General features: G+C 64.3%; 110 protein-coding genes (2 of these 110 cut by a window edge). 68 read left to right on the top strand and 42 right to left on the bottom strand.

Annotated features, from left to right (window positions below; all coding sequences use genetic code 11):
• A protein-coding gene (locus tag DB032_RS21860; protein WP_107801308.1) for an indolepyruvate ferredoxin oxidoreductase family protein crosses the window boundary here: on the bottom strand, positions 1-2,311 show its 5' portion. It extends 1,166 nt beyond the left edge of the window; the window shows 2,311 of its 3,477 coding nt (coding positions 1-2,311); the start codon lies at positions 2,309-2,311; its stop codon lies off the left edge, out of view.
• A gap of 604 nt (positions 2,312-2,915) precedes the next feature.
• On the opposite strand from DB032_RS21860, the gene rarD reads away from it, so the two are divergent.
• The 5 genes from rarD (at position 2,916) to DB032_RS21840 (ending at position 7,458) form a co-directional block, all read left to right on the top strand.
• Positions 2,916-3,830 (top strand): EamA family transporter RarD, encoded by a 915-nt coding sequence (rarD, locus tag DB032_RS21855; RefSeq protein ID WP_107801307.1) that lies wholly within the window; start codon positions 2,916-2,918, stop codon positions 3,828-3,830.
• A gap of 301 nt (positions 3,831-4,131) precedes the next feature.
• Positions 4,132-4,407 (top strand): hypothetical protein, encoded by a 276-nt coding sequence (locus DB032_RS21850; RefSeq protein WP_081547485.1) that lies wholly within the window; start codon positions 4,132-4,134, stop codon positions 4,405-4,407.
• Between the two features lie 304 nt (positions 4,408-4,711).
• Positions 4,712-4,903 carry a hypothetical protein gene (locus tag DB032_RS24260; protein ID WP_158274392.1) on the top strand — a complete coding sequence of 64 codons (192 nt, stop codon included), beginning with the start codon at positions 4,712-4,714 and terminating at the stop codon, positions 4,901-4,903.
• Positions 4,897-5,460 (top strand): GNAT family N-acetyltransferase, encoded by a 564-nt coding sequence (locus DB032_RS21845; RefSeq protein WP_158274391.1) that lies wholly within the window; start codon positions 4,897-4,899, stop codon positions 5,458-5,460. The genes DB032_RS24260 and DB032_RS21845 overlap by 7 nt, the downstream gene beginning before the upstream one ends.
• Positions 5,461-5,583: 123 nt before the next feature.
• A complete protein-coding gene (locus tag DB032_RS21840) occupies positions 5,584-7,458 on the top strand; it encodes a M3 family metallopeptidase (RefSeq protein WP_107801305.1) in 1,875 nt (624 codons plus the stop codon).
• Positions 7,459-7,682: 224 nt separating this feature from the next.
• Here the strand turns inward: DB032_RS21840 and DB032_RS21835 are convergent, their stop codons facing one another.
• The 3 genes from DB032_RS21835 to DB032_RS21825 form a co-directional block, all read right to left on the bottom strand.
• A complete protein-coding gene (locus DB032_RS21835; protein WP_107801304.1) occupies positions 7,683-8,243 on the bottom strand; it encodes a hypothetical protein in 561 nt (186 codons plus the stop codon).
• Positions 8,244-8,310: 67 nt separating this feature from the next.
• The gene (locus tag DB032_RS21830) at positions 8,311-9,180 is read right to left on the bottom strand and encodes a D-hexose-6-phosphate mutarotase (RefSeq protein WP_107801303.1); all 870 of its coding nucleotides are present in this window, start codon (positions 9,178-9,180) and stop codon (positions 8,311-8,313) included.
• A 35-nt stretch (positions 9,181-9,215) separates the two neighbouring features.
• The gene (locus DB032_RS21825; protein ID WP_107801302.1) at positions 9,216-9,632 is read right to left on the bottom strand and encodes a DUF962 domain-containing protein; all 417 of its coding nucleotides are present in this window, start codon (positions 9,630-9,632) and stop codon (positions 9,216-9,218) included.
• A 155-nt stretch (positions 9,633-9,787) separates the two neighbouring features.
• Here DB032_RS21825 and hutC point away from each other — a divergent pair, with 155 nt between their 5' ends.
• The 6 genes from hutC to hutH all read left to right on the top strand — a co-directional run bounded on the left by hutC (position 9,788) and on the right by hutH (position 18,272).
• Positions 9,788-10,504 (top strand): histidine utilization repressor, encoded by a 717-nt coding sequence (gene hutC / locus DB032_RS21820; RefSeq protein WP_199225959.1) that lies wholly within the window; start codon positions 9,788-9,790, stop codon positions 10,502-10,504.
• Between the two features lie 254 nt (positions 10,505-10,758).
• Positions 10,759-12,006 carry an imidazolonepropionase gene (gene hutI / locus DB032_RS21815; protein ID WP_107802076.1) on the top strand — a complete coding sequence of 416 codons (1,248 nt, stop codon included), beginning with the start codon at positions 10,759-10,761 and terminating at the stop codon, positions 12,004-12,006.
• A gap of 15 nt (positions 12,007-12,021) precedes the next feature.
• Complete coding sequence (gene hutG, locus DB032_RS21810) at positions 12,022-12,945, top strand: formimidoylglutamase (protein ID WP_107802074.1); 924 nt, start codon at positions 12,022-12,024, stop codon at positions 12,943-12,945.
• Between the two features lie 75 nt (positions 12,946-13,020).
• Positions 13,021-14,694, top strand: coding sequence for a urocanate hydratase (gene hutU, locus DB032_RS21805; RefSeq protein ID WP_107801300.1), 1,674 nt, complete (start codon positions 13,021-13,023; stop codon positions 14,692-14,694).
• A gap of 521 nt (positions 14,695-15,215) precedes the next feature.
• Positions 15,216-16,601: an amino acid permease gene (locus DB032_RS21800; protein WP_107801299.1), complete on the top strand. Its 1,386-nt coding sequence runs from the start codon at positions 15,216-15,218 to the stop codon at positions 16,599-16,601.
• A gap of 141 nt (positions 16,602-16,742) precedes the next feature.
• Complete coding sequence (hutH, locus tag DB032_RS21795) at positions 16,743-18,272, top strand: histidine ammonia-lyase (protein ID WP_107801298.1); 1,530 nt, start codon at positions 16,743-16,745, stop codon at positions 18,270-18,272.
• A gap of 61 nt (positions 18,273-18,333) precedes the next feature.
• On the opposite strand, the gene DB032_RS21790 is transcribed toward hutH, so the two are convergent.
• Positions 18,334-19,089, bottom strand: coding sequence for a BPSS1780 family membrane protein (locus tag DB032_RS21790; RefSeq protein WP_107801297.1), 756 nt, complete (start codon positions 19,087-19,089; stop codon positions 18,334-18,336).
• 429 nt (positions 19,090-19,518) lie between these two features.
• Between DB032_RS21790 and tkt the strand changes: the two genes are divergently transcribed.
• The 11 genes from tkt to DB032_RS21735 all read left to right on the top strand — a co-directional run bounded on the left by tkt (position 19,519) and on the right by DB032_RS21735 (position 31,162).
• Positions 19,519-21,504 carry a transketolase gene (gene tkt, locus DB032_RS21785; protein WP_107801296.1) on the top strand — a complete coding sequence of 662 codons (1,986 nt, stop codon included), beginning with the start codon at positions 19,519-19,521 and terminating at the stop codon, positions 21,502-21,504.
• 130 nt (positions 21,505-21,634) lie between these two features.
• A complete protein-coding gene (gene gap / locus DB032_RS21780) occupies positions 21,635-22,645 on the top strand; it encodes a type I glyceraldehyde-3-phosphate dehydrogenase (RefSeq protein WP_048408492.1) in 1,011 nt (336 codons plus the stop codon).
• 186 nt (positions 22,646-22,831) lie between these two features.
• Positions 22,832-23,947 carry a zinc ribbon domain-containing protein gene (locus tag DB032_RS21775; protein ID WP_199225957.1) on the top strand — a complete coding sequence of 372 codons (1,116 nt, stop codon included), beginning with the start codon at positions 22,832-22,834 and terminating at the stop codon, positions 23,945-23,947.
• Positions 23,934-25,109 carry a phosphoglycerate kinase gene (locus DB032_RS21770; RefSeq protein WP_107801295.1) on the top strand — a complete coding sequence of 392 codons (1,176 nt, stop codon included), beginning with the start codon at positions 23,934-23,936 and terminating at the stop codon, positions 25,107-25,109. Before DB032_RS21775 ends, DB032_RS21770 begins: the two co-directional genes overlap by 14 nt.
• Before the next feature lie 90 nt (positions 25,110-25,199).
• Positions 25,200-25,829 (top strand): LysE family translocator, encoded by a 630-nt coding sequence (locus DB032_RS21765; protein WP_107801294.1) that lies wholly within the window; start codon positions 25,200-25,202, stop codon positions 25,827-25,829.
• A gap of 86 nt (positions 25,830-25,915) precedes the next feature.
• Positions 25,916-26,980: a class II fructose-bisphosphate aldolase gene (gene fba / locus DB032_RS21760; RefSeq protein WP_107801293.1), complete on the top strand. Its 1,065-nt coding sequence runs from the start codon at positions 25,916-25,918 to the stop codon at positions 26,978-26,980.
• A gap of 118 nt (positions 26,981-27,098) precedes the next feature.
• On the top strand, positions 27,099-27,923 hold the full coding sequence (locus DB032_RS21755; RefSeq protein ID WP_107801292.1) for an arginase family protein: 825 nt from the start codon (positions 27,099-27,101) through the stop codon (positions 27,921-27,923).
• Positions 27,924-27,997: 74 nt separating this feature from the next.
• Positions 27,998-28,249, top strand: coding sequence for a molybdopterin converting factor subunit 1 (gene moaD, locus DB032_RS21750; protein ID WP_107801291.1), 252 nt, complete (start codon positions 27,998-28,000; stop codon positions 28,247-28,249).
• 2 nt (positions 28,250-28,251) lie between these two features.
• Complete coding sequence (gene moaE / locus DB032_RS21745) at positions 28,252-28,710, top strand: molybdopterin synthase catalytic subunit MoaE (protein ID WP_107801290.1); 459 nt, start codon at positions 28,252-28,254, stop codon at positions 28,708-28,710.
• Positions 28,707-29,291 (top strand): molybdenum cofactor guanylyltransferase MobA, encoded by a 585-nt coding sequence (gene mobA / locus DB032_RS21740; protein WP_107801289.1) that lies wholly within the window; start codon positions 28,707-28,709, stop codon positions 29,289-29,291. The genes moaE and mobA overlap by 4 nt, the downstream gene beginning before the upstream one ends.
• Positions 29,292-29,470: 179 nt before the next feature.
• A complete protein-coding gene (locus DB032_RS21735; protein ID WP_199225956.1) occupies positions 29,471-31,162 on the top strand; it encodes a bifunctional UDP-sugar hydrolase/5'-nucleotidase in 1,692 nt (563 codons plus the stop codon).
• A gap of 15 nt (positions 31,163-31,177) precedes the next feature.
• Here DB032_RS21735 and DB032_RS21730 read toward each other — a convergent pair whose 3' ends face one another.
• Positions 31,178-31,792, bottom strand: a complete 615-nt coding sequence (locus DB032_RS21730; protein ID WP_107801287.1) for a 3'-5' exonuclease — start codon at positions 31,790-31,792, stop codon at positions 31,178-31,180.
• A gap of 138 nt (positions 31,793-31,930) precedes the next feature.
• On the opposite strand from DB032_RS21730, the gene DB032_RS21725 reads away from it, so the two are divergent.
• On the top strand, positions 31,931-32,542 hold the full coding sequence (locus DB032_RS21725) for an EAL and HDOD domain-containing protein (protein ID WP_107801286.1): 612 nt from the start codon (positions 31,931-31,933) through the stop codon (positions 32,540-32,542).
• A 13-nt stretch (positions 32,543-32,555) separates the two neighbouring features.
• Here the strand turns inward: DB032_RS21725 and DB032_RS21720 are convergent, their stop codons facing one another.
• Entirely contained in the window at positions 32,556-33,356 is an 801-nt protein-coding gene (locus DB032_RS21720; protein WP_199225955.1) for an ABC transporter substrate-binding protein, read from the bottom strand.
• A 476-nt stretch (positions 33,357-33,832) separates the two neighbouring features.
• The gene (locus DB032_RS21715) at positions 33,833-35,266 is read right to left on the bottom strand and encodes a DEAD/DEAH box helicase (protein ID WP_107801285.1); all 1,434 of its coding nucleotides are present in this window, start codon (positions 35,264-35,266) and stop codon (positions 33,833-33,835) included.
• Positions 35,267-35,644: 378 nt separating this feature from the next.
• Here DB032_RS21715 and DB032_RS21710 point away from each other — a divergent pair, with 378 nt between their 5' ends.
• Both DB032_RS21710 and DB032_RS21705 read left to right on the top strand, forming a co-directional pair.
• A complete protein-coding gene (locus DB032_RS21710; RefSeq protein WP_107801284.1) occupies positions 35,645-36,331 on the top strand; it encodes an MliC family protein in 687 nt (228 codons plus the stop codon).
• A gap of 237 nt (positions 36,332-36,568) precedes the next feature.
• The gene (locus tag DB032_RS21705; RefSeq protein WP_107801283.1) at positions 36,569-37,105 is read left to right on the top strand and encodes a YaeQ family protein; all 537 of its coding nucleotides are present in this window, start codon (positions 36,569-36,571) and stop codon (positions 37,103-37,105) included.
• On the opposite strand, the gene DB032_RS24255 is transcribed toward DB032_RS21705, so the two are convergent.
• The 3 genes from DB032_RS24255 to DB032_RS21695 all read right to left on the bottom strand — a co-directional run bounded on the left by DB032_RS24255 (position 37,098) and on the right by DB032_RS21695 (position 37,908).
• Positions 37,098-37,259, bottom strand: coding sequence for a hypothetical protein (locus DB032_RS24255; protein WP_158274390.1), 162 nt, complete (start codon positions 37,257-37,259; stop codon positions 37,098-37,100). The two genes, DB032_RS21705 and DB032_RS24255, sit on opposite strands and share 8 nt — an antisense overlap.
• Positions 37,256-37,459 (bottom strand): hypothetical protein, encoded by a 204-nt coding sequence (locus tag DB032_RS21700; RefSeq protein ID WP_107801282.1) that lies wholly within the window; start codon positions 37,457-37,459, stop codon positions 37,256-37,258. The genes DB032_RS24255 and DB032_RS21700 overlap by 4 nt, the downstream gene beginning before the upstream one ends.
• 143 nt (positions 37,460-37,602) lie before the next feature.
• Positions 37,603-37,908, bottom strand: a complete 306-nt coding sequence (locus DB032_RS21695) for an antibiotic biosynthesis monooxygenase (protein ID WP_107801281.1) — start codon at positions 37,906-37,908, stop codon at positions 37,603-37,605.
• A 114-nt stretch (positions 37,909-38,022) separates the two neighbouring features.
• On the opposite strand from DB032_RS21695, the gene DB032_RS21690 reads away from it, so the two are divergent.
• Complete coding sequence (locus tag DB032_RS21690) at positions 38,023-38,550, top strand: GNAT family N-acetyltransferase (RefSeq protein ID WP_158274389.1); 528 nt, start codon at positions 38,023-38,025, stop codon at positions 38,548-38,550.
• A gap of 54 nt (positions 38,551-38,604) precedes the next feature.
• Positions 38,605-39,102 (top strand): M48 family metallopeptidase, encoded by a 498-nt coding sequence (locus DB032_RS21685; RefSeq protein ID WP_107801279.1) that lies wholly within the window; start codon positions 38,605-38,607, stop codon positions 39,100-39,102.
• A 61-nt stretch (positions 39,103-39,163) separates the two neighbouring features.
• Here DB032_RS21685 and DB032_RS21680 read toward each other — a convergent pair whose 3' ends face one another.
• Complete coding sequence (locus DB032_RS21680) at positions 39,164-40,162, bottom strand: sulfate ABC transporter substrate-binding protein (protein WP_107801278.1); 999 nt, start codon at positions 40,160-40,162, stop codon at positions 39,164-39,166.
• 210 nt (positions 40,163-40,372) lie between these two features.
• Between DB032_RS21680 and DB032_RS21675 the strand changes: the two genes are divergently transcribed.
• The 3 genes from DB032_RS21675 (at position 40,373) to DB032_RS21665 (ending at position 42,723) form a co-directional block, all read left to right on the top strand.
• The gene (locus tag DB032_RS21675) at positions 40,373-40,945 is read left to right on the top strand and encodes an alpha/beta hydrolase (protein ID WP_107801277.1); all 573 of its coding nucleotides are present in this window, start codon (positions 40,373-40,375) and stop codon (positions 40,943-40,945) included.
• Between the two features lie 171 nt (positions 40,946-41,116).
• Positions 41,117-42,067 (top strand): substrate-binding domain-containing protein, encoded by a 951-nt coding sequence (locus DB032_RS21670; RefSeq protein WP_107801276.1) that lies wholly within the window; start codon positions 41,117-41,119, stop codon positions 42,065-42,067.
• Positions 42,068-42,180: 113 nt separating this feature from the next.
• Positions 42,181-42,723 (top strand): DUF2059 domain-containing protein, encoded by a 543-nt coding sequence (locus DB032_RS21665; protein ID WP_107801275.1) that lies wholly within the window; start codon positions 42,181-42,183, stop codon positions 42,721-42,723.
• Positions 42,724-42,812: 89 nt separating this feature from the next.
• On the opposite strand, the gene DB032_RS21660 is transcribed toward DB032_RS21665, so the two are convergent.
• Positions 42,813-43,037 (bottom strand): hypothetical protein, encoded by a 225-nt coding sequence (locus tag DB032_RS21660; RefSeq protein WP_107801274.1) that lies wholly within the window; start codon positions 43,035-43,037, stop codon positions 42,813-42,815.
• Positions 43,038-43,164: 127 nt separating this feature from the next.
• Between DB032_RS21660 and DB032_RS21655 the strand changes: the two genes are divergently transcribed.
• From DB032_RS21655 to DB032_RS21645, 3 genes are all read left to right on the top strand, one after another.
• A complete protein-coding gene (locus DB032_RS21655; RefSeq protein WP_158274388.1) occupies positions 43,165-43,953 on the top strand; it encodes an ABC transporter substrate-binding protein in 789 nt (262 codons plus the stop codon).
• 88 nt (positions 43,954-44,041) lie between these two features.
• Entirely contained in the window at positions 44,042-44,908 is an 867-nt protein-coding gene (locus DB032_RS21650; protein WP_107801272.1) for an NYN domain-containing protein, read from the top strand.
• 239 nt (positions 44,909-45,147) lie between these two features.
• Positions 45,148-45,666: a GNAT family N-acetyltransferase gene (locus DB032_RS21645; RefSeq protein ID WP_107801271.1), complete on the top strand. Its 519-nt coding sequence runs from the start codon at positions 45,148-45,150 to the stop codon at positions 45,664-45,666.
• 105 nt (positions 45,667-45,771) lie between these two features.
• Here DB032_RS21645 and pyrI read toward each other — a convergent pair whose 3' ends face one another.
• The 4 genes from pyrI to DB032_RS21625 all read right to left on the bottom strand — a co-directional run bounded on the left by pyrI (position 45,772) and on the right by DB032_RS21625 (position 50,343).
• Entirely contained in the window at positions 45,772-46,230 is a 459-nt protein-coding gene (pyrI, locus tag DB032_RS21640; protein WP_107801270.1) for an aspartate carbamoyltransferase regulatory subunit, read from the bottom strand.
• Positions 46,231-46,250: 20 nt separating this feature from the next.
• Entirely contained in the window at positions 46,251-47,171 is a 921-nt protein-coding gene (gene pyrB, locus DB032_RS21635; RefSeq protein ID WP_107801269.1) for an aspartate carbamoyltransferase, read from the bottom strand.
• 453 nt (positions 47,172-47,624) lie between these two features.
• Positions 47,625-48,239: a LysE family transporter gene (locus DB032_RS21630; RefSeq protein ID WP_107801268.1), complete on the bottom strand. Its 615-nt coding sequence runs from the start codon at positions 48,237-48,239 to the stop codon at positions 47,625-47,627.
• 28 nt (positions 48,240-48,267) lie between these two features.
• Positions 48,268-50,343: a methyl-accepting chemotaxis protein gene (locus DB032_RS21625; protein ID WP_107801267.1), complete on the bottom strand. Its 2,076-nt coding sequence runs from the start codon at positions 50,341-50,343 to the stop codon at positions 48,268-48,270.
• Between the two features lie 493 nt (positions 50,344-50,836).
• On the opposite strand from DB032_RS21625, the gene DB032_RS21620 reads away from it, so the two are divergent.
• Positions 50,837-52,051: an HD-GYP domain-containing protein gene (locus DB032_RS21620; protein WP_107801266.1), complete on the top strand. Its 1,215-nt coding sequence runs from the start codon at positions 50,837-50,839 to the stop codon at positions 52,049-52,051.
• A gap of 28 nt (positions 52,052-52,079) precedes the next feature.
• Here DB032_RS21620 and DB032_RS21615 read toward each other — a convergent pair whose 3' ends face one another.
• A complete protein-coding gene (locus DB032_RS21615; protein WP_107802070.1) occupies positions 52,080-52,805 on the bottom strand; it encodes a 16S rRNA (uracil(1498)-N(3))-methyltransferase in 726 nt (241 codons plus the stop codon).
• Between the two features lie 96 nt (positions 52,806-52,901).
• Here DB032_RS21615 and DB032_RS21610 point away from each other — a divergent pair, with 96 nt between their 5' ends.
• The gene (locus DB032_RS21610) at positions 52,902-53,687 is read left to right on the top strand and encodes an inositol monophosphatase family protein (RefSeq protein ID WP_197081382.1); all 786 of its coding nucleotides are present in this window, start codon (positions 52,902-52,904) and stop codon (positions 53,685-53,687) included.
• A 6-nt stretch (positions 53,688-53,693) separates the two neighbouring features.
• Here the strand turns inward: DB032_RS21610 and DB032_RS21605 are convergent, their stop codons facing one another.
• The 5 genes from DB032_RS21605 to DB032_RS21585 form a co-directional block, all read right to left on the bottom strand.
• Complete coding sequence (locus tag DB032_RS21605; RefSeq protein ID WP_107801265.1) at positions 53,694-54,041, bottom strand: DMT family protein; 348 nt, start codon at positions 54,039-54,041, stop codon at positions 53,694-53,696.
• A 9-nt stretch (positions 54,042-54,050) separates the two neighbouring features.
• A complete protein-coding gene (locus DB032_RS21600; protein ID WP_107801264.1) occupies positions 54,051-54,242 on the bottom strand; it encodes a Lar family restriction alleviation protein in 192 nt (63 codons plus the stop codon).
• Positions 54,243-54,314: 72 nt separating this feature from the next.
• A complete protein-coding gene (locus DB032_RS21595; protein ID WP_107801263.1) occupies positions 54,315-55,649 on the bottom strand; it encodes an SGNH/GDSL hydrolase family protein in 1,335 nt (444 codons plus the stop codon).
• Positions 55,650-55,910: 261 nt separating this feature from the next.
• Positions 55,911-56,924, bottom strand: a complete 1,014-nt coding sequence (locus DB032_RS21590; RefSeq protein WP_107801262.1) for a class I SAM-dependent rRNA methyltransferase — start codon at positions 56,922-56,924, stop codon at positions 55,911-55,913.
• Between the two features lie 247 nt (positions 56,925-57,171).
• Positions 57,172-58,530, bottom strand: a complete 1,359-nt coding sequence (locus tag DB032_RS21585; RefSeq protein ID WP_233246760.1) for an SGNH/GDSL hydrolase family protein — start codon at positions 58,528-58,530, stop codon at positions 57,172-57,174.
• Positions 58,531-58,813: 283 nt separating this feature from the next.
• Here DB032_RS21585 and DB032_RS21580 point away from each other — a divergent pair, with 283 nt between their 5' ends.
• Together DB032_RS21580 and DB032_RS21575 are read left to right on the top strand one after the other, a co-directional pair.
• Complete coding sequence (locus tag DB032_RS21580) at positions 58,814-59,689, top strand: HD domain-containing phosphohydrolase (protein WP_107801261.1); 876 nt, start codon at positions 58,814-58,816, stop codon at positions 59,687-59,689.
• Positions 59,690-60,014: 325 nt separating this feature from the next.
• A complete protein-coding gene (locus tag DB032_RS21575) occupies positions 60,015-60,950 on the top strand; it encodes an alpha/beta hydrolase (RefSeq protein ID WP_107801260.1) in 936 nt (311 codons plus the stop codon).
• A 146-nt stretch (positions 60,951-61,096) separates the two neighbouring features.
• Here the strand turns inward: DB032_RS21575 and DB032_RS21570 are convergent, their stop codons facing one another.
• Together DB032_RS21570 and DB032_RS21565 are read right to left on the bottom strand one after the other, a co-directional pair.
• On the bottom strand, positions 61,097-61,681 hold the full coding sequence (locus DB032_RS21570; RefSeq protein WP_107801259.1) for an SIS domain-containing protein: 585 nt from the start codon (positions 61,679-61,681) through the stop codon (positions 61,097-61,099).
• A gap of 61 nt (positions 61,682-61,742) precedes the next feature.
• Positions 61,743-62,462 carry a helix-turn-helix transcriptional regulator gene (locus DB032_RS21565; protein ID WP_158274387.1) on the bottom strand — a complete coding sequence of 240 codons (720 nt, stop codon included), beginning with the start codon at positions 62,460-62,462 and terminating at the stop codon, positions 61,743-61,745.
• A gap of 329 nt (positions 62,463-62,791) precedes the next feature.
• Between DB032_RS21565 and DB032_RS21560 the strand changes: the two genes are divergently transcribed.
• The 23 genes from DB032_RS21560 (at position 62,792) to DB032_RS21450 (ending at position 83,423) form a co-directional block, all read left to right on the top strand.
• The gene (locus tag DB032_RS21560; protein WP_048415913.1) at positions 62,792-63,205 is read left to right on the top strand and encodes a Mor transcription activator family protein; all 414 of its coding nucleotides are present in this window, start codon (positions 62,792-62,794) and stop codon (positions 63,203-63,205) included.
• A 150-nt stretch (positions 63,206-63,355) separates the two neighbouring features.
• Positions 63,356-63,778, top strand: a complete 423-nt coding sequence (locus DB032_RS21555; protein ID WP_107801257.1) for a M15 family metallopeptidase — start codon at positions 63,356-63,358, stop codon at positions 63,776-63,778.
• On the top strand, positions 63,775-63,999 hold the full coding sequence (locus DB032_RS21550; RefSeq protein ID WP_227105798.1) for a hypothetical protein: 225 nt from the start codon (positions 63,775-63,777) through the stop codon (positions 63,997-63,999). The genes DB032_RS21555 and DB032_RS21550 overlap by 4 nt, the downstream gene beginning before the upstream one ends.
• Positions 63,999-64,577, top strand: a complete 579-nt coding sequence (locus DB032_RS23950) for a hypothetical protein (RefSeq protein ID WP_146176760.1) — start codon at positions 63,999-64,001, stop codon at positions 64,575-64,577. Before DB032_RS21550 ends, DB032_RS23950 begins: the two co-directional genes overlap by 1 nt.
• Positions 64,574-64,771, top strand: coding sequence for a TraR/DksA family transcriptional regulator (locus DB032_RS21540; protein ID WP_043589247.1), 198 nt, complete (start codon positions 64,574-64,576; stop codon positions 64,769-64,771). Before DB032_RS23950 ends, DB032_RS21540 begins: the two co-directional genes overlap by 4 nt.
• Positions 64,772-64,785: 14 nt before the next feature.
• Positions 64,786-65,001, top strand: coding sequence for a hypothetical protein (locus DB032_RS21535; RefSeq protein ID WP_019102036.1), 216 nt, complete (start codon positions 64,786-64,788; stop codon positions 64,999-65,001).
• Between the two features lie 158 nt (positions 65,002-65,159).
• Entirely contained in the window at positions 65,160-66,407 is a 1,248-nt protein-coding gene (locus DB032_RS21530) for a tail fiber protein (protein WP_107801255.1), read from the top strand.
• Between the two features lie 115 nt (positions 66,408-66,522).
• Entirely contained in the window at positions 66,523-67,221 is a 699-nt protein-coding gene (locus DB032_RS21525; protein ID WP_107801254.1) for a DUF1834 family protein, read from the top strand.
• A 75-nt stretch (positions 67,222-67,296) separates the two neighbouring features.
• Complete coding sequence (locus DB032_RS21520) at positions 67,297-68,718, top strand: phage tail sheath C-terminal domain-containing protein (protein ID WP_107801253.1); 1,422 nt, start codon at positions 67,297-67,299, stop codon at positions 68,716-68,718.
• Between the two features lie 297 nt (positions 68,719-69,015).
• Positions 69,016-69,390, top strand: a complete 375-nt coding sequence (locus DB032_RS21515; protein WP_019104097.1) for a hypothetical protein — start codon at positions 69,016-69,018, stop codon at positions 69,388-69,390.
• Positions 69,391-69,606: 216 nt separating this feature from the next.
• Complete coding sequence (locus tag DB032_RS23945; protein WP_146176759.1) at positions 69,607-71,388, top strand: hypothetical protein; 1,782 nt, start codon at positions 69,607-69,609, stop codon at positions 71,386-71,388.
• The gene (locus DB032_RS21505) at positions 71,388-72,695 is read left to right on the top strand and encodes a DNA circularization protein (RefSeq protein ID WP_107801251.1); all 1,308 of its coding nucleotides are present in this window, start codon (positions 71,388-71,390) and stop codon (positions 72,693-72,695) included. Before DB032_RS23945 ends, DB032_RS21505 begins: the two co-directional genes overlap by 1 nt.
• The gene (locus tag DB032_RS21500) at positions 72,679-73,737 is read left to right on the top strand and encodes a phage baseplate assembly protein (RefSeq protein WP_233246759.1); all 1,059 of its coding nucleotides are present in this window, start codon (positions 72,679-72,681) and stop codon (positions 73,735-73,737) included. Before DB032_RS21505 ends, DB032_RS21500 begins: the two co-directional genes overlap by 17 nt.
• Before the next feature lie 20 nt (positions 73,738-73,757).
• Complete coding sequence (locus DB032_RS21495; protein WP_107801250.1) at positions 73,758-74,357, top strand: phage baseplate assembly protein V; 600 nt, start codon at positions 73,758-73,760, stop codon at positions 74,355-74,357.
• A gap of 106 nt (positions 74,358-74,463) precedes the next feature.
• Complete coding sequence (locus DB032_RS21490) at positions 74,464-74,814, top strand: phage GP46 family protein (protein WP_107801249.1); 351 nt, start codon at positions 74,464-74,466, stop codon at positions 74,812-74,814.
• A complete protein-coding gene (locus DB032_RS21485; protein ID WP_107801248.1) occupies positions 74,814-75,878 on the top strand; it encodes a baseplate J/gp47 family protein in 1,065 nt (354 codons plus the stop codon). The genes DB032_RS21490 and DB032_RS21485 overlap by 1 nt, the downstream gene beginning before the upstream one ends.
• Entirely contained in the window at positions 75,875-76,453 is a 579-nt protein-coding gene (locus DB032_RS21480; protein WP_107801247.1) for a YmfQ family protein, read from the top strand. Before DB032_RS21485 ends, DB032_RS21480 begins: the two co-directional genes overlap by 4 nt.
• Before the next feature lie 283 nt (positions 76,454-76,736).
• Positions 76,737-78,143, top strand: a complete 1,407-nt coding sequence (locus tag DB032_RS21475; RefSeq protein ID WP_107801246.1) for a hypothetical protein — start codon at positions 76,737-76,739, stop codon at positions 78,141-78,143.
• Between the two features lie 193 nt (positions 78,144-78,336).
• Positions 78,337-79,338 carry a hypothetical protein gene (locus DB032_RS21470; protein ID WP_107801245.1) on the top strand — a complete coding sequence of 334 codons (1,002 nt, stop codon included), beginning with the start codon at positions 78,337-78,339 and terminating at the stop codon, positions 79,336-79,338.
• A 228-nt stretch (positions 79,339-79,566) separates the two neighbouring features.
• The gene (locus DB032_RS21465; protein WP_107801244.1) at positions 79,567-81,003 is read left to right on the top strand and encodes a LamG-like jellyroll fold domain-containing protein; all 1,437 of its coding nucleotides are present in this window, start codon (positions 79,567-79,569) and stop codon (positions 81,001-81,003) included.
• Between the two features lie 10 nt (positions 81,004-81,013).
• Positions 81,014-81,598, top strand: coding sequence for a tail fiber assembly protein (locus tag DB032_RS21460; RefSeq protein WP_107801243.1), 585 nt, complete (start codon positions 81,014-81,016; stop codon positions 81,596-81,598).
• A 240-nt stretch (positions 81,599-81,838) separates the two neighbouring features.
• Complete coding sequence (locus tag DB032_RS24700) at positions 81,839-82,828, top strand: phage tail protein (protein ID WP_107801242.1); 990 nt, start codon at positions 81,839-81,841, stop codon at positions 82,826-82,828.
• Positions 82,829-82,838: 10 nt separating this feature from the next.
• Positions 82,839-83,423 carry a tail fiber assembly protein gene (locus tag DB032_RS21450; RefSeq protein WP_107801241.1) on the top strand — a complete coding sequence of 195 codons (585 nt, stop codon included), beginning with the start codon at positions 82,839-82,841 and terminating at the stop codon, positions 83,421-83,423.
• A 209-nt stretch (positions 83,424-83,632) separates the two neighbouring features.
• Here DB032_RS21450 and DB032_RS21445 read toward each other — a convergent pair whose 3' ends face one another.
• The 3 genes from DB032_RS21445 to DB032_RS21435 form a co-directional block, all read right to left on the bottom strand.
• A complete protein-coding gene (locus tag DB032_RS21445) occupies positions 83,633-84,280 on the bottom strand; it encodes an alanyl-tRNA editing protein (protein WP_107801240.1) in 648 nt (215 codons plus the stop codon).
• Entirely contained in the window at positions 84,277-84,729 is a 453-nt protein-coding gene (locus DB032_RS21440) for a GNAT family N-acetyltransferase (RefSeq protein ID WP_107801239.1), read from the bottom strand. Before DB032_RS21440 ends, DB032_RS21445 begins: the two co-directional genes overlap by 4 nt.
• 245 nt (positions 84,730-84,974) lie before the next feature.
• The gene (locus DB032_RS21435; protein ID WP_107801238.1) at positions 84,975-86,459 is read right to left on the bottom strand and encodes a C69 family dipeptidase; all 1,485 of its coding nucleotides are present in this window, start codon (positions 86,457-86,459) and stop codon (positions 84,975-84,977) included.
• 451 nt (positions 86,460-86,910) lie between these two features.
• Between DB032_RS21435 and DB032_RS21430 the strand changes: the two genes are divergently transcribed.
• Both DB032_RS21430 and DB032_RS21425 read left to right on the top strand, forming a co-directional pair.
• On the top strand, positions 86,911-87,210 hold the full coding sequence (locus tag DB032_RS21430; RefSeq protein ID WP_107801237.1) for a superinfection immunity protein: 300 nt from the start codon (positions 86,911-86,913) through the stop codon (positions 87,208-87,210).
• Positions 87,211-87,550: 340 nt separating this feature from the next.
• Complete coding sequence (locus tag DB032_RS21425; RefSeq protein WP_107801236.1) at positions 87,551-88,744, top strand: amino acid aminotransferase; 1,194 nt, start codon at positions 87,551-87,553, stop codon at positions 88,742-88,744.
• Between the two features lie 421 nt (positions 88,745-89,165).
• Here DB032_RS21425 and DB032_RS21420 read toward each other — a convergent pair whose 3' ends face one another.
• Positions 89,166-89,993: a LysR family transcriptional regulator gene (locus tag DB032_RS21420; protein WP_107801235.1), complete on the bottom strand. Its 828-nt coding sequence runs from the start codon at positions 89,991-89,993 to the stop codon at positions 89,166-89,168.
• Positions 89,994-90,108: 115 nt separating this feature from the next.
• Here DB032_RS21420 and DB032_RS21415 point away from each other — a divergent pair, with 115 nt between their 5' ends.
• Positions 90,109-90,831, top strand: coding sequence for an SDR family oxidoreductase (locus DB032_RS21415; protein ID WP_107801234.1), 723 nt, complete (start codon positions 90,109-90,111; stop codon positions 90,829-90,831).
• A gap of 46 nt (positions 90,832-90,877) precedes the next feature.
• Here DB032_RS21415 and DB032_RS21410 read toward each other — a convergent pair whose 3' ends face one another.
• From DB032_RS21410 to DB032_RS21390, 5 genes are all read right to left on the bottom strand, one after another.
• A complete protein-coding gene (locus DB032_RS21410) occupies positions 90,878-91,642 on the bottom strand; it encodes a DeoR/GlpR family DNA-binding transcription regulator (protein ID WP_107801233.1) in 765 nt (254 codons plus the stop codon).
• 58 nt (positions 91,643-91,700) lie between these two features.
• Positions 91,701-92,795 carry an NAD(P)/FAD-dependent oxidoreductase gene (locus DB032_RS21405; protein WP_107801232.1) on the bottom strand — a complete coding sequence of 365 codons (1,095 nt, stop codon included), beginning with the start codon at positions 92,793-92,795 and terminating at the stop codon, positions 91,701-91,703.
• Between the two features lie 79 nt (positions 92,796-92,874).
• On the bottom strand, positions 92,875-94,893 hold the full coding sequence (gene betT / locus DB032_RS21400) for a choline BCCT transporter BetT (protein WP_107801231.1): 2,019 nt from the start codon (positions 94,891-94,893) through the stop codon (positions 92,875-92,877).
• A 150-nt stretch (positions 94,894-95,043) separates the two neighbouring features.
• Complete coding sequence (locus DB032_RS21395; protein ID WP_107801230.1) at positions 95,044-96,432, bottom strand: aminopeptidase P family protein; 1,389 nt, start codon at positions 96,430-96,432, stop codon at positions 95,044-95,046.
• A gap of 103 nt (positions 96,433-96,535) precedes the next feature.
• The gene (locus DB032_RS21390; protein WP_107801229.1) at positions 96,536-97,750 is read right to left on the bottom strand and encodes a benzoate/H(+) symporter BenE family transporter; all 1,215 of its coding nucleotides are present in this window, start codon (positions 97,748-97,750) and stop codon (positions 96,536-96,538) included.
• A gap of 115 nt (positions 97,751-97,865) precedes the next feature.
• On the opposite strand from DB032_RS21390, the gene DB032_RS21385 reads away from it, so the two are divergent.
• Entirely contained in the window at positions 97,866-99,293 is a 1,428-nt protein-coding gene (locus DB032_RS21385; RefSeq protein ID WP_107801228.1) for a PLP-dependent aminotransferase family protein, read from the top strand.
• A 48-nt stretch (positions 99,294-99,341) separates the two neighbouring features.
• Here DB032_RS21385 and aroG read toward each other — a convergent pair whose 3' ends face one another.
• The 6 genes from aroG to DB032_RS21355 form a co-directional block, all read right to left on the bottom strand.
• The gene (aroG, locus tag DB032_RS21380) at positions 99,342-100,403 is read right to left on the bottom strand and encodes a 3-deoxy-7-phosphoheptulonate synthase AroG (protein ID WP_107801227.1); all 1,062 of its coding nucleotides are present in this window, start codon (positions 100,401-100,403) and stop codon (positions 99,342-99,344) included.
• A 232-nt stretch (positions 100,404-100,635) separates the two neighbouring features.
• Positions 100,636-101,046, bottom strand: a complete 411-nt coding sequence (dksA, locus tag DB032_RS21375; protein WP_019102526.1) for an RNA polymerase-binding protein DksA — start codon at positions 101,044-101,046, stop codon at positions 100,636-100,638.
• Between the two features lie 284 nt (positions 101,047-101,330).
• Positions 101,331-101,636: a c-type cytochrome gene (locus tag DB032_RS21370; RefSeq protein ID WP_107801226.1), complete on the bottom strand. Its 306-nt coding sequence runs from the start codon at positions 101,634-101,636 to the stop codon at positions 101,331-101,333.
• A gap of 92 nt (positions 101,637-101,728) precedes the next feature.
• Positions 101,729-102,310: a YggT family protein gene (locus tag DB032_RS21365; protein WP_107801225.1), complete on the bottom strand. Its 582-nt coding sequence runs from the start codon at positions 102,308-102,310 to the stop codon at positions 101,729-101,731.
• Between the two features lie 8 nt (positions 102,311-102,318).
• Entirely contained in the window at positions 102,319-103,122 is an 804-nt protein-coding gene (proC, locus tag DB032_RS21360; protein WP_107801224.1) for a pyrroline-5-carboxylate reductase, read from the bottom strand.
• A gap of 53 nt (positions 103,123-103,175) precedes the next feature.
• Positions 103,176-103,868 carry a YggS family pyridoxal phosphate-dependent enzyme gene (locus DB032_RS21355; protein ID WP_107801223.1) on the bottom strand — a complete coding sequence of 231 codons (693 nt, stop codon included), beginning with the start codon at positions 103,866-103,868 and terminating at the stop codon, positions 103,176-103,178.
• Positions 103,869-104,136: 268 nt separating this feature from the next.
• Between DB032_RS21355 and DB032_RS21350 the strand changes: the two genes are divergently transcribed.
• Complete coding sequence (locus DB032_RS21350) at positions 104,137-105,174, top strand: type IV pilus twitching motility protein PilT (RefSeq protein ID WP_043589321.1); 1,038 nt, start codon at positions 104,137-104,139, stop codon at positions 105,172-105,174.
• A 46-nt stretch (positions 105,175-105,220) separates the two neighbouring features.
• Positions 105,221-106,357 carry a PilT/PilU family type 4a pilus ATPase gene (locus tag DB032_RS21345; RefSeq protein WP_048412756.1) on the top strand — a complete coding sequence of 379 codons (1,137 nt, stop codon included), beginning with the start codon at positions 105,221-105,223 and terminating at the stop codon, positions 106,355-106,357.
• 141 nt (positions 106,358-106,498) lie between these two features.
• Here DB032_RS21345 and DB032_RS21340 read toward each other — a convergent pair whose 3' ends face one another.
• Complete coding sequence (locus DB032_RS21340; RefSeq protein WP_107801222.1) at positions 106,499-107,086, bottom strand: TetR/AcrR family transcriptional regulator; 588 nt, start codon at positions 107,084-107,086, stop codon at positions 106,499-106,501.
• Positions 107,087-107,420: 334 nt separating this feature from the next.
• Here DB032_RS21340 and DB032_RS21335 point away from each other — a divergent pair, with 334 nt between their 5' ends.
• Both DB032_RS21335 and DB032_RS21330 read left to right on the top strand, forming a co-directional pair.
• Positions 107,421-109,337, top strand: coding sequence for a diguanylate cyclase (locus tag DB032_RS21335; protein ID WP_107801221.1), 1,917 nt, complete (start codon positions 107,421-107,423; stop codon positions 109,335-109,337).
• A 52-nt stretch (positions 109,338-109,389) separates the two neighbouring features.
• On the top strand, positions 109,390-110,097 hold the full coding sequence (locus DB032_RS21330) for a pseudouridine synthase (protein WP_107802064.1): 708 nt from the start codon (positions 109,390-109,392) through the stop codon (positions 110,095-110,097).
• 451 nt (positions 110,098-110,548) lie between these two features.
• On the opposite strand, the gene fepB is transcribed toward DB032_RS21330, so the two are convergent.
• Positions 110,549-110,717 carry the 3' portion of a Fe2+-enterobactin ABC transporter substrate-binding protein gene (gene fepB / locus DB032_RS21325; RefSeq protein ID WP_107801220.1) on the bottom strand. 839 nt of this gene lie beyond the right edge of the window, so only the last 169 of its 1,008 coding nucleotides appear in the window; its start codon lies off the right edge, out of view; its stop codon occupies positions 110,549-110,551.

Below are 110,717 nucleotides of genomic sequence, written 5' to 3'. Positions count from 1 at the left end.
ACACCGAACCGCCTTTCTGCGCCAGGCCGGCCATGTCCAGCACGGTGACGCCCTTGCGGTCCAGATAGGCGGCCATGCCCAGCACCTGGCCTATGGTGACCACGCCGGTGCCGCCGACGCCGGTGACCATGATGCTGAACGGTTCGTGGAGCTGCGGAATCGTCGGCTCCGGCAGCGCCGGCATCGCGCCCAGGCTGGCGCTGCTGCCGGCGGATTTCTTCAGCTGGCCGCCTTCCACGGTGACGAAGCTGGGGCAGAAGCCCTCTACGCAGGAGTAGTCCTTATTGCAGCTGGACTGGTCGATCTTGCGTTTGCGGCCCAGCGGGGTTTCCACCGGCAACACCGACAGACAGCCGGATTTCTGGCCGCAATCGCCGCAGCCTTCGCAGACCTGCTGGTTGATGAAGGCGCGCTTGGCCGGGTCGGGGTAGTCGCCGCGTTTGCGGCGGCGGCGCTTCTCGGCGGCGCAGGTCTGATCGTGGATCAGAATGGTGGTGCCTTCGACTTCGCGCAGTTCTTTTTGCAGCCGGTCCAGTTCGCGGCGGTGGAAGACTTCCACGCCGGCCGCCAGGCCCTGGACGTTCTGGTATTTGTCCGGATCGTCGCTGGTGATCACGATGCGCTTGATGCCCTCGGCCGCCAGCTGGCGGGTGATCATGGGCACGTCCAGATAGCCGTCCACGTGCTGGCCGCCGGTCATCGCCACTGCGTCGTTGTACAGGATCTTGTAGGTGATGTTGACCTTGGCGGCCACGGCGGCGCGGATGGCCAGCAGGCCGGAGTGGAAGTAGGTGCCGTCGCCCAGATTGGTGAAAATGTGCTTGGTGTGGGTGAACGGCGCCTGGCCCACCCAGGTGATGCCTTCGCCGCCCATCTGGGTGAAGGTCTTGGTGCTGTCTGCCTGAATCCAGTGCGCCATATAGTGGCAGCCGATGCCGGCGACGGCGCGGCTGCCTTCCGGCACCTTGGTGCTGGTGTTGTGCGGACAGCCGGAGCAGTAGTGGGGCACGCGGGCGATGGACTCGCGCGGTTTGACCAGCTGGGCTTCCTTGTCGTCGTAGAACTTCAGCCTGTCGTGGATGATGGGGCTGTCGAAGATCAGCGCCAGCCGGCCGGCGATGGCGCGGGCGATCATCGCCGGGGTCAGCTCGCCGGCGGCCGGCAGCAGCCAGTCGCCGTGCGGCAGCGCCCATTCGCCTTTTTCGGCGAACTTGCCCACCACGCGCGGGCGCACGTCGTCGCGCCAGTTGTACAGCTGCTCTTTCAACTGGTATTCGATGATCTGGCGTTTTTCCTCCACCACCAGGATCTCTTCCAGACCTTCTGCGAACTGGCGCACGCCTTCCGGCTCCAGCGGCCAGACCATGCCCACCTTGAAGATGCGCAGGCCGATGTCGGCGGCCAGCGCCTCGTCTATGCCCAGATCGTCCAGCGCCTGCATCACGTCCAGATAGCTTTTGCCACAGGTGATGATGCCCAGCCGCGGCTTGGGGGAGTCCAGCGTGATGTGGTTCAGCTTGTTTGCGCGGGCATAGGCCAGCGCCGCGTACAGGCGGTGGTGCAGCACGCGTTTTTCCTGCGCCAGCGGCGCGTCCGGCCAGCGGATGTTGAGGCCGTCCTCGGGCAAGGGGAAGTCTTCCGGAATCTTGAACTGCAGCCGTTCCGGGGAGATGTCGACGATGGCGGAGCTTTCAATGGTGTCGGAGATCGCCTTGATCGATACCCAACAGCCGGAATAGCGGCTCATCGCCCAGCCGTGCAGGCCGTAGTCCAGGATTTCCTGCACCCCGGACGGGCTGAGCACCGGAATCATGCTGGCGGCGAGGATGTGGTCGGATTGATGCGGGAAGGTGGACGACTTGGCCGCGTGGTCGTCGCCGGCTACCAGCAGCACGCCGCCGTGGCGGCTGGTGCCGGCGGCGTTGCCGTGCTTGAGCACGTCGCCGGAGCGGTCCACGCCCGGGCCCTTGCCGTACCACAGCGCGTAGACGCCGTCGTATTTGGGGCCGTCGAACATATTCACCTGCTGGGTGCCCCAGACCGCGGTGGCGGCCAGGTCCTCGTTGAGGCCGGGGTGGAACACCACATTGTGTTCCTTCAGGTATTTGCCGGCCTTCTGCATGGTCTGGTCGACGTTGCCCAGCGGAGAGCCGCGGTAGCCGGTGACGTAGCCGGCGGTATTGAGCCCAGCGGCGCGGTCCAGTTGTTGTTGCAGCATGGGCAGGCGCACCAGCGCCTGAATCCCGGTCATCAGCACCTGGCCGGTGGGGGCCGTGTATTTTTCTTCCAGGTCTGCGTGGCGGATCGACATGGTTTCTCCTCCTGTCATTCTCGGGCGCGTCCGCCGCGCGGCGGACGTCCCATCGCTTGTGGCGATGGGGCCGGCCTGCGCCTTGTGGGCGCGTTCGGCCGGCCTTCTCCTTAAGTTTTAGACCCGCTGGCCCGGTGTCACCGCCCTTATGAGAGCCTGTTTCAAGTTTCGCGCGTTGAGCGCGGCAGACATTGAACAGGTTCTATGCAAGGGCGGCGGCCCGGTGTGTCTGCGCCCGCCGCATGTGTGCGGTCTGTGCGGCGCCGACGGCTTCTCCTTTGCTGTCAGCGGTTGAGCTCCATCTTCCAGCCGGTGTTTTTTTGATCGCCGGCATGTTCTGCATGTCGGCGCGGTCCCTGGTCCGGGGCTGGTTTCTAGAGTCTTTTCTCTATTTGATCGGACTATAAGTTACGTTTACGTCAACGTCAAAGAGATTGACTGAATTGGACGGCGACTGCGGCGATTGTGCCAGCGCAGCATGTTTGCCATCCGGAAAGTCATTGTTTTAAATATTGAACAATCTGTTGATTGAATAGCGGTTTTTCCGCTGAGGCAATTTGGTTAAGCTGTCATCCTGACCCCCTCCCTTGCTGTGTGAAATCCCATGAGTTCAGTTTCTTCTACCCCCGAAAGCGGCCGCGGCGTCGTTTTCACCGTTGCCGCCTTCATCTGTTGGGGTCTGTTTCCTCTGTACTGGAAGCCGCTGCACGATGTCCCGGCTTTGCAAATTCTGTGCCACCGCATTGTCTGGTCTGCGGTGTTCGTCGCGGCGGTGCTGACCGCGCGCAATCATTGGGGCTGGCTGCCGGCCGCGGTGCGAGAGCCGCGAAAGCTGGGCATCTTCGGCCTGTCTTCCCTGCTGCTGTCGCTGAACTGGCTGATCTATATCTGGGCGGTGAACGCCGGCCACGTGGTGGAGGGCAGCCTGGGCTATTTCATCAATCCGCTGTTCAATGTGTTGTTGGGCCGGATCTTTCTGTCCGAGCGCTTGAGCGGGCTGCAGAACGCCGCCTTGCTGCTGGCGGCGGCCGGCGTGGCCTGGATCACTTACAGCGCCGGCGCCTTGCCGTGGATCGCGCTGTCGCTGGCGGCCACCTTCGGCTTGTACGGCCTGCTGCGCAAGAAGGCGCCCTTGGCCTCGCTGGAGGGCCTGGCTTTGGAAACCTTCCTGATGACGCCGCTGGCGGCGCTGGCCCTGGTCTGGTTCGAATGGCAGGGGCAGGGCGCTTTCGGCCATGGCTCCGCCGCGCAGACCGGTTTGCTGATAGGCGCCGGCGTGGTGACCGCGGTGCCCTTGCTGCTGTTCGCCGCCGGCGCGCGCCGGCTCAAGCTGGCGACGGTGGGAGTGATCCAGTACATCGGCCCCAGCATCCAGCTGGCGCTGGGCGTGCTCTTGTTCGGAGAGGCGTTCGACAGCGGCCGCGCGCTGGGTTTCGGCCTGATCTGGGCGGCGCTGCTGCTGTACTCCGCCGCCGGTCTGCTGCAGATGTGGCAGGGGCGACGCGCCGCCGCGACCTGAGTTTTCCGCGTTTGGAGCAGCCCGCGTTTCGCAAGAAACGCGGGCTGTTTTCATTAGGAGAGTCTGCTATAAACCACTCAATGGGCCGTCGCCGAGTGTTTCCGGCGTCGGCCCATTGCCGAGCCGAATCCGGCCCGCGCCAGCCGTTCAAAAGCACCGAGCGCGGTTGCACCGCGCCGCCCATGCATCATTGCAATGCGTTGCCGCCCCTGATTGCCCCAAAAACAAGCATTCGCTCCGAGCCGCCCTCGTGCCGCCGGCGGCGGAGTGACATGGTCAATATTTTGCAAGGAGGCGCGTCATGGCGCTCTATCTGGTTAGCGTGGTTTTCTTCGGTTCGGATCTTCTGATCCGCTTGGCCCTGCGCGCGCGTTCCCGCGCCTGGGTGGGCGCGGCGCTGGCGGCAGGCCTGTTGCTGGCGTGCTTGCTGTATCCGATGTTGAGCGATTGGGCGCTGCCCTATATGCCGGACGAACACGGCATGCAGCTCTACGCGGCGATGGTGGGCCTGCAATTGGGCCTGACCGACGCGGCCATTTCCACCAGCCTGGCCCGTTATCTCGGCTGGTGGCGCTGAGCGCCTGCGCCATGCCCGCCGGGCGCGGCGCGCCCCTTCGTACCGCTCCTACGCTTTTCTCGGCGGCGTTCGCCTGTCTCGTTCCCGCTCGCGAGGAGCGTAAACGGATTTAGCGGCTACGGCTTCCCTCCATCCATGCCATAGGTATGTTTCGCTCAGATTATGCTTGACGCCATGCCATCCCGGTAGCAGACTGCGCAGCGTCGCCCGGCCCCACAAGCCGGACGACGCATGCCGGACGCCTTCCCGCTCCCCGCGGGCCAGCCGTCCATGATCTTTATCGTTCTTTACAGGTTACGCCATCATGGCATTGTTCTTTATTCCCCTGTCGCGGCACTTGCTGCGCGACATTCTCGGCGACGACCACGCGGCGTTGACCGATAAAGCATGGCTGAGAAGCCAGACTCAACACCAGGATCAACAAGAGCGACACCGTCGCCAGGAGCTGGAACAGCGCATTCACCGGCTGCGGCTGGAGAAGGGCGGCTTATGCTGAGCCCCTTGCTCTACAGCCGGCGTCTGATGCTGCGCGATTTCCGCCCGGACGACCACGCCGCCTACGCGATGGCGCGCAGCGGCCGCGAGTTCGCCCGTCATTACCCGCCGGAAGAACTCACGCCTGCGCGCAGCGGGCAGTTATTGCTGCGCTTTCTGGAGCAGCAGCGCGACGCTCCCCGCCGCGGCTGGCAGCTGGCCATCGTGCGCGTCGAAGACAAGGCGCTGCTCGGTTCGGTCGGCCTGCGCGGCCTGGGACGCGGCGGCGAAGCCGGCTTCGGCATCGAACTGGCGGAATCGGCCTGGGGCCAGGGCTACGCGCTGGAGGCGGCGCGGATGATGCTGGACTTCGGCTACCGCCAATTGGGCTGGCACCGGATCTGGGCCGATTGCGCGCCCGGCAACATCGCCATGCTGCAATTGGCGCGGCGTTTGGGTTTCGTGGTGCAGCCGCTGGGCGCTGAGCCGAGGCTGAGCCTGCTCTTGTCCGCGGTGCCGCCGCCCTTCGCCGGCCCGCGGCGGGAAGTCCTGCAATGGGCGGCGGAAGCGCGCGGCTAGCTTGGGCGCGGCCCGCGCTTGACCGGCGGAGGACGCTCGCGCACACTTAATGCAAACTTCATAAACAGACTGTTCCGGCCCGCCACAAGCGGCCGACGGACAGCGCAAAGGAGAGTGAGCAAGATGACAGCGATTGCCGAACTGCGCGCGGGCTTCGACCAGCTCAACCGCGATTACCTGGCGGTGCATAAGACCAAGGAAGACCTGTTCTGGGACACCTATATGGCGGTTTCCGACGACCACGACGGTTTCGCCCGCGCGGAAGCGGCCTACAAGGCCTTCATCTCCAGCCCGGAGCGGCTGACGGCGGTGCGCGCGGCGCTGGAGGGCTTGCAGGCGCAGCCGGCCGGCGCGGAGCGCGACGCCCTGCTGCACGGTTATCGGGGATGGTTGGCCTTGTTCGAGAGCAATATCGTCGACAGCGAGGCGGCGCAGGAGCAGATGCGCCGGCTGATCGAGATGGAGGCCGCGCTGTTCGCCAAGCGCCGCGACCTCGCGCTCAGCCACGTCAACGAGCGCGGCGAGCGCGAAGAGGCGACGCTGACCATGTTGAGCATCAATATGACCACCAACCCGGACGCCGCCGCGCGCAAGAGCTCGCACGACGCCTTGCTCGATCTCGAGCGCTGGGTGTTGGACAACGGCTTTCTCGACATCGTCAAACAGCGCAACGCGCTGGCGCGCAGCCTGGGCAGCGCCGATTATTTCGAGCACAAGGTGCGCAAGAACGAGCAGATGACGCCGGAGGCGCTGTTCGCCGTTCTCGACGATTTCGAGGCGCGCACCCGCGACGCCAATCAGCAAGCGCTGCGGCGTCTGGCCGACGACAAGGGCGAGGACGCGCTGCTGCCGCACAATCTGCGTTTTCACATGAGCGGCGACGTCACCCGGCAGATGGACCCCTATCTGCCGTTCTCCAAGGCGGTGGAGCGCTGGGTGCTGAGTTTCCGCCGGCTGGGCGTGCAATACCGGCAAGCCACGATGCAGCTGGACCTGGTGGAGCGCAAGGGCAAGTATCAGAACGGTTTCTGCCACGGGCCGGTGCCCAGCTTTTACGACGATGGACGCTGGGTGCCGGGCCGGATCAATTTCACCGCCGACGCCACGCCGGACCAGGTGGGCAGCGGCGCGCGCGCGATCAACACCCTGTTCCACGAAGGCGGCCACGCCGCGCACTTCGCCAATGTGATCCAGAACGCGCCGTGCTTCTCCCAGGAGTTCGCGCCCACTTCGATGGCTTATGCCGAAACCCAGAGCATGTTCTGCGACAGCCTGCTGAACGACGCCGATTGGCTGAAGCGCTACGCGCGCAACGCCGCGGGGGAGGCGATGCCGGACGCCTTGATCCGCGCGCGCATCGAAGCGGTCCAGCCCTTCTTCGCCTTCTCCGAGCGCTCCATCGCCGTGGTCGCCTACTTCGAGCGCGAGTTGTATCGCTTGCCGGAGGCGGAACTGAAGCCGGAGACGGTGCTGGTGCTGGCGCGTCGTTGCGAGCGCGAGATTCTGGGCGTGGAATGCGGTCCGCGGCCGCTGCTGGCGATTCCGCATCTGCTGAACCAGGAGTCGGCGGCGTCCTATCACGGCTATCTGCTGGCGCATATGGCGGTGTATCAGACCCGCGCTCACTTCCTGCGCGAATACGGCTATTTGACCGACAACCCTGCGATCGGCCCGCTGCTGGCCGAGCATTACTGGGCGCCGGGCAACAGTCTCAGCCACGACGCCACCTTGCTGAGCCTGACCGGCGAGCATTTCAACGCCCTTTATCTGGCGGAGGCCTGCAAGCGCAGCGCGGCCGAGGCCTGGCAAGAGGCGGAGCGGCAGATCGCCGCCGCCGCGGAGCGGAACTACGCGCGGGATTACCCGGAGCGGCTGGACGCGACGATACGGCTGGTGCACGGCGCCGAGCTGATCGCCGACAACGAGGCCGGGGAGGCGGAAATGTGCAGCCGTTTCGAGACTTGGGTCAGAGAGCGCTACCCGGCCGCGGCGCACTGAGAAGCTGTTCATAATCTGCTGCGCGTCGCGGGGCGTTACACGGTGAGTACAAGCTCAACATGCCCATGTACCACGTGCACATCCCGCTTTCTCAGACGTTTTCGCCTTGTCTCGCCTTAGCTCGCGAGATCGTAAACACGTTCTGAGGCCGCGCATGACAACGGCAGCCCAAGGGCTGCCGTTTTCTTTGTCCTCGCTCAGAAGCAGAAGCGGCGCTATAGACTTCAGGCCTGGCGGTAGATCAGCCGGCCTTCAAACAGCAGCTCGCTTGAATCCAGCCGGGCGTCGCCGCTGGGCGGCGCGGCGCGTTCGAACACGAAGCGCTGGCCCTGATATTCGATCCAGGCGTTGATGGGCTCGCCCTGAAAACGGCCCAGCACTTCTTCCGATCGGGTGACGAAGGCGTTGTCGGGCAGCACGAAACCTTGCTGCGGCGTTTCCGACGGGCTTTCCTCCAGCGTCCAGTTTTCGTCGCCGGGCGGCTGCGGATCGTTGCGGGTGGCCATGTGCAGCCACATGCGGAAGGCCCAATGCGGCAGCAGCACGCGGTGCACGCGCTTGTCGTCCGTGATCACGCAACGCACCGGGAAACCGGCGCCGCAGGACGGGCAGCGCGCCTGGGCCGCGAGGAAGATCTTGTCCTGCTGTTTGCTGGCGATGCCTTCCATATGCTCCGAGCCCACCATCGCGCGGCAGCTGGGGCAGTGTTTGCCGAAGCGGCGCACGCTGTTGCCGTTGGCAAAGGAAATCGGCAGGAAACGGGAAATCTTGTCGGGTCTGGCCATCGCTAGGGGTTCCGGAACTGAAAAACGCGGTCCGCCGGGCTGTGCGCCGCGGCGGCATCGGCCCTCATTATACCCCGGCCTCGCCGTGGAAGGGTTCCAGCGTCAAGCGGCAGGCCAGGCGGTGGCTGGCGCCGGGGGCGAGCAGTCGGACATCGTCGCCGGCGTTGGCGGTTTCCACGCAGACGAAATCAAGCCAGGCGGCGTCCGGCAAGTCGCCCAGCAAGGCGGTTTTCTCCGCCGCCGGATTCCACACCACCACGCTGCCGGCGCCTTCCGCTGTGACGCGAATGCAACGCCGCCAGACCGGGTCGCGCAGCAAGGCGGGGCGCTCGCTGTAAACAATGCTGTCCACCTCGCCCCGGAAGCGGAATTCGCCGTCCGGCCAGCGGCTTTCGCGGCCGGCCACCTTGTCGTGACAGCGCTCGCCGTCCAGGCCGGACAAGGCGGCTTGGCGCGCGTCGCCCACCGCCAGATAACTGTGCAGCGCGGCGCCGAGGCGTTGCGGGCGGTCGCCGCGGTTGCGGGTGGTCAGCGCCGCCTCCACCGCCGCGCCCAGCCGGTATTCCATTTCCGCCGTCAGGCCGTCGCATTCCGGGCCGGAGAGTTTCACGTGGAACGCGCCGGCGTCCTCGCGGACCTCGTCCAGGCGCCAGGCTTGCGTGCGCGCCACGCCGTGGGCCGGCAGGCTCGCGTCGTCGGGGTGCGGGCCGAACCAGGGCCAGCACAGCGGCACGCCGCCGCGTATGGCCTTGCCCGGCTGGTAGCGCGCCTGCGGCGACAAATACAGCAAGGGTTGCTGGCCGGCGGCGCGGAAGCTGAGCAACTGGCCGCCCAGCAAGGAGATTTCCGCGTGAAAATCCGCCGTGGAGATGACGAGGATATCGACGCCGGGCGCGCGGCTGGACAGCGCGGCGGCGGGAGGCAGGGCGACGGACATACGGAGCTTCCGGGCAAAAAACCGATGATAGCGCGCTATAGCCAGCGGCGCAGCGTCCACAGCGGGCCGATCAGCAGGAATTGCAGGTCGCGCAGAAAGGAGGGCTTTTTGCCCTCGATCGCGTGGCCGACGAACTGGCCGATCCAGGCGACGACGAACAGCCCCAGAGAGAGCAGCGCCAGCGGCAGGCCGGCGCGGGACGCCGCCTCCAGAAGCAAGAGCATGGGCAGGCACATCGCCGCCATCGCCAGCGCGGGCGCGCGGCCCAGCCGCCAATAGAAGGCCAGGCCGGCCGCCGCCGCCAGCCAGGCGAGGTTCAACGGCGAGGGCACGCTGGAGAGCAGGCCCAAGAGCGCGAACACGATGGCGGGCACGCAGATTTTATGAATGCGGATATTGACGGGATGGCGGTGACTGAGATCATACTCTTGCAACCATTGCTCAAGCGTCATGTCAGGCCTCGCAAACGGGCGACGGGCTTCCATCTTGGCGCAGACAAGCGGCGGCGGCAATGCCCGCGGCCGGTTTTGTCTGCGCTGGATCAGGGGCTTGCGCGCCGCCTTGGGCTACAATCCTTTTGCCAACCGTTAATGTCTGGGTTCCCAAGGTGTCATCCACAGCACAACCGCGTTATCTGCGCATCAAGGAATACATCCTTGAAGGCATTCGTTCCCGCCAGTTTCTGCCAGGCGGCAAGATTCCGCCCGAGCTGGAGTTGGCGCGTCAGTTCCAGGTATCGCGCATGACCGTCAACAAGGCGGTGCGGGATCTGGCCGAGGCCGGCATCCTGCTGCGCTTCGCCGGCGACGGCACGTATGTGGCGGAGCGCAAGGCGGAGTCCCCGCTGCTGGACATCAACAACATCTCCGAAGAAATCGAGGCGCGCGGCCATCGCCACAGCGCCGACGTCTACGAACTCAAGGCCGTGCAGGCCACCGAAGACGTGGCGCTGCGCCTGGGGGTGAAGGAGGGCAGCACGGTGTTCCGCTCGCTCATCGTCCACCGCGAGGACGATGTGGCCATCCAGCTGGAAGACCGCTACGTCAATCCCGCTTTCGCGCCGGATTATCTGGAACAGGACTTCAGCAGCCGCACGCCCAACGACTACCTGATGAAGAACTGCCCGCTGACCGACATCGAGCACAGCGTGGAGGCGGTGCTGCCCAGCGCGGCCGAGCAGGCGATGCTGGACATGAGGGCGCAGGAGCCCTGCCTGTTGGTTTTGCGCCGCACTTGGTCGCACAAGAAGCTGGTCAGCTTCGCGCGGCTGACGCATCCGGGCTCGCGCTACAAATTGCGTTCGCAAACCCGGGTCAAGCGCTGAGCGGCGGCGGGGATGCTGCGCCGCAGCTTGCCGCGCTTGTTCGAGCGCAATATTGTATATACAAATAGAGGCTGAATTTTCCAGTCGCCTCAAGCCGCCGCCGGGCGGCTTTTTTGTTGCCATGCAACATCAAGTGATTGGACTATAAGTAAAATCTGCCAATTCGGCCTGTTTACAAAAATCACCGCTTCAAACTTGACAGGCTGTTTGGATAGGATTAATTGTATATACAAATAACCCGCAGCGAGCCCACCATGAGTCAAGCCGAAACGGATCGCCGCAGCCTGTGGATCAACGCCAGGCTGGCGACCATGGACCCTAGCCGCCCGGCGCCTTACGGAGCGCTGGACGGCCACGCGCTATTGCTGGAAGCCGGCCGCATCGTCGCGCTGCCGGCGGCCGCGGACGTGGACCCCGCCGGCTTCGACGGCGCGGTGATCGACGCCAAGGGCGCCTGGATCACGCCCGGCTTCATCGACTGCCACACTCACCTGGTTTACGGCGGCAACCGCGCCGCCGAATGGGAAAAGCGCCTCAACGGCGTGCCTTATCAGCAGATCGCCGCCGAGGGCGGCGGCATCGTCTCCACCGTGCGCGCCACCCGGGCGCTGGACGAAGCCGGCCTGGCCGCCGCCGCCAAGCCGCGCTTGCGCGCCTTGATGGCCGAGGGCGTGACCACGGTGGAGATCAAGTCCGGCTACGGCCTGAGCCTGGAGGACGAACTCAAGCAGCTGCGCGCGGCGCGGCGCCTGCGGGACGAGCTGCCGGTGGAGGTGTCCGCCACCTTGCTGGCCGCCCACGCGCTGCCGCCGGAGTACGCAGGCCGGCCCGACGCTTATATCGACCACATCGTGGACGCCATCCTGCCGGCCGCCGCGAGCGCTGGCCTGGCCGAGGCGGTGGACGCTTTCTGCGAAAGCGTGGGCTTCAGCCCGGCGCAGACCCGCCGCGTGTTCGAAGCGGCGCGCGCGCACGGCCTCAAGGTCAAAGGCCATGTCGAGCAGCTGTCCAATCTGCACGGCGCCGAACTGGTGGCCGAGTTCGGCGGCTGGTCCGCCGATCACGTTGAATACCTGGACGCCGCCGGCGTGGCCGCGCTGAAGGCCGCCGGCACCGTGGCGGTGCTGCTGCCGGGCGCGTTCTACTTCCTGCGCGAAACCCAAAAGCCGCCGGTGGACCTGCTGCGCGCCGCCGGCGTGCCGATGGCGGTGTCCACCGATCTCAACCCCGGCACCAGTCCGTTCGCCTCCATCCGGCTGGCGATGAACCAGGCCTGCGTGCTGTTCGGTCTGACGCCGGAAGAGGCGCTGGCCGGCGTCACCCGCCACGCGGCGCAAGCCCTGGGCCGCGGCGCCAGCCACGGCCGGCTGGCCGCCGGCCATGTCGCCGACCTGCTGGTGTGGGACATCGATTCGCCGGCCGAGATCGTTTACGGCCTGGGCGACAATCCTTTGCGTCAGCGCGTGTTCCGCGGGGTGGCGCAGCATATGAAAGGCTGTTGAAGCATGAGCGTGGACATGAGTGTTTGGAGCGGCCGGGTCGACGCCGGCGAGGGCGATCTGGCGCGGCGCTGGCATCAGCTGGCGCGTCCCTACGTCGCCGGGCTGGAGCCGGGCGTCGGCATCGTCGGTTTCTCCTGCGACGAGGGCGTGCGTCGTAATCAGGGCCGCGTCGGCGCCGCCGCCGGCCCGACGGCGATCCGCAAGGCGCTGGCCAATCTGGCCTGGCATCAGGCCTTGCCCTTGTGCGACGCCGGCGACGTGGCCTGCGCCGACGGCGACCTGGACGCCGCGCAGGCGCGCTTGGGCGAGCAGGTGCGCCGGCTGCGCGCCGACGGCCACTTTCCGCTGGTGCTGGGCGGCGGCCACGAAACCGCCTACGGCACCTGGCGCGGACTGGCGGCCGCGCATCCGGACAAGGTGATAGGCATCGTCAATTTTGACGCCCATTTCGACATCCGCGAAGCGGCCGAAGCCACCTCCGGCACCCCGTTCGCCCAGATCGCCGCCGACTGCGCGCAGGCCGGCCGTCCCTTCCATTATCTGTGCCTGGGCGTGGCCGAGCCGTCCAACACCCAGGCCTTGTTCGCCCGCGCCCGCGCGCTCGGCGTCAAGTGGACGCTGGACAGCGATATGACGCTGGACACCTTGTCCACGGTGCGCAGCGCGATGATGGCCTTCGTCGATCAGGTGGACATCGTCTACCTGACCATAGATCTGGATGTATTGCCCGCCAGCGTGATGCCGGCGGTTTCCGCCCCCGCCGCCATGGGGGTGGCGCTGCCCGTGGTCGAGGCCCTGGTCCGGCGTCTGGCCGAAAGCGGCAAATTGGCGGCCGCCGACCTGGTGGAACTGAACCCGGCCTTCGACATCGACAGCCACGGCGCCAAAACCGCCGCCCGGCTGGCGTGGAGCATCGGCCGGCATCTGAAACAGCCCTGAACCCGTTGATAGCGATAGCGTCATTCCCCGCCCGCCGGGCCACAACCGGCGGCGGGCCTACAAAGGAGAATACCGATGTCCGACCCGCGTTTTGATCCGACCCGCCATATCCGCGCGCCGCGCGGCAGCGAATTGACTTGCAAGAGCTGGCTGACCGAGGCCGCCTACCGCATGATCCAGAACAATCTGGACGCGGAAGTGGCCGAGCACCCGCAAAGCCTGGTGGTGTACGGCGGCATCGGCCGCGCCGCCCGCGATTGGAAGTGTTACGACACCATCCTGGACGTGCTCAAGCGTCTGGAGGACGACGAAACCCTGCTGGTGCAGTCCGGCAAGCCGGTGGGCGTGTTCAAGACCCACGCCGACGCGCCGCGCGTCTTGATCGCCAACTCCAATCTGGTGCCGCACTGGGCCAACTGGGAGCACTTCAACGAGCTGGATAAGAAGGGCCTGATGATGTACGGCCAGATGACGGCCGGCTCCTGGATCTACATCGGCTCGCAAGGCATTGTGCAGGGGACTTACGAAACCTTCTTCGCCGTCGCCAATCAGCATTTCGACGGCAAGCCGCAAGGCCGCTGGATCCTGACCGGCGGTCTGGGCGGCATGGGCGGCGCTCAGCCGCTGGCCGCCACCATGGCCGGCTTTAGCATGATCGCCGTCGAATGCGACGAGACCCGCATCGATTTCCGCCTGAAAACCCGCTATGTGGACCGCAAGGCCAAGACCCTGGACGAGGCGCTGGCCATCATCGACGAGGCCAAGCACAGCGGCAAGGCGGTGTCGGTGGGCCTGCTGGGCAACGCCGCCGACGTGTTCGCGGAGCTGGTGGCGCGCGGCATCACTCCGGACGTGGTCACCGACCAGACCTCGGCCCACGACCCGGTGCACGGCTATCTGCCGCAGGGCTGGACCGTGGAGCAATGGCGCGCCAAGCAGAAGACCTCCGGCGCCGAAATCACCGCCGCCGCCAAGAAATCGATGGCGGCGCAGGTGCGCGCGATGCTGACTTTGCAAGAACGCGGCGCCGCCACGCTGGACTACGGCAACAACATCCGCCAGATGGCGCTGGAAGAGGGCGTGGCCAATGCCTTCGACTTCCCCGGCTTCGTGCCCGCCTATGTGCGTCCGCTGTTCTGCGAGGGCATCGGCCCCTTCCGCTGGGTGGCGCTGTCCGGCGATCCGGAAGACATCTACAAGACCGACCAGAAGGTCAAGGAGCTGATCCCGGACGATCCGCATCTGCATAACTGGCTGGACATGGCCAAGGAGCGCATCAGCTTCCAGGGCTTGCCGGCGCGCATCTGCTGGGTGGGCCTGCAAGACCGCGCCCGTCTGGGCCTGGCCTTCAACGAGATGGTCAAGAACGGCGAATTGAAAGCCCCCATCGTGATTGGCCGCGACCATCTGGACTCCGGCTCGGTGGCCTCGCCCAACCGTGAGACCGAAAGCATGAAGGACGGCTCCGACGCCGTGTCGGACTGGCCGCTGCTGAACGCCTTGCTCAACACCGCCGGCGGCGCCACCTGGGTGTCGCTGCATCACGGCGGCGGCGTGGGCATGGGCTTCTCCCAGCATTCCGGCGTGGTCATCGTCTGCGATGGCAGCGACGCCGCGGCCAAGCGCGTGGGCCGCGTGCTGCGCAACGACCCGGGCACCGGGGTGATGCGTCACGCCGACGCCGGCTACGAGATCGCCGAGCACTGCGCGCGCGAGCAAGGGCTGGACCTGCCGATGCTGAAGCGCTGAGAACCTGTTTACGATCAGCTGCGCGTCGGCAGGATAGATGGAAAAGGGCGTTGAAAGCCGTTTCAGAATGCTCATGTGCCATATGACCATTCCGTGTCTTCAACCGCCACGCCTTGTCCCGCTCTAGCGCGCAAGATCGTAAACCTGTTCTGAATGTAGGAACGCCGCCGCGCTCACGCCGGCGGCGGCTGGCGGCATCCGGGAGGGCCCGGATCCGCGGTCCCGCACGACAAGCTTGTACAAATAAGCGGCGGGGCTGGCAATCGTCTTGCAAAGGAAAAAAACGGTCATGTTGTTCTTGCCCGTCCACTGAGACGCACCGGCGCGTTCGCGCCCGCAGTCCGCATTGCTTCGTCATGACCGGCCGCTCTTTCCGCGTCTTGGTCTTGTGATCCGCCCACGCTGGCTCTACAGTTTGCCGGCGCTGGGTTGCTCAACGAAACATGCCGGGCCGCGGGATGCGGCGTAGCGGGCGCATCCGCGTTCGGTCGGCAAGCGCAGCCATGCCCAGGAGGAGAGAGATGCAAACACAAACACTGACGCGCGGCCTGTCCGCCCGTCACATCCGTTTCATGGCGCTGGGGTCGGCCATCGGCACCGGCTTGTTCTACGGTTCGGCGGCGGCGATACAGATGGCCGGTCCGGCGGTATTGCTGGCCTATTTGATCGGCGGCGCCGCCGTTTACATGGTGATGCGCGCGCTGGGCGAAATGGCGGTGCACAATCCGGTGGCCGGTTCCTTCGGCCATTACGCCACCAGCTACCTGGGCCCCTTGGCCGGGGTAATCACCGGCTGGACCTACGCTTTCGAGATGATCATCGTCTGCCTGGCCGACGTGACCGCCTTCGGCATCTATATGAGTTTGTGGTTTCCGGAAGTGGACCGCTGGGTCTGGGTGCTGAGCATCATCTTCTTCATCGGCGCCTTGAACCTGTGCAGCGTCAAGGTGTTCGGCGAGATGGAGTTCTGGCTGTCCATCGTCAAGGTGGGGGCCATTATCGCGATGATCATAGGCGGCGTGGCCATCATCCTGTTCGGCTTCGGCAGCGCCGAGGCCAGCGGCCTGCATAATTTATGGTCGCACGGAGGCTTCATGCCCAATGGCTGGGGCGGGGTGATCGCCTCGCTCGCGGTGGTGATGTTCGCCTTCGGCGGCATCGAGATCATCGGCATTTCCGCCGGCGAGGCGCAGGACCCGCAGCGCACCATCCCGCGCGCGATCAACGCGGTGCCGGTGCGCATCCTGTTGTTCTACGTGCTGACGCTGACCGTGCTGATGTCCATCTTCCCGTGGCCGAAGATCGGCAGCCAGGGCAGCCCCTTCGTGCAGATTTTCGAAAGCCTGGGCATTCCCGCCGCCGCCCACATTCTCAACGCGGTGGTGATCTCGGCGGCGATTTCGGCGATCAACAGCGACATCTTCGGCGCCGGCCGCATGTTGTACGGCATGGCGCGTCAGGGCCAGGCGCCGCAAAGCTTCGCCAAGCTGTCGGCCAACGGCGTGCCGTGGATGACGGTGCTGGTCATGGCAGCCGCCTTGCTGCTGGGCGTGGTGCTCAACTACCTGATGCCCAAGGACGTGTTCCTGCTGATCGCCTCCATCGCCACCTTCGCCACGGTGTGGGTATGGCTGATGATTCTGCTGTCTCAGGTGGCGATGCGTCGTCAGATGAGCAAGGAGCAGGCGGCGGAGCTGAAATTCCCGGTGCCGTTCTGGCCGTACGCGCCGCTGGCGGCGATAGGGTTCATGCTGTTCGTGATCGGCGTGCTCGGTTACTTCGAGGATACCCGCTCCGCGCTGCTGGTGGGCGCCGCTTGGGTGGCGCTGGTGGTGGCCGGCCACTTCCTGTGGAGCCGGGTGCTGGCGCCCGGCGCGGAGGCGGAGGCTCGGCGCGACGCCGCCTAAAGGCGCGGCGCAAGGTTTTCTGTCCGGCGGGCGCGGGCTCGCCGGAACATTCAAGCCGCTTGTCGGCAGGGCGCGATAACACAAGACCAGCGCTCACCGCGGCAAGCGGCGCTGCAAACGCTTTAGAAGGAGAATCTCAAGATGGTATTGAACATCGTTCCCGGCACGCTCAGCCTGGCCGAGCTGCGCCGCGTTTCACGTGAAACCGATCTGCAACTGCATCTGGACCCGTCCAGCCACGCCGGCATCGACGCCTCCGCCGCCACCGTGGCGCGGGTGCTGTCCGAAGGCCGCACCGCCTACGGCATCAACACCGGTTTCGGCCTGTTGGCCAATACCCGCATCGCGCCGGAAGAGCTGGAGCTGTTGCAGCGCTCCATCGTGCTGTCCCACGCCGCCGGCATCGGCGCGCCGATGGACGAATCCACGGTGCGCCTGGTGATGGCCTTGAAGATCAACTCGCTGGCGCGCGGTTTTTCCGGCATCCGCCGGCTGGTGATCGAGGCGCTGATCACCCTGTTCAACCAGCGCATCTATCCGGTGATCCCGCAGAAGGGCTCGGTGGGCGCGTCCGGCGATCTGGCGCCGCTGTCGCATATGAGCGCGGTGCTGATCGGCGAGGGCGAAGCCTTCGTCAACGGCACCCGCGTGCCGGGCGCGGTGGCGATGCGCTCCGCCGGCCTGGAACCCATCACCCTGGCGCCCAAGGAAGGCCTGGCCTTGCTGAACGGCACTCAGGCGTCCACCGCCTTCGCGCTGGAAGGCCTGTTCGCCGCGGAAGACCTGTACGCCTCGGCTTCGGTGGCCGGCGCGCTGTCGGTGGAAGCCGCGCTGGGCAGCCGCACCCCGTTCGACGAGCGCATCCACGCGGTGCGCGGCCACGCCGGCCAGATCGACGCCGCCCGCATCTACCGCGATCTGCTGGAGCATAGCGAGATCGAGGGCTCGCACGAGAACTGCGGCAAGGTGCAAGACCCGTATTCGCTGCGCTGCCAGCCGCAAGTGATGGGCGCCTGCCTGACCCAGATCCGCCAGGCCGCCGCGGTGCTGACGGTGGAGGCCAACTCGGTGTCCGACAACCCGCTGGTGTTCGCCGCCGACAACGACATCCTGTCCGGCGGCAATTTCCACGCCGAGCCGGTGGCCTTCGCCGCCGACAACCTGGCCTTGGCCCTGGCCGAAATCGGCTCGCTGTCCGAGCGCCGGATGGCGCTGCTGATCGACAGCAATCTGTCCAAGCTGCCGCCCTTCCTGGTCAATAACGGCGGGGTCAACTCCGGCTTCATGATCGCCCAGGTCACCGGCGCGGCGCTGGCTTCGGAAAACAAATCGCTGGCGCACCCGGCCTCGGTGGACAGCCTGCCCACCTCGGCCAACCAGGAAGACCACGTGTCCATGGCCACTTTCGCCGGCCGCCGTCTGCGCGACATGGCCGGCAACACCGCCGGCATCCTGGCGGTGGAATTGCTGGCGGCCTGCCAGGGCGTGGACTTCCGCGCGCCGCACAAGACCTCGGCCAAGTTGGAAGCGGCCAAGGCCGAGCTGCGCGAACAGGTGAGCTTCTACGACAAGGACCGCTACTTCGCGCCGGACATCGAGAAAGCCGCCGCGTTGGTGGCCAGCGGCTCTTACAACCGCTTCGTCGAAGCCGGCCTGCTGCCCTCGCTGTAAGCGCCGCCGCAGCCGCAAAAAAAAGCCCGCCTGACGGCGGGCTTTTCTTATTCAACGGCCTTTAGAACACCACCGGCTCGTCCGGACGCGCCGGCACCGCGGATTGGCCGAAGATATCCTTCCAGCCGGTGTAGGCGGTCACGTACAGCACCGGGAACCAGAGCAAGAGGCCCAGACCCAGCGGAATCATCGCGATGAAGGCCAGTACCGCCAGCATCAGGCCGCTGACCAGCACCGCGCCCCAGTTGGCGAGGCCGGCTTGCAAGCTGGTGCGGATCGCTTGCCACGGGCCGGCCTGGTTCAGCGTCACCAGCGCCGGCGCGAACCAGTAAGCCAGGCTGACCAGGAAGATGGCCACGCCGCCGATGAAGGCGAACAGCGCGATGGGGCCGGCGATCACCGGGATCGCGTTGGGATCGCTCTTGGCCACGCTCACGCCCATCGCGCCCATCAACAGGCCCAGCACCACGCCGATGACGATCAGGATGGCCAGGTAGAGCATGCCCACATTGATCAGCGGCCGCAGCGCGGTCTTGAAACCGGCGAACAGATCGCCCAGTTCCAGCTCCGAGCCCTGCTCGCATTTCTTCGCCGCCAGGATGAAGCCGGCGGCGAACACCGGCGCCAGGAAGAAGGACAGCGGGCCGCCCAGCAAGGGGATCATGTTGACGATGAAATTGATCACCAGATAGGCCAGCGCCAGCAGGACCCAGGTCAGCGGCTGCTGGCGGACGATGTAAAAGGCCTCCACGATCCAGCGCCAGCCGCGTCCGAAAGCGACTTTGCGCGGAGCGGGTAGGGCATCGAATGATTGCATCGAAATCTCCAAAAAGGTTGTGGCGATCGAGCCGGCGGCGCTTGGCCGCGTCGGCCGGTTCGTTTTTTTTCGCGGCTAAAGACAGAGCCAGACTGACAGCGATTTGCGTCGCGGGTTTCCCTGCCGGCGCGTCTGTCGCGCATTCTGCCCATTCGTCATCGGCGGAACCCGGCGCGGAGTCGCTCGCAGGCTTTTGATTCAAAATGCATTTTATGCCGGCCTGGGCATTATCTTGCAAAACGGCCGCATCCGGCTATTTTTCATGCCCCTTCATGCCGCAGCGGTATTCCGCGCGGCGGGGCGGTTGCCGCCAATGGTGAAAATCGGCGATAATTCCATGATTTTGCGACGGTTGGTCCATGCCGGAGGCATGTTCGGATGGCGCGGCCGTCGTCCCGGTTTCCACACAAGTCTTGAGGTTTTCCCGAAATGGTCACCCGTACCGAGCTTGCCAACGCCATCCGTTTCCTGTCCATGGATGCCGTTGAAAAAGCCAAATCCGGTCACCCCGGCGCCCCGATGGGGATGGCAGACATCGCGGAAGTATTGTGGCGCGATCACCTGAAACACAACCCGGCCAACCCCAACTGGCCAGACCGCGACCGCTTCGTGCTGTCCAACGGTCACGGTTCCATGTTGATCTACAGCCTGTTGCACCTCACCGGTTACGACCTCTCCATCGAAGACCTCAAGCAGTTCCGTCAGCTTCACTCTAAGACTCCCGGCCATCCCGAATACGGCTACGCTCCCGGCATTGAAACCACCACCGGCCCGCTGGGCCAGGGCATCACCAACGCGGTGGGCATGGCGCTGGCCGAGAAAATGCTGGCGGCGCAGTTCAACCGCGACGGCCATCAGATCGTAGACCACCACACTTACGCTTTCCTGGGCGACGGCTGCCTGATGGAGGGCATCAGCCACGAAGCGTGCTCGCTGGCCGGCACCTGGGGGCTCAACAAGCTGATCGCCTTCTGGGACGACAACGGCATCTCCATCGACGGTCATGTGGAAGGCTGGTTCACCGACGACACCCCGGCCCGCTTCGAAGCCTACGGCTGGCAGGTGATCAAGAACGTCAACGGCCACGATCCGGTGGAAGTGGCCACCGCCATCGCCACCGCGCAAAAGGAAAGCGCGCGTCCGACGCTGATCTGCTGCAAGACCACCATCGGTTTTGGCGCGCCCACCAAGCAAGGCAGCCACGATTGCCACGGCGCGCCGCTGGGCGCGGCCGAAATCGCCGCCGCGCGCGAAGGCCTGAACTGGCCGCACGCGCCGTTCGAGATCCCGGCCGAGATCTACGCCGAGTGGAGCGCGCGCGACAAGGGCGCGCTGGCCGAGATCGAATGGAACAAGCGCTTCGACGCCTACCGCGCCGCCTTCCCGGAACTGGCCGCCGAATTCAGCCGCCGCATGAGCGGCGAATTGCCGTCCGGCTGGGAAGAGACCAAGGCCGCTGCGCTGGCCAAGATCGCCGACGCCGCCCAGACCGTGGCCACCCGCAAGGCCAGCCAGATCGCGCTGGAAGCGCTGTCGCCGGCGCTGCCGGAATTCGTCGGCGGTTCCGCCGACCTGACCGGCTCCAACCTGACCAACTGGTCCGGCTCCAAATGGATTGACCGCGACGGCCAGGGCAACTACATCAGCTACGGCGTGCGCGAGTTCGGCATGGCCGCCATCATGAACGGCATGACCCTGCACGGCGGCCTGCGTCCGTACGGCGGCACCTTCCTGATGTTCAGCGAATACGCGCGCAACGCCTTGCGCATGGCTTCGCTGATGAAGATCAACCCGATCTTCGTGTTCACCCACGATTCCATCGGCCTGGGCGAAGACGGCCCCACCCACCAGCCGGTGGAGCAAGTGGCCACGCTGCGCTACATCCCCAACCACCACACTTGGCGTCCGTGCGACACCGCCGAAACCGCGGCGGCCTGGGCGCACGCCGTCGAGCAGAAGACCACGCCGAGCAGCATGGTGCTGAGCCGCCAGAACCTGCCCTTCGTCGCCCGCGACGCGGCGCAGCTGGCCGCCATCCAGAAGGGCGGCTATGTGCTGCGCGACGCCGCCGGCGCCCGCGCGGTGCTGATCGCCACCGGTTCCGAAGTGGAACTGGCGCTGAAGGCGCAGGACGCGCTGGCGGCGGAAGGCGTCGCCGTGCGCGTGGTGTCCATGCCGTGCACCAATGTGTTCGACCGCCAGGACAAGGCCTGGCGCGACAGCGTGCTGCCGGCGGGCCTGCCGCGGCTGGCGATCGAAGCCGGCCACCCGGACTTCTGGCGCAAATACGTGGGCCTGGACGGCGATGTGGTCGGCATCGATCACTTCGGCGAATCCGCCCCGGCCCCGCAGCTGTTCCAGGCCTTCGGCTTCACCGTCGACAATGTAGTGGCCAAGACCAAAGCGCTGCTGTGATGTAAAGACAGGCCATTGCGAAAGCAATGGCCTTTTGTTCGCCGTTTCATGTAGTGGACGCACTACACAACACGCGGAGCGCCGGCCGGGAAACCGGGCGCTCCGGATCGTCCCCAGGAGATTTAGAAGCATGACTATCCGCATCGCCATCAATGGTTACGGCCGCATCGGCCGCCAGGTACTGCGCGCCATCTACGAAAACCAGCTGCATGACGATTTCAAAGTAGTGGCCGTCAACGCCACCGGCGATCTCAACATCAATGCCCACCTGACCAAGTTCGACACCGTGCACGGCCGTTTCCCCGGCGAGGTCGAGCAGGACGACGCCCACCTGATCCTGAACGGCGACAAAATCCCGTTCTTCAGCACCCGCAACCCGGCGGAACTGCCGTGGAAAGCGCTGGACGTGGATCTGGTGCTGGAATGCACCGGCGCCTTCACCAGCAAGGAAAAATGCCAGGCCCACCTGGACGCCGGCGCCAAGAAGGTGCTGATTTCCGCGCCGGGCGGCGACGATGTCGACGCCACCATCGTTTACGGCGTCAATCACGACGTGCTGAAGCCGGAAATGACCGTGGTGTCCAACGCCAGCTGCACCACCAACTGCCTGGCCCCGGTGGCCAAGGCGCTGCACCAGGCCATCGGCATCAAGAAAGGCCTGATGACCACCATCCACGCCTTTACCAACGACCAGGTGCTGACCGACGTCAAGCACAAGGACTTGCGCCGCGCCCGCTCCGCCACCGACAATATGATTCCGACCAAGACCGGCGCGGCGAAGGCCGTGGGCCTGGTGCTGCCGGAACTGAAGGGCAAGCTGGACGGTTTCTCGGTGCGCGTGCCCACCATCAACGTGTCGCTGGTGGACCTGACGTTCAGCGCCGCGCGCGACACCACCAAGGACGAGGTCAACGACATCCTGAAGGAAGCGTCCAACGGCGCGATGAAGGGCATCCTGGGCTACAACACCCTGCCGCTGGTGTCCGGCGACTTCAACCACACCGAGGAGGCCTCCACCTTCGATTCCACGCTGACCAAGGTGACCGGCGGCAATATGGTGAAAGTGCTGGCCTGGTACGACAATGAATGGGGTTTCAGCTGCCAGATGCTGCGTACCGCGCGCGCGATGTTCGCTTGCTGACGACGAAGTGATCCAGGAAATCCGGGCCGGCATGCGTTGCCGGCCCGGATTTTTTGCGTCCGCTAGCGCGGGCGCTACATCCACCGGCATTTGATTGGTGTTAAGGTAGGGCCGTTTTTTTGGCATACACTTGCCGGGCGATCGCCGATATCGCCCCCCGCTGAACCGCCGTCACAGGAGAGCAGCATGCGACAGAACCAAGCATTGTCCCGCCCGGAAAAATGGGTCCGGCTGGCCTCCTGGCTGGTAGCTTTGGTGTTCGCCGGCTTTCTGTCCAATCTGGGCGAGCTGGTGATCCGCGATCTGTTCTACGTGCCGGACGGCGGCCCGCCGCAGCTGGAAACGCTGCAGCGGCAGGCCGGCATCGAGCCGCTGCGGCAGCGGCAGCAGGTCTTGCAGCGCCAGAACGACGCGCAGCGCGCCCAGCTGGAAAACCTCGGCGCCACCCGCGAGCAGCTGGAACGCAATTACCAGACTCAGCGCAAGGGCCTGGCCAACTGGCTGGCCAGCCGCGCCGCCAGCGCCGATCCGCGGCAAAGCGCCGAAGTCAGCCGCCGCACCCGGGAACTGGACGCCCTGCAGGCGCAAATCCTGCAATGGCAGCAGAAGGAAGACCGGGCGAGCGACGGCCTGCGCGCGCTGGAGCGGAGCCGGCAAACGCTGCAAGAAGAGATCGCCCGGGTGGATGCCGTCGCCCAGGACCGTTACCAGCAGGCCTACCAGCGTTTCGAGTTGAAAGTCTTCCTGCTGCGGCTGGCGGTGATCTTGCCGCTGCTCTTGCTGGCGGTATGGCTGTTCAGCCGCTATCGGACGCATCGCTACTGGTTCTTCGTTTACGGCTTCGGCCTGTTCGCGCTGTTCGCCTTCTTCGTCGAACTGCTGCCCTATCTGCCCAATTTCGGCGGCTATGTGCGGCTGGCCGTCGGCATCGCGCTGACGGTGTTCGCCGGCCTGCGCATGATCCAGGCCTTCCAGCGCTACGCCGAGAAAAAGCGCGCCGAGCTGCAGCAAAGCCAGAGCGAGCGCGCGCGCCACGTGGCCTACGCCCAGGCCTTGGGCGCCTACCAGAAGAAAACTTGCCCGTCCTGCGACCATCAATACAATATTGCCGGCGACGACGCCGACTACTGCGTGCACTGCGGCCTGCAGCTGTTCCGCGGCTGCGACTGCGGCGCGCGCAATTTCGCCTTTTTTCCGTACTGCAAAAAATGCGGCCGCCCCGGCGCCAAGCCGGAGCCTGCGCCGATGAATCAATCGACAAGCGAATCCAAACCCGAGCGAGCGAACGATGAAATTCAATAAACTTTCCGAACAGGCCCTGGCCGGCAAGCGCGTGCTGATCCGCGTGGACATGAACGTGCCGGTGAAAAACGGCGTTATCGGCGACGACACCCGCATCCGCGCCAGCCTGCCGTCCATCGAACTGTGCCTGAAGGCCGGCGCCGGCGTGATCCTGATGACCCATCTGGGCCGCCCCACCGAGGGCGAGCCCAAGCCGGAAGACAGCCTGGCGCCGGTGGTGGAGCGCCTGTCCGGCCTGCTGGGCCGGCCGGTGCGCCTGGTGGCGGACTGGCAGTCCGGCCTTAGCGTGGCGCCCGGCGAAGTGGCGATGCTGGAAAACGTGCGCCTGAACAAGGGCGAGAAAAAGAACAACGCCGACCTGGGCCGCGCCTACGCCGCCTTGTGCGACGTGTTCGTCAACGACGCTTTCGGCACCGCCCATCGCGCCGAAGCCTCCACCCACGCGGTGGCCCAGTTCGCGCCGGCCGCCTGCGCCGGCGTGCTGCTCTCCGCCGAGCTGGAAGCGCTGGGCAAGGCCTTGCAAGCGCCGGCGCGGCCGCTGGTGGCCATTGTCGCCGGCTCCAAGGTGTCCACCAAGCTGACCATTCTGGAATCGCTGGCCGACAAGGTGGACCAGTTGATCGTGGGCGGCGGCATCGCCAACACCTTCTTGCTGGCCGAGGGCAAGGCCATAGGCAAATCGCTGGCCGAGGCCGAGCTGGTGGACGAAGCCAAAAAAGTGATCGCCAAGATTCGCGCCCGCGGCGGCGATGTGCCGTTGCCGGCTGACGTGGTCTGCGCCAAGGAGTTCGCCGAAACCGCCGCCGCCGTGACCAAGAGCGCGGCGGAGGTGGAGGCCGACGACATGATTCTGGACATCGGCCCGGATTCCGCGCAGGCGCTGGCCGCCATCATCGCCCAGGCCGGCACCGTGGTGTGGAACGGCCCGGTGGGCGTGTTCGAGTTCGAGCAGTTCGGCGGCGGCACCAAGACCCTGGCCCAGGCCATCGCGGCTTCGCCGGCCTTCTCCATCGCCGGCGGCGGCGACACCCTGGCCGCCATCGCCAAGTACGGCATCACCGACGACATCAGCTACATCTCCACCGGCGGCGGCGCCTTCCTGGAGTTCCTGGAAGGCAAGGAGTTGCCGGCGGTGGCCATCCTGGCCGAGCGCGCGGGCTGAGGGGAAAAAGGCTATCGGGATGAATGGCTTGCGTTACACTGGCGTATTCGCCGCCGTTTCATTCTGATGGCCCACCCGCCGGAGATATCCATGTCGCTCAATACCTGGTTGCTGTTCGTCACCACTGTGTTTTTCGTCTCGGCCACGCCCGGCCCCAATATGCTGCTGGCGATGACCCACGGCATTCACTACGGGGTGCGGCGCACGCTGATGACTTGTCTTGGCCTGATGACGGCGCTGGGTTTGATCATGTTCGGCTCCGCCGCCGGACTGGGCGCGGTGCTGGCCACCTCCGAACTGCTGTTTTCCTTGGTAAAATACGCCGGCGCCGCGTATTTGATCTATCTGGGGATCAAGACCTGGCGCAGCCAGCCGCAGCCGGTGGAGGAAATCCGCGAGGCGGCGGCCGGCAAGCACACGCCCTGGGGCATGTTCCGCACCGGTTTTCTGGTGGCGATGAGCAATCCCAAGGCCTTTATCTTTTTTACCGCGCTGTTCCCGCAGTTCATGAACGCGCAGCAGCCGCAGGGGCCGCAGTTGGCGATCCTGGCGGCGACGTTTTACGTGATCGAGGCGTCCTGGCAGCTGGCTTACGCCGGCGGCGGCGCGCGTTTGGCCGGCTGGCTGAACAGCGCGCGGCGCCTCAAGCTGGTCAACAAAGTGTCCGGCGGCGCTTTCGTCGGCGCCGGCCTGTTGTTGTCCGGCGTGTCCAGACACTGAATTGATGAATTCGCCTCGGGCCGCCGCGCGGTCCGGGCGCCAACCATGCTCCGCCCCGGCGGAGCAGTTTGCGGAGATTGAACACCATGGCTCTCGTTTCCATGCGTCAGCTGCTGGACCACGCAGCGGAATTCGGCTACGGCCTGCCGGCCTTCAACGTCAACAACCTGGAGCAGATGCGCGCCATCATGGAGGCCGCCGACAAGGTGAACGCCCCGGTGATCGTGCAGGCCTCCGCCGGCGCGCGCAAATACGCCGGCGCGCCCTTCCTGCGCCACATGATCCTGGCCGCGGTGGAAGAGTTTCCGCACATCCCGGTGGTGATGCACCAGGACCACGGCACCAGCCCGGACGTGTGCCAGCGTTCTATCCAGCTCGGCTTCTCCTCGGTGATGATGGACGGCTCGCTGAAAAGCGACGGCAAGACCCCGGCCGATTACGCCTACAACGTGGACGTGACCCGCACCGTGGTTAATTTCGCCCACGCCTGCGGCGTGTCGGTGGAAGGCGAGATCGGCTGCCTGGGCAGCCTGGAAACCGGCATGGCCGGCGAAGAAGACGGCGTGGGCGCCGAAGGCGTGCTGGACCACAGCCAGCTGCTGACCGATCCGGAAGAGGCCGCCCAGTTCGTCAAGGACACCGGCGTGGACGCGTTGGCCATCGCCATCGGCACCAGCCACGGCGCTTACAAATTCAGCAAGAAGCCCACCGGCGACGTGCTGCGTATCGACCGCATCAAGGAAATCCACGCCCGCATCCCCAACACCCACCTGGTGATGCACGGCTCCTCCAGCGTGCCGCAGGAATGGCTGCAGATCATCAACGAGTTCGGCGGCGATCTGGGCGAAACCTACGGCGTGCCGGTGGAAGAGATCGTGGAAGGCATCAAGCACGGCGTGCGCAAGGTCAATATCGACACCGACCTGCGCCTGGCCTCCACCGGCGCCATCCGCCGCTTCCTGGCCCAGCATCCGGCCGAGTTCGATCCGCGCAAATACCTGAAAGTGTCCACCGACGCGATGCGCGACATCTGTATCGCCCGCTACGAGGCGTTCGGTTCCGCCGGTCAGGCCAGCAAGATCAAGGCGATCAACCTGGACGCCATGGCCAATAAATACCTGAAGGGCGAGCTGGCGCAGATCGTTAAGTAAGCGTCGCCGCATCGTGCATTCCTAAAGCCGCTCGTCAGAGCGGCTTTTTGCATTGCGCCATGACTTGTCCCCACCGGCGCATTAGGCTGGTTCTTTACTCTGGCGTCAGGAGGGGGCAATGGGGTATTTGGAAATCGTGTTTCCACAGTGGCAGGGGACTGGAGCGTGTCAGGCATTGGCGGAAGGCGCGATCCATGCGCAGCAGGCGGCGGGCTTGATCTCTGCGCAACGGGTGGCATTGACGGCGACGCCGGCAACGGAACGACAGGATGGCATCGATCATCTAGAGGCTTTGCTGGCGCAGCAGCAATCTTGCTGGCGGTTGCTGCAACAACGGCAGCCGGAGCGGCTCCTGGTTTGCGGCGGGGATTGCGGTGTAGAGGTGGCGCCGCTGGCTTATCTGAACCATTGTTTGCAGGGCCGGCTCAATGTGGTCTGGCTGGACGCGCATGGAGATTTGAATACCCCGGCCAGTTCGCCCAGCGGACACTTTCATGGCATGCCCTTGCGCTTGCTGATGGGAGAAGGGCACCCGTTGATGCTGGCGCTGCTGAGCACGAAGCTAGCATCGGAGCAAGTGATCCTGGCCGGTCAACGCAATTTGGACACCGCGGAACGGGATTGGATAGACGCTACGCGGCTGCGTTTGTTCAGCGTGGAGGCGATGGCGGAGAACCCCGGCTGCGTTGCAGAGGCGTTGAATCCCGGCTGGCCTTGTTATATCCACCTGGATTTGGATGTGTTAGACCCGGAAAGCCATCCTTGGGTGTGCTGTCCAACACCCGGGGGACTGGCCTTGGAAAGACTGCATCAGGTGATCGACGCGATTACTGAGCGTGTCACTCTAGTGGGGGCTGGCGTGACCGAGTGTACGGCGGGGCGTGTGGAGGATGCGGCGACCGCTGGTGCCTTGCTGCGGCGCTTGCGTTCCAGTCTGGCCTAGCCACCTTGACGTATTGGAGGCCCGGCGCGGATTGCTTACACTGCGGTATCCGCTCAACTGCGCAGAGGCAGGCGATGAAACTGAATCTTTTGTATTTTGCCCGCTTGCGGGACGAGTTCGGCCTGGAGAGCGAACATTTGGACAGCGACGCGGCCACGGTGGAGGAACTGCTGGTGGAGTTGCGGCTGCGCGGCGAGGCCTGGTCGCGGGAACTGGCCGCCGACCGGGTGTTCCGCGTGGCGGTGAACCAGCAGATGGCGCGGTTGGACTCCGTTCTGAGCGACGGCGACGAAGTGGCGGTGTTCCCGCCGGTGACCGGAGGATGAGCATGGACGCGTTCACGGTGCGGGTGCAGCCGCAGCGTTTCAGCGCCGGCGTGGAAATCGACGCGCTGTCCGGCAACCCGGCCTGCGGCGCGGTGGTCAGCTTCAGCGGGTTGGTGCGCGATTACGGCGACAGCCGCGATGTGACGGCGCTGGAGCTGGAGCATTATCCGGGCATGACCGAAAAGGCCTTGGAGGCCATCGTGGAGGAAGCGCGCCGGCGTTGGCCGCTGCAGGCGGCCACCGTCATCCATCGCGTGGGGCGGCTGGCGCTGGGCGAGCCCATCGTGCTGGTGGCGGTGGCCAGCAGCCACCGCCGCGACGCCTTCGCCGCCGCGGAATTCCTGATGGACTATCTGAAGCAGGACGCGCCGTTCTGGAAAAAGGAAATCCTGGCGGACGGCCGCGAGCGCTGGGTGGAGGCCAAACACAGCGACGCCCAGGCGGCGGAACGCTGGCAATGAGCCACCAGGCGCTGATTCTGGCCGGCGGCCGCGCCACGCGCATGGGCGGCGTCGACAAGGGCCTGGCGATATTGTCCGGGCGGCCGCTGCTGGCGCACGCCTTGTCCGCCTTGTCCGCGCAGACGCCGCCGCCCGAACGGGTGTGGATCTCGGCCAATCGCAATCTGGACGTGTACGCCGGCTTTGGCTGCCCGCTGCTGCCGGACAGCCTGCCGGATTATCCGGGGCCGCTGGCCGGGGTGCTGGCGGCCTTGGAGCGCGAGGACGGCGGGGTCTGGCTGGTGATGCCTTGCGACGCGGTGCGGCTGCCGGCCGATTTCTCGCGCCGGCTGCTGGCGGAAGTGGCGAACGGCCGCCAGGCCGCCAGCGCGCGCGACCGCGAAGGCTGGCATCCCAGCCTACTGGCGCTGGGGCCCGGCCTCCGCGCCGGACTGGCCGCCTATCTGGCCGGCGGCGGCCGTTCCATCCGCGGTTGGCTGGCCGGTCTTAACCATGTCGAAGTCGGCTTCGACCATCTCTTTCCCAATCTCAACACTGCGGATGCGCTGGCGGCGCTGGAGTCGGAGCCGCGCGCCGACTGAGGCCGCATGGCGATTTGTTTCGCATTATGAAAGTTTTAACTCTTTGTCATTTTGTTTTGCTATAGTGCGCGCGATCGGAGCGTCCATCGCGGTCCATGGCAGTGGACGGACGTCTCCTCATTCGGTCGCGGCCGGTGGCGCCGGCGCGCGCGACAACAAACAAGACAAGGATGCGTTTCGTGAAACTGAAAACCATGAGCTTGTGCCTGGCGGCGAGCCTGGCGCTGTTCGGCTGTTCCGCCGGCTCCGGCGGCTGGGGGCCGGGCGACCAGAACACCGGCGTCTCGCGCCAGCCGGTGGCGGTGAAGATGATCGCCTTCAACGATTTCCACGGCAATCTGGACATGCCTGGCCAACTGACGGTGCCGGATCCGGCCGACCCGAGCAAGACGATCAAGATCAACGCCGGCGGCGTTGATTACCTGGCGGCCTGGGTGCAGGCGCTGCGCGCCAAATCGCCCAACACCGTGGTGGTGTCGGCCGGCGATCTGATCGGCGCCAGCCCGCTGGTGTCCGGCCTGTTCCACGACGAGCCCACCATCGAGGCGATGAATCTGCTGGGCCTGGACCTCAACGCCGTCGGCAACCATGAGTTCGACGACGGCCAGCAGGAATTGCTGCGCATGCAGAACGGCGGCTGCAAGACGGGCGCGCCCACCACCTCCTGCCAGAACGGCAAGTTCGCCGGAGCCAAGTTCAAGTTTCTGGCGGCCAACGTCAAGAAAAGCGACGGCGGCACCTTGTTCCCCGCTTACGAGATCAAGAAGTTCGGCGGCATCCCGGTGGCCTTCATCGGCATGACGCTGAAAGGCACGCCGGAAATCGTGTCGCCGGACGGCATCAAGGGCTTGAGCTTCCAGGACGAGGCGGCCACGGTGAACCAGCTGATTCCGCAACTGAAACGTCAGGGCGTGTCCGCCGTGGTGGTGGTGGTGCACGAGGGCGGCTATCAAAGCGGCAATTTCAATGAATGCAACGGCGTGTCCGGCCCCATCGTCGACATCGTCAAGAAGCTGGACCCGGCGGTGAAGCTGGTGGTCACCGGCCACACCCATCAGGCCTACAACTGCGTGATCGACGGCCGCCGGGTGACCAGCGCCAAGAACTACGGTCAGTTGTTCACCGAGATCGACTTCGTGCTGGACCCGGCCACCCGCGACGTCAAGCCCGGTTCCATCCAGGCGCAGAACCGGGTGGTGGCGCGCGACATCGCGCCGCTGGCCTCGGTCAGCAATCTGGTTAAGCTGTACAAGGATTTGGTGGCCCCGGTGGCCAACCGCGTGGTGGGCCAGGCGGCGGGCGCCCTGGACCGCACTCCGTCCGCGGCCGGCGAAACCGCGCTGGGCGACGTGGTGGCCGACGCGCAATTGGCGGCCGGCGCCGCCCAGGGCGCGGTGGTGGCCTTCATGAATCCGGGCGGCGTGCGCGCCGACATCCTTCCCGGCGTCGGCGGCGCTGTGACGTACAACCAATTGTTCACCACCCAGCCCTTCGGCAATGTGATGACCACGCTGACCCTGAGCGGCGCGCAGATCGACCAGCTGCTGGAGCAGCAATGGAGCGATCCGTCCAAGGTCAAGATTCTGCAAGTGTCCAAGGGATTCAGCTATAGCTGGAGCCTGTCGGCGCCGGCGGGCGCCAAGGTGGACATCGCCAGCATCAAGATCAACGGCGTGGCCATCGATCCGCAGGCCAGCTACCGGGTGCAGGTCAACAACTTCATCGCCGGCGGCGGCGACGGCTTCACCGTGCTGACCCAGGGGAGCAACCGGGTGGGCGGCGGCGTGGACGTGGACGTGCTGGAGAGCTATTTCGCCAGCGCTTCGCCAGTGGCGGTGCCGGCGCTGAACCGCATCACGCGGCTGCCTTGATGTTCCGGCGCGGCTTCAGCCGCCGCGCCGCAAACCGCCGCGGGCGTCCAGCTCGCGGTACACCCGCAACGCCACCCAGGCGTCGTTGCCGGCGTAGGCTTGTTGCGCCGGCGTCAGCGGCAGTTTGGACCAGTTGGTGGTGGACAGCTTCTTGGATTTGCGAAAGTACTGGCCGAACAGCCGCGCCACCGCCTGCACCGCGCCGACGGTGATGCGCGCATCGTCGCTGGAGAAGTGGTCCACCAGGTCCAGCACCCGGCCGCAGCGGATGCCCAGCCGCTGTTGCAGCAGCGTCTGGTCCGAACTGAGCTCGAAGCCCACCAAGAGCCGCTGAGGGTCTTCCAGCAGGGTTTTCAGCTCCGGCGCGCACTGGCCGTCCTGCACCGGGAACAGCCAGGCGCGGTCGTCGCAGGCCAGCTGGACCAGGTGCGGACCGGTCGGTTTTTCGCCCTTGTGGAAAGTGGGGCGGGATTCGGTGTCGAAGCCCAGCTCCGCGCAGCCGGCCAGGTCCCGCAACGCGGCGGCGGCCAGCTCCGGCGTGGCGGCCAGCCGCACCTGTTCCGGCGTCAGGCCGGCGAACAGCGGCAGCACCTTGATCTCCTCGCGGGGAATTTGTCGGGTTGGCAACATGGCGGACTCGCTGACTTGAGGGTAATTTGCAACCTTACCGCATTTAATGACGATGGTCAGGCATAAGCTGTCATATTTTTTGACGGCACAAGCAGGAGATGCCCAACAGCGGCGGCAATATCCTGTAGTATCGTCGGCATGCCTAATTCTTCACGTTATCTTGGCCGGCAGGCAATCGTCGACCGCCAGCAGCAGCTGGTGGCCTATGAACTATTGTTCCGTTCCAGCCCGGCCAATTTCGCCTTGGTGCGCGACGATCTGCTCGCCAGCGCCGAGGTGCTGCGCAACGCCTTCGGAGAGCTGGGCTGCGCGGATGTGTTGGGCCAGTTCCCCGGCTTCATCAACGCCAGCGCCGATTTGTTGCAAGATCCCATCCTGGACCAATTGCCGGCGGAGCGGCTGGTGTTGGAAATCCTGGAAACGGTGACCGTCACCCAGGACTTGCTGCAACGCATGGCCTTGTTGCGTCAGCGCGGCTTTCGCCTGGCGTTGGACGACGTGATCCACCTGGGGCCGGATCAGGCGGCGATGCTGCCGCTGGTGGACATCGTCAAAGTGGACGTGGCGGCGGTGGAAGCGGAACGCTTGCCGGAGCTGATGGCGCAATTGAGCGATTTCGACGGCATCCTGCTGGCGGAAAAGGTGGACAGCCGCGAGCAGTTCGAACGTTGCCGCGCGCTGGGCTTCCATTGGTTCCAGGGCTATTTTCACGGCCGGCCGGTGGTGTTGAGCAGCGCGGACGCGCCTTAGCGCCGTTTTCGCTTCACTGGGCCTTGATCGGTTTGTGGTAGGCCAGACTGGCGGCGCGGGTCTCCGCCACGATGCGCTCGAACTCCCCGCTGTCCTGCAAGGCCTTCAGGCCGCGATTGAAACGTTCCACCAACTCCGGGCCCTGGCGGTGTTTGCGCCAGATCACCACGTGCAGCGGCGCCACCCAGAACGATTTGCTCTGCGGCTCCAATTGCTGGGCCAGCCGCGGCTGGAAGTTGCGGGCGATCAGGTATTGGCCCACTTCCACGTCGATGGGGAATAAGTCGATGCGGCCGGCCAGCAGCTTGCGCAGATTGGTGACGTCGTCCGGCGCCATGTCCGGAATCAGGTGGCCGGCCTTGACCTGCCGGTTGAACTCGTCGGAATAGAAGTTGCCGACCGTGACGCCCACCCGCGCGTGGCGCAGATTGGACAGATCGTTCCAGGGAAAACTGGCGCTGCGGCGCTGGAAAAACACCATGCGCGCATGCAACACCGGTTGGGTGAACAGCAGGTCCTGTTTGCGTTCCGGCGTCGGCGCCCAGCCGAAGCTGCCGTCCACGGTGCCGTTGCGCGCCGATTGCAGCGTGCGGTTGTTGGGGTAGTAACGGAAGGCGACGTCGACGTTGGCGCGGGCGAAGGCCTCTTTGACCAAACGCGACAAAATGCCGTCGTACGGCAGTTCCTTGCCCATATAGGGCGGCCACTCCTGGTTGGACAGGGTGATTTTCAGACGTGGCGCGGCCTGCGGCTGAGCTGCCGCCAGCAGGACTACAGCCAGGCTGCCCAGCAGCCAGCTGCGAAGTCTCATCATTTCCCCGAATCCTTGCTCGATCTGTGCGCGCGGCATGCGTGCTGCCCGTGCGGAGCGCGGCGCGCGCCGTCTCCGCTCGATATTGTTGTCGGCCCCAAGGGCCTATTGCTGAATCGTAGGCAGGTTTGGCGTCCGGCGTAAAGCGCTTCCATCGCCGCGGGGTCGGCGAAGAAGCGCGGTGGCGGCCGCGCCGCAAGGGCGCGGCGCCGCTTGCGCGGGCTTAGAGCCGCTAACCAAACCTCGCAGAGAACCTGAGCCAAGGCGCGCCGACGTAGGCAGTACAAGTCGTACGACAAGGAGGTGCAACGCTGGATCAGGGGTTTTGTTAGCGGGTCTTAGAGCCTGTTCAAAGTCTCGCGAGCAAAGGCGGGACAAGGCGAAAACAAGCGAAAAAGCGGAATGTACACGTGGTACATGAGCATTTTGAGCTGGTTTTCAACGCCGTATCGCCGAAGCACAGCAGACTGAACTGGTTCTTAGCGGCCTTTCGGCGGGCTGAACAGCGCCGAGCTCGGACGCGAGGAGGCGGGCTTGCCGCGCTGGCCCTGACCCTGGCCTTGCGACGAGCGCTGACCCGGCTGGCCGGTTGTGGCGTTTTTGGCCTGACCCTGTCCTTGACCCTGGCGCGGCTTGGACGCCGGCGAGCGATGGCCGTGGCCGGTGGGCTTGCTGTCCGGCTGGTGGCGCGGTTTGCCGCCGCCGCCCTGGCGTTGCGGCTGGCCGCGGCGGTTGCCGCCGCCCATCGGGATGGGTTCCGGCTTCACCGACAGATCGGCCTCGAAGCCCGGCACCGCGAAGCGCTCGATCGATTGCTTGGTGAGCTTCTCGATGTCTTTCAGGAAGCTGAACTCGTCCACGCAGACCAGGGACACCGCCTCGCCCCTGCTGCCGGCGCGGCCGGTGCGGCCGATGCGGTGCACGTAGTCTTCCGGCACATTGGGCAGTTCGAAGTTGACCACGTGCGGCAGTTGGTCGATGTCCAGGCCGCGCGCGGCGATGTCGGTGGCGACCAGCACCTGCAATTCGCCGCTCTTGAAGTCGGCCAGCGCGCGGGTACGCGCGTTCTGGCTCTTGTTGCCGTGAATCGCGGCGGCGGGGATGCCGGTCTTGTCCAGTTTTTCCGCCAGACGGTTGGCGCCGTGCTTGGTGCGGGTGAACACCAGCGCCTGGAACCAGTTGTGTTCCTTGATCAGATGGATCAGCAGATCGGTTTTGCGGTCGCGGTCCACCAGGTGGATCTTCTGATCCACCAGCTCGTTGGTGGTGTTGCGGCGCGCCACTTCCACCAGCTTGGGGCTGTCCAGCAGACGATCGGCCAGGCCCTTGATCTCGTCGGAGAAGGTGGCGGAGAACAGCAGGTTCTGGCGCTTGGCCGGCAGCAGCGCCAGCACTTTGCGGATGTCGTGGATGAAGCCCATGTCCAGCATGCGGTCGGCTTCGTCCAGCACCAGGATCTCAACGCCGGACAAATCGATGTTGCGCTGGCCGGCGTGGTCCAGCAGGCGGCCGGGGGTGGCCACCAGGATGTCCAGCGGCTTGCGCAGTTCGCGGGTTTGCGGGTTGATGTTGACGCCGCCGAACATCACCATGGATTTGAGCGGCAGGTATTTGCCGTAGGTTTGCACCGACTCCTCCACCTGAGCGGCCAGCTCGCGGGTGGGCGTCAGCACCAGCGCGCGCGGACGGCCCGGCTGGGTGGACGGCTTGCCCATCAGCAGCTGCAGCAAGGGCAGGGTGAAGCCGGCGGTTTTGCCGGTGCCGGTCTGGGCCGCGGCCAGCAGATCGCCGCCTTGCAGCACTTGCGGGATGGCTTGGGCCTGGATCGGGGTGGGGGTGGTGTAACCGGTTTCGCTGACGGCGCGCAACAGGGATTCGGCCAGACCGAGGTCGGCAAAGGTGAGTGTGGACATGTTTGCTCCTGCGACGGCCTATCGCAGTATGTGCGAACCAATCCAGGCTGACGGGAAAAAGTTAGGGATGCGATGGGCGCTTCGGGATGAGGCGCGCGCGACGCGCAAAGATTGGAATTGCGCGCGAGAGGCCGGAGTTTACCTTCAAATTGTCGGTTTGGGAACTTGTCGCGGCATTGTCATATCCATTCCAACGGAATCCTGAGCCGCGAAAAGCCTTTTTGACGGCCGATATTATTAATAAATGCGAATGGGCGAACTGGTATCATGCTGTCACGTCGCCGGGGTTGAGCGCATCGGCCCGCGGCGGAGAGATGCCCTGTTTTGATGTGTCCGCCCGGCATGGGCGGCGAATAACGCAGTTCAGAGGAAATCGGTATGCCTGGATCCGCCCATAGGCTGGTCGGCTTGATCATATTGTGTCCGGCCTTGGCGCTGGCCGCCGGCAAGGGCGGGTCGGAAGGCGGCCACGGCCGCGCGGCGGAGAGCGGCAGGATCGCAGAGGACACGGCGGAGGCCAATCCGCCGGCGGCGACCGATTTCAATTGCGAAAAGCCGGGCAATCCGGTGGAGGCCATGGTGTGCCAGGACGACAGCCTGACCCGCCAGGACAATCGGCTGGAAAAGGTCTACGCCCTGGCGCTGGAACAGGCCCAGCAAGGCCGGCCGGGGGCCGAGGCCAAGCTGATCGCCGAGCAGCGCCGCTGGGTCAAAAGTCTGAAGGACTGCGTCAAGACCGAGGACATGCATATGTGTCTGGGCGACGTCTACATCATGCGCATCACCCAATTGCAGGCGGCCTGGGGGCTGGCGCCGTCGCTGACGCCCTTGCGCTATGTCTGCAAGGGCAACGCCACCCGCACCGTGCTGGCCACCTTCTATCGCACCCACCCGCCCACGGTGAAGCTGGAGTACAACGGCTCCACCGCCATTCTGCATCAGGGCCTGAGCGGCAGCGGCGCGCGTTACGCGGCGCCGGGGCTGGAACTGTGGATCAAGGGCCGCGAGGCCAGCATCACCTGGCGCGGCGAACCTTTGGACTGCTCCAGCCAGCCTTCGCCTTAAGAACCTGTTTACGATCTGCTGCGCGTCGTCAGACGTCACACGGTGAGTACCGCTTCGTACCGTGTGTACACTCCGCTTTCTCAGCCGTTTTCGCCTTGTCTCGCTCTAGCTTGCGAGATCGTAAACGCGTTCTAAGAGGCCGTTCATGGCGGCGCGCCCCGCCGTCTAGCGATTGAACGGGCGCAATGGCCGGCGGCCCCGTACAATGGCTTCTTTTTTCGCAAAGCCGGTTTCCGCATGGCCCTGTCCGCCACCATTTATAAAGCCAATCTCGCCGTATCCGACATGGATCGCGGCTATTACGCCAGTCATCAGCTGACGCTGGCCCAGCATCCGTCCGAAACCGTGGAACGCATGATGCTGCGTCTGGCCGCCTTTGCGCTCAACGCCAGCGAAACCCTGCAATTCAGCCGCGGTCTGAGCGCCGACGACGAGCCCGAGTTGTGGCAGAAAAACTATGCCGACGAGATCGAGCTGTGGGTGGAACTGGGCGAGCCCGACGAAAAACGGCTGAAGAAAGCGTGCAGCCGCGCCGAGCGCGTGGTGTTGTACAGCTACGGCGGCCGCGCCAGCGAAGTGTGGTGGCCGCAGATGGAGAACAAGCTGGCCCGGCTGGACAAGCTCAGCGTGTTTCGCGTCGAGACGGCCACGCTGGCGGAGCTGGTCGCCATCTGCCAGCGCAGCATGCAGTTGAGCGCCACCATCCAGGACGGTCAGATGTGGCTGGCCGACGAGTCCAACAATGTGCTGGTGGAGCCGCTGCGGCTCAAATAAGGCGTAGCCAGGCGCGCAGCCGCTGCAGCAAGCCCGTTTGGGCCGCGCGCGGCAGCCGCGTCTTGCGTTTGAGCCAGGGCCTATCCTGATGGCGGGCCTGGGCGTAGGCGTGCAATAGCCGGCGGTGGCGCAGGGCGAGATCGCCGCGCTTCATCGCCGCGCGCTCACCAAGCGCCACCAGGCGCGCAAGGACGCTCGCCAGCCGCCATCGGGCGGGGTCCGAGCGGGCGCGGCCGGAAAGCGGGCGTTGAGAATATAACGGCGCAGCGCCAAGGGCGCCGCGTCATCGTCCGGCAGATAGTCGGGAATGCCGCGCGTCGGCAGCGCGCGGCGGACGGGTTTGCTTGCGCTCATCGGCAAGGGCCTCGCAGTGGGATCTTGGCTGCATGCTAGGCTCCGGCGCGTAAAAAGCGGCTAAAGAAAGCGCGGGCGCGGATAAAAAGCGGCTAGTCGCGCCGCGGTCCGGTTCCACGTGAAACAGCGCCATGCCGCGGACTTCAGTCTGACGCGTCCAAGGTCCATTCATAGCTGCGTTCGATACAGGCCACCTCCACCCGGTATTGCCGATACCAGCGCTCCCGTCCCAGTTGCTGCGCCAGCACGTGGTCGGCATGCGCCTTCCAGGCGCGGATGCTGTCAGCGTCCGGCCAGTAGGACAAGGCGATTTCCTGCCCGTCCTCACAGGCGGAAACAAAGGCGAGGCAGCCGAAGCGCTCCATGGCCAGTTGGCGCATCTGCTGGGCGACCGCGGAGTATTCCGCATCCAGTTGCCGCGTGGCGGCGCGAAAAATCACGACATGCATGGAAAGTCTTCCTCGCATAAGGTAGGCGGTATCGGTATTGTCTCGATTGCCGGCGGCCTTGGCCAGAGCCAGTTGGACCGCCGGTGTGGAACCACCGCGGCAAGGGGAGCGAACATGAATCAGGGTTTGTTGTTGCGAGCGGCCGACGCTCGGGACGCCGAGCGGATCGCGGCGCTGCATGTCGCCAGTTGGCAAGAGCATTATCGCGGCATCTTGCCGGACGAATACCTGGATTTGCGCGCCGCGGACGAACGCCTGGCCATGTGGCGGGAGCGCTTCGCCGCGCCGGGCGCGCTGTGGGTGCGGCTGGCGCTGTGGCAGGATGAGCCGGCGGGTTTTGTTTGCCTATTGCCGGATGAGGCGCCGGAGCGGGGCGTGTATCTGGATAATCTGCATGTGAAGGCCGGGCAGCAGGGACGCGGCATCGGCCGCGCCTTGATGGCGGCGGCGGCGGCGGAGGCCTTGCGCGTCGCGCCGGGACGGCCCTTGTTCCTGTGGGCCTACCAGGCCAACCGGGACGCCTGCGCCTTTTACCGGGCGCTGGGCGGCGAGGCGTCCGCGCCTTGCGAGGTGGACACCGTCGGCGGCCGGCGCGCGCTGGCGCTCAGTTATCAGTGGGACGACCCGTCCTGCTTGCTGTAATGCCGGTTTGCGCCGCGGCAACACCTGATCGCGCAGTCGTTTTACAATGGCGCGATGTCTACCCTCAACTATTTGCAGCATTATCCCGCCGCCTTGCTCGGCCAGGTGCAGGCGCTGCTGGATTCCGGCCAGCTGGGCGGCTGGCTGGCGCGCAAGTATCCGGAAAGCCACGATGTACAGACGGACAAGGCGCTGTATCAGTACGTGTCCGAGATCAAGCTGCGTTATCTGAAGAACGCCGCCTTGCCGGCCAAGGTGAGGTACGACAGCCAGCAGCACCCGGTCAAGGGCACGCTGGGCACCAATACCTTTGTGTCGCGGGTGCAGGGCGGCAAGCTGAAGACCAAGAACGAAATCCGCGTCGCCGCGCTGTTTCGCGACGCGCCCTTGCCCTTCCTGCGCATGATCGTGGTGCATGAGCTGGCCCACCTGAAGGAGAAGGACCACAACAAGGCCTTCTACCAGCTGTGCTGCCACATGGAGCCGGACTACCACCAGCTGGAGTTCGACATGCGGGTGTGGCTGACCTGGAGAGAAAGCCAGACGGCCTGATCCGCGTTTCCCGCATTGACAACAGCCCGGCTTTGCCGGGCTGTTCGCGTTGGGGGACGGGTTATTTCTTGGTGATGAGCTGATCAAACACGCCGCCGTCGGCGAAGTGTTTGTGCTGGGCGCTGCGCCAATCGCCGAAAGTGTCTTTCAGCGTGAACAGCTTGACCTTGGGGAACTGGCCGGCGTATTGCGCGGCGATCTTGGCGTCGCGCGGCCGGTAGTAGTTCTGCGCGGCGATGGTCTGTCCCTGCGGGGTGTACAGGAACTTCAGATAGGCTTCGGCCAGCTTGCGATTGCCTTTCTTGTCGGCCACCTTGTCCACCACCGCCACCGGCGGTTCGGCCAGGATGGACAGCGAAGGGGTGACGATGTCGAATTTGTCCGGACCCAGTTCCTTCACCGCCAGCACCGCCTCGTTTTCCCAGGCCAGCAACACGTCGCCCAAGCCGCGCTGGGCGAAGGTCAGCGTCGCGCCGCGCGCGCCGGTGTCCAGCACCGGCACATGCTTGTACAGTTCGCCGACATAGGCGCGGGCCTTGGCCTCGTTGCCGCCGGGCTGCTTCAGCGCGTAGCCCCAGGCCGCCAGATAATTCCAGCGCGCGCCGCCGGAGGTTTTGGGATTGGGCGTGATCACCTGGATGCCGGGCTTGATCAGATCGCCCCAGTCGCGGATGCCCTTGGGGTTGCCCTTGCGCACCAGGAACACGATGGTGGAGGTGTAGGGCGAGCTATTGTCCGGCAGCCGGCTTTGCCAGTTCTTGGGCAGCAGGCCCTGGTCCGCCAGCACGTCGATGTCGTAGGCCAGCGCCAGCGTGGCCACATCGGCTTCCAGGCCGTGCTGGATGGCCAGCGATTGCTTGCCGGAGCCGCCGTGCGATTGCTTGATGGCGACGTCGCCGCCCTGTTTCTTCCATTGCTCGGCGAAAGCCTTGTTGACGTCCTGATACAGCTCGCGGGTGGGGTCGTAAGAAACGTTGAGCAGCTCGGCGGCCAGCAGCGGCGCGGCGGCGCCGAACAGGGCGAGAGACAGCAGGGCGTGGCGGAAGGTATGACGTGGCATGGCGGTGTCCTGAGGAGGCAAGCGATGAATGCATCTAATCAGAAATGTTTTAGCGCCAGAAGTGATTGTTTTTTATCTTTAAATTCCAAATAAGTCTATGTAATGGCGCAATCTTTTAGAGGAATCGGGAATAAGTTTCTCGTTCAATATCATTTCCAAGAATATCAAAGTCATTCTACAGTGCGAGTTCCCCCTTTGAGGAGCTGAGCGATGGAACCTTCGCTGGCGGATTTCGACTTGATCATTCAGCCCGGCTGGCGCAACTCCGGCCCGCGGCACTGGCAAAGCCATTGGCAACGCCGCTTGAACGCCGCGCGGGTGGAGGTGGGCGATTGGGACGCGCCGCAGCTGGACGACTGGCTGCGGGGTTTGGATCAGGCGCTGGACCGGACGCGCAAGCCGGTCATCGTCATCGCCCACAGCCTGGGTTGCGTGGCGGTGGCGCATTACGCCCAGCGCCATCCGCGGCGGATCGCCGGCGCCTTGCTGGTGGCGCCGGCGGACGTGGAGCGGCCCTTCGTGCCGCGCGAGCTGATGGGCTTTGCGCCGACGCCGCGCCAAGCCCTGCCGTTTCCCGCCAGAATGGTGGCGAGCAGCAACGATCCCTTCTGCAAGACCCCGCGCGCGGCGCGGCTGGCCGGTTACTGGCGCGCGCCCATCGCCTGGCTGCGCCAGGCCGGCCACATCAATGTGGAGTCCGGCCACGGGCAGTGGGAGGAGGGCTGGCTGCAGCTGGATTTGCTGGCGCAAAGGGTGAGGGCCAGCTTGAACCAGGCGGCTTGAGAAGCGGTTGACTGTCTGCCGCCTTGCGACGGGCGATAGCGGGCTCGCCTATCCGCGGCTTCGGCCGCAAGGCCTTGCCTCGCCCTGGCTCGGCGGCGCCGAGTCCGGTTTCGTAGCGGGGTCGGCGTGATCTAAACTGGGGTGACACGCATCTAACCATCCTGGGTGGCCATGAGATCGAGCCGATTCCTTGCCTGTTGCTGGCTGTCCCTGGCCGGAGCCGTTTACGCCGCGCCCTTGAGCCGCATCGGCATCTCCGTGGGAGCGCTGGACAACCCTTTCTACCAGATCGTCGCGCGCGGCGCGCTGAACGAGGCGCGCGCGGTCAATCCCAATGCGCAAGTCACCACTCTGTCCGCCAATTTCAGCCTGGAGCGTCAGGAGGAACAAGTGCGGCAGCTGCTGCGCCAGCAGGTGGAGCTGATCCTGCTGGTGGCCGCGGACAGCAAGGCGGTGGCGCCGCTGGTGCGGCTGGCGCATCAGGCCGGGGTGCGGGTGGTGGCGGTGGACGTGGACGCGCCCGGCGCCGACGGCACGGTCAAATCGGACAATGTCCAGGCCGGCGCGCTGGCTTGCCGTTATCTGGCGGAGCGGATGCGCGGCCGCGGCGCGCTGGTGATTCAGAGCGGTCCGCCGGTGTCTTCGGTCTGGGACCGGGTGGCCGGCTGTCGCCGCAGTCTGGCCGCTTTCCCCAAGATCCGGCTGCTCAGCCATCAGGAGAGCGGTTTGGCGTCCAGCTGGGGCGGCAAGCGGCTGATGGAGCGGCATCTGCGGCGCTACCCGGAGATCAACGGCGTGTTCGCCAGCAACGACCGCCAGGCGCTGGGGGCGGAGCAGGCGGTGAGAGAGGCGGGGCGCAAGGAGGTGATGATAGCCGGCGTGGACGGTTCGCCGGACATCGAGAAGGCGCTGCGCGGAGATAGCCAGATCGTGGCGTCCTCCAGCCAGGCCCCGTACGCCATCGGCGTGGAGGCGGTGAAGCTGGGCCGTCAATTGCTGGACAATCCCAAAGCCAAGCCGCGCACGGTGATGGTGCCGGTGCAGCTGATCACCCGCGCCAATATCGGCGCCTATCAGGGTTGGCAGAGTCAGCTGCCGCCGGCGCCCGCGGCGGCGCGCTAGGAGACGGCTCCCGGTCTTTTTTGACCTGCGGCGGCGGCGGTGTCACACTGCCGGTGTTTCCGCGTCGGCCTGGCCGACGCCAGCTGTTTCCAACTCAAGCCAAAGGATTCCACATGTTCGCATCACGCCCGCTCAAAGCCGGCCTGGCCGCCCTGGCGCTGACTTTGCCGCTGCTGGCGCACGCCGACGCCGCCCAGGATGCCGCCGTCAAAGAGTTGTCCGCCACGCTGAACCTGAACAATATGCTGCCGGAGCTGGCGCAGCGCACCACCGCCAGCGCCATGCCGCTGCTGCAGGAATACTTCGTCAAGAACAAGATCAAGCTGAGCGAAGCCCAGCAGAAAAAAGCGCAGGAAGGCTTCAAGACCTACGGCGAGAACGTGCACAAGCTGGCCAGCGATTACTTCGGTTCCAGCGCGGCCAAGCAGCAGTTCGAACAGACCGTGGCCAAGGCCTACAGCGCTCAGTTCAGCGCCGACGAACTCAAGCAGATCAACGTGTTCTACAAGACCGCCGCCGGTCAGAAGCTGCTGAAGCAGCAGCCGCAGATCATCAACACCATCGCCGGCGATACGCTGAAGGCCGCCGAGCCGGTGCTGCTGCCCAAGATGCGCGCCGCCGCGGAAAGCTTCGGCAAGAGCGTCGCCAAGAAATAAGCGAAGACGCGTAGCGCGATCCAAGCCGCCCAAGGGCGGCTTTTTGCTTGTCCGCGCGCCAGCTTGGTGCCGCGGCGCACCATTCCGGTTCAGTTCAGCATCAGGCTGAGCCGGCGCGCGGTGTCCACCGCGGCCTCCGCTTGGCTGGATTCTTCCTGCCATACCCAGACATTGTGGGTCGGGTCCAGCGCCTCGACCAGCCACAGGCGGCCGCCGCCGCCCAGCGCCACCTGGCGCGCGCGCACCGGCCGGCGATAATTGAACATCACCACCTCGCTGGCGGCGGCGGGCGTTTGGCGCGAAAACAGTTTCATGGCGGGCCTCGCGGCGGGAGTGGACGATGCCTGCGACGCTGCAAGACTCGTGCCAACGCCTGGACGGCGCAGCGGCTATAACGTGTTTATCGACACGTATTATGTCATTCAAATGATCAGATCGGGCTTGTTGTTATGGTTGCTGGCCGGACTGGCGGCGGGCGCCGCCGCCGCGCCGCCGCGCCAGGTGGTGGTCTTGGTCGACAACGGCTATCCGCCGTATTCCTACGAGAAGGACGGCCGGGCGGAGGGCGTTTACAACGAGGTGCTGCGCGCGGTTTCGCAGCGTTTGAGCGACTATCGCATCGATCTGCGGCCGGTGCCGTGGAAGCGCGGCCTGTCCGAGCTGGAAGCCGGCCGCGCGCCGGCGCTGTCGCCGCCGTATTACCGGCCGGAGCGCGACTACATGGGATATTCGGCGCCGTTCTGGCAGGAGCAGCTGGCGGTGTATTGCCGGGCGGAGATCATGCGCGCGCCGCGTCCGCACTGGCCGGCGGACTTTGTGGGCCTGCGCTTTGGCAACAACGCCGGTTTCCGTCCCGGCGGCAAGGCGTTCTGGCTGGCGGTGCAGCGTGGCGACATCCAGCTGGACGAGGCGCCGGACACCCAGGGCAATCTGCTGAAGCTGATCAATGGCCGCACCGACTGTTATTTGAACGACAAACTGTCCATTCTCTACGTGCTGGAGCGCTTGCAGCGGCGCGGCGCAATCAGCCCGGAGCAGCGCGGCGAACTGGTGGCGGCGGCCAGCCTGAACGGCGAGCAGGCCTATGTCGGTTTCACCAAGCACGGCCAGCAGCGTTTTCCCTATCTGGACGATTTCATCCGGCAGCTGAACGCCGTCTTGGAGCAGATGAAGCGCGAGGGGCGGATTGCCGCCATTGTGGAGCAGACGCTGCGCGCCGCGCCGCCGTAGCCGCGGTTCATCGCCGCGTCCGGCCGCCGGTTTTGACAGCCGCGACGGCCGGTTTTAGCATGGCTCGGTTGCCTAAGGGAAAGCAAGCATGGAAAACCGCAAACTGGCGGTATTGATCGATGCGGACAACGCGCAGTCGGCGCTGATCGCCGAGTTGCTGGCCGAGGTGGCCAAATACGGCACCGCCGTGGTCAAGCGCGCCTACGGCGACTGGACCACCAGCCAGCTGAAGGGCTGGAAGGAAGTGCTGCACCAGTACGCGATTTCGCCGATCCAGCAGTTCGCCTACACCAAGGGCAAGAATTCCACCGACTCCGCGCTGATCATAGACGCGATGGATCTGCTCTACACCGGCAATTTCGACGGCTTCTGCCTGGTGTCCTCCGACAGCGATTTCACTCGGCTGGCCACCCGGCTGCGCGAATCCGGGCTGATGGTGATCGGCCTGGGCGAACAGTCCAAGACGCCGCGGCCCTTCATCGCCGCCTGCGACAAATTCGTGTTCACCGAGATTCTGCGGCCGGAGCCGGCGGCGGCCAAGAGCGTGGCCGACAAACCCAAGACGCGCAGCGCGCGCAGCCGCGCCAAACCGCAGCCGGAGAAGGAGCGCCATCCGCTGCAGGACATGTTCACCAATGCGATCGAGGCGGTGTCGCGCGACAGCGGCTGGGCCGAGCTGTCGGTGGTGGGCACTTATCTGGCCAAGAACGACCCCTCGTTCGACCCGCGGGTTTACGGTCATTCCCGGCTGTCGCAGATGGTGAAAAAGCTGGACTTCCTGACGGTGCAGGAAAGCCGAAACGGCTCCAAACTGCATTGCGAGATCCGGCTCAAACAGGACGGGGAATCCGTGCTCGCGGCGCCCGTGATAACGCCGCCCGCGGCGGAGCCGACGCCGGAGACGCCGGTGCGCAAGAAGCGCAGCCCGCGCAAAAAGCCGGCTGCTGCCGGCTGAACCGGCTGCTGGTACACTGTTTGCATTCCTAAAGAACGTGTTTACGATCTCGCAAGCTAAGGCGAGACAAGGCGAAAACAGCTGAGAAAGCGGAATGTACAGGTGGTACATGAGCATTTCGAAGTTGGTTTCAACGCGGTATCGCCGACGCGTAGCAGATCGTAAATAGGTTCTAAGGATCCGCGTCGGCGTCCGTGCCCGCGATCCAAAAAACAAGCCACATCAGCAAGGGACAGAACATGATTATCCGCGACGCCACGCTGGAAGACCTGGCGGCGATACTCGATATCTACAACGAGGTCATCGCCACCACCACCGCCATCTACAACGACGATCCGCTGTCCGCCGGCGAGTTCGCCGTCTGGTTCCAGGACCGCACCGCCGCCGGTTATCCGGTGCTGTTGGCCGAGGAAAACGGCAAGATCCTGGGCTTTTCCAGCTTTGGCGATTTCCGCGTCAAGCCGGGCTACCGCTTCACCGTGGAACACAGCGTGCATCTGTCCGCCGACGCGCGCGGCAAGGGCATAGGCACCGCCTTGGTGCAAGCGCTGTTCCCGCGCGCCAAGGCGCTGGGCAAACACACCATGGTGGGCGCGGTGGACGCCGCCAACGCGGGTTCTATCCGCTTCCATGAAAAATTGGGTTTCCAGCAGGTGGGCATGCTGCCGCAGGTGGGATTCAAGTTCGGCCGCTGGCTGGACCTGGTGTTCTTGCAGCGCTTCATCGACGGCGCCAGCGAGGGCCCGGCGGCGTCCTGAGCCTGAAATGAGAAGCGCCGCAGATGACTGCGGCGCTTGCTCGTGCTTTTTACCACTGTCGAACGCAGTGTTTTCTTGATATTTCTCTATTCACCCTTGTACGACTTAGCGCACCTCTGCAACGATATCCCTACTGAACACCTTTTCGCAATACTTGCATTTCATTTTTGTGTCGCGCGCCTGGGGTTTGACGTAGAAAAAGCTGGTCACCGGCTCATTGTGCGAGACGCAATTGGAGTTGGGGCAGGAGAAGATGCCTTCGATAGTGTCCGGCAGCGCCAGCTTGTGTTTCTTCACCACTTCGAAATTGTCGATCACGTTGACGGTGGCCTGCGGCGCGAACAGCGCCAGCTCGTTGGCCTGCTCCTCCGATAGCGCGATGTTCTCCACCTTGATGATGTCCTTGGCGCCCATGTGGCGGCTGGACAGGTTCAGGCCCACGGTGACGCGCTCGCCGGTTTCGCTGAGCTTGAACAGGCGCAGGATGATCAGGCCCTGGCCGGCCGGGATGTGGTCGATGACGGTGCCTTGCTTCAGCGCTTCTACGGTGCGGGTGTATTGCATGATGGTTTCCTTTTCCTGAATCAGACGGTCTCGTTCAACACCAGCGACAGCAGCGCCTGGCGCGCGTAGACCCCGTTCTTGGCCTGTTCGAAGTAATAAGCGTGCGGCGTGGCGTCCACGCTGGTTTCGATCTCGTCGACGCGCGGCAGCGGGTGCAGAATCTTCATATTGGTGCGGGCGCTGTGCAGCATGTCGGCGCGCAGCACGAACTTGCCCTGGATTTTCTTGAACTCGGCCTCGTCGAAGCGCTCGCGCTGCACCCGGGTCATGTACAGCACGTCCACTTGCGGGATCACGTCGTCCAGGCTGCCGACCACGGTGTACTGAATGCCTTTTTCGTCCAGCTCTTCGCAGATGTAGTCCGGCATCGCCAACTGCTCCGGCGACACGAAGTAGAAGCGCGCGCCGAACAGCGACAGCGCCTGGGTCAACGAATGCACGGTGCGGCCGTATTTGAGGTCGCCGACGAAGGCGACGGTGAGGTTTTCCAGCGTGCCCTGGGTTTCGCGGATGGTGAACAGGTCCAGCAGGGTTTGGGTCGGGTGCTGGTTGGAGCCGTCGCCGCCGTTGATGATGGGCACGTCGGAGAATTCGCTGGCCAGCCGCGCCGCGCCTTCCTTGGGATGGCGCATCACCACCGCGTCGGTGTAGGACGCGATGATCTTGATCGAATCCGCCAGGGTTTCGCCCTTTTTGGCGCTGGTGTTGCCGCCGTCGGCGAAGCCGATGACGCTGCCGCCCAGCCGTTGCACCGCGGTCTCGAAGGACAGCCGGGTGCGGGTGGACGGTTCGAAGAAACAGCTGCCCACCAGCTTATCCTTCAGCAGGTCGTTGCGCGGCTGTTGTTTCAGGCGGGCTGCCGTGGCCACCACCAGCTCCAGTTCCTCGCGGCTGAAGTCCGGTATGGAAATGATGTGTTTGCGGTAGAGGGGGTTGGCCATGGTCGCGTCCTTTCAATATTGGCTTTATGAGTCGCGGGTAAAAAAAAAGCCCCTGGCATCAGGAGCTTGTTTTATTACTGCGTCGGGGTCCGGGAACGGCAAGGCCTCGCGCCAACGCCAGATCGCCGCCGTGGCGGGCGGTGCGTCGTGCGGGAAGCGTCGTTGCGTGGTTCATTGCCTGTGGTCCGAACAAAATTGCGGGATTGTAATCCCAATTCCGGATCGACGGTAAGACCCGTGTCGCATTTATCGAAATTGATGGCAGAAAAGGGACACTTCCGCGCGCGGGCAAGCTGGAGCCCAGAGCCTGTTCAAAGTCTCGCGAGCTAGAGCGAGACAAGGCCTTGCGGCTGAGAAAGCGGAATGTACTCGTGGCAGATGAGCATTTCGAAGCCGGTTTCAACGCTATTTTCCATCCATTCTGCCGACGCGCAGCAGACTGTGAACAGGTTCTCAGCGCAGCGCGTATTTGATCCCCAGGCTGAGAAAACAGACGCCCAGCAAGCGCTTGAGCAGCAGGCGGCCGCCGGGGGCGAACGCGCGGCGGCGCAGATGGCCGGCCAGCCACACCAGCAGCGCCAGGTAGAGCATATTGATCAGGCAGAACACCGCGGCCAGCTGTGCGAAGCCGGCCGGGCCGGCGCGGCCGGCGTCCAGGAATTGCGGGAAGAAGGCCATGAAGAACAGGATGGCCTTGGGGTTGGCCAGGGTGATCAACAGCGAGCGGCGGAAGCAGGCGCCGGGGCTGTGTTGCGCCGGTGCGGTCACGGCCGCGGCTCCGCCGTTGCGGCGGAACAGCAGCCTTGCGCCCAGCCAGGCCAGGTACAGCGCGCCGGCGTAGCGCAGCAGTTCGAACCAGCCGGGGTGGGCGGCCAGCAGCGCCGCCACGCCGCCGCCGGCCAGCGCGATCAGGATCAGATCGCCGGCCAGCAAACCGGCCTGGGCCGCGTAACCCGCGCGCAGCCCGCCGCCGCTCAGCGCGCCGAGGATGGACAGGGTGCCGGCGCCCGGCGTCACCACCAGCAGCAGCGAGGCGGCGACAAACGGCCACCAGTCGATTGCCGTCATCAGGGTTGTCCTTTCGCGGTCCGGCGGTTCAAGTGCGGAAATCGCCCACCAGCGCCTCCAGCCGCGCCGACAATTCGCGCAGATGGCCGACCGAGGCGGCCACCTGGCGCACCACGTCGCTATTGCTCTGCGCCATGCTGCTGATGCGCTCCACGTTCTGGGCGATCTCCAGGCTGGCGGCGGATTGCTCGCGGGTGGAGGAGGCGATGTCGACGATGCTGCCCACCAGGCCGTGGCTGCGGTCCAGCACGGTCTGCATCGCCTGATTGGCGTCTTCGGCGATGGCCACGCTATTACCCACCAGCTGGCTGCTCTTTTGCACATCGCTGACCGCGTCGCGGGTTTCCTGGCCGATGGCGTTGACGATGCGGCTGATCTCCACCGTGGCCTCGGCGGTGCGGCCGGCCAGATTGCGCACCTCGTCCGCCACCACGGCGAAGCCGCGGCCCATTTCCCCGGCGCGCGCCGCTTCGATCGCCGCGTTCAGCGCCAAGAGATTGGTCTGGTCCGCGATGTCCTTGATCACGTTGACGATGGTGCTGACCTCGGCCGAACGCGCGCCCAGGCCGTTCACCCGTTCCGCCAGCGCGTGCATATTGTCGGTCATGCGGCGGATTTCGGCGGTGACCTGGTTGACGGTGGCGACGCTCTGCTCGGTCAGGCTGCCGGTTTCCCGCGCGGTGCTCTCCGCCAGTTGGGCGGTGTTGGCGATGTGCTGCACGCTGACGGTGACTTCCTCCACGCCGGCGGCGGTGGCGCTGGCGGCGTCCGATTGCGAGGCGGAGGCGCTTTCCACTTGGCGCGCGGACTCCTGCAGGGACACCGCCGCCGCGGTGACCGCCAGGCTTTGTTCGCGCACCTCCACGAACATGTCGCGCAGGCTGGCGATGAAGCGGTTGAAGGCGTCGGCGGTGCGGCCGATTTCGTCGCGGTTGCGGATCGGGATGCGTATGGTCAGATCGCCCTTGCCGGACGCCAGCTGTTCCATGGTGGCGGCCAGATGGTTCAGCGGCCGGGTCAGCGCGCGCACCACGCCGGCCAGCACCAGCAGGATCAGCGCCAGCGCCACCGCGCCGATCAGCACCGCGGTCAGGCTTTGCCTGCGCGCGTCGGCGGTGATGGCGGCGGTGGGAATGCTGACGCCCAGCGTCCAGAACTGGCCGGTATTGGCCACTTTGACCGGGTGGAAGAAGTGGGTGAAGCCGCCGGCCTCGTAGACGAAGTCCTCGCCTTGCTTGATCTTGGCCAGATAGGGCGTCAGCGGGCTGTCCTTCGGCGCGGGTTTGCCCAGCAGGCCGGCTTCCGGGTTCACCACGTAGAGGCCGCCTTCTGACAGCATGCTGACGTAGCCGGTTTCATACAGCCGGATCTGGCCGAATTTTTTTTGCAGATCGTCCAGCGCGATGTCGGTGGCGGACACGCCCAGCATCTTGCCGGCGGCGTCCTTGATCACCACGGCCAGCGAGCTTTCCAGGATCTTGCGGTTCTGCACCTCGTAGGGGTAGGGCTCGGTGATGGTGTCGCGGCCGCGTTGCTTGGGCACGTAGTAGAAATCGCCCCAGCCCGGTTTTTCGTAGTCCGGCTGATAGCTTTCCGGATGCTCCTTGAACTTGGGGAATTCCTTGACCCGGTCCGCCGACATCATCACGTCCATCTGCGCCTTGCCCTTGTCGTTCTTGGTGACATAGGGCTGGTAGCGGCCGGTGGGGTCGTGGCGCGGCCAGTCCAGGCGGAAGCCGTTGTCGTTGCCGTCGAAGGCGTTGGGCTCCCACAGCATCCACAGGCCCACGGATTGCGGCGCGTTGTCCAGCATCTGCTGGATGGTGTTGTCGGTGTGCTTGCGGTCCGGGTGCGCGACGCGCTGTATGCCCTGCACCGCGTCGGCCAGATGGCGCGGCAGGGTGAAGTTGCGGGCGAAGTCGCTTTCCGCGTCCTTGGCGTAGCTGCTGGCCTGTTCCGAGGCCAGCTTGTAGCCCTGGTCCACTGCCGAGCTATAGCTCTGCCAGGCGATCAGGCCGATCATGACGGCGAAGCCGACGGCGATGGCGGCCGCGGCCACCAGAATGATGCGGGTGCTCAGGCGGCCCCATTTCTGCTGTTCCATTCTTCTTTCCCCAATACCTTGCGAAGCTTGTTCTATGGCGGTCTGCCGCGGCCGCGCGCGAGCGGAGGCGAAGCCCGGCGTCTTGCCCTTATTTATAGACATTAAAGCCAGAGCCACGCACCGGTCCATGCCGACGCGCTAAAAGCGGGCCGCGGAGCGGCCGAACGTGGGGAGCGCGCCACAGCGGACGCGGCGGCAATATTTACAGCCGCGTGACAAGCGGCGGCGCGCTGCGTTATCTAGCAGGCTTTGCGCGAGTTTGACGGTGAATTCGCACGTCATGCGAAGCCGCTTGCCTGACCGACGGGCTAATGGAATACCTTGCAAATGCCGATAGTGGAGTTGATGCTGAAAGAAGGCGCGCCCGGGCGGCAAGGGGCGGGCCGGTCCATTTTCGCCGGCGACATTGGCCGGCGGGGTCTGGGTGACAGGATGGCGGAGACGCATGCGCGCGGCCGGCGGCTCAGGCGCGCGGCGGGATAAAGAGCACAGAATGATCAAGTGCATAGAAGTGGCCGATCTCAAGGTGGGCATGTACATCCACGATCTGAACTGTGATTGGATGTCGCACCCCTTTTTGCTTAAGCGTTTTTTGATCAAGCACGAGGAAGAGATCCACAAGATCGCCGACTCCGGCATTCACGAGGTGTACATCGACACGCGCAAGGGCTTGGATCTGCCTTCCGCGCCGACCGCCACCGAGGTGAAGAAGCTGCTGGAGGAGCAGATCCGCGAGTTCGGCAGCAGCGAAACCATTTTGGAGCGGCAGGTGGAGGCCGGCGCCGAGTTCGGCCGCGCCCAGCTGATCCACAGCGAAGCCAACCAGATCATCCAGGGCATTCTCAAGGACGTGCGCCTGGGCAAGCAGGTGGAGCTGGAGATGGTGGAGCCCTCGGTGAGCAAGATGACCTCGTCCATCCTGCGCAACGGCGGCGCGCTGCTGTCGCTGTGCCGGATCAAGGACAAGGACAATTACACCTTCCAGCATTCGGTCAGCGTCGGCGCCTTGATGGTCAGTTTCTGCAACGCGATGGGGATGAGCAAGGAGGTGATTCATCACGCCGGCATCGGCGGCATGCTGCACGATATCGGCAAGATGAAGATTCCGGACCGCATCCTCAACAAGCCGGGCAAATTGACCGAGCAGGAGTTCTCGGTGATGAAGTGCCATGTGGTGGAGAGCAAGCAGATCCTGCTGCAAACCACCGGCATTTCCGAAACCGCGGTGCTGGTGGCGGCCCAGCACCATGAGCGCCACGACGGCAGCGGCTATCCGGCCGGGCTCAAGGGCGAGGAGATTTCACAACTGGGGCAGATGGCGGCCATCGTCGACGTCTACGACGCGCTGACCTCGGACCGCTGCTATCACAAGGGCATGGCGCCCACCGACGCCTTGCGCAAGATCTACGAGTGGTCGAAGTTCCACTTCAATCCGCAGCTGGTGCAGGCCTTTATGCGCAGCATAGGCATTTATCCTATCGGCACCCTGGTGCGGCTGGAGAGCGGCCGGCTGGGCGTGGTGGTGGAGCAGAACGAGAGCAATCTGATCTCGCCCAAGGTGAAGGTGTTTTTCAGCACCAAGAGCAATGTCTACATCCCCCCGGAGCTGGTGGACCTGTCGCGCGGCATGGGTTTCGGCGGCGGCGACCGCATCGTCAAACATGAGTCGCCGGACAAGTGGAAGATAGATCCGCTGCGTTTCCTATAGCGGGGCAGAGCGCCCCGCGCCGCTCGGGCTAGCGGTAATCCCCCCACACGGTCTGTATCGCCGCCACCGCGGCCAGCGCCGCGGTTTCGGTGCGCAGGATGCGCGGACCCAGTTTCAGCGGCGTCCAGCCGGCGCTTAGCGCCGCGGCTTCTTCGCGCGCGGAGTAACCGCCTTCCGGGCCGGCCATCAGCCAGGCGCGCGCCGGCGCGGTGGCGATGTCGGCCAGGCACCGGGTGCCGGCCGGAGACAGAATCAGCCGCGCGTCGGCGTCCGGAGCCTGTTTCAGCCATTGCTCCAGCGACAGGATGGGCAATACTTGAGGAATGGCGTTGCGGCCGCTTTGTTCGCAGGCGGAAATCACGATCTCCTGCCAGCGGGCCACGCGCTTGTCGGCGCGCTCGCCGGACAACTTGACGATGGAGCGCTCCGCGGCGATGGGCTGGAACGCGGATATACCCATTTCCACGCCTTTTTGCAGGGTGAACTCCATTTTGTCGCCGCCGGAAATGGCTTGGGCCAGGCCCAGCCAGATCGGCGTTTCACGTGAAACGTCGTCGAAGCCTTCGATGAGGCAATGCGCATCGCGCTTCATCACCGCGTCCAGCGTGGCGGCGTACTCGCCGCCGCGGCCGTTGAACAGGGTGACGGCGTCGCCGGCGCCTAGCCGCAACACCTGGACATGGCGCACCACGGTGTCCGGCAGGGCCAGCGTTTGGCCGACGCTGAGGTCGGCGTCAATGTAAAACCTGGGCATGACGTATTGAAAGTCGCTGTTGATACCGGTATTTTGCTTTGTTTGCTGCGATTGCAGCAAATAGATTGCAGCGGCCTTGGGGGAAAACGAATGCAGGTGCTGGAACAGGTGATGCAGGTGCTCAGGGAAGTGGCGCGCGACGAGGTGATGCCGCGCTTTTTGCGAGTGGGCAAAAGCCGCAAGGACGACGGCACGCTGTTCACCGAGGCCGATATGGCTTGCCAGCAGGCTTTGCAGGCCGCCTTGCCCCGCATCCTGCCGCACCCGGTGTTGGGCGAGGAGATGGAATTGGCCGAGCAGGACCGGCTGTGGGCGGAAAATCAGGACGGTTTGTGGGTGGTGGACCCGATAGACGGCACCACCAACTTCGTCAACGGCCTGCCGTATTTCGCCATCTCAGTCGGCCTGATGGTGGGCGGCAAGAGCCGGCTGGGCGTGATCTACAACCCCGTGTCCCAGGAAATGTTCTACGCCAGCCGCGGCGAGGGCGCTTATCTGAACGGTCAGCGCCTGCCCCTGAAAACCGTGGTCAACACCATGTGCGACGCCATCGCCAGCGTGGAGGTCAAATACCTGCGCTCCGGCAAGCTGGCCGCGCGCATCGGCAGCACCTGCCCCTGCGGCAGCCTGCGCAATCTGGGTTCCAGCACGCTGGATTGGTGTTATCTGGCGGCCGGCCGCTACGATCTTTATCTTCATGGCGGCCAGCGGCTGTGGGATTACGCCGCCGGCGCGGTGATCCTGGAAGAAGCCGGCGGCCAGATCGCCAGCCTCAACAGCGACGATTACTGGAGCGATGTGATCTGGAAGCGTTCCGCCATCGCCGCGCTCAATCCGGAGTTGTTCTCCCAATGGCATCGCTGGGTGCGCGCCAACCAGTAGCCGGCTTCAGCCGCGGAACATGAAGTAGACTGCGCCCACCAGACACAGCCCGGCCCAGACATAGTCCCAGCGGAAGGGCTGGTTCATGTAGAACACCGCGAACGGTATGAATACCGACAGCGATATCACTTCCTGAATGATCTTCAGCTGCGACAGCGTCATCGCGCCGTAGCCGACGCGGTTGGCCGGCACCTGCAGCAAATACTCGAACAAGGCGATACCCCAGCTGGCCAGCGCGGCCAGCCACCAGGGCTTGGAAGACATGTCCTTCAGGTGGGCGTACCAGGCGAAGGTCATGAACACATTGGACAACACCAGCAGCAGCGGCGTCAGCAGATAGGGCGAGAGATTCATGGTGCGCGCTCAGCGGCCGGCGTTCCAGTTGGCGACGGCTTCTTTCTTGTTGTCGGTCTGGGCGCCGATGGCGCTGCAATTGCCGTTGTCCGGATAGCGGCTGCATTGCACCCAGAAGCGGCGGGAGCCGGCCTTGACCAGCAAGGCGGGCGCGCCGCATTTGGGGCAGGGTCTGAGGGCGGTTTGCGGTGTCTGGCTCATGGCGGAAAGTCCGGCTGAAACCGGCATCTTACCCCAAGCCGCCGCGCCATGGCGGCGGCTTGGGGTCAGCGCTTAGCGGCGCGCCTTCAGCGCCGCCGCGGCGGAGACCGCCGGATCCGCGGCCTTGACGAAGTTGGCGACATAGCCGCCCAACAGCTTATGCGTGTGGGTGGTGGGGTGCAGCACGTCCCAGAACACGAAGGCGTCCGGATTGCCGCATTCCGCGCGCGGCTTCTGCTCCCAGATATAGGGCAGGCTGGCGTTGCCGGCGATGTCCAGGCAGGACTGGGTGGCGTTGCTGACCTGGTACTTGGCCGGATGGTCGAGCAGGTCGTCGAACAAGGTGTTGCTGTCGAACAGATTCAGCTTCAGCGTGCTGCCGTACTTCTGCTGCAATTGCGTGATCAGCAGCGCCAGCTTGGCGTTGTAGTCGCGCACTTGCGGCGCCAGCGCGGCGGCCTTGCCGCTGGCCTGGGCCGCAGGGGTGCGGGCCAGATTGGGCAGGTTAAGCACCACGATGTGACGCGCGCCGGCGGCGATGATGCGTTCCAGCGCCTTGCCCTGATCGCTTATCACCTGGTCCACGGTGCGACCGTAGTTGAGCAAGTCGTTGCCGCCTATCAGCATGGTGAACAGGGTGTTTTCCGGCCGGTAATTGGCGGCTTTCTGCATGTATTGCGACCATGATTCCACCTGCTGCAGCAAGCCCGGCACCACCAGGTGCTGATCGCCGGCGGAGCCGCCTATCGCCCAGTTGTAGATCGGCAGCTTCAGCTGCTCGGCCAGATATTCCACCCAGACCCGGTCGTTGCTGAAGCGGCCGATGAACCAGCTCTTGGCGTTGGGCAGCCGCCATTGCGAGGCGCCGTACATGTTCTGAGTGTCGGACAGGCTGTCGCCGAACACGATCAGCTTGTTGACGCCGGCCGGCTGGCTGGCGTTGTCCTGGCTCCAGATGGTGTGGTTGTAGGACATCTGGTTGTTGGCGGCGGCGTACAGCGCCACCGGGCGGTTGAGGCCCTTGGCCGCGAGCGTCTTCTGGCAGACGGCGGCCAGGGTGTCCTGGGCCACGTCGCTGTAGAACATATTCTTCAGCGCGATGATGCTGCCGGACCACCAGTAGCCGTTGACGCGGTAGTAATCGCCGCTGCTGGGGTCCAGCGCCCAGTGGTAATTGGTTTGCGGCTTGCCGGGGCTCATGTCCAGCCGGTAATAGCAGCGCAGATAGGTGTAGGTGGCGGCTCCCATCGCCACGGCCGGTTTGGCCGCCGCGGCCTTGACCTGGGCTTCGCTGAGCGGGCCGCCCGGGGACAGATAGTCCAGTTGCGGGTCCAGCTGGGCGTGAACCTGGCTGGCGGCGAACAGGCCGGCCGCGGCCAGCAGGCCGCGTAGCAGTTGAGGTTTCATAGAGACTTTCCCGATACGTGATTTGAGTCAAGCTGTCTGTTGTATGCCGTCTAGCGCGGCTGTAGCGGCGTGATGCCGTACCGGGATCTTTAAGTATTTACAGGTGAAAATAAACGGTAATTTTAAATCATCCGTAAAAATGCCATATGGTTCAAACGGTGTGGTTTTTCATGCAAAAGCGCCCGCGCAAGGCGGGCGTTTAGCCAGATTGGATCTGGTCGCGGCAACTGGGGCGTAGCCTCAAGCCGTCAAGAGCACAGATCAGACGCTGAGCGCGACAATCTTCAAGGGATGTTTGCCGTCCGGGCTGGGGAAGTCCGCGTCCGGGCTTATCCATTCCGCCGCGCGCACTTCGCGGCCGGCCTTGGCCGCGCTGCGCTGGAGCGCTTCCAGCCAGGCGTCGCCGTCCACTTGCGCGACGTTGTTGCAGCAGATCAGCGTGCCGCCGGGCGCGGTGGCCAGCAGCGCCGGCTTGAACAGCGCCTGGTAGTCGTTGATCAGGTCCACCACGCCGAAGGGGCTCTTGGAGTAGCGCGGCGGGTCCAGGAACACCAGGTCGAACTGGCGCGCTTCCAGTTTGGGGAAGGGCGGCATTTTCTTGCCGCGCACGCGTTCCGGCTGGCCGATGCCGGACAGCTGGCGGAGGGCGGCGAACACATCGCTCTGTACGCAGCGCGGGCGGGTGGCCAGCAGATTGAGCTTGGCGTTGGCGCGGCCGATGCTGAGGCTGGATTCGGCGAAGTCGACGTTCATCACGAAGCTGGCGCCGGCCTTGGCCGCGGCCACGCCGACGCCGCAAGTGTAGGCGAACAGATTGAGCACGCTCTTGCCGGCCGCCAGCTGCATCACATGACGGCGCGCGGCGCGCAGGTCCAGGAACAGCCACGGGTCCTGGCCCTTGTGGCGCGCGCGGTAGTGGTAGTTGACGCCCAGCTCGCGAATGGTGTGGTCGGCTTCGGCCTCGGCCTGCTGTTCCAGGCTCAGCGCGTTGCCGATGCGCGAATTGCCGGCGCTGCGGTCGTTGTACATCAGCGGCAGGCCGGGGTGGCTGGCCTGGTAATGGGCGCGGATCTCCGCCAGCTCGTCGTCGCTCAGCGGCTGGTGAAAGCTTTGCGCCAGCAGCTGCTCGCCGTAGCGGTCCACGGTCAGGCCGGGCATGCCTTCCACGCTGCCGTGAAACAGGCGGTAACAATTGGTGTCTTCGGCTTGCAGCCGGGCGATCAGTTCTGCGCGCGCCGCTTCGGCGCTGTGCAGCAATGGGGTCAGGGAGGACATCGGGGGCCTTCGCTTGCGGTTCCGGGCCGGCTCGCTGCGCGGAGGCGGGCGCGCCGGAAAATCCTTCATTGTATGCTTTGCCGCAGCCGCGCTCAAATGCGCGTCGGGAAAACCCTTTGCAAAACAATAGGCCAGGGGCGGGCCAAGCGCATCCGCGAGTCGCCCAAAGGCCCGGCAAAGCCGGGCCTCGTCCTCTCCGCGCGGGCTCAGGCCGCCTGCGGCGGCCTGTTGGAGAACGCGCGGCGGCTCAGCGGCGGGCCAGGGCGGCGGAGCCGTTCAGGAAGGCGTACACCTCGTCCGCCAGCACTTTATGCGTGCGGGTGGTGGGGTGCAGGGTGTCCCAGAACACGAAGCTGTCAGGATGGACGCAGTTGGCGCGCGGGCTCTGCGAACTCAGATAGTTGGTGCTGGAGTCTGCGTTGATGTTGAGGCAGGACTGGGTGGTGTTGTTGAACTGGTAGGCGGAGGGGTTGTTCAGCACCTTGTTGAACAGCGCGTAGCTGTCGAACACGCGCAGATTCAGGCCGCTGCCGTACTTGAGGCGCAGCTGGTCGGCCAGGGCGTTCAGACGCTGGTTGTAGTCGCGCACCTGGACGGCCACCTGGGCCGCGCCGGATTTGAACTGGAACACCGGCGCCCGCGACACGTCGGGCAGATTGAGCACCAGGATGTTGCGCGCGCCGGCGTCGATCAGGTTGGTCAGCGCCTGGCTCTGGCCGCCTATCACCTTGTCCACCGAGTTGTTGTAGTTCACGAAATCGTTGCCGCCGATCAGCATGGTGAACAAGGTGGTGGCCGGATCGTAGTCGCGGGCCTGCTTCATGTAATCCTTCCACGACTGCACCTGCTGCTGCACGCCGGGAATCACCAGTTTTTGCGTGTCCACGCCGGCGCCGCCTATCGCCCAGTTGTACACCGGCAGCTGCAGGCGGCCGGCCAGGTATTCCACCCACACCTGGCCATTGCTGAAGTGGCCTAGGAACCAGCTGTTGCGGTTGGGCAGCGTCCACATCGAGGCGTTGTAGACGTTCTGGTTGTCGGACAGGCTGTCGCCGAAGGCGACGATCTTGTTGACGGCGGCGCCCTGGCCGGCCTTGCCGTTGGTCCACACGGTGTAGTTGAAGGACAGCTGGTTGTCGGCGGCGAACACCATCGCCGGGTTCTGCTTAATGCCTTTTTTCTGCAAAGTGTTGCGGCAGACCGATTGCAGCGTGCTCTGCGCCACGTCGGTGTAATACATGTTTTTCCAGTCCAGCGCGCTGCTGGACCACCAGTAGCCGTTCAAGCGGTAGTAATCGCCGCTGCTGGGGTCCAGCCCCCACACGTAGTCGGTGGTGGGCTTGGCGGCGTCGCTGCCGGTGCGGTAATAGCAGCGCAAATAGGTGTAGGTGGCCGGGCCGGGCACCGACATCAGCTCGATATTGGCGTCGCCGCGCGCGGCGCGGCTCATCGGCGCCGGCGGAGCCGTCTTCAGCAGCTGTTCGCGGCTGAGCGGGCCGGACGAGGACAGCACATGGCTGTAGCGCGGATCGGGTTGAATCGGTTCGGCGGCGGCGGCATGGGCCAAGGGGCCCAGGGCAAGGCCCAGCAATAGCAGCGATTTCATTGTTGTCTCCTCGTGTGGAACGCCGTCAGGCGACGGCGAAAACGCATGGACCGGCGCCGCGGGCGGCGCGCAATCCGCGTGCCGCCTAGGCTAGCCAAGAAAAATGAAAATTTCATGCAAATGGAATGATTGCTCTATTTCCGGGCGTTTGACTGTCGTATTGCTGCCAGCGCAGCAAAGCCGCATTGATATGCCATATTGAAATCATTCGGCCTGAGTCGCCGCCGGAGCGCTTGCAGATATCGCTCTCGCGGCCGGGCCTCATCGGCATGCGGGGATAGAGATGCGACAAGCGCGGGAGCTGCTGAAAACGCTGTATACGATGGCGATGATGGTGGAGGCGCGCGACGCTTACACCGGCGGGCATTTATGGCGGGTGTCGCGGCTGTGCTACGCCTTGGCCGATCATCTGGGCCTGCCGCAGTCCGAGGTGGAACGCATCGCGCTGGGCGGCTTCCTGCACGATCTGGGCAAGGTGGGCGTGCCGGACGCGGTGCTGAACAAACCGGACAAGCTCAGCGACGCCGAATACGAGGTGATCAAGACCCATCCGCAGGTGGGCGCGGATTTGTTGAGCGATCATCCCTTGGCGGAACTGGCGCTGGACGCGGTGCTGCGCCATCACGAAACGCCGGACGGCCGCGGCTATCCGCAGGGGCTGAGGGACAAGGAGATACCGCTGGCGGCGCGCATCGTCGGCATCGCCGACGCCTTCGACGCGATGACCAGCACCCGGCCGTACCGGCAGGGCATGCCCAAGGAGCGCGCCTTGGCCATCATCCGGGAGAATCTGGGCAGCCAGTTCGACCGCGAACTGGGAGAGCGCTTCATCCAGCTGGGCGAGGCCGGCCGTTTCGATCACATCATCGGCCACAGCGAACCGGGCATTCCCTTGCAAAGCTGCCAGGGCTGCGGCCCCATCATCGCCGTGCCGCGCGGCACGGCCGACGGCGAGGAAATTTTCTGTCCCAGCTGCGCCGGCGGCTATAGGCTGACGCGGCGCGGGCCGAACCTGGAGCTGGCGCCGTCCGGCCGTTCCAATCCGGCGCAGGCGCGGCAACCGCGCGCCGACCCGGGGCTGATAGACGATTTGCTCTTGGGCGCCGAGCAGTTGTTGCAAACGCGCAAACCCAGCCTGCTGGAACGGCTGTTTGGTTGAGCGCCTAAGAGAGCCTGTTCAAAATCTCGCGAGCAAGGGCGAGACCAGGCGAAAACAGCCGAGGAAGCGGAATGTGCTCGTGCTGCATGAGCATTTCGAAGGTGTACTCTCCGTGTAACGCGTCCACGACGCGCAGCAGGCTTTGAACAGGTTCTAAGGGGGCGGGCATGCCAGGCGCGCGCGGCGGGCTTGCGCTGTAATACCAATGGTATAAGCTGGCTAAATCCGTAGACGGAATAGCCTGCCAGCGCGTTTCGCGTCCGGCTTCCCCTCTTCCCGCTTGCGCCCGAGCGCCGTCCTTCACGCTGGGCCGATAGGAGCTCGCATGCATCAGCTCGATCCCGCTCTGGCCGTCTGGCTGGAGGAATACAACCGCGAACTGGCCGAACTGGTGGCCAAAGGCTATAAGGCGACGTCGATCGGCGCGCGCGAAGCGCTGGCCAATCTGACCCGGCAGATGGTGACGCCGGGGCCGGACATCGCCTGGGTCAACGACGATCTGGTGTCGGGCCGCGACTTCACCGTGCCGGTGCGCATCTACCACCCGGACCCGAAGCGCGCGCTGCCGGTGCTGGCGTTTTTCCACGGCGGCGGACACATGGTGGGCAGCGTCAGCGTTTACGACCCGATCTGCCGGCGCCTGGCCGCCGCCAGCCAGCACGTGGTGGTGGCCGCCGACTACCGGCTGGCGCCGGAAAGCCCGTATCCGGCGGGCCTGCAGGACGCCGCCGTCGTGGCCAAGGGTTTGTGGCAGGCGCTGGACGCGCGCCAGCTGCCCTATGTGCGTCAGCTGTCGCTGGCCGGAGATTCCGCCGGCGGCGCGCTGACCTCCAGCCTCAGCGGCCTGGGCCAGTACGACGCCTCCTTGCGGATCAAGCGTCAGGTGCTGATCTATCCCAGCGTCGACTACACTTTGAGCCAGCCCTCGGTGGACGAGAACGGCGAAGGCTATTTGCTGACCAAGGCGCGGGTGGCCTGGTATTTCGACAATTACTTCCAGCATGCCGAGAACCGGCTGCAGGCTTCGCCGCTGCATGGCGGCTTCAGCCGCAAACTGCCGCCGACCCTGCTGGTGTCGGCCGGTTTCGATCCGCTGCGCGACGAGGCGTTTCTTTACGCGGACAAGCTGCGCGCGGCGGAGGTGGAGGCGGAGCACATGCACCTGGACGGCATGGTGCACGCCTTTCTCAATCTGGAGGCCATCGTGCCCGAGGCATGCCGCGCGGTGTATCAGCGCATCGGCGCCTTCCTCAACCGCTAGCGCCGCGCAGCCGGAAAGCAAAACCGCCGCCGGGTTGACCGGGCGGCGGTTTTTTACGCGGCGCCGTCATGCCGTTGTACTGACAGGCGTCGCATAGGGCGCGGCGCGCGTCTTCCGCACAATGGCAAGCGTGACGAAAGGGGAACTCAATAGTTTTCCGGGCAGAAGTGGCGTTCCACCAATTCAATCAGGATGTGCAGCACCTTGATGTGCAGTTCCTGCACCCGGTCCGCGAACTGACCGCCGGGCGTGTTGACGTAGACGTCGGCCAGCGGCTCCAGCCGCGTGCCGGCGCGGCCGGTGAGGATGATGACCTTGACGCCCATGTCGCGGGCCACCTCCGCGGCGTTGACGATGGTCTGGCTGTTGCCGCTGGTGCTGATGCCGATCAGCACGTCGCCGGCGCGGGCGTGGCTTTCCAGATAGCGCGAAAACACGAACTCGTAGCCGTAGTCGTTGGCCACGCAAGTCATGTGGCTGGGGTCGGAAATGGCGACCGCGGCCATGCCGCGGCGGTTCTTGCGATAGCGGCCGGTCAGTTCCTCGGCGAAATGCATGGCGTCGCACATCGAACCGCCGTTGCCGCAGGAAAAGACGCGTCCGCCGGCCGTCAAGCTGGCGATCAGGGTTTGCGCCGCTGCGTCGATGCTGGCCAGCGCTTCCGGGTTGGCCAGCAGATTGGCCAAGGCGGTTTGCGCCTCGCTCAGGCTGGCTTCGATGTGTTGAATCATGGTGGTGTCTCGTTTCATGCGGTGCGGCAAAACAGCAGTTTACACCCGCGTCGGGTCCGGGTCAGCCGATCTGGCGGCCAAACCAGACCACGCGGCCGATGACCTCGAACTCGCCGGTATTGCGTTGCAGGTCCACGGTGAAGGTCTCGTACAAGGGATTGGCGCTGCGCACCTGCACCGCGCCGCCGGGCAAACGCTGCAACTGTTTGACGAAGATGTCCTCGCCCATGCGGATCACGTACAGCCCCTCGCCGGGGGAATGCTCGGCGGTGTTGACCAGGATGGTGTCGCGATCCTCCAGCACGCCGCTCATGCTGTCGCCCTTGACGCTGATCACCGCCAAGTCCCGGGCGGAGGCGTTCAGATGGTTCTTGATCCAGTATTTGCGGAAGGCCATATAGAACATCGGCGCCTCTTCGCTGGCATTGGAACCAAAGCCGGCCGAAGCCTTCAGGTTATAGCGCGGGATGAAACAGAACTCATCATGGACGTTGTCGGGTACAAAACAGTCCGAATCGCGTTCTAGTCTAATCGAGGCGCCTACCGGCGGCGCCGCGTCGTACTGCGGGCCGCTGCCGTGCAATAGCCATTCCAGCCTGCAACCGCTGGCCTCCGCAATCTTGCTGGCGGTGGCCGCGCGCGGCACGCCGCCGTGATACCACATATTGGTGAACGAGCCTTTGTTGATTCCAATGCGAGTGGCCCAGGCGTAGGGCTTCTCCGCGCCTATCAACGACTCCAGCCGCTGTTTGAAGTCACTCTGTTCCAAGTTTTTTTCCATATAGAACTCCATTTGGCGTGCGAGGCCGGCGCCCCGGCCCGGTCAAATGCCCTGTACAAAAGGACAGGTAGTGACATCGTACTAATTGATCAGTTTTATGTTTTGAACTAAAATAGCACTCATACACCTGGGTAAAGTTCAAAACAAATATGCCCCCAGCCATCCCCCCGTAGAAGAAGATGCTATCGAGGCCGATTTCAATAGAATTCATGGGCTTGACAGCGTTTAGAACACGAGTTCTAAATGCGAACGGCGTACATGGCCTTGATTAATTATAACTTATTTAGAACTTATCGTCTTTGTTCCGTGCTCACAAGGAGATTTCCGCGATGACCGTAGCCAATATTGCCCCGGCCCTGCCCGAAACCATGCGCCTGGTGGCTGAGCTGATCGGGCTGCCGCGCACCTTGCAACTGGTGCAGGCGCTGGGCGGCACCACCTTGCCCATCTCCAAAAACCAAAGCAAGGCGGGCCAGCTGCGCTTCGCCGCGTTGGTGGAGGTGATAGGGGAGGACGCCGCCGCCAGTCTGACCCATCATTTTGGCGGCGACATCCTGTACGTGCCGCGTTGCAGCCAAGCCTTGCGTCTGGCGCGCAATCAGCAGCTGTTGAGCGACTTCGATCAGCTGCTGGACCAAGGCCTGGGCGCCAACGAGGCGGTCAGCGTGCTGGCCATCCGCTTCCAACTGAGCGACCGCATGGTGTGGCGCGTGCTGAAAACGCCCAGTCAAGATCTGCATTAAGGCTGTACTCCGCTTCTCCTCTCTTCCGATTTCTCCTGTTTGTTTTCAGCCGGTTCCGCCTCTGCCTGGCAGGGCAGCGCGCGCGCCGCGCAAGGCGGCCGGCTTGCGGCCGGCCGATGAGCCACGTTTCGCCAACAACAAGGAGTTTTCATGGCCAGCAGAGCTATTTCCGACCTGCATCCGCAGTTGCAACCCCTGGCCGAGGCCTTTGTGCGGCGCTGCCGCGACGCCGGCGTGGAGGCTTTGATCACCTGCACCTGGCGCTCCGGTGCGGAACAGGACGCCTTGTACGCGCAGGGCCGCAGCCGGCCCGGTCTCAAGGTCACCAACGCCCGCGCGGGCCAGTCCGCGCACAACGCCATGTTGCACGGCAGTCCGGCCGCGCGGGCCTTCGACGTGGTGCCGCTGATTGGCGGCAAGCCGGTCTGGGACGCCCACCATCCGCACTGGCAGCTGATGGGCGAGATCGGCGCCGCGCTAGGCCTGAATTGGTATGGCCGACCGGACGCGCCATTCCGCGAGTTTCCCCACTTTGAGTTGAATCCGACCGACCTCGACAAGGAGAAAAAATGATGCGTCTGTCCGACTTGCTGACCCGGCCCGGCGGCCGCCGGCTGAGCCATTCCCGGCTGTGGGCGAACATCGCCTGCGCGGCGGCCACGCTCTTGTTCGTGGTGGAAGGGCTGCGCGGCACCCTGGGTGCGGATATCTGGCTGATTTATCTCGGCATCGTCGGCGGCTACTCCGCCGGCTTGCGGCTGATCGCCGCCTGGCGCGATCGAGGCGGGCGCTGATGGGGCCGGGCTTCGCATGGCTGAAATTGGGGGGCTGGCTGCTGCCGCCCTTGCTGGCGGCGGGCCTAGCCTACCCGCTGGGGCTGCGTCACGGCGCGGAGAACTGGCGCGCGCGCTTGGCCGAACAGCGGGCGGCGGATCAAGGCCGCCAGGCCGCGGAAGCGGAGCGCGCCCAATTGCAACTGCAGGCGGCCTTGCAGCAGCAGCAACGTCTGCGCGAACTGCTGGGCAGGCAGGAGGCGCGCTTGTTGAGTCAGCAACAGGATCTGCAGCAGCGGCTGCGAGACCAGAAACAAAGGATCGAATATGTCGTGCAACAGGATGGCGGCCGCTATGGCGGCCTTGGCCCTGACAGCCTGCGCCTCTACCGGCAAGTCCTCGGCTACGCCGCCGCCGCAGTGCCCGCAACCGACCCCGTATCTATTGCAAATCCCCATCAAGCCGCCTCCGCCGGCGCCGGGCTACCGGCAGCAGACCTCCTGGCTCACGCCGCCGATTACGGCGCCTGGTGCCAGCAGCTGGAACAAAGGCTGACGGCGCTCGGCGGGCTGTTTACTTCCGAAGGACCACAACCATGAGCGACTTTTTCGATCGGGCCAGCGAGCTGGAAACCGAGTTCCGCGAGCAAGCGATTGCCCGCCATTACCAGCAGTTCGACCAGACAGGCTACAGCCACTGCGAGGATTGCGGCGACCCCATTCCGTCCGCGCGACGGGCGATCATGCCCAGCTGCACCCGCTGCGTGATTTGCCAACAACTGGCCGAAGGCTGAAAGGCGGGTTTCACGTGGAACATGACAATCTGATGGCCCTGGGCCGCATAGAAGGCAAGCTGGACATGATCGTGGCCCACCTCGCCAAACAAGACAAAAAACTGGAAGAGCTGGACAGCCGCCTGCGCGACGTCGAAGTCCAGGCCGCGCGCAGCGGCGCCTTGTCCGGCGCGGTGTCCGCGCTGGCGGTGACGCTGCTGGGCGAGTTCCTCAAGCGCTTAATCCACTGAGCGCGCAAACAGCTTTGGCGTAAATGCCGCGCGTGCATTTCTACACCGGTTCCAAGTTATTTTCCTCCCCCCGCCCACGCGCTGCGGATCGGTAACAGCATCCAAGGCGCGACGCCGATTCTGCCTCGTATTCAATCAACCCAGAGAAGGAGAGCCAGGTGTCGAACACGACTGTCTGCATCAAGCCGCAATTCCAGGTCAATGTCCTGGGGCAAGCGGAAACCAATCCCGTACGTATCGAAATGAATCAGTGCTGCTGCGACGACGGCGCAAACTCGGGCGCTTCGGTTCCGAGCGGCGCCATCCAGTATTTCGCCCGCAAGGAAGCGCCGGCGGGCTGGATCAAGGCGGATGGCTCGCTGGTGTCCAAACAGCAATATGCCTCTTTGTACCAGGCTATTGGCGATATGTTCGCCAACAAGGAAATGGACACGGACATCCAGGCGCTGCTCAAGTTTGACGATCGCAACAAATTGATCGATCTGATCAGCGGCAAAGAGGCGGTGCTGGTGGGCACCGCGAACCTGAGCTCCGAGCAAAGCAAATTCGGCAAAACCAGTTTGCAGACCAAGGCCAAGGGCCATTACGCCCGCTTCACCGTGCAAAGCAAGTTCAACCCGGACGCGTTCACGATTGAAGGCTGGCATTACCCGATGTTCACCGGTCATCCCAACTGGATTTTCGGCATGAACGCTTCGGCGCCCTGGGGCGAGATCGGTCTCGGCATCCATTCGCAGACCAAGGCGCCGATGGTTTGGTTGGCCGGTCCCGGTTCCGGTTTTATCTGCGAAGGCGTACAGGGCCAGGCCAATGCGTTTCCTGAGGCCCGCTGGTATCACATCGCGTTGTGTTACGACGGCGCGACCTATCGCCTGTTTGTCGACGGCAAGCTGGCGTGGAGCCTGAAGACTGAGCTGAAAGTCAATATTCCGGACAACACCATTGTGTTCTCGGTGGATGGCCACGACCCGATTTACGCCGACTCCGCCGGCGGCTACTTCCAGGATTGGATGATTTCCAAGAAGTGCCGCTACCAGGCCGAGTTCACTCCGCCGGGTGAACAAACCGGCTCGTCCCGTCCGGAAAACACCGAGCTGTTTCAATTGCCCGATCTGCGGGGCGAATTCATCCGTGGTTGGGACGATGGACGTAAGGTTGATGCAGGTCGGGTATTAGGTTCGGCGCAAGCATCGACGCAAGCACTAGTGGACGACGATGTTGCTCTGGCGGTTGGAGTCATCGATCGAAAGAGCAATAACTTGCTTGAGTTGGGGTATGAGCCGGCGACTTCCTCATCCGTTCAAGTTCACAAGCTCACTCCTAGTGGCCAAGCGGTGGGCGACGCCCAATCGCTCCGATCCATCCGTCCTCGCAACCTCGCCCTGCTGGCCTGCATCAAGGCCTGATCCACCTCGGCCGCGCCCGCGGCCGCAAGCCCCACTGACATCGCTCAGCTAAGCCCAAAACCGCGGGCGCGAGACAATAGCCGTATCGATAAACCGCTGAATCATTGAGGAAATCATGTCCCAGCTGATCCAACTGCAAGACGCCATCGCCGACCGCCTGCGCCAAGGCCTGGGCCGCATGGTGCGCGAAGTGGCGGCCGATCTGGACGAAACCGGCCTCTGCGGGCTGGATCTGGCGCAAGGCCGTTACCAAAGCCGGCTGACGCCGGCGGCGGGCAGCCCGGGTCTGAATCCGCAGGCGCTGGCGCGCTTGCCGGCGTTGTGGACCGTGGCCGGCGGCGTTATCGCCTGCCAGCCTTCGGCCAGCCAACGCCAGCGCTACAAGGCGCAGGCCCGCTTCACCGTCATCGTCGGCGACCGCCTGCAGGCGGATCGCGGCTACGCCGGCGCCGGCGTCTGGCAGCTGGTTTACGCGGTGCGTCGCTTGCTGGCGGCCCAGGATTTCGGCCTGGCGGTGTCGCCGCTGATTCCCGAGCAAGTGCGACCGCTGGCTCAGGCGCAGCGGGACGGCGAGCCCTGGAGCCTGGTGGCTTGCGATTTCGCCACCCACTGGCTGGACGAGGCGCTGGACAACGGCCACTGGCCGTCGCCGCAAGGCGAGACGGATCCGGACCAGCTGTTCGCCCGCTTCGGCGGCAGGCTGGAAGGCCCCGCCGCCGAATGGCGCAGCACCCGGCTGGACTACAGCCTGGACGGCAAAACGGCCGTCAAGGCCCAGGATGTCGTGCTGCAGCCCAAGCCGCCCGCCGTTTGATTTTTCGCAGTATCCCGCCGCGCTGTCCGGCGCGGCGACTTTCCCCCAACCGCATCAATCAGGAGCCCATACTTTATGGCCAGCCCCAACATCAGCTTCGACCAGATTCCGGCGTCCATCCGCAAGCCGGGCAAATACTTCGAGTTCAACACCAAGCTGGCGGTGCGCACCCTGCCGGGCAATCCGCAGCGCGTGCTGGTGATCGGCCAGCGTTTCGCCGACTCCGCTCAGCCGGCTCTGGCCGCGCTGGACGTGTTCAGCGACGAGCAGGCCGCTCAGGCTTTCGGCCGCGGCTCCTACGCCCATCTGCTGGCCCGCGCCGCCATCAACGCCAACCCCTATCTGCAACTCAGCGTGATCGCGGTTGACGACGCGGACAGCGCTGCCGCCGCCGTCGGCACCTTCACCTTCACCGGCCCGGCCACCGGCGCCGGCGTGGCCAGCCTGTTCATCGGCGGCCGCCGCGTCGACGTGGCCGTGGCCGCAGGCGACGACGCCGCCAAGATCGCCGCCGCCGCCAAGGCTGCCGTCGACAAGCTGGCGGATCTGCCGGTGACCGCCTCCGCCGCCAAGGAAGTGCTGACCCTGACCGCTCGCCACAAAGGCGCGGCCGGCAACGCCGTCGCCTTGAAAGCGCAGGAACAGATCGCCGGCCTCGGCATCACCGTGGGCGCGATGAAGGGCGGCGCCGCCGATCCGGACATCGCTCCGGCGCTGGCGGCCGTGGTCAGCGGCGGCCACCACATCGTGGTCAACCCCTTCAACAACGACACCGCCTTCACCGCGCTGCGCACCCATCTGGACTTCGTGTCCGGTCCGATGGAGCAACGCGGCGCCATCGGCGTGGTCGGCGCCGTCGGCACGCTGTCGGAAGTCAGCGCCGTCGCCTCCAAACTGGCCAGCGGCCGCGTCAGCGCCGCCTGGTATCGCGGCTCCGCCAAGCTGCCGGGCGAACTGGCCGCCGCTTACGCCGCGGTGATCGCCAGCGAGGAAGATCCGGCCCGTCCGCTCAACACCCTGGAGCTCAAAGGCCTGGACGTGGTGGAACTGGCCGCCCGCACCAGCCGCACCGAGCAGGAAAACGCCCTCTACAACGGCGTGACCCCGCTGGAAGTGGGCCCGGGCGAACGCGTGCAGATCGTGCGCTCCATCAGCACCTACACCAAGGACGCGCAGGGCGTGGATGACGTGTCGCTGCTGGATCTGACCACCATCCGCACTCTGGACTACGTGCGCCGCGCCTGCCGCGAGCGCGTGGCGCTGCGCTTCCCGCGCGAAAAACTGTCCGATCGCACCCCGTCCAAGGTCCGCTCCGAGCTGCTGGACGTGCTCTACAAGCTGGAAGAGCTGGAAATCATCGAGGCGGTGGAGGCCAACAAGGACGGCCTGATTGTTGAGCGCGATGCGCAAGACGTGAACCGTCTGGACGCCAAGATCCCGGTGGACGTGGTCAACGGCCTGCACGTGTTCGCCGGCCGCATCGATCTGCTGCTGTAAGAACGTGTTTACGGTCTCGCGAGCTAAGGCGAGACAAGGCGAAAACGGCTGAGAAAGCGGAATGTACGCGTGGTACATGAGCATTTCGAAGCGGGTTTCAACGCCGTATCGCCGACGCGCAGCAGATCGTAAACAGGTTCTAAGCGGCGCTGGGTAAACACGCGGGGTGCCGCGGCGCGCCGTCTTGCCCCTGCGCGCTTACCCGGGCGGACCTAGTTTTCCCCCGTTAACGCTTGATCCGGCGGCCCGCCGTCAAACCGGCCGGGCCGCCCACATGAAACCGAAAAGGACATTCACATGGCTTTGAAAGAATACGCAGGTTCGATCGTACTGGAAGTCAACGGCCAGGAAATCGACGTCATCGATCTGAACGTCAGCAGCAAGACCGGCCGCAAGCTGGTGAAAACCATGAACAGCAGCGGCCGCGCCCGCGGCTTCGCGCGCGGCATCTCGGAATACGAGCTGTCCGTCACCGTCTCCATCCCGCTGTCCGGCGAGCTGGACTGGGAAGCGATCGAAGGCGCCAAGCTCACCGAATTCCCGGTGGCGCCGGGCGGCAAGCGCACCAGCTACCTGGACTGCTTCACGCTGGAAGTGGGCGAGAAATACGGCGTGGAAAGCGAAGCGCGCCGCGATATCAAGCTGCTGTCGCTGCGGAAAGTTCAGGAGTAATTAGCTAAGGCTTCACTTCATTGACTCGGCCTAAGGAAGGGCCTCGCTGATGTCGAATTAGCATGGCTCTTCCTTATTTTGTACCGAATTGTCGGCTGATGCTTTTGGACGAATAAATCTTGGTGCCGTCGAGGTGTGAATTGATGGGAAATTATCACTATGCCGCTTGGTACTTTTGAATGGTTCGCTTGGCAGAATAATTGTTTAGGGGAATAAATGTCTAAATTCACCATTGTGGAAAGTGTTGGAAATCGTATTGAGCCTATCAAAAAATACGATGATATAGAAAAACATCACCCATCTAAAGGAAAGGAGAAGGGTCGGCAGTATGAAACACTGCATGGGAAATTAGAGGAGATTGCAAAGTCTAATGGACAATTGCATGTCAAAAAAGATTTTATTTTGTCAGAAAATGGCAATTCAAATGTTAATGTTCCTTCCCCAGTAGCTGGGTATGCTTATTATGATAAAAATTATGGAACAGTTGCTGTGTATGATAAACCAAAGACAGATGGTGGTAAGCTAACAGCAAAGCTACACCATATAAAGCCAGGGACGTTAACTTTTGGAAATGGTGGGCGTGTTGAGTATGGGCAGGGTCTTGGGCAGCAGTATGGAACTGGGAAAAATGGAAGGAAAACTTACGGGATACATTCCCACGTAGAAACAGATGAGATAACTTTTAGAAAATATATTGATGATATTGTTTCTGGAAAAATAATTTCAAGCTCAGCAGAAATAAAAAAGCAAGAATCAAAAAGAAATCAGAATAAAATTAAAGGAAGTGGAGAAAATGAGATCGAAAGCTGGACGTTAGGGCAAACCTCAAAGAGGTTTGAGTCAAATAAAGGAGGTGCTGGTACTATATCCACAGGGAAAGGTGATAAAGGGGGTGTTTCCTACGGAGCGTATCAACTTTCTTCTAAAGAAGGAGCAGTACAGGAGTTCTTGAAGAAAACTAAATATGGTCAAGTGTTTTCTGGGCTTGAACCTGCTACAAGTGGATTTAATAAGAAGTGGAAGGAAATCGCTGCGTCAGATTCCGATTTTTATGCGGCGCAGTACAGCTTTATTAAAGATAAGTATTATGAAAAACAGTTGGATCGTTTGAAAAAGCAAGGGGTTGATGTCTCTGGGCGAGGTCGTGCAGTCCAGGATATGGTGTGGTCAACCGCAACACAGTTTAGAAATAATACTACATCGATTTTTAAGAATGCTCTTAAAGGGCAGGACGTAAGTAAAATGTCGGACGCGCAGATAATATCTGCGGTACAGGACTATAAAGCTGAAAAAAATGAGAGCCTGTTTAGGAACTCAAGTTCAGATGTTAGAAAAGGCACGCTTAATCGAGCTAAGCAAGAAAAAGAAGCATTGCTAAAGCTGGCAGCTACGAGGCCTAAGAGCGATGCTGAGAAAGTAAATAAAGAGCAAGAGGCAATCAAGCAAAAAGCTGAGCAAATCAAGGCGCAAGAAGCGGCCAAGCAAAAAGCTGATCAGGCCAAGGCGCAAGAAGCGGCCAAGCAAAAAGCTGAGCAAGCCAAGGCACAAGAGGCGGCCAAGCAAAAAGCTGAGCAAGCCAAGGCGCATGAAGCGGCCAAGCAAAAAGCTGAGCAAATCAAGGCACAAGAAGCGGCCAAGCAAAAAGCGGAGCAAGCCAAGGCGCAAGAAGCAGCCAAGCAAAAAGCTGAGCAAGCCAAGGCGCAAGAAGCGGCTAAACAAAAAGCTGAACAGGCCAAGGTAAAAGAGGCCGCTAAGTCTAAGGCAGCTCCCGTACCGGCTGGTGGGATCCTGCTACCCGAGGGAAGAGAAGTTGCCAGTACAAACACAGGGGGAGCAGATGCTGCACAACTGCAAGCTATCTTATCCGCCTTGCAAGCCACCCTGTCCCAGCTCAGCAGCGTGCTGTCCCAACCCATCCAAGTCACCGTCGACGTCCAAAACGGCAATATCGTCGCCGCCGTCAACGCCGCCAATAGCCAACAACAAAGGAGAAGCTGATGTTCAATCTCAGTCTGTTTGCCGGTTCCGCCGCCGGCGCGCTGGTGGACGCCAGTTTCCGCGGGGTGCGTTTCGAATGCCTGCGCAGCGTGGACAGCGCCCAGCGCGACCAGGCGATGCACGAATATCCCTATCTGGACGGCGCCGACGTAGAAGACCTGGGCCGCAAGGCGCGCAAGGTTTCGCTCAGCGTCTTCTTCTGGGGCCGCGATTATCAGCAGCGGCTGCGCGACTTCGTCGCCGCGCTGGACCAGGCCGGTCCGGGCGAGTTGATCCACCCGGTATTCGGCAGCATGCCCAAGGCGCAATTGCTGGATTACCAGATCAGTCACGAGGCCGACGCGCCGGATTCCTGCACCGTGGAAGCGAACTGGGTGGAGGCCACGCCGGGCAATCCCTTTTTCGCCAGCCAGCAGCCCTTGCAGCAGGTGGAGGCCATCAGCGCTTTGGCGGCTAAGGCGCGCAGTCTGGGCGGCGAGGCCTTCGCCAAGGCTCAGGGCCTGCTGCAAAACGCCAATACCGCGCTGACCCGGCTGGGCGCGCTGCGCGTGCGCTTGAGCGATACCGTGCGGCAGCTTGCCGGCATGGCGCAGCAAGGCATTGCCCAGGTGGTGGACTTGCTGGCCTATCCGCAAGCCTTCATCGGCCAGGTGACGTCCTTGGTGGACGAGGTCGCCAACTGGCGTTTTGGCGTCAAGCTGGAAATCTGGCCGGGCCTGAAGTGGGAGGCGGAAGCGAAGCTGCCGCAGGCCACTCTGGCCGATTGGAACGCGATGAAGGACAGGCTCAACGGCGTGTCCAAGAAAATCGGCCGCGCGTCGGACAGCTTGAGCCAGGCCGGCAAGGCGCTGGAGGTCTGGACCGAGGACGAGATCCGCATCGACGCCTTGCTCAAGCTGACCGTGTCCACCTCGATGGCGAACGCCGCCGCCGATCTGTTCCGTTCGGAAGCCGCGCAGCCGACATTGACGCCGCCGGCGCTGGAGCAAGTGGCCGGCGACGTGCGCGCCACCTTGCAGCAGACCATAGAGCAATGGCGCAAGGCGCTGCCGGGAGAGGACGCGCGCCAGGTGATTGAAAGCCTGCGCGATCTGGGCCTGCAGGTGCAGCGCAGCGCCGCCGGCCTGGTGGCCGCCAAGCCGCCCTTGATTACCCGCAAGGTGGAATCCGCCGCCAATCTGCGTCAGTTGGCCCATCTGTGGTACGGCGACAGCGGCCGCGCCGCCGAACTGCTGCGCCTGAATCCGCAGCTGGCGCATCCCAACCATCTGCAAGCAGGAGAGCTGATCCATGGTTACGCCCGCTAAAAGCGCCTCGGCCAAGAACGAAGTCAGCCTGGAGATCGCCGGCAAGGCCCATCGTTACTGGACCCAGTACAGCATCGACTCCGATCTGACCGTGGCCGCCGACGCCTGGCAGGTGTCGCTGGGCCTGCCCGGCGGCGAGGTGCCGCCGGCGGTGGAGCCGGGCGCCGAGGTCAAGGTGCTGGTGGGCGCGGACGTGGTGCTGCAGGGGCGGGTGGACGACATCAGTCACAGCATAGGCGCCGGCAGCCACCAGCTGACGCTGTCGGGCCGGGATCTGGCCGGTATGTTGCTGGACTGCAGCGCGCCGTTGCTCACCGGCAAGGGCATGACGCTGAGCGACGTGCTGGAGAACGTGATCAAGCCGCTGGGCGTCAGCCGGGTGCGCGTGGATGGCAAGGCCAAGGGCCAGATCGAGAAAATCAGCGTAGACCCGGGCAACAGCGCCTGGGACGTGCTCACCCGCGCCGCCGCAGCCAACGGCCTGGCCGCCTGGTTCGATCCGGACGGCACCCTGGTGGTGGGCGGACCGGACTACAGCGCGCCGGCCAAGGCCAAGCTGATCCTGCGCCGCGACGGCAAGGGCAACAATGTGCTCAGCCTGACGGAAACCCGTTCCCACGCGCCGCGCTACTCGCAGCTGACCCTGCTAGGCCAGGGCCATCGTCAAGCCTTGACTCCGGGCAGACACGATCTCAAGCACCAGTCCGCGGACCCGGATGTTCGTTATCACAAACCGCGCATCGTGGTGGAGCCGGACGCCGCCAACCCGGCGGAACTGGCGGCGCGCGCGGACAAGATGCTGGCCGACGCGCGGCTGGCCGGCTACACCCTCAGCGCCACCGTGGCCGGACATCGCAACAGCGCCGGCGAACTGTGGACCCCCGGCCAGCGCATCCAGGTGGAAAGCGAGCCGCACGGCATCAAGGGCGGCACTTATTTCCTGATGGCGCGCACCTTCAGCGGCGGGCGTGGGCAGGGCAGCACTACCCGGTTGACGTTGAAAGAGGACGGCCGCTGGCTGCCGGTCATGCGCAAACGCTGAGACAAAGAAAGGTTGAAACGATGTGGAATGATGTAGACCAGAGAATTCGCCGCGCCTTCAGCAATGTGCGGCAGGGCTTTCGCGCGGTGCTGACCCGTGTGGACAGCGCCGGCGACGTGCAAACCGTGCAGGCCGATGCCTTGGCCGGCGAGCAATTGCAGGACGCCGAGCTGTTCCAGCATTACGGCTACAGCGCCAATCCGCCGCCGGGCAGCATGGCGGTGGTGCTGCCCTTGGGCGGGCGCAGCAGCCACGGCGTGGTGATCGCCACCGAGCACGGCAACTACCGGTTGAAGCAGCTCAAACCCGGCGAAGTGGCGCTGTACAGCGACGAAGGCAGCAAGATCGTGCTTAAACGCGGCCGCTTGATCGAGGTGGAGTGCGACACCTTCAGCCTGCGCTGCAAGAACTGGCAGGTCAACGCCAGCGAGCAGGCCAGCTTTACCACGCCCACGCTCAGCACCAGCGCGCAGCTGGTGGCGCAAGGTCAGATCAAAGGCAATGGCGGCATGGCCATTCAGGGCGGCGTCACCGTCAGCGGCGACGTGGTGGCCGGCGGCAAGAGCCTGGTGGGCCACCAACATAACGGCGTGCACGGTACGACCAGTCCACCGTTGTAAAACACGATTTTCACCAAGCGTGCTCTTGATATCGCTTGTTTGAATGTTCGCCGGCACTGACCCGCGTCCCTTATCCCCAACCCCTGCAAACCCGGAAAATAACGCCATGGACCCTCTATTGGACCCCATCACCGGCGATTACGCCGGCGGCACCACCGACACCCTGGCCAATGCCGTCTACCTGAGGCTGATGACCCCGCTGGGCGGCTGGTGGGCCGATCCCGAACTCGGCTCCCGCCTGCATCTATTGTCTCGCAGCAAGGACAGCAACCAGATCGACCTGCTGGCCTGCCAATACGCCGAACAAGCCTTGCAACCCTTGTTGCGCGACGGCCGCGCCCGCCGCGTCGGCGTAGAGGCGCAACGCCCCGGCAGCGGCCGTTTGCTGCTGCTGGTCGAAGTGGAAGAGGCCGGCGGCCAGACCCGACATTTCCAACACCATGTGAGGATAGCCTGATGCCTTTGTCCACCCCGGATTTTGAAACCATACGCGGCGCGCTGCTGCGCGATTTGCAAAACCTGCGCGCCGACGCCGACGTCGGTCCCGACAGCGACTTTTACGTGCGCGCCAGCTCGGTCGCCAGCGCGGTGGAAGGCTTGTACCAGCATCAAAGCTGGATCGCCCGCCAGATCTTCCCGGACAGCGCCGACCGCGACTATCTGGAACAGCACGCCCGGGTGCGCGGCCTCAGCCGCAAGCCGCCGGTGGCGGCCAAAGGCCTGTTGCAACTGAGCGGCAATCCCGGCGCCGGCTTCGCCGCCGGTCTGAAAGTGCGCTTGGGCGAACAGCTCTACACCACCCAGGCCGGCGGCCAGCTGGATGTGGACGGCCAGGCCCGCGCGGCGGTGGCCGCCGATCTGCCCGGCCTGGCCGGCAATGTGCCGGCCGGCACGGTGGCGGAACTGATGGCCGCGCCCAGCGGCCTGGCCAGCCGCGTCAGCTTCGCGAGCATGGACGGCGGCGTGGACGAAGAGGACGACGCCGCCTTGTTGGCGCGGCTGCTGGAGCTGATCCGTCGCCCGCCGGCCGGCGGCAACCGCCATGATTACCGACGCTGGGCGCTGGAAGTGCCGGGCGTGTCCGCCGCCTACGTCTACCCGTTGCGCCGCGGCCTCGGCACCGTGGACGTGGTGATCACCGCCCAGGACAGCCTGCCCTCGGCCGACACCCTGGCCGCGGTGCAAGCCCATATCGAGGACCTGCGTCCGGTCACCGCCAAGAACTGCCTGGTGCTGGCGCCCACGCCGCGTCCGGTGGATATCGAGGTGGCGCTGACGGTGGACGGCACCACGGTGCAAGCCGTCACCGAGCCGCTGCGTCAGGTGCTGGCCGCCCATTTCTCCAGCCTGGCCCCCGGCAGCAAGCTGTACAAGAGCCGGCTGGAAGCCTTGATCTCCGACCTGCCCGGCGTGGTGGACCGCCAATTGCTGTCGCCCGCCGACAATGTCGCGCCGACGGTGAATGAGAAAACGGTGGAATGGCTGCGCCTGGGCAAACTCACGGTGAGGGGGATGCAATGAGTCCGCAAACCCCGCATAGCGAACTGCTGACGCGCTTGCTGCCGCCGGTCAGCTACAGTTCGGACGGACCGCGGCTGCAAGCCGAGCTGGGCAGCGAAGGCGCGGCACTGGACCGGGTGCAGAACGGCGCCCGGCAGCTGGTGGGCGCCACCACGCCGCTGCTGGCCGAAGGCCTGTTGCCGGATTGGGAGCGCGTCTGCGGTCTGACCCCGCCGACGGACGCGCCCTACCAGCAGCGCCAGCAGGCGGTGTTGGCCAAGCTGGCGGAAACCGGCGGCCTGTCCATTCCTTACTTCACCCGGCTGGCGTCGGGCATGGGCTACCGCATCGCCATCAGCGAGCCGCAGCCTTTCCGCGCCGGCATCAACCGCGCCGGCCAGCAGCTGTGGACGGCGGACATCCCCTGGGTGTGGCAAGTCACCGTGTTCGGCGCCAAGACCCGCCCGTACTTCTTCCGCGCCGGCCAGTCGCTGGCCGGAGAACGCCTGACCACCTTCGGCGATCCGCGACTGGAAGATCTGTTCAAGGATCTGAAGCCGGCCCACACCTACGTCTACTTCGCCTACCAGCCTTAAACCGCGCCGAGCGCGGACCTTCCCGTCCTTTCTCCCTTCCCCTCACAGCCCCGCCCCGGCGGGCGGGAGCCTGTGCTCTTTCCCTTCCTTCAGGAGCGCTCCATGCAAGACCCCCAATCCACGGCAAACCCCGATCAAAACAAAGACCTTGCGGCCGACACCGCGCCGGTTCCGGCGTCTTCGGTCTTCGATACGCAGCAGGAGGTTTGGGCGCGCCTAGGCAGCCAATCCCAGCAAACCCCGTCCCTATCCTGATTCATTCACTGTTTTTTTGGAGAGACTGATGAAAGATGTCATCAAGCCGGTTCCCACGCCGGACACCCTGTTTCACGACGGCAACCCCAGCAGCGGCGAGCTGGGCACCATTGTCGGCGCTGACTGGCTGAACAACGTCCAGTCCGCGGTCATCGCCAGCCAGGAGGAGCTGTTGACCGTGGTCAAAAGCAGCGGCCAGAACGCGGACCCGGCGCGCAAAGACCAGTTGCTGCAGGCGGTGAAGCAGATCGCCTGGGGCGGTCCCAGCAAGCCGACCACGCTGGCCGGCTACGGCATCACCGATGCGATGAAGACCGACGATTGGGGGATAAACGGCTACAAGGAGCTGCAAGTGGGCCCCGGCCGCGAGTTCGCCGACATCGCCAGCGCCTGGAACAGCCTCAACGGCAAAACCCTGAAGACCGACGTGCTGATCAAGGTGGACGATGGTCAATACACATCGACCGGCATTGGCTTGGGCAACCAGCCCTTCGCCAGCCGCATCCGTATCCGCGGCAATATCGCCAACCCCTCGGCTTGTCAGATCCGCTTCATCGCCGACGCCAACAAGGTCAGCCACGGCGTGGTGTTCTCCAATGCCCGCGGCGTCGAATTTTCCGGTTTTCACTTGATCGGCGAAGCCACCGAAAACAACTGGACCCATCGTTGCCTGCATATCGGCGAAGGCTCCTGGGTTTGGGGCGCGGAAAGCTCTTTGATCCTGGAGGGCGCGAGCAGCGGCCTGCAAGTGGAGCAAAACTCCCGCTTCAGCAACAGCAAGCTGAGGGTCAACAAGGTTAAAGAGTGGGGCGCCGCTGTCGGCGGCGGCTCCCACTGCGAGCTGCACAACTTGAACATTGTCGGCGAGGGCAAGAACTATCTGACCAAGGTGCCATTGCGCCTGGATATCAACGACCGCAGTACCAATCCGCAAGGGATAATATGCGCGGATACCAGCCGAGCTTGGGTAACCGAGGGGCGTATTACCGGGGTGCGAACTGGTTTTGCCTCCGCCCGCAACGCCTATCTCTGGTGCGATGGCAGCGTGGTGGAGCAATCGGGGGTCGGCTTCGAGGCGCATTCTGGCGCTGTGACATGGAATCATGGTTCCGGACCGGTGCCGTCTTTGCCGCAGGGGCGGCGCGGCAAGGCGCTCAATTGCGATACGGGTTTCCAAGCGGTTTGGGCTGGGGTGATTTACGCGCCGATGGCCATTGCGGAAAACTGCAACAATGGGTTCCGAGCGCTTTGCGGAACGACCATGGTAATTAATGGCGGTTGGGCAAAGAACTGCCAGGTGGGGTTTGAGACCTACAGCACCAGTTATTTGGAGGCCTACGACACCAAGGCCGCATCGACCGGTTGCCCGACGGTGTATTCGCCGGCCACCAGCGGCGTGGCGGGCAATGCCAACAGCGTGCTCAGCTTCAGTTAAGTCGGCCAAGCGCACGCCAGCCGCATCCTTTCCGGATGCGGCTTTTTTTGCGGCTATGGCACTGACACCCGTCGCCTGCCGCCCTGCGCGCGTTTCCCGCAAAATCGTTCCCAGTCATTTCAGCAGCGACAGCTGTCATCGGCCTCCGGCCGATTTTTCTTTTCGCCTTTTCTTATCCGCGGGAGACGATTCCATGCAAGAAGCACTCAAGCCCATCAACACGCCGGACACTCTGTTTCACGACGGCAACCCCACCACCGGCGAACTGGGCACCATCGTCAGCGCCGACTGGTTGAACAACCTGCAACTGGCTACGCGCTCGGCTCAGGAGGAGCTGATCTCCCTGATCAAGGACAGCGGTCAAACGCTGGACGCCAGCCGCAAGGACCAGCTGCTGCAGGCGGTGAAAAAAATGGCTTGGGGCGGGGACAGCAAGCCGACCACATTGGCGGGCTACGGCATCAGCGACGGCGCCACCAAGGCGGAGGTGGCGGTCAAGGCCGACAAGGCCAGCACCCTGGCGGGCTACGGCATTCAGGATGGCATCACTGTGGGCATGCTGCCGCGGCGGAATCTGTTGGCGGACGGCGGGCGTTTTTTTGATCCGTTTACCCCTGAGGGAACGGTACAGGCTCGGAGTAATCAGATGGCGGTGCCGTTTGCTACGACTTTGTTTTCGGTTTCATATAGTCAGAGTACAAGTTCAGTGGGGCGGTTCATGCACGATAACAGTACATATGAAGGCACCGGTTCGAAACTGGCGCAACCGGTGGTGGATTTGTTGAATGCGATGGAACGGGGAAACAAACGCTATGGTTATGAGTTTCATATTGCGGAATTAAACTGTGGGGCGTTGACCGCCGCACCACAAGTACGTGATGGTAAGAATATGGCGATAGCTTTGGCGTATGCTGCGGTAACTGAAGGACCTGTCACATTTATGAGTTGGTTACGTTGCACTAGTGGTTCTATTTACTTTGATTATGGCGAGTATCGTAACGGCAAGAAAATGATGAATAAACGCCTTACTCCTAGTGATGGTTGGGTTCATATGGCGGGTGTCGCAGACTGGGGAGGGGGTTACAGTCATTGCCATATTTACGCTGAGAATAACTCGGTCTTCCAACTGGCCTTGCCTGCAGCGCTGTCCGGTATGCATGGCGGTTACGTACACAAAGCGCCGATCGCGCCGTAAACATCATTGGTTTTCAAGTATGGCAATCCTGCGGGGTTGCCATTTTTTTGCCTGCTCGCCACTGACATCCGTCCGCTGCTGACGCGCGTCGCTCCCCGGCACAATGAGGGCATTAATTCACTAGCGAAGCGGGTCAACTGGCGGTCTGACGACGGCTGAAGTGGTCCGCGCCCCTGCCTATGTCGCCGGCCCGGCTCATAGGCAGACTCACTAAGGAGCGAGAGCGCGATGCAAAACACCTTGAAGCCGATCAACAGTCCGGACGGCCTGTTTCATGACGGCAACCCCACTACCGGCGAGCTGGGCACTATTGTCAGCGCTGATTGGCTGAACAGCTTGCAGCAGGCGACAGCCGCCACGCAGGACGAGTTGATTGCCTTGATCAAGGACAGCGGCCAGGCATTGGACGCCAACCGCAAGGATCAATTACTGCAGGCGGTGAAGAAACTGGCCTGGGGCGGTAATAGCAAGCCGACTACCTTGGCGGGTTACGGGATTACCGATGGCGCGACCACGAGTCAAGTTAGAGCTGCGGCGCCGGCGGGGGAGGTTGCGTACTTTGCCATGCCGGTAGCGCCCGAGGGCTGGTTGCGGGCCAACGGTACCCAGGTTTTACAGAGTACTTATCCAGAGCTTTTCAATGCCATTGGGCATCGTTTCGCCCCAATCAAGGGCGAGGTGCAAGCAATGTTGCGTCTGGACGAGGCTGAGAAGTTGGCGGATTGCGCCTGGGGGTCTGCGGTATCAACGTTTGGCGGGGCAGGGATGTCGACAGAGCAGGCCAAGTTTGGGGCGCAAAGCCTGAAGACAATGGAAAACGGCGGCTACGCCAGCATGCCGTTGGCGGAGGCATTTAATCCCAATGAGTTCACCATTGAAGGATGGCATTTCCCAAATTTCACCGGCACCGGCAATAGCAACGGTTATCAGGTGGCATGGATTACCTCCATGAATCAATCCAAGACCTGGGGGGAAATAACGCTTGGCTTTGATAAGGCGAGCAAGGCCCCGGTAATATGGCTGGCTGGTGTTGAATCTGGGTTTATTGTAGAGGCTTCCGCTGGGACTCCAGGCATATTTTCCACTGCGCGTTGGTATCACATCGCTTTTTGCTATGACGGACAAAGTTATCGCCTATATGTTGATGGCGTTTTGACCTGGAGCTTATCCAGCACGCGGCGGGTGTTCATCGCGGATAACACCCTATTGTTTGGCGTGGACGGCTGCGCTCCCGGACTATCCGGTTCTTCTTCCGGCTATTACCAGGACTGGAAAGTCAGCAAAAAAAATCTTTACGCATCGGCATTCTCGCCGCCTAGTGCTCCTGCGGTATATAGAACGGAAACCAATTCCGGCAAGTTCTATTTGCCGAACTTAAATGGCCAATTCTTACGAGGGTGGAGCGATGAACGTGGTGTTGATGGCGGGCGCTCATTTGGGGGGGCGCAATTAGGTAGTGTAGAAGCCCATAGACACCCTAGTCTGGAATGGAATGGGATGGGCTTTTTGGTGAATGAAGCAGGCCAAGGTGACTTAATTCAAGGGACCCATTTCACTGGGTATAGCCCGACTAAATATGCCGGTAGAGTTGACGTAACCGGTGTGACGGGAGGATCTGAAACCCGCCCCCGCAACGTAGCCCTGCTCGCCTGCATCAAATACTAAGGAGACCGCCATGCAAGAACGCACACAGAAAACCGTCTACGCCTACCATCCGAAAACCGGCGAGTATTTGGGCACCACCATGGCGGACTTGTCGCCGCTGGATGTTGAGGAAACTTGGTTGATTCCGGCCAATGCCACCGAGCAGCAACCACCGCAGGCGGGGGACAGGCAAGCAGCGGTCTACCGCGACGGCGGCTGGCTGCTGGTGGTGGATTTTCGTGCGCTCAAGCTGTGGAGCAAGGCCAGCGCGCAGCCGGTGACGGCGCAAATCGGCGACACGCCGGACAGCTTGCAGGCCACCGAGTTGGAACCACCGCCTTTCGCGGTGTGGAACAAGAAAGCCTGGAAAGTGGACACCGACGCGCAGCGTGCGGCGTTGACGGCGCAGGCGCAGCAGGAGCTGCAGCAGCGCTTGGCAGCGGCTTATGCTCAGCGCCGGCCTTTGGAGGACGCGCAGGAGCTGGGGCTGGCGACGACGCAGGAACAAGGTCTGCTGACGGCGTGGAAGCGTTACTGCGTTGAGCTGTCGCGGCTGCCGCAGCAGGCCGCGTGGCCGCAGCTGGGCAAGGCGGACTGGCCTGCGGCGCCTGTCTAAACATTGAGTTTGTGTGCTTGGAAAACGGCGGCTTCGGCCGTCGTTTTGCTTTGTAGCTGTGCTCCAAACTACTGACATCCGTCCACTGCTGACGCGCGTCGCTAAACGGCAAAATGACGGTATTGATTCACTAGCGAAGCAGGTCAGCGGGTGGTTTACGGACCACCCTACCGGCCCGGAGTCCGCCCCAAGCCGCCAGCCCGGCCAGCGGGCCAACCCTGTAAATGGAGCGAGAGCGCGATGCAAAACACCATGAAGCCGATCAACAGCCCGGACGGCCTGTTCCACGACGGCAACCCTTACACCGGCGAATTGGGCACGGTGGTGACCTCGGAGTGGTTGAACAATGTCCAGTCCGCGGCCCAGTCCAGCCAGGACGAGCTGTTGACGGTGATACGCGACAGCGGCCAGAGCGCTGATCCGGCACGCAAGGACCAGTTGTTGCAGGCGCTGAAGAAGCTGACCTGGGGCGGCAATAGCAAGCCGACCACGCTAGCCGGCTACGGCATCACCGACGCCTTGCCGTTGAGCGGCGGCAAGATGAATGGGCGGGTGGATTTTCAGCCCAATTCTCGTTTCCTGGCCGAGGGCGGCAAGGAAGGCGGCCAGCTGCAATTGCAAGCGCCGCAAAGCGACAGCAAGCTCAGCGACGTGAATATCGATGTCTGGGGCAACCAGTTCCGCGTGTTCAACAACGATGGCGTCAAGTCTCGTGGTTTTTACGTGGACCTGACCCAGTGCGAGGACGGCCCTATCACCAATTTGCTGACCATGTCCGGCGCGCCGGGCCTGGTAGGGCATTTCGCGATGCCTTACACGCCGCCAGGCTGGCTGAAATGCGATGGTTCTCCGGTCAGCCGCAGCACTTACCCCGGTTTGTTTGCCGTGATTGGAACCTCTTATGGTGCCGGAGATGGCTCGACGACGTTCAATCTGCCTGATTTGCGTGGGGAGTTTGTGCGAGGGTGGGATGATGGGCGCCGTGTTGATCCGGGCCGTGCGCTGGGGAGTGCGCAGGCCGGGACTGTCGGGCCTCATGTCCACACAATCATACGCCCAAACGATGGAGGTGCATTGGCGCTTACTCCTGGCTCGGGCGGTGGCGCCTGGGCATACGGCAGAGAGATGTTGTCATCTGATCAAATGACACTCGTAACGGGCGCAAACAGTGGCATTGGCGTTGAAACCCGTCCCCGCAACGTAGCCCTTCTCGCCTGCATCAAATACTAAGGAAACCGCCATGCAAGAACGCAAACAGAAAACCGTCTACGCCTACCATCCGGAATCCGGCGAGTATCTGGGCACCACTACGGCGGATCTATCGCCGCTGGATGTTGAGGAAACTTGGTTGATTCCGGCCAATGCCACCGAGCAGCAACCGCCGCAGGCAGGGGACAAGCAAGCGGCGGTCTACCGCGACGGCGGCTGGCTGCTGGTGGTGGATTTTCGTGCGCTCAAGCTGTGGAGCAAGGCCAGCGCGCAGCCGGTGACGGCGCAAATCGGCGACACGCCGGACAGCTTGCAGGCCACCGAGTTGGAACCGCCGCCTTTCGCGGTGTGGAACAAGAAAGCCTGGAAAGTGGACGCCGATGCGCAGCGCGCGGCGCTGGCGGCGCAGGCGCAGCAGGAGTTGCAGCAGCGTTTGGCGATTGCTTATGCTCAGCGCCGGCCTTTGGAGGACGCGCAGGAGCTGGGCTTGGCGACGACGCAGGAACAAGGCTTGTTGACGGCGTGGAAGCGTTACTGCGTTGAGCTGTCGCGCTTGCCGCAGCAGGCCGCGTGGCCGCAGTTGGCCGAGACGGACTGGCCGAAGCAGCCTGCCTGAGCGTTTGCAGATTGCTGTTCCACGTGAAACCACCCGCGCCGGGCATGCCCGCGCGGGTTTTTCTTAAAGCCTGTTCAAAGTCTCGCGGGCAAGAGCGAGACAAGGCGAAAACGGCTGAGAAAGCGGAATGTACACGTGCTACATGAGCATTTCGAAGGTGTACTCACCGCGCCACGACTCACGTAGCGCAGCAGACATTGAACAGGCTCTTATGGCCGCGCCAGCGTGATCTCCACTCTTTCCTTGCCCTGGCCCACGTTTTTGCGTTTGAGCTTCAGTTCGCCCACTTCGCCGCTGCGGCGCAAATGGGTGCCGCCGCAGGGTACGCGGTAGAGGCCGGGCAGTTCCCAGTAGCGGCGCTGGTTTGCTTCGTCGGAATAGGCGCTGACGATGGCGAGATCGGCGTCTATCAGCGCCTGCACCTTGGCGGCGATGGCGGGTAGCAGCGGGGTGATGGGCCGGGCCAGCGCAAAATCGATGCGCGCCTTGTCCTCCGCGATGTGGGCGCCTATCTTTTCCGCGTCGGGCAGCTCGCGGCAAATGGTTTCCAGCACCAGCTCCGCGGCGAAGTGCAGCCGCATCAGCCGGTAGCGGCGCGGCCAGTCTATCGCCACCGTCACCGCGTCGCCGGCGCCAAGGCCATGGTCGTCCGCCAGGGTATAGGCGATGTCCAGGCCCTGTTTTTCCGCGCGCAGCACCGGACGGCCGGCTATGTTGCCGCTGTCGCTTTCCTGGCCGCCGGAGAAGGCGTAGAAGAGGGTGGCATCCAGCCAGACCCGCGAGCCGTCCACGTGCGCCACCGTGGTGTGCAGCTCGGTCTGGTAGGGATCGACCCAGAACTGTTTGCGCACGCTCATGCCGCGCTTCCGGGATTCGCGGCCAGCCGCTGGTAGATGTCGGCGTCCCTTTTTTCCATCATCCATTCCGGCCGGGACAGCGGGCTGAAGCCGAACTGCGCGTACAGGCCGTGAGCGTCGGCGGTGGCCAGCAGCATGCGGCGCAGGTTCTGCAGGCCGGGATGGCTATCGATTGCCGCCATCAATTGCTTGGACACGCCTTGGCCGCGCCAGGCTTCGACCACGAACACGTCGGCCAGATAGGCGAAGGTGGCGTAGTCGGTGATCACGCGGGCGAAGCCTATCTGCTCGCCGTCGGCGGCGTAGGCGCCGAAGCACAGCGAATGGTCGAGCGAGCGCTCGAAGATGTCGCGCGGCAGTTGGCGCGCCCAGTAGGATTGCTCCGACAGGTAGCGGTAGACGCGTTCGCGGTCCAGCCGCGCGGGATCGGTGTCGATGTGGAGGGTCATGGCGCAGCCAGCCGGGCGATGGGGATGCCATCAAAGATAACACGCCCGAACTGGCGGGAGCGGCCGGGCTTGCCGGCGCCGCTCCTGGCTGCTAGCCGCTTAGAACCTGTTTACGATCTGCTGCGTGGCGTGAAGCGTTGCACGGTGAGGACCCGCTCAAAATGCTCATGTACCACCTGTATATTCCGCTGTTTCGCTCGTTTCCGCCTTGTTTCGCCTTAGCTCGCGAGATCGTAAACACGTTCTTATAGGTTTTTGATTTTTTCCAGCTCCTCCGGGCTGTATTTCTTCTCGCTGGCCTTGGTCAGGTCGGTCAGCAGGCCGGCGTGCACGTCGCGCGCCGATTGCACCGCGCTCAGCATATTGCCGCCGCTCCACTGGCCGGCAAAGCCGACCGCGGTTTGCGGCTGACTGGCGTAGAGACTGGTCAGCATGGCGTCCACTGCCGGCTGCTGGCTTTGGAACTGCCGCTCCAGCCGCGCCTGCCATTGCGCCAGCACCGGCAGATATTTGTCCGGCTTGGTCTGGGCCAGCGTGGCGTTGGCGCGGAAGGCCCAGTAGGCGGAGCCGCTCTCGTAATTGGCCGCGCCGGTGCGCAGCGGCGCGGGGATGTCCTTCATCGCGTTCTCGTACATCGGCACCAGCACCGCGCCGGCCGGGCTGCCGAAGGATTGCCAGGTCAGCGCCGCCAATTCCTTGGGCAGGCCGGCGCGCAGCTGGATGATGTGGGTTTCTATGGTGCGGTCCACGCCCATCGGCCGGTCCGCGTCCTTCAGCTTGGCCAGCGCGGTGCCGTGGAAGGTGGCGCGCAGCACCTTGGCCACGTCGGCCACCGCGATCTTGTGCTCCGGCTTCAGCGTCAGCGGGTATTGCGCCTGCCGCGTGGCCTGGCGCAGCGCCGGGTTCAGCAGATGCTGGCCCAGCCATTCGCGGTCCACATTGTATTTGTCGCCGACGACGCCGAAGGCCTGGGCGAAGTTGAAGCGCTTGGCGTCCATCTTGGCCAGCAGCTGGTGTTTGGCGGTGAACTCGGCCAGGCCGGGGCTGGACACAACGTTGGCGCGGTCGGAAAGGTCGATATCGTGCAGGCGCAGGCCGTTGGCCACCATCAAATAGCTGTCCTGCGGCACGCGATAGGCCAGCCAGTGGTGGCCGGAGCCGATTTCCATATACCAGGCTTCGTCCGGATCGGCGATCAGCACGCCGTTGCCTTCGCCGGCGCCGTATTGGTTGATATAGCGGCCCAGCAGTTCCACCCCTTCGCGCGCGGTCTTGGCCTGCGGCAGAATCAGCGAGGGGATCACCGCCTCCACCACGCCGCTGTCCAGCAGCGGGTCCGCTTTCTTGGCGCGGGCGTTGATTTCCGCGCTATTGGTGGCGGACACCGCCACATTGAATTCGTTGACGCCGCGTTCCTCATACAGCCCGTCGCCGCCGGCGTTGTCGCCGTTCCAGTCCATCAGTCCGCTGTAGCGGTAGAACTGTGCCGGAGCCGGCACTTTCAGGCCGTTCTTGAAGCTCAGCGTCTCATCCTTGGCCGCCGCGCGCGCCGGATGCAGCACCAGGCGCTTGTTCCAGTTATTGATGTAATAATCTTCGTTGCGGGCGATGATGATGGAGCCATCGGCGGAGGCCTGTTTGCCGACGATCAGCGATGAGCAGGCGTCGGCGAGCGGGGCGGCCAGCGCAAGGGCGGTGGCCAGGGCAAGCAGGGTAGGGCGCGGCGTCATGATGCATTCCTCTTCTCTGAGAGCGTGTTTACGATCTAGCGAGCTAAGGCGAGACAAGGCGAAAACGGCTGAGAAAGCGCAGTGTACAAACGGTACATGAGCATTTCGAAGCGGTACTCACCGTGTGACGTCTCACAACGCGCAGCAGATCGTAAACAGGTTCTGAGCAGTCAGTCGCGGTGCGAGACGGCTCATGGTGGCCGCGCGCTAAGCGTGCGGCGGTTTGGCGGTGAGGGCAAGTGGATTGTAGGCAGATGGTTCGCATTAGTTGAAATGGGAATCCCATGCTTGCCTGATGCATATCAATCTTGCGCTGTTTGGTAAAAATGTGGCGCAAACTGTCTGATTTATGCAATTGCTTTTGCCATATTGGCGCAAGCCTGATTAAGCTTGGCATTTCATTGTGGCGGCGGCTGATGGCGCCGTCGCGGCGAGAACGGATTAGGAAGATATGAAGATTTTGACGATGGCGCGCAAGCTGTTCTTCACGGTGCTGGCGGCGGCGCTGGCCTTGTGGGCTTACGGCGCTTACAGCGGTGAGCCGCAGTGGCAGCAATGGGCGATGTATCTGGGTAATGCGCTGGCCTTGGGCGGCGCTTACCTGGTGCCGACCTTGACCGCCGCCTTGGTGGGCAGCCCGCGGCTGAAGTTGGTGGCGGCGCTGAATGTGCTGGGCGGCTGGCTGATCCTGCCGTGGATCGCGGCGATGATGCTGGCGCTGAAGCGCGACGATCTGGCGTCCGGGTCCTGAGTCCGTCTGGCACAATACTCTATCTTTACCGCCCCGTCAGAGGGCGGCGTAAGAAGCTGTTTACGATCTGCTGCGCGTCGTGAGACGTGGCATGGTGAGTACCGTCTCGAAATGCTCATGTACCACTCGTACATTCCGCTTTTTCAGCGGTTTTCGCCTGGTCTCGCCTGAGCTCGCGAGATCGTAAACACGTTCTAAGAGCGGCTAACAAATATGGGTTTCACGCCTGAGGCATGGCGCGCCGTTGAGTACGGCAAGTCGGCGCAACGCAGCATCAGGGGTTTGTTAGCCGTTCTAAACGGCTGCACGAGGCGATACCACACTACTCAAGGAGAAACACATGTTTCAGCACGTCGACGCCTACGCCGGCGATCCCATCCTGTCGCTGGTCGACGCCTTCGGCAAGGATGCGCGCGGCGACAAGGTCAACCTCAGCATCGGCCTGTATTACGACGAGCAGGGCCGCATTCCGCGCCTGAACGCGGTGCAGCAGGCTGAGGCCAAGCTGGCGGCCCAGCCGGCCCAGCCTTGCACTTATCTGCCGATGGACGGCCTGCCGGCCTACCGCAAGGCGGTGCAGGAGCTGTTGTTCGGCGAGGGACACCCGGCGCTGGCCGCCGGCCGCGTCGCCACCATCCAGACCCTGGGCGGCTCCGGCGCGCTGAAAGTGGGCGCGGACTTCCTCAAGCGTTATTTCCCCGACGCCCAGGTGTGGGTCAGCGATCCGACCTGGGACAACCACGTGGCCATCTTCGAAGGCGCCGGCGTCGCGGTCAATCGCTACCCCTATTTCGATCCGCAAACCCGCGGCGTGGACTTCGCGGCGATGCTGGACACGCTGGAAACCCTGCCTGCCGGCAGCATCCTGCTGCTGCATCCGTGTTGCCACAACCCCACCGGCTCGGATCTGGACAATGCGCAGTGGGATCAGGTGGTGGCGCTGGCCAAGCGCAAGCAGCTGATTCCCTTCATGGACATCGCTTACCAGGGTTTCGGCGCCGGCTTGGATGAGGACGCCTACGCCATCCGCGCGATGGCCGACGCCGGCGTGTCCTTCCTGGTCAGCAACTCCTTCTCCAAGATCTTCTCGCTGTACGGCGAGCGCTGCGGTGGCCTGTCGGTGGTATGCCCGAGCCAGGCCGAGGCGGAGCTGGTGTTGGGCCAGCTCAAGGCCACGGTGCGCCGCAACTACTCCAACCCGCCCACCACCGGCGCGCGTCTGATCGCCACCGTGCTGGGCGACGCCGAGCTGAAAGCGCTGTGGGTGTCCGAGGTGAACGAGATGCGCGGCCGCATCCTGGAGATGCGCGGCATTCTGGTGGAGGTGCTGAAGCAGGCGCTGCCGGAGCAGGACTTCGCCTATCTGGTCCATCAGCGCGGCATGTTCAGCTACACCGGCTTCAGCCAGGCCCAGGTGGATGCCTTGCGCGAGCGTTTCGGTGTCTATCTGGTGGGCACCGGCCGCATGTGCGTGGCCGGCTTGACCCGCGCCAATGCGTCTTATGTGGCCAAGGCTTTCGCCGCGGTGCAGTAAGAACCTGTTTACGATCTGCTGCGCGTTGTGAAATGTGACACGGTGAGTACAGCTTCGAAATGCTCATGTACCACGTGTACATTCCGCTTTCTCAGCTGTTTTCGCCTTGTCTCGCTCTAGCTCGCGAGATCGTAAACAGGTTCTAAAAACCTGTTCAAAGCCTGCTGCGCGTCGGCGATACGGCGTTGAAAACGGCATTCAGAATGCTCATGTACCACACGTACATTCCGCTTCTTCAGCCGTTTTCGCCTCGTCTCGCCTTAGCTCGCGAGACTTTGAACAGGTTCTAAGACCAAGCGCGGCTGACAAAACCGCTGATGCCGTGCTGCGCCGGCTTGCCGTACTCAAGGCACTGCCTACGTCGGCGCGTCTTGCCTCTGCCGTAAAACTGAGTTTTGTCAGCCGCTGTTAAAACAGGTCCTCAGCCGCCGGCCAGGCCTTGTTTCAAACGGGCCAGCGCCGGCTTGGCCAAAGCGTCCGGCGCGTAGCACAGGCCGATGCGGCGACTGAGCGCCGCCTGATCCAGCCGGCAGCTCCACAGGCCGGGTTGGTCCAGGGCCAGCCCCTGCGGGACGAAGGCGACGCCGGCGCCGGCCGCGGCCAGCGTCGCCGCCTGTTGCAGGGTGGCGCAGCGCGCCGCCACCGCCAGTTCCCGCGCCGCCTCGCCCAACAGGCTGGCGAAGCGCTGGTGCGACGGATGGTCCGGGCAGGCGATCAGGTCCTGGCCCAGCAGTTGTCCCGGCCGCAGCAGCGGCTGTCCCGCCAGCGGCGCGTCGGCGCGCATCGCCAGCACATAATCCTCTTCCCACAGCGGCAGGAACAGCTCGTCCTCGCAACGATTGGCCTCCTCGTCCAGCCGCGCGTCGCCGGCGCAGCCCGCAGCCAGTTCCAGCAGCAAGCCGTCCACCGCGCGGTAGGCCGCCGCCAACACGCGCGCCACGTCGGCCTGGCCCAGGTCCGCCGCCACACCCAGCGTCAGCGGCAGGCAGTCCTGCCGGCCGCGAAACAGCTGTGTCAGGCTGTCGGCTTCTTCCACCAGCCGCCGCGCCGCCGGGTATAACAGCCGGGCGGCGTCGGTCACTTCCACCCCGCGCGGCTGACGCTGGAACAGCGCGGCCCCCAGCTGTTCTTCCAGTTGCCGGATGGTGGCGGACAGCGCAGGCTGGCTCAGGTAGAGACGCGCCGAGGCCTGGGTGATGTTGCGCTCTTCGAATACGGCGATGAAGGCTTTGAGTGAGCGGATATCCATAAATTAAACCGATGGCAGCAAGTGGAATAAACGATTTTTCGTGGAATCGTCAGCGAATTATAGTGCTGCTCAAGGATTTGATATCAGTTATTTTTATTGCTAAAGGAGAAGTTCCATGAGTAAGGCTCTCATTGTCATCACCGGCGCCAGCTCCGGCATCGGCGCCGCCACCGCCCGTTTGTTGTCGCAACAAGGCCATCCGCTCTTGCTATTGGCGCGTCGGGTGGAGCGGCTGGAAGCGCTGGCCTTGCCCAATACCTTGTGCCGCGCGGTGGACGTGACCGACCGCGCCCAGCTGGCCGCCGCGGTGGCGGAGGCGGAGGGCCGCTTCGGGCCGGTGGACGCCATCGTCAACAACGCCGGCGTGATGTTGCTGGGACAGATGGCCGAGCAGGCGCCGGAGGAGTGGAAAACCATGTTCGACGTCAATGTGCACGGCCTGCTCAACGGCATCCACGCGGTGCTGGGCGGCATGGTGGAGCGCAAGCGCGGCACGGTGATCAATATCAGCTCGGTGGCCGGGCGCAAGACCTTTCCCAACCATGTGGCCTATTGCGGCACCAAGTTCGCGGTGCACGCGATGTCTGAGAATCTGCGCGAGGAAGTGGCGGACCACGGCGTGCGGGTGGTGACGATAGCGCCGGGCGCGGTGGACACCGAGTTGCTGTCGCATACCAGCAGCGAGGCGATCAAGGCCGGTTACGAAGCCTGGAAACAGGAGATGGGCGGCGTGTTGGCGGCGGAAGACGTGGCCAGCGCCATCGTCTACGCCTATCAGCAGCCGCAGAATGTGTGCATTCGCGAGATCGTGCTGGCGGCGACGCGGCAGCAGCCCTGAGACGCGGCGCAAGGCGGACGGACCTTGAGCGGGCTCCGAGGCCGGCTCAGTCTGCCACATACAACTGGGTATCCGCCTCCCGCATCAGCTCGACGACGGCGGGCGGCGGCGGCTGGTCGGTGAACAGCGCGTCGATCTGCGACAGATGGCCCAGCTCCACCAGCGCCGGGCGGTCGAACTTGCTGTGGTCGGCGGCCAGGAAGACATGGCGGGATTGCTGGATGATGGCCTCGGCGCTGCGCACCTCGCGGTAGTCGTAATCGCGCAGCGTGCCGTCCAGCTCGATGCTGGAAATGCCGATGATGCCGTAATCGACGCGGAACTGGCGGATCAGCTGCACCGTGGCCTCGCCGGTGATGCCGCGGTCGCGTTTGCGCAGCATGCCGCCCAGCACGATGACTTCGCAGTCCGGGTAGTCGCACATGGTGTCCGCCACGTGCAGATTATTGGTGATCACCCGCAGGCCGCGGTGCTGGTGCAGCGCCTTGGCCACTTCCTCGGTGGTGGTGCCCAGATTGATGAACAGCGAAGCGTTGTCCGGGATGTGGCGGGCCAGGCATTCGGCGATGCGGCGCTTTTCGTCTATGCACAGCACCTGCCGCGCCTGGTAGGCGACGTTCTCCACGCTGGACAGCACGCTGGCGCCGCCGTGATAGCGTTGCAGCAACTGATGCTCGGCCAGCAGCGCGATGTCGCGGCGTATGGTCTGCCGGGTGACGGAAAAATGTTCGGCCAGCTTTTCCACGCTGACGTAGCTGTCGCGTTTGACCATGGCCAGCAATTCCTGCTGGCGTTGATTCAGAATGAGCATAGACTGCGAGGCGGCGGGTTGGGACGGTTCGATTGTAAGCGGACAACTCGTCCCGGCGCTATGCCGTCAGCGTCGCCGCCGCGTATTCGGCCAGCGCCAGGCTGGCGGTGAGGCCGGGGGATTCGATGCCGTAGAGTTGGAGCAGGCCGGGCACGCCGTGCTGCGCCGGGCCCTGGATCAGAAAGTCCGCGTCCGGCGCGCCGGGTCCGGCGATCTTGGGGCGGATGCCGGCGTAGGCCGGCGCCAGCGTCTGTTCCGGCAGCGTCGGCCACCAGCGGCGGACGCCGGCGTAGAAGCGCTCCGCGCGCGCCGGGTCCACTTGGTAGTCGATGGCGTCCACCCATTCCAGGTCCGGGCCGAAGCGCGCCTGGCCGGCCAGGTCCAGCGTCAGATGCGTGCCCAGGCCGCCGGCCTCGGGCAGCGGGTAGATCAGGCGCTGGAACGGCGAGCGGCCTTGCAGCGCGAAATAGACGCCGCGCGCGTAATAGGGCGTGGGAATGGTTTCACGTGGAACGCCGGCAATGCTGGCCGCCGCCCGCGGCGCCCACGCGCCGGCGGCGTTGACCGTCAGCCCTGCGCGTAGCCGCATGCCGGCGATGTTCAGCTCCAAACCGTCGCCGCTCACGCGGCCGTCTTGCAGCGGGGAGTTCAAGGCCAACGTCGCGCCGTGGGCCTCGGCGTCGGCCAGCAGGGCCAGCATCAGGCCGTGGCTGTCTATTATGCCGGTGGACGGCGACAACAGCGCGGCGCGGGCCTGCAAGGCCGGCTCCAGCGCCTGAAGCTGTTCCGCATCCAGCCAGCGCAGATCATCGACGCCGTTGGCGGCGGCGCGCTGTTGCAAGGCTTGCAGCCGCGGCAGTTCGGCCTCGTTTGCGGCGACGACGAGCTTGCCGCAGCGCCGGTGGGCAATCGCGCGCTGGGCGCAGTAGTCGTACAGCCGCTGGCGGCCGGCCACGCAGAGCCGCGCTTTCAGGCTGCCGGGCGGATAGTAGAGCCCGGCGTGGATCACTTCGCTGTTGCGGCTGGACGCATGCTGGCCGATGGCGCTTTCCGCTTCCACGATGAGGACTTCGCGGCCGGCCATCGCCAGCTGCCGCGCCACGGCCAGGCCGATCACGCCGGCGCCTATCACCACGCATTCCACGGTTTCCATCGCGCTTCCCATCATGCCGGATTGAATAGCGCATGGTGCGACGCCGCGACGGCGGCGTCCAGCCCGGCGGCGCGGAGGTCTATGAGGCGGCGGACTGCGCTTGCCGGCTGAGGTGGAGGTAGTGCAGATGCCGTTCGTACTGGTCCAGGATGTCGGCGATGATCTGTTCCTTGTGGTAGCCCCACAGGCTGTAGCCCTGGCTGCCGTCCTGCAAGTGCACTTCCAATCGGCAGTAATGGCCGGGCGCGGCGCGGATGGCGAAGGAGGGCGTGGCCGCCATGGCGGCCTGGATGCGGTAGCGGAAGGCGGCGTCGCCGGCGATGAGCAGGCCCAGCCGCGGCAGGCCGGTCTGCGGGTCTGTTTCCTGTTCCAGCCGCGCCTTGGCGCCGCGCTGGCGCAGCGCGGCGCAAACCTCGCGCAAGGCGGGGAGACAGCTGTGTTCCAGCATGGTCCGGGTCTGGTCCGCGTCCGGATAGCTCATCGCCCGGCTCAGCCGTTGCTGCCAGTTCAGCCGCGGATCGGAGTGGGCGTAGGTGCGGCCGGACAGCGAGCCGGCCAGGCTGGCCTGGCGGCTGTCTTCGCGCATGCCTTCGCGCCGCAGCGCTTTGTACAAGCCGGCCATGATGAAGAACATCACGAAAGAGAAGGGCAAGCCCATGATGATGGTGGCGTTCTGCAGCGTGGGCACGCCGCCCACCATCAGCATGGACAGCGTCAGGATGCCGATGGCCAGCGACCAGAAAATGCGCAGCCACTTGGGCGCGTCGCTGGCCGGGTCCTTGAGGATGGAGGTGAAGTTGCCCAGCACCAGCGCGCCGGAGTCGGCCGAGGTGACGTAGAACAGCAGACCGGTGACGGTGGCGAGCAGGGCGCTGAAACCGGTCCACGGGTATTGCGCCAGCAGCGAATAGAACGCCCGTTCCGGCGTTTCCATCGCGGTCTTGCCGAAGCTCTGGTTGCCGGCCAGCACCAGGTCCAGCGCGCTGTTGCCGAAGATGGAAATCCAGATCAAGGTGAACACGAAGGGGATGACCAGGGTGCCGATGATGAATTGGCGCAGGGTGCGGCCGCGCGAGATGCGCGCCAGGAACAGGCCGACGAAGGGCGCCCAGGCCACCCACCAGGCCCAGAAGAACAGGGTCCAGGCGTTCAGCCAGTCCACCGGGCGCTGGAAGGCGAAGGTGTTCAGGGTCATGCCGGCGAAGCCGTTCAGGTAGTCGCCCACATTCAGCACCAAGCCGTTGAGCAGGAACACGGTATTGCCGCTGAACAGCACGAACAGAATCAGCAGGATGGCCAGCAGTACGTTCAGCTCGGATAGCCGGCGGATGCCCTTGTCCACGCCGGAGACCACGGACAGGGTGGCCATCGCCACCGACAGCAGGATCAACAAGGCTTGCGGCAGCACCCCTTCCGGAATGTCGAACATGAAACGCAGGCCGTAGTTGAGCTGCACCACGCCTATGCCCAGCGAGGTGGCGATGCCGAAGATGGTGCCGAGCACGGCGGCGATGTCGACGCCGTGGCCGAGCGCGCCGTGGATGCGGCGGCCGAAGATGGGATAGAGGGCCGAGCGGATGCTGAGCGGCAATTGATGGCGATAGCTGAAATAGCCCAAGGCCATGCCCATCAACGCGTACATCGACCAACCGGTGATGCCGTAGTGGAACAGGGTCCAGGACATGGCCTGGCGCGCGGCGGCGTGGGTGCCGGGCGCGCCCTCGGGCGGGGCCAGCAGGTGGGTGACCGGTTCGGCCACCGAGAAAAACATCAGGTCGATGCCGATGCCGGCGGCGAACAGCATCGCGCCCCAGGTGAACAGGCTGTATTCCGGCCGCGAATGGGCCGGTCCCAGCTTGATGCTGCCAAAGCGGGAACAGGCGATGACCAGGACGAACAAGACATAGAGCGTGGCGGCCAGGAAGTAGTACCAGCCAAAGCCTTCGGTGATCCAGCCCAGCACCTGGGCCATGACGCGGGCGGCGGCGTCGGCGTCCAGCATCGCCCACAGCGCCAGCGCCAGAATGCAGCTGGACGAACCGAGGAACACTGCGCGGTTGAGGCGGTCTGCCGCCCCGGTTTCCGGTAATGCAGCCATGTAGGGGTCTCCCGATGCTGACGCAAGGAAAGACCGACACTAGCATCGGCCCGCGGCGGGGGCTGGTCAGAATGCGACGCGGGGGCGAGCGCAGGCGACCGGGCGTGAAAAAGCCGCCCATGGGCGGCTGGAAGGCGGGAGCGGCGGGTTTCAACCGGCCATCGCGGCTTCGACTTCTTCCACCGTCTTGGGAATCGGCGCGCCCAGCACGCGGCTGCCGTCGGCGGTGACCAGCACATTGTCTTCGATGCGGATGCCGCCGAAGTCCTGGTATTCGCGGAATTTGTCGTAGTCGATGTACTGGCTGTGGCGGCCTTCGGCGGCCCAGGCTTCGATCAGCGCCGGGATGAAGTACATGCCGGGCTCCACCGTCACTACCATGCCTTGTTTCAGCGGCTTGCCCAGACGCAGGTAGCCCAGGCCGAACAGCGGGCTGCGCTCGGTGTCCTCGCCGTAACCCACCAGGTCTTCGCCCAGGCCTTCCATATCGTGCACGTCCATGCCGATCTGATGGCCAAGGCCGTGCGGGAAGGCGATGGCGTAGGCGCCGGATTCAACGATGGCGTCGGCGTCGCCCTGGAAGAAGCCCAGCGCGCTCATTCTTTCCACCATCAGCCGCGCGGACAGCTTGTGCACGTCCAGATAGCGCACGCCCGGCTTCATCGCCTCGATGGCGGCCAGCTGCATGTCCAGCACGATATTGTACAGTTCGCGCTGGCGCGGGCTGAACTTGCCGCCCACCGGGAAGGTGCGGGTGATGTCGCTGGCGTAGCCGCCGCCGGAGGTACAGCCGGTGTCGTTCAGCGCCAGGTCGCCGCTTTCCAGGCGGTTGTCGTGGTGATGGTTGTGCAGCACTTCGCCGCGGCGGGAGAAGATGGACGGATAGGCCAGCTGCCAGTCGCGGCGGCGCATGATGCCTTCCATCTCGCCCACCACCTCGTATTCCATCACGCCGGGTTTGGCGTGGCGCATCGCGGCGACGTGCATGTCGCGGGTCACCGCCAGCGCCGCTTCCATTTCGGCGATTTCTTCGTCGCCCTTGATTTCGCGTAGCGCCACCACGGCATGGGTCAGCGGCGCGGAGAAGCCGTCCTTGACCTTGGCCGGATGAACGTCCAGCAAGCGGCCCATTTCAATCAGGGTCTCGCCGCGGTACGGCGCCAGGTAATGGACGGCGCGGCCGGCGGCGCGCGCGGCGCTCAGCGCGGAGGCCAGTTCGGCGTAGCCGCGGCTGTGTGTCAGGCCGGCCAGCGCGGCGCGTTCGGCCAGGCTGGGCAGCGGGCCGGTCCAGACGATGTCGGCCACGTCCGGATCGTTGCCGAACAGCGTCGCTTCGCCGCTGTCGGCGTCGATGAGGCCGGCCAGGCCCGGTTCGTTCAGGCCGAAGAAATAACGGAAGCTGGAGTCCTGCACGAAGGGCAGGGTGTTGTCGTGATAGTTCATCGGCGAATCGACATTGCCGACAAACAGCAACAGGCCGGACAGGCCGGCCGCTTGCAGGCGGGCGCGGCGTTGCGCGTATACGGTGGCAGCGAACATGGTTTCCTCGGGAGTGGGAAGGGTCCGCCCGGTGCTTGCCGTGCGGAATATTGTATCCAGTCCTTTAACTTATCATGCTGGCCGCCGCGCGGCCAGTGCCGGTTCAGCCGCGTTGGCGCGCGGCGTCGGCGCTGGCGCTGGCGGTTCCGACCTTGGCCGGCCGCAGGATCAAGGCCACCGCGCCGCCGGCCAGCAAGGCCCACAGCGGCGCGCCCAGGCCGGCGATGCTGACGCCGGAGGCGGCCACCACGAAGGTGATCAGCGCCGCCTCGCGGCGGCTTTCATCGCTTAGCGCCGCGCTCAGCGATGAGGCCAGGGTGCCGAATAGCGCCAGTCCGGCGGCGGTGGCCACCAGTGCCTTGGGCAGGGTCAGGATCAGGCTGGCCAGCGCGCCGCCGGCCACGCCCAGCGCCAGGTAGAGCAGGCCGCAGATCACGCCGGCCACGTAGCGGCGCTTGGGGTCGGGATGGGTTTCCGGGCCGGTGCAGATGGCGGCGGTGATCGCCGCCAACACCACGCCGTGGCCGCCGAAGGGGGCGGTCAGCATGGACACCGCGCCTAGCAGCGACACCGGCGAGCGCGCCGGAATGCGGTAGCCGGAGGAGGCCAGCACCGCCATGCCGGGCAGGAACTGGCCGGTCAGCGCCACCAAGGCCAGCGGCAGCGCCAGGTTGAAGAAGGCGCTCCATGACCATTGCGGCGCGGTGAACAGTGGACCATTTCCGCCGCCGTGGACCGGCAACGGCTGGAACAGGCCTTGCGCCGCCGCCAGCAGCAGGCCGAGCAGGATGGCGGCCGGCAGCGCGTAGCGCGGGAAGAAGCGGCGGCCGATGAAGAACAGCGCGGCCATGCTGACCACCAGCAACGGATCGTGGCTGGCGGCGCTGGCCAGTTCGGCGACGAAGCGGAATAGAATGCCGGCCAGCATCGCCGCGGCCAGCGCGGCGGGGAACACCTTCATCAGCCGGTCGAACAAGCCGCTGACCCCCAGCAGGGTGACGATGGCGGCGGCGGCCAGGAAGGCGCCCACCGCCTCGCCGTAGGGCACGCCGGGCAGGGCGGCCAGCAGCAAGGCCGCGCCCGGCGTGCTCCAGGCGGTGATCACCGGCGCTTTCCAGCGCCAGGACAGCCATAGGCCGGCCACGCCGGAGCCGATGGACACCGCCCAGATCCAGGAGCCGAGCTGGGCCGGAGACAGGCCGGCGGATTGGGCGGCGTGGACGATGATGAGGAAGGGGCCGGAGTAGCCGACCAAGAGGGCCAGCACCGCGGCCAGCGCGGCGGAGGGCGACAGGTCGCGCCAGAAGGAGGACTGCATGATGCGCTTTCTTGCAATGAGAAGTCGCCTCAGCCTAACGCAGACGTCAGCCCGCGCCCTCCCACAGCCGGCGCAAACAGTTTATGCTGCGCCTAATCTGTTCTATATAACAGCGATGACTGATTCCCTGTATCTGCGTATTGCCGCCGAAATCGCGCAGCGGCTGGATAGCGGCGCCTACCCGCCCGGCAGCCGGCTGCCCTCGGTGCGGCGGCTGGCCGCCGAACACGGCGTCAATGTGTTGACCGCGCTGGCGGCCTATCGCCACCTGGAGCGTCAGCAGCGCGTCAGCGCCCGGCCGCGCGCTGGCTTTTTCGCCGCCTTGCCCAGCCGCGCGCAATGGGCGAGCGCCGCCGCCAGCGAGGTGCCGTCGGCGGCGACTCTGGTGCGGGTGGACAGCCGCATGTCGCAATTGATCGAATGGTCCAGACTGGACATCGGCGTCCAGCTGCACATGGCGGAGGCGCATTGCGGCATGTATCCGGCGGCGGCGCTGGCGCGCCGGCTGCAGCAGGCCTTGAGCGGCCGGCCGGAGTTGATCGGCGCCTATCTGCCGCGTGACGAACAGGCACGGCTGAACCGGCTGGTGTGCGAGCTGGCGGCGCAGTGGCAGTTGGCGCTGGAGCCGGACGCCATCCTGTTCACCCACGGCATCACCGAGGCGATCAGCCTGTCGCTGCGTTTGCTGACCCGTCCCGGCGATACCGTGGCGGTGGAGACGCCGGTGTACTTCGGCCTGCTACAGACGCTGGAGACGCTGGGCTTGAAGGCGCTGGAAATCCCGTGCACGCCGGACGCCGGCCTGTCGCTGGAAGCGTTGGAGTTCGCCTTGCGCCACGGACCGGCGCCGCGCTGCCTGGTGACGGTGACCAATTTCCAGAACCCCACCGGCGCCTTGATGCCGGACGAAGCCAAAAAGCGCTTGTTGCAGCTGGCTTACCGTCACGGCCTGACCATCATCGAGGATGATGTGTTCGGCGAGCTTTACTTCGGCGAGCAGCATCCGACGCCGCTGAAAGCCTGGGACCGCCGCGGCGAGGTGATTTACTGCTCGTCCTTCACCAAGAGCTTCGCACCCTCGTTCCGCCTGGGCTGGCTGTCCGGCGGCCGCCATCACGCGGCGCTGGCGCGCTTGAGCAATAGCAGCAGCCTGGTGAGCTCGGCGCTGTATCAGGCGGTGCTGGCGGATATGCTGGCGGACGGCGATTACGCGCGTTTCGCCGCCCAGCTGCGGCGGCAATTGGCGCGGCAGATGGGCCAACTGGCGGACGCGGTGCTGGCGGCCTTTCCCAAGGGCACGCGGCTGCGGCGGCCGCAGGGCGGGCTGCTGCTGTGGGTGGAGTGTCCGGAAGGGCTGGACGCCGGTCGCCTGCTGGAGCGGGCGCTGGCCGAATCCATCAGTTTTGCGCCGGGCCTGGTGTTTTCCGCCGAGCCGCGCTTCGGTCACTGTCTGCGGCTGAACTTTGGACAGCCGTGGTCGCCGGAGCTGGCGCGGGCGATCCGCACGCTGGGGCGCTTGGCCGGCGAGCAGCTGAGCCAATGAAAACGGCGGAGCGCATGCTCCGCCGCGAGTCAGCCAGAGGGCGTTGGCTCAGTCTTGGCGCGCGCGGCGCGCCTTCACCGCGTTTGCCAGCGTGGTCAGCAGTTTTTCAGTGTCGTCCCAGCCGATGCAGGCGTCGGTGACGCTCTGGCCGTAGGTCAGCTCGCAACCCGGCTTCAGGTCCTGGCGGCCCTCCACCAAGTGGCTCTCCACCATCACGCCGAAGATATTGGCGTTGCCGGCGGCCAGCTGGCCGGCGATGTCGTCGGCCACTTCCATCTGGCGGCGGTAGTCCTTGCGGCTGTTGGCGTGGCTGAAATCCACCATCAGCTTTTGCGGCAGGCCCACGGAGACCAGTTCCGCCGCCGCGGCGCTCACGTGCTCGGCGGAGTAATTGGGTTCCTTGCCGCCGCGCAGGATCACGTGGCAATCCGGGTTGCCGCCGGTGGAGACGATGGCGGAGTGGCCGGTCTTGGTCACCGACAGGAAATGGTGGGGCACGCTGGAGGAGCGGATGGCGTCCACGGCGATCTTCAGATTGCCGTCGGTGCCGTTCTTGAAGCCCACCGGGCAGGACAGGCCGGAGGCCAGTTCGCGGTGCACCTGGCTTTCGGTGGTGCGCGCGCCGATGGCGCCCCAGCTGATCAGGTCGGCGAAGTACTGCGGCGTGATCATGTCCAGGAATTCGGTGGCCGCCGGCATGCCCATGTCGTTCAGGGTCAGCAGCAGGCGGCGCGCGATGCGCAGGCCGCTGTTGATGTCGAAGGATTCATTCAGCAGCGGATCGTTGATCAGGCCTTTCCAGCCGACGGTGGTGCGCGGTTTTTCAAAGTAGACGCGCATCACCACCACCAGTTCTTCCGCCAGCTTCTCGCGCAGCGGCGCCAGTTTCTTGGCGTATTCGATGGCGGCTTCGGTGTCGTGGATGGAGCAGGGGCCGATCACCACCAGCAGGCGGTCGTCCTCGCCGCGCAAGAGCGCGGAGATGTCGCGGCGGGCGGCGTAAATCACCTCGGAGGCGGCCTCGGTGATCGGCAGTTCGTACAGGTGGGCGATGGGCGGCAGCAATTCCTTGATTTCGCGGATTCTGACGTCGTCGGTCTGGCGTTGCATAAAGGCGGCTTCCTTGCTATTTCAGTTTTTGCATAGCAGCAAGATAACCGGATTCCACGACGCTAGACAAGCGGCCGGCCTGCTTTAATGCCCTAAATTCATACTAGATGATCGTTAGGGATAAGCTATCGGCTCCCGATTTATCTGCTTGTTTTTCTTGGACGAGGGACAGGCGGACATGAAAAACGCCCCGGATGCGGCCAGGGCGTTTTGCGGGCGAGAGCCGGAACGGTCAGTCGGCGTACTGACGCTTCATGCGTTCGCGGCGTTCCTGGGCTTCCACCGACAGCGTGGCGGTGGGGCGGGCCATCAGGCGGCGCAGGCCGATCGGTTCGCCGGTGTCTTCGCAGAAGCCGTAAGAACCGTCTTCGATCTGGCGCAGCGAGGCCTGGATCTTTTGCAGCAGCTTGCGCTCGCGGTCGCGGGTGCGCAGTTCCAGCGCGTATTCCTCTTCCAGCGTGGCGCGGTCAGCGGGATCCGGCGTGGCTTCCTGCTCTTGCAGGTGATTGGCGGTCGCATTTGCGTTAGAGAGCAACTCCTGCTGCATCTGCAACAACCGGTCTTTGAAAAACTCAAGATGGTCGGCGTTCATGTAATCGTCGCCGGTCCAGTTGAGGATATCCTGTTCGGTTAGTTTGGCCATAATAGGTGCTTCCAGCATAGAGTTGGCAACAGGCGGAGAAGATTACCGGCGCCCCGCTATTTCTGCAACTGTCTTAGGCGCTTAGGTGATATTAACTCCCTGCTGCTGACAATCGGTATAGCGTTGTTTCACTCCGGTAACAAGCCTGAGGCATCGTTAAAAGGGTATTGGCGCAACAGGCTAAGACATAAAATGTCCCGGACAGTTCAAAGGCGGCAATGCGCCGCCTTTTTCCGGGAGCCGGCGCGCCGTGCGGCGTGCCGGGTTTCTAGCGTCGGGATGGCTTATTTCAGCGACAGCACCCACTTGGCCAGCGCGCGCAGGTCCGCGTCCGGGATGTTCGGATGCGGGGTCATCGGCACCGGGCCCCACACGCCGGAGCCGCCGTTCTTGATCTTGGCCATCAGCATGGCTTCCGCGCCTTTCTGGCTGGCGTATTTCTTGGCCACGTCCTTATAGGCCGGGCCGACGATCTTCTTGTCCACCGCGTGACAGGCGGTACAGCTGTATTTTTGCGCCAGCTGCATATTGGCGAAGGCGGGAGCGGCGGCGGCGCTCAACAGGGCGGCGGCGAGCAAGGCTTTTTTCATTGGAAGTCTCCTGGTGTGGTGATGCAAATCGGTTGCCAAACGAGCGGCCGCAAAGCGCGGCCGCGAAAAAATATGACAAATAACCTGAATTGCTACAGTACTACCTTGAGTTGGGTCAAGAAGCTTGCTTCCAGCATGCGCACCGGCAGCATCAGGATCACCTGGATGATCAGGAGCAGCACCAGCGGCGACAGGTCCACGCCGCCGATATTGGCCTTGCGGAACGGGCGCAGGAAGGGCCGGGTCAGCGCGTCCAGCACCGGCATCAGCGGGTTGTAGGGGCTGACCCAGCTGAGCACGGCCTGAACGATGACGCTGCCCATCAACAGGGTCAGCGATTGCTTGAACACTTCCAGCAGCGACAGCAGCGACAGCGCCACCCAGACCTGCGGAAAGGTGAAGACTTCCGGCACCGAGCTGAGCAAGGTGACCAGCACATTGGACAGCAGCGCCACCAGCCAGGCCAGCAACATGGTGGCGCTGTCGTAGCCGCGCATCGCCGGCACCAGCTTGCGCAGCGGCAGCACCGCGAAATTGGTGGCGGCCATCACGAACTGGCACAGCGGGTGTTTGAACGGGGCGCGCGCCACTTGCAGATAGAAGCGCAGCAGCAGCACCAGCACGAACAGGCCGCAAAGGGTGTGGATCAGAAAGCGCAAAGTGTCGAAGAACATGATGTGGCTTAGTCCTGGCTGAGTTGTTGGCCCATTTCGATGGAGCGGTCGCGGCAGTCCAGCGTGCCGGCGATGATGGCCTGCTTGACGCCTTCCGCCTCAAAGCGGGCGATGGCGCGTTCGGTGGTGCCGCCCTTGGACATCACATTGGTGCGCAAGGCGGCCACGGACAGCGGGCTTTGCTTGGCCAGTTCCACCGCGCCTTCGAAGGTGGCCAGCACCAGCCGGCGCGCTTCCGCTTCGGAAAAGCCGGTTTGCTGGGCGGCTTCTATCATGCTTTCGATGAAATAGAACACATAGGCCGGGCCGCTGCCGGACACGGCGGTGACGTCGTCGATGCGTTGTTCGTTTTGCAGCCAGACGGTGATGCCGGCCGCCTGCATCACGGTGTTGGCGTCCTGGCGGTCGTCTTCGCTGACGCCCACCGAGGCGAACAGGCCGGACACGCCCTTGCCTATCATCGCCGGGGTGTTGGGCATCACCCGCACCACGCGCTTGCTGCCCAGCCAGCGGCATAGCGCGTCCAGGCGGATGCCGGCGGCGATGGAGATCACCAGCGCGCCGTTGAGCCTGGGCTCAAGCTCCAGGCACAAGTCGCGCAGATGCTGCGGCTTGACCGCCAGCACCACGATGTCGCCGATGCCGAAGGCGTCCGGCAGCGCCGCGCCGCCGCTGACGTCGTATTCCTGGCGCAGCCGTTCCACTTTGCCGGCGTCCGGGTCCACCACGTGGATGCGATGCGCCGCCTGCTTGATCAGGCCGGCGATGATGGCGTTGGCCATATTGCCGCCGCCTATGAAGGTAATCCGCATGCTTTTTCCTTATAAACCGGCCTGAAACCGCTATCGTTTCAAGCCGATGTCATTCAATGATAATGGCGCGCGCCGAAAATGGCCGTGCCCACCCGCACCAGGGTGGCGCCTTCGGCGACGGCGACGGCCATGTCGGAGGACATGCCCATGGACAGCGTGTCCAGCGCCAGCCCTTCGGCGATCAGGTGTTCGCGCAGCCTGCGCAGCTGGGCGAACTGAGACGCCAGCCGCGCCGTGTCCTCCGTGGGTTCCGGGATGCACATCAGGCCGCGCAGGGTCAGACGCGGCAAGGCCGCCACCGCGCGCGCCAGTTCCAGCGCCTGCTCCGGCGCGCAGCCGCTCTTGCTGGCCTCGCCGGACACGTTCACCTGAATGCACACGTTCAGCGGCGGCAGCGCCGCCGGACGTTGCGCCGACAGCCGTTCCGCGATTTTCAGCCGCTCCACCGAGTGGGCCCAGTGCGCCAATTCCGCCACCGCTCGGGTTTTATTGGATTGCATCGGGCCGATGAAGTGCCATTCGATCTCCAGGCCGGCCAGCGCCTCGGCCTTCTGCTGCAATTCCTGCACGTAGTTTTCACCAAAGGCGCGCTGGCCGGCAAGATAGGCTTGCTCGATGTCCGCGGCGGGGAAGGTTTTGCTGACGGCCAGCAAGCGCACCGATCCCGCCGGACGGCCGGCGGCGTGTTCCGCGTCCGCCAGGCGTTGGCGGACTTGCTGCAAGGGTTGGGAGATGGAGTCTGTCATGGCGTCGAGAAATGGTTTGCTGCGGGCGGTGAGGCTTGTTGCCCGGGTTTGGGGTTTCTACAAAGAATCATGGCCGCGCATCATTAATAATATGGGGTGACGGCGATATCCCAAATGGCTGAGTTGAGCTTACAATCAGCGCCAGAGCCGGAAATGCCGGGGTCTCGTTCGGGCGCGTCGCCGACGCGGGCGGTTCTTCATTATTTTTCAAGTGGTCGCCTGGCGGCTGAAACCATGGCGGCGGCGCAGTCATCGTGGAGATTATATTATGGAAATTTCGGAGCTCTTGGCCTTTACGGTCAAGAACAAGGCGTCCGACCTGCACCTGTCCGCCGGGCTGCCGCCGATGATCCGGGTGAACGGCGACATCCGCCGCATCAACCTGCCGCCGATGGACCACCATGACGTGCACGACATGGTGTACGACATCATGAACGATTACCAGCGCAAAATCTTCGAAGACACCTTCGAGTGCGACTTTTCCTTCGACCTGCCCGGCATCGCCCGCTTCCGCGTCAACTCCTTCGTGCAGAACCGCGGCATGGGGGCGGTGTTCCGGGTGATTCCGTCCAAGGTGCTGTCGCTGGAGCAGCTGGGCGCGCCCAAGATCTTCCAGGAAATCGCCGCCTTTCCGCGCGGGCTGGTGCTGGTGACCGGCCCCACCGGCTCAGGCAAGTCCACCACGCTGGCGGCGATGATTGATTTCATCAACGACAACCACTTCTCCCATATCCTGACCGTGGAGGATCCGATCGAGTTCGTCCACGACAGCAAGAAGTGCCTGATCAACCAGCGCGAGCTGGGCTTGCAGACCCACAGCTTCGCCAATGCGCTGAAGTCCGCCCTGCGCGAAGACCCGGACGTGATCCTGGTGGGCGAATTGCGCGATCTGGAAACCATACGCCTGGCGCTGACCGCGGCGGAAACCGGCCACCTGGTGTTCGGCACCCTGCACACCAGCTCCGCCGCCAAGACCATAGACCGTATCGTCGACGTGTTCCCGGCCGGGGAAAAGGAGATGGTGCGTTCGATGCTGTCCGAATCGGTGCGCGCGGTGATCGCCCAGACCCTGCTCAAGACCAAGGACGGCAGCGGACGGGTGGCCGCGCATGAAATCATGCTGGGCACCCCGGCGATCCGCAACCTGATCCGCGAAAACAAGATCGCCCAGATCAACTCCATGATCCAGACCGGTCAGCAGCACGGCATGCAGACGCTGGACCAGTGTCTACAGGAGCTGGTGCGGCGCAATATGGTGTCGCCGGCGGACGCCAGACAAAAGGCCGCCAACAAGGATCAATTCTGAGCGGGCGCTGCGCTACACTAGAAACGGCGACCCGCGGGACCTCATCATGGAAAAAGACCAGGCTTCCAAGTTCATACTGGATCTGCTGAAGCACGCCACCGGCAAGAACGCCTCCGATGTCTTCATCGCCGCCGATTTCCCGCCGGCGATGAAGATAGACGGCAAGATCACACCGGTGGCGCCGCAGCCCCTGTCCGCCCAGCACACCAAGGAATTGGTGCGCGCGGTGATGAACGACCGGCAGACCGAGGAGTTCGAAACCAAGAAGGAGGCCAACTTCGCGATCAATCCGCCGGGCCTGGGGCGCTTCCGCGTCAGCGCCTATGTGCAGCAGGGCCACGCCGGCATGGTGTTGCGCAAGATCAACACCGAAATCCCCACCTTCGACCAGCTCAACCTGCCGCTGGTCTTGCGCGACATCGCGCTGATCAAGCGCGGGCTGGTGATCTTCGTCGGCGGCACCGGCTCGGGCAAATCCACCTCGCTGGCCGCGCTGGTGGACTGGCGCAACAGCCACAACCACGACCACATCATCACCATCGAAGATCCGATCGAATACGTGCACCAGCACAAGAAGTCCATCATCACCCAGCGCGAGGTGGGCGTGGACACCGATGATTGGGACATCGCCTTGAAGAACACCCTGCGCCAGGCGCCGGACGTGATCCTGATGGGCGAGATCCGCGACCGCGAAACCATGGGCTACGGCTTGCAGTTCGCCGAAACCGGCCACCTGTGCCTGGCCACGCTGCACGCCAACAACGCCAACCAGGCGCTGGACCGCATCCTCAACTTCTTCCCCGAGGAGCGTCATCAACAGGTCTTGATGGATTTGTCGCTGAATATGCGTTCCATCATTTCCCAGCGGCTGGTGCCGATCAAAAGCGGCCGCGGCCGGGTGGCGGCGGTGGAAATCCTGCTCAACAGCCCGCTGGTGTCCGACATGATCTTCAAGGGAGAAATCGCCGGCCTGAAGGAAGTGATGGGCCGCTCGCGCGAGACCGGCATGCAGACCTTCGACCAGTCCTTGTTCGAGCTGTACGAGGCGGATCTGATCAGCTACGAGGACGCTCTGCGCAACGCCGACTCCATCAACGATCTGCGGTTGAAGATCAAGCTTTACAGCGAAGGCTCCAAGTCCAGGGACCCGCTGGAAGGCATAGACCACCTCGACATCGTCTAAAGAGGCCGTTTCCTACCTGCTGCGCTGCGCGAGATCTCGCGCGGCGGCTAGGCCTCAGCATGCTCACGCGCCGCGCGCTCCTTCCGTTTCTTCCGCCGCAAGGTCTTGTCTCGCGCTTGTCCGCGAGGTTTTGAACGGGTTCTACGCCCGGGCTTGCAGGGCCAGCGCCGCCGCCGCGGTTTTCAGCAGTCGGTCGGACAGCGTCTCGTCCGAGATGGCGCGGGACAGCAGCAAGGCGCCCACCATCAGGGCCAGGCAGGCTTCGGGCGCCAGCGCCGGCCGCGAGCCGGCCGCCGTGTCGCATTGTTGCGCCTGGCGCAGCGTGTGCAGCAGCGCCTGCAAGCCTTCGGAAAACGCCTGGCGCGTGGCTTTGTCGTGGCGGGCCAGCTCCCCGGCCAGCGCGGCGGCGGCGCAGCCGGAGTCAGGAAAGTCGCGGTGCGCCGCGCTCAGATAATCCTTGGCCAGCCGTTTCAGCCCGGCGCCGTTGGGCGCCTGCTCCAGTTGGGCCTGCCAAATCTCGTTCATGTCCAGCAGCGCCTGGCGACAGGATTGCGCCACCAGATCGTCCTTGCTGTGGAAGTGGGCGTAGAAACCGCCGTGGGTCAGTCCCAAATCGGCCATCAGATTGGCGATGCCGACATTGGCCACGCCTTCGGCTCGAAAACGCAGCGAGGCCATGGTCAGGATCCGTTGACGGGTTTCGGTCTTGTGAGTTGAGCTGTAGCGCATCGTTGACCTTCCTGTTCGGCTAGAGGGTGGCGCAACGCAATGACGAAGCGGTGATTCCGTTTTAGATGATAGCTATCATTTATTCAATCGCGATGTGAATCAGCAAGATAGCCCGCCCGCCCCCTGCGTGCGTGGCAGTCAAGAAAGCCAAGGAATGACGGCGGAATTTGTCCGATATATCTATATTGACTAAAAAGCGGCGTTTCCCGCCTTGCTCCCCGTTCCGGGGACGGCCCGGAACACCGGTCGCGCTCAAGCCGGCGCGCGGGGGACGGATGGTTTCCCCCATTCGCCGGCCGTCGCGGCTGTGCGCTGAGGGAGGGTGGAGACAAGCATGCAGCGATGGAGGGATGCCGCCGCGGGCTTTTGGGCGGCCGCATGGCGGCAGCTGAGCGTGGCCGCGGCCTATTGGGGCTTGGCGCGGCTATTGATGGCCGGCTTCATGAATGCGGAAACCTGGCTGACGCCGGCCTGGTTTCCGGCCGGCCTGGCGATGGCGGTCGCCTTGCGCGGCGGCCAGCGCTACGGCATGGGGCTGGCGGCGGGATCTTTGCTGTTTAGCCTCTTGTCGCGCCAGTTGCCGCTGGCGGACGCCTTGTTGATCGCCGGCGCCAATACGGTGGGCAGCTTGTTGGGCGCCTTGCTGGTGCGCTACCGCTGCGGCCGGCGCCTGCCCTTGCACAGCCTGTCCTATGTCCAGGCCTTCATTGCCGGCGCGGCGCTGGCCGCGGCCGTCGCCGCCATGGGCGGCACGGCGGCCCTGCTGCATGGCCAGCCGCAACTCTTATTGCCGCTGGGGCGTCACTTCATCGCCTGGTGGTTGGCGGACCTGGCCGGCATTTTCAGCCTGACGCCCTGTCTGCTGCTGTTGAGGCGCGCGGTGACAGGCGAAGGCCACGGCGGCCTCGGCTCGCTGGACGGTTTGACCGCCTGGCTGACCTTGCTGGTCGCCGGCCTGGCCATGCTGGGCATAGACGACAGCACCGGACGCTATGCCGCCCTGCCTTATTGCTTCAGCCTGCCTCTGCTGTGGTTCGCGTTTCGCCAGCGCTTGCGGCTGGCCCATGGCCTGTCGCTGGGGATTTTGCTGCTGGCTCTGGCCGGCGGCGTGTCCGGCCACGGCGCTTTCGGGCACGGCGAGCAGGCATTGCTGACTCTCAGCATGCTGATGCTGATCCAGACCACCACCTTGCTGGTGTTCGGCGCGCTGGCGGTGGATCTGCGACGCACCGAGGCCAGGCTGCGCGGCGTCAATCGCCAATTGGAGGGCAAGGTCCGCGCCCGCACCCGCGAACTGGCGGACAGCGAGGCGCGTTTGCGCCTGATGGCCGACGCCGCGCCCTTCCCCTTGGCGATGAACCGTTTGCAGGGCGGCGAACTGATCTACGCCAATGCCCGCGCCGAGGAGTTGTTCCGCGAACGTCTGGCGCCCGGGCGGCCGCTGCGGGTGCAGGACTTCTACGTGGATCCAACCGAGCGCGAGCGCGTGTCCGCGCTGCTGCGCGTAGGCGGTTGCGTGCGCGACCGCGAAGTGCGGCTGCGCGCCGCCGACGGCCGGGAGTTCTGGGCGCTGATCTCCTGTTCCGTGGTGAGGGCCGACGACGGCTGGTTTGTGATCAACGGCGTCAACGACATCAGCGAGCGCAAACAGCTGGAGCAGGATTTGCTGCAGGCCAATCAGGCGCTGCGCCAGAATCTGAATGAAATAGAACTGCTGCAGCAGGGCTTGCGTGAGCAAGCATTGCGCGATCCGCTGACCGGCCTGTTCAACCGCCGTCATCTGGACGATATTCTGCCGCGCATCCTCAGCCATATGCTGGCGGTGCACAGGGACGTGGCGGTGTTGATGGTCGACGCCGATCATTTCAAGCAGATCAACGACCGGTATGGCCACCCTTGCGGCGACGCGGTGCTGACGGCGCTGGCGGCGCATCTGAGCGACGCCTTCCGCAGCGGAGACATCGTGTGCCGCTACGGCGGCGAAGAGTTCTTCATCCTGCTGCCCGGCGCGTCGCTGAACGACGCCTACGCCAAGGCGCGCCAGCTGTGCCACGATGTGCGCGTTCTGCCCATCGTGGCCGGCGGGCACGATATCCGCGTCACCTTGTCGGTGGGGCTGGCGCTGTGCCCGCTGCACGGCACCGACGCCGGCAGCGTGGTGGCCGCCGCCGACGCGGCCTTGTACCGCGCCAAGAAGGAAGGGCGCGACCGGGTGTGCGTGGCGGATCCCATGCGTCCGCTGGTGTCCTGACGCTCCGGCTTGGCGGCCTGGCGCGTCGGGGGCGGTGTGCTACCATCCGCTGATGGAACTTTACCGACTACTGCAACAACAAGGCTTTGGCGGCCGCAAGGAATGCCGGCAGCTGATCGACTACGGCCTGGTCGAACTCAATGGCGAGATCGTCGACAACTACCGTCAGCAGGTGGAACTGGCCGATATCCGGCAACTGGTGGTGGACGACAAGCCCTGGGACGTGGTGACCGGGCCGCTCTACTTGCTGTTCCACAAGCCCCCCAATTACGAAACCTCGCACAAGCCGCAGCACAATCCCGGCATTTATCGGCTGCTGCCTTATCAGTTCGGCAATCTGGGCATCACCGCCGTGGGCCGGCTGGACGTGGACACCACCGGCCTGATCCTGCTGACCAACGACGGCCAGTTCGTGCACGCGCTCAGCTCGCCCAAGAAGCTGGTGCCCAAGTGCTACCAGGTGACGCTGAAACACGCGGCCAGCGAGGAGTTCATCGCCAAGCTGCAAAGCGGGGTTTATCTGAACGACGAAGGCGCGGAGTTCGCCGCCGACAGCATAGAGCGGCTGGACAGCCATGTGATTCTGCTGACCATCACCCAGGGCAAGTATCACCAGGTCAAACGCATGGTGGCGGCGGCCAGCAACCGGGTGGAACAGCTGCACCGCATCAGCCTGGGCAGCGTGGCGCTGGGCGAGCTGCCGCAGGGCGAATGGCGGCATCTGAGCGCGGAGGAGCTGGCCAGCCTGGGTTGGTCGTGAATCATCCCGCTTGGCGGCAATAAGCGCCGCATGCCGAACAGGCCGCCTTTCAAGGCGGCCTTTTTTTGTCGCGCGGCGCGGCGCCGCGCGCCGGCATGGCCGCTCATCAAGTTGATCGCGGCATGGAATGCATTGAAGTGCCCCGAGGCGCGTCCGCGCCCGGGGCTTTTTTGCGCCTGACAAGCGGCGCTTGTGGTGGGAGCCTCCTGATTTGGCCGTGATTTCAGATGGGGGGCTAAATAGGCTTTGCTATCGATACTTTTCCATCGATTGCCATTAATGTAATTTATTTAATGAGTAACATTGTTTATTTACTTAAAAAAATTACACGGCTCCGTCATGGGAAGGCGGCTCATGGAGAAGGCGGCGCCGGATGGCCGCGATCAATGTGAAAACAGGCCCGCGCCGTGTCGGGCGCGAGCCTGTCGGGAAGGAAGCCGGCCGCTGCCGGCTATTGGAATTGCCGCGCCAGCCGCGCCAGCAGATTGCGCGAGCTGTAGTAATCCAGGCGGAAGGTGTCGAAGCCGGCGGCGTAGACCTGTTTGCCGCGCACCGCGGCGTTGCCGGCAAGGAAGGGATTGGCCAGCACCTTGGGCACGCTGGGCGCGTCGGCGTTGAAC

The organism is Chromobacterium sp. Panama (genome assembly GCF_003052555.1).
GTDB lineage: Bacteria > Pseudomonadota > Gammaproteobacteria > Burkholderiales > Chromobacteriaceae > Chromobacterium.
The sequence above is the reverse complement of the archived record's forward strand: the minus strand, read 5'-3'. Positions and strand labels throughout refer to the sequence as shown.

What these genes read in the sequence shown, in the direction of transcription:
- DB032_RS21715 (WP_107801285.1), bottom strand. Translation starts at nt 35,266, where the DNA reads ATGTCCACACTCACCTTTGCCGACCTCGGTCTGGCCGAATCCCTGTTG.
- DB032_RS21415 (WP_107801234.1), top strand. Translation starts at nt 90,109, where the DNA reads ATGAGTAAGGCTCTCATTGTCATCACCGGCGCCAGCTCCGGCATCGGC.
- DB032_RS21355 (WP_107801223.1), bottom strand. Translation starts at nt 103,868, where the DNA reads ATGACAGACTCCATCTCCCAACCCTTGCAGCAAGTCCGCCAACGCCTG.
- aroG (WP_107801227.1), bottom strand. Translation starts at nt 100,403, where the DNA reads ATGCAACGCCAGACCGACGACGTCAGAATCCGCGAAATCAAGGAATTG.
- DB032_RS21390 (WP_107801229.1), bottom strand. Translation starts at nt 97,750, where the DNA reads ATGCAGTCCTCCTTCTGGCGCGACCTGTCGCCCTCCGCCGCGCTGGCC.
- DB032_RS21520 (WP_107801253.1), top strand. Translation starts at nt 67,297, where the DNA reads ATGGCCAGCCCCAACATCAGCTTCGACCAGATTCCGGCGTCCATCCGC.
- DB032_RS21555 (WP_107801257.1), top strand. Translation starts at nt 63,356, where the DNA reads ATGGCCAGCAGAGCTATTTCCGACCTGCATCCGCAGTTGCAACCCCTG.
- DB032_RS21430 (WP_107801237.1), top strand. Translation starts at nt 86,911, where the DNA reads ATGAAGATTTTGACGATGGCGCGCAAGCTGTTCTTCACGGTGCTGGCG.
- DB032_RS21685 (WP_107801279.1), top strand. Translation starts at nt 38,605, where the DNA reads ATGTCTACCCTCAACTATTTGCAGCATTATCCCGCCGCCTTGCTCGGC.
- DB032_RS21385 (WP_107801228.1), top strand. Translation starts at nt 97,866, where the DNA reads ATGACTGATTCCCTGTATCTGCGTATTGCCGCCGAAATCGCGCAGCGG.
- mobA (WP_107801289.1), top strand. Translation starts at nt 28,707, where the DNA reads ATGAGCCACCAGGCGCTGATTCTGGCCGGCGGCCGCGCCACGCGCATG.
- DB032_RS21435 (WP_107801238.1), bottom strand. Translation starts at nt 86,459, where the DNA reads ATGACGCCGCGCCCTACCCTGCTTGCCCTGGCCACCGCCCTTGCGCTG.
- DB032_RS21550 (WP_227105798.1), top strand. Translation starts at nt 63,775, where the DNA reads ATGATGCGTCTGTCCGACTTGCTGACCCGGCCCGGCGGCCGCCGGCTG.
- gap (WP_048408492.1), top strand. Translation starts at nt 21,635, where the DNA reads ATGACTATCCGCATCGCCATCAATGGTTACGGCCGCATCGGCCGCCAG.
- DB032_RS21605 (WP_107801265.1), bottom strand. Translation starts at nt 54,041, where the DNA reads ATGAATCTCTCGCCCTATCTGCTGACGCCGCTGCTGCTGGTGTTGTCC.
- DB032_RS21645 (WP_107801271.1), top strand. Translation starts at nt 45,148, where the DNA reads ATGATTATCCGCGACGCCACGCTGGAAGACCTGGCGGCGATACTCGAT.
- DB032_RS21525 (WP_107801254.1), top strand. Translation starts at nt 66,523, where the DNA reads ATGTCCCAGCTGATCCAACTGCAAGACGCCATCGCCGACCGCCTGCGC.
- DB032_RS21440 (WP_107801239.1), bottom strand. Translation starts at nt 84,729, where the DNA reads ATGACCCTCCACATCGACACCGATCCCGCGCGGCTGGACCGCGAACGC.
- DB032_RS21650 (WP_107801272.1), top strand. Translation starts at nt 44,042, where the DNA reads ATGGAAAACCGCAAACTGGCGGTATTGATCGATGCGGACAACGCGCAG.
- DB032_RS21590 (WP_107801262.1), bottom strand. Translation starts at nt 56,924, where the DNA reads ATGTCCTCCCTGACCCCATTGCTGCACAGCGCCGAAGCGGCGCGCGCA.
- DB032_RS21830 (WP_107801303.1), bottom strand. Translation starts at nt 9,180, where the DNA reads ATGTCCGTCGCCCTGCCTCCCGCCGCCGCGCTGTCCAGCCGCGCGCCC.
- DB032_RS21720 (WP_199225955.1), bottom strand. Translation starts at nt 33,356, where the DNA reads ATGATGAGACTTCGCAGCTGGCTGCTGGGCAGCCTGGCTGTAGTCCTG.
- DB032_RS24700 (WP_107801242.1), top strand. Translation starts at nt 81,839, where the DNA reads ATGCAAAACACCATGAAGCCGATCAACAGCCCGGACGGCCTGTTCCAC.
- DB032_RS21730 (WP_107801287.1), bottom strand. Translation starts at nt 31,792, where the DNA reads ATGTTGCCAACCCGACAAATTCCCCGCGAGGAGATCAAGGTGCTGCCG.
- DB032_RS21470 (WP_107801245.1), top strand. Translation starts at nt 78,337, where the DNA reads ATGCAAGAAGCACTCAAGCCCATCAACACGCCGGACACTCTGTTTCAC.
- DB032_RS21365 (WP_107801225.1), bottom strand. Translation starts at nt 102,310, where the DNA reads ATGTTCTTCGACACTTTGCGCTTTCTGATCCACACCCTTTGCGGCCTG.
- DB032_RS21765 (WP_107801294.1), top strand. Translation starts at nt 25,200, where the DNA reads ATGTCGCTCAATACCTGGTTGCTGTTCGTCACCACTGTGTTTTTCGTC.
- DB032_RS21340 (WP_107801222.1), bottom strand. Translation starts at nt 107,086, where the DNA reads ATGCGCTACAGCTCAACTCACAAGACCGAAACCCGTCAACGGATCCTG.
- DB032_RS21540 (WP_043589247.1), top strand. Translation starts at nt 64,574, where the DNA reads ATGAGCGACTTTTTCGATCGGGCCAGCGAGCTGGAAACCGAGTTCCGC.
- DB032_RS21595 (WP_107801263.1), bottom strand. Translation starts at nt 55,649, where the DNA reads ATGAAACCTCAACTGCTACGCGGCCTGCTGGCCGCGGCCGGCCTGTTC.
- DB032_RS24255 (WP_158274390.1), bottom strand. Translation starts at nt 37,259, where the DNA reads ATGAAGCGCGGCGATCTCGCCCTGCGCCACCGCCGGCTATTGCACGCC.
- DB032_RS21460 (WP_107801243.1), top strand. Translation starts at nt 81,014, where the DNA reads ATGCAAGAACGCACACAGAAAACCGTCTACGCCTACCATCCGAAAACC.
- moaE (WP_107801290.1), top strand. Translation starts at nt 28,252, where the DNA reads ATGGACGCGTTCACGGTGCGGGTGCAGCCGCAGCGTTTCAGCGCCGGC.
- DB032_RS21705 (WP_107801283.1), top strand. Translation starts at nt 36,569, where the DNA reads ATGGCCCTGTCCGCCACCATTTATAAAGCCAATCTCGCCGTATCCGAC.
- DB032_RS21660 (WP_107801274.1), bottom strand. Translation starts at nt 43,037, where the DNA reads ATGAAACTGTTTTCGCGCCAAACGCCCGCCGCCGCCAGCGAGGTGGTG.
- DB032_RS21560 (WP_048415913.1), top strand. Translation starts at nt 62,792, where the DNA reads ATGACCGTAGCCAATATTGCCCCGGCCCTGCCCGAAACCATGCGCCTG.
- hutI (WP_107802076.1), top strand. Translation starts at nt 10,759, where the DNA reads ATGAGTCAAGCCGAAACGGATCGCCGCAGCCTGTGGATCAACGCCAGG.
- DB032_RS21630 (WP_107801268.1), bottom strand. Translation starts at nt 48,239, where the DNA reads ATGACGGCAATCGACTGGTGGCCGTTTGTCGCCGCCTCGCTGCTGCTG.
- DB032_RS23945 (WP_146176759.1), top strand. Translation starts at nt 69,607, where the DNA reads ATGTCTAAATTCACCATTGTGGAAAGTGTTGGAAATCGTATTGAGCCT.
- DB032_RS21725 (WP_107801286.1), top strand. Translation starts at nt 31,931, where the DNA reads ATGCCTAATTCTTCACGTTATCTTGGCCGGCAGGCAATCGTCGACCGC.
- rarD (WP_107801307.1), top strand. Translation starts at nt 2,916, where the DNA reads ATGAGTTCAGTTTCTTCTACCCCCGAAAGCGGCCGCGGCGTCGTTTTC.
- DB032_RS21370 (WP_107801226.1), bottom strand. Translation starts at nt 101,636, where the DNA reads ATGAAAAAAGCCTTGCTCGCCGCCGCCCTGTTGAGCGCCGCCGCCGCT.
- DB032_RS21505 (WP_107801251.1), top strand. Translation starts at nt 71,388, where the DNA reads ATGTTCAATCTCAGTCTGTTTGCCGGTTCCGCCGCCGGCGCGCTGGTG.
- DB032_RS21800 (WP_107801299.1), top strand. Translation starts at nt 15,216, where the DNA reads ATGCAAACACAAACACTGACGCGCGGCCTGTCCGCCCGTCACATCCGT.
- DB032_RS21465 (WP_107801244.1), top strand. Translation starts at nt 79,567, where the DNA reads ATGCAAAACACCTTGAAGCCGATCAACAGTCCGGACGGCCTGTTTCAT.
- DB032_RS21410 (WP_107801233.1), bottom strand. Translation starts at nt 91,642, where the DNA reads ATGCTCATTCTGAATCAACGCCAGCAGGAATTGCTGGCCATGGTCAAA.
- DB032_RS21515 (WP_019104097.1), top strand. Translation starts at nt 69,016, where the DNA reads ATGGCTTTGAAAGAATACGCAGGTTCGATCGTACTGGAAGTCAACGGC.
- DB032_RS21825 (WP_107801302.1), bottom strand. Translation starts at nt 9,632, where the DNA reads ATGACGCTTGAGCAATGGTTGCAAGAGTATGATCTCAGTCACCGCCAT.
- DB032_RS21620 (WP_107801266.1), top strand. Translation starts at nt 50,837, where the DNA reads ATGATCAAGTGCATAGAAGTGGCCGATCTCAAGGTGGGCATGTACATC.
- DB032_RS21665 (WP_107801275.1), top strand. Translation starts at nt 42,181, where the DNA reads ATGTTCGCATCACGCCCGCTCAAAGCCGGCCTGGCCGCCCTGGCGCTG.
- DB032_RS21500 (WP_233246759.1), top strand. Translation starts at nt 72,679, where the DNA reads ATGGTTACGCCCGCTAAAAGCGCCTCGGCCAAGAACGAAGTCAGCCTG.
- hutG (WP_107802074.1), top strand. Translation starts at nt 12,022, where the DNA reads ATGAGTGTTTGGAGCGGCCGGGTCGACGCCGGCGAGGGCGATCTGGCG.
- DB032_RS21600 (WP_107801264.1), bottom strand. Translation starts at nt 54,242, where the DNA reads ATGAGCCAGACACCGCAAACCGCCCTCAGACCCTGCCCCAAATGCGGC.
- DB032_RS21615 (WP_107802070.1), bottom strand. Translation starts at nt 52,805, where the DNA reads ATGCCCAGGTTTTACATTGACGCCGACCTCAGCGTCGGCCAAACGCTG.
- DB032_RS21580 (WP_107801261.1), top strand. Translation starts at nt 58,814, where the DNA reads ATGCGACAAGCGCGGGAGCTGCTGAAAACGCTGTATACGATGGCGATG.
- DB032_RS21350 (WP_043589321.1), top strand. Translation starts at nt 104,137, where the DNA reads ATGGAAATTTCGGAGCTCTTGGCCTTTACGGTCAAGAACAAGGCGTCC.
- DB032_RS21755 (WP_107801292.1), top strand. Translation starts at nt 27,099, where the DNA reads ATGGGGTATTTGGAAATCGTGTTTCCACAGTGGCAGGGGACTGGAGCG.
- DB032_RS21585 (WP_233246760.1), bottom strand. Translation starts at nt 58,530, where the DNA reads ATGAAATCGCTGCTATTGCTGGGCCTTGCCCTGGGCCCCTTGGCCCAT.
- DB032_RS21575 (WP_107801260.1), top strand. Translation starts at nt 60,015, where the DNA reads ATGCATCAGCTCGATCCCGCTCTGGCCGTCTGGCTGGAGGAATACAAC.
- DB032_RS21835 (WP_107801304.1), bottom strand. Translation starts at nt 8,243, where the DNA reads ATGGCCAGACCCGACAAGATTTCCCGTTTCCTGCCGATTTCCTTTGCC.
- DB032_RS21485 (WP_107801248.1), top strand. Translation starts at nt 74,814, where the DNA reads ATGCCTTTGTCCACCCCGGATTTTGAAACCATACGCGGCGCGCTGCTG.
- DB032_RS21790 (WP_107801297.1), bottom strand. Translation starts at nt 19,089, where the DNA reads ATGCAATCATTCGATGCCCTACCCGCTCCGCGCAAAGTCGCTTTCGGA.
- DB032_RS21625 (WP_107801267.1), bottom strand. Translation starts at nt 50,343, where the DNA reads ATGGAACAGCAGAAATGGGGCCGCCTGAGCACCCGCATCATTCTGGTG.
- DB032_RS21700 (WP_107801282.1), bottom strand. Translation starts at nt 37,459, where the DNA reads ATGAGCGCAAGCAAACCCGTCCGCCGCGCGCTGCCGACGCGCGGCATT.
- DB032_RS21845 (WP_158274391.1), top strand. Translation starts at nt 4,897, where the DNA reads ATGCTGAGCCCCTTGCTCTACAGCCGGCGTCTGATGCTGCGCGATTTC.
- DB032_RS21840 (WP_107801305.1), top strand. Translation starts at nt 5,584, where the DNA reads ATGACAGCGATTGCCGAACTGCGCGCGGGCTTCGACCAGCTCAACCGC.
- DB032_RS21570 (WP_107801259.1), bottom strand. Translation starts at nt 61,681, where the DNA reads ATGATTCAACACATCGAAGCCAGCCTGAGCGAGGCGCAAACCGCCTTG.
- DB032_RS21775 (WP_199225957.1), top strand. Translation starts at nt 22,832, where the DNA reads ATGCGACAGAACCAAGCATTGTCCCGCCCGGAAAAATGGGTCCGGCTG.
- DB032_RS21495 (WP_107801250.1), top strand. Translation starts at nt 73,758, where the DNA reads ATGTGGAATGATGTAGACCAGAGAATTCGCCGCGCCTTCAGCAATGTG.
- DB032_RS23950 (WP_146176760.1), top strand. Translation starts at nt 63,999, where the DNA reads ATGGGGCCGGGCTTCGCATGGCTGAAATTGGGGGGCTGGCTGCTGCCG.
- DB032_RS21335 (WP_107801221.1), top strand. Translation starts at nt 107,421, where the DNA reads ATGCAGCGATGGAGGGATGCCGCCGCGGGCTTTTGGGCGGCCGCATGG.
- betT (WP_107801231.1), bottom strand. Translation starts at nt 94,893, where the DNA reads ATGGCTGCATTACCGGAAACCGGGGCGGCAGACCGCCTCAACCGCGCA.
- DB032_RS21475 (WP_107801246.1), top strand. Translation starts at nt 76,737, where the DNA reads ATGAAAGATGTCATCAAGCCGGTTCCCACGCCGGACACCCTGTTTCAC.
- moaD (WP_107801291.1), top strand. Translation starts at nt 27,998, where the DNA reads ATGAAACTGAATCTTTTGTATTTTGCCCGCTTGCGGGACGAGTTCGGC.
- dksA (WP_019102526.1), bottom strand. Translation starts at nt 101,046, where the DNA reads ATGGCCAAACTAACCGAACAGGATATCCTCAACTGGACCGGCGACGAT.
- DB032_RS21690 (WP_158274389.1), top strand. Translation starts at nt 38,023, where the DNA reads ATGAATCAGGGTTTGTTGTTGCGAGCGGCCGACGCTCGGGACGCCGAG.
- hutU (WP_107801300.1), top strand. Translation starts at nt 13,021, where the DNA reads ATGTCCGACCCGCGTTTTGATCCGACCCGCCATATCCGCGCGCCGCGC.
- DB032_RS21670 (WP_107801276.1), top strand. Translation starts at nt 41,117, where the DNA reads ATGAGATCGAGCCGATTCCTTGCCTGTTGCTGGCTGTCCCTGGCCGGA.
- DB032_RS21565 (WP_158274387.1), bottom strand. Translation starts at nt 62,462, where the DNA reads ATGGAAAAAAACTTGGAACAGAGTGACTTCAAACAGCGGCTGGAGTCG.
- DB032_RS21710 (WP_107801284.1), top strand. Translation starts at nt 35,645, where the DNA reads ATGCCTGGATCCGCCCATAGGCTGGTCGGCTTGATCATATTGTGTCCG.
- DB032_RS21450 (WP_107801241.1), top strand. Translation starts at nt 82,839, where the DNA reads ATGCAAGAACGCAAACAGAAAACCGTCTACGCCTACCATCCGGAATCC.
- DB032_RS21675 (WP_107801277.1), top strand. Translation starts at nt 40,373, where the DNA reads ATGGAACCTTCGCTGGCGGATTTCGACTTGATCATTCAGCCCGGCTGG.
- DB032_RS21770 (WP_107801295.1), top strand. Translation starts at nt 23,934, where the DNA reads ATGAAATTCAATAAACTTTCCGAACAGGCCCTGGCCGGCAAGCGCGTG.
- DB032_RS21480 (WP_107801247.1), top strand. Translation starts at nt 75,875, where the DNA reads ATGAGTCCGCAAACCCCGCATAGCGAACTGCTGACGCGCTTGCTGCCG.
- DB032_RS21405 (WP_107801232.1), bottom strand. Translation starts at nt 92,795, where the DNA reads ATGGAAACCGTGGAATGCGTGGTGATAGGCGCCGGCGTGATCGGCCTG.
- hutH (WP_107801298.1), top strand. Translation starts at nt 16,743, where the DNA reads ATGGTATTGAACATCGTTCCCGGCACGCTCAGCCTGGCCGAGCTGCGC.
- DB032_RS21445 (WP_107801240.1), bottom strand. Translation starts at nt 84,280, where the DNA reads ATGAGCGTGCGCAAACAGTTCTGGGTCGATCCCTACCAGACCGAGCTG.
- DB032_RS21395 (WP_107801230.1), bottom strand. Translation starts at nt 96,432, where the DNA reads ATGTTCGCTGCCACCGTATACGCGCAACGCCGCGCCCGCCTGCAAGCG.
- fba (WP_107801293.1), top strand. Translation starts at nt 25,916, where the DNA reads ATGGCTCTCGTTTCCATGCGTCAGCTGCTGGACCACGCAGCGGAATTC.
- DB032_RS21490 (WP_107801249.1), top strand. Translation starts at nt 74,464, where the DNA reads ATGGACCCTCTATTGGACCCCATCACCGGCGATTACGCCGGCGGCACC.
- DB032_RS21345 (WP_048412756.1), top strand. Translation starts at nt 105,221, where the DNA reads ATGGAAAAAGACCAGGCTTCCAAGTTCATACTGGATCTGCTGAAGCAC.
- DB032_RS21330 (WP_107802064.1), top strand. Translation starts at nt 109,390, where the DNA reads ATGGAACTTTACCGACTACTGCAACAACAAGGCTTTGGCGGCCGCAAG.
- pyrI (WP_107801270.1), bottom strand. Translation starts at nt 46,230, where the DNA reads ATGCAATACACCCGCACCGTAGAAGCGCTGAAGCAAGGCACCGTCATC.
- DB032_RS21425 (WP_107801236.1), top strand. Translation starts at nt 87,551, where the DNA reads ATGTTTCAGCACGTCGACGCCTACGCCGGCGATCCCATCCTGTCGCTG.
- proC (WP_107801224.1), bottom strand. Translation starts at nt 103,122, where the DNA reads ATGCGGATTACCTTCATAGGCGGCGGCAATATGGCCAACGCCATCATC.
- tkt (WP_107801296.1), top strand. Translation starts at nt 19,519, where the DNA reads ATGGTCACCCGTACCGAGCTTGCCAACGCCATCCGTTTCCTGTCCATG.
- DB032_RS21850 (WP_081547485.1), top strand. Translation starts at nt 4,132, where the DNA reads ATGGCGCTCTATCTGGTTAGCGTGGTTTTCTTCGGTTCGGATCTTCTG.
- pyrB (WP_107801269.1), bottom strand. Translation starts at nt 47,171, where the DNA reads ATGGCCAACCCCCTCTACCGCAAACACATCATTTCCATACCGGACTTC.
- DB032_RS21695 (WP_107801281.1), bottom strand. Translation starts at nt 37,908, where the DNA reads ATGCATGTCGTGATTTTTCGCGCCGCCACGCGGCAACTGGATGCGGAA.
- DB032_RS21420 (WP_107801235.1), bottom strand. Translation starts at nt 89,993, where the DNA reads ATGGATATCCGCTCACTCAAAGCCTTCATCGCCGTATTCGAAGAGCGC.
- DB032_RS21680 (WP_107801278.1), bottom strand. Translation starts at nt 40,162, where the DNA reads ATGCCACGTCATACCTTCCGCCACGCCCTGCTGTCTCTCGCCCTGTTC.
- DB032_RS24260 (WP_158274392.1), top strand. Translation starts at nt 4,712, where the DNA reads ATGGCATTGTTCTTTATTCCCCTGTCGCGGCACTTGCTGCGCGACATT.